The organism is Roseovarius azorensis (assembly GCF_900109455.1).
GTDB classification, from domain to species: Bacteria; Pseudomonadota; Alphaproteobacteria; order Rhodobacterales; family Rhodobacteraceae; genus Roseovarius; species Roseovarius azorensis.
In genome coordinates, this window is record NZ_FOAG01000006.1 from 1 (window position 1) to 109,848 (window position 109,848).

At 63.4% G+C, this 109,848-nt stretch carries 115 protein-coding genes and 2 tRNA genes (1 of these 117 only partly in view); 55 read left to right on the plus strand and 62 right to left on the minus strand.

Going from position 1 to position 109,848, the window contains the following annotated elements; all coding sequences use genetic code 11:
* The first annotated feature begins 89 nt into the window (after positions 1 to 89).
* Entirely contained in the window at positions 90 to 1,088 is a 999-nt protein-coding gene (locus tag BSG08_RS10055) for a glycosyltransferase family 2 protein (RefSeq protein WP_093036740.1), read from the plus strand.
* Here the strand turns inward: BSG08_RS10055 and BSG08_RS10060 are convergent.
* Positions 1,085 to 1,678 carry an HD domain-containing protein gene (locus BSG08_RS10060; RefSeq protein WP_093036044.1) on the minus strand — a complete coding sequence of 198 codons (594 nt, stop codon included), beginning with the start codon at positions 1,676 to 1,678 and terminating at the stop codon, positions 1,085 to 1,087. The genes BSG08_RS10055 and BSG08_RS10060 overlap by 4 nt on opposite strands.
* A gap of 29 nt (positions 1,679 to 1,707) precedes the next feature.
* Positions 1,708 to 2,565 (minus strand): FkbM family methyltransferase, encoded by an 858-nt coding sequence (locus tag BSG08_RS10065; protein ID WP_245770658.1) that lies wholly within the window; start codon positions 2,563 to 2,565, stop codon positions 1,708 to 1,710.
* A gap of 220 nt (positions 2,566 to 2,785) precedes the next feature.
* Here BSG08_RS10065 and BSG08_RS10070 point away from each other — a divergent pair, with 220 nt between their 5' ends.
* The 3 genes from BSG08_RS10070 to BSG08_RS10080 all read left to right on the plus strand — a co-directional run bounded on the left by BSG08_RS10070 (position 2,786) and on the right by BSG08_RS10080 (position 5,100).
* The gene (locus BSG08_RS10070) at positions 2,786 to 3,094 is read left to right on the plus strand and encodes a hypothetical protein (RefSeq protein ID WP_093036050.1); all 309 of its coding nucleotides are present in this window, start codon (positions 2,786 to 2,788) and stop codon (positions 3,092 to 3,094) included.
* A 71-nt stretch (positions 3,095 to 3,165) separates the two neighbouring features.
* The gene (gene ahcY / locus BSG08_RS10075) at positions 3,166 to 4,560 is read left to right on the plus strand and encodes an adenosylhomocysteinase (protein ID WP_093036053.1); all 1,395 of its coding nucleotides are present in this window, start codon (positions 3,166 to 3,168) and stop codon (positions 4,558 to 4,560) included.
* A gap of 198 nt (positions 4,561 to 4,758) precedes the next feature.
* The gene (locus BSG08_RS10080; protein WP_093036056.1) at positions 4,759 to 5,100 is read left to right on the plus strand and encodes a DUF2853 family protein; all 342 of its coding nucleotides are present in this window, start codon (positions 4,759 to 4,761) and stop codon (positions 5,098 to 5,100) included.
* Positions 5,101 to 5,574: 474 nt separating this feature from the next.
* On the opposite strand, the gene BSG08_RS10085 is transcribed toward BSG08_RS10080, so the two are convergent.
* Positions 5,575 to 6,051, minus strand: coding sequence for a MarR family winged helix-turn-helix transcriptional regulator (locus tag BSG08_RS10085; protein ID WP_093036743.1), 477 nt, complete (start codon positions 6,049 to 6,051; stop codon positions 5,575 to 5,577).
* Positions 6,052 to 6,298: 247 nt separating this feature from the next.
* On the opposite strand from BSG08_RS10085, the gene ectA reads away from it, so the two are divergent.
* From ectA to BSG08_RS10105, 4 genes are read left to right on the plus strand one after another with little or no spacing between them, the layout of a single operon-like run.
* Positions 6,299 to 6,817 carry a diaminobutyrate acetyltransferase gene (gene ectA, locus BSG08_RS10090; protein WP_093036059.1) on the plus strand — a complete coding sequence of 173 codons (519 nt, stop codon included), beginning with the start codon at positions 6,299 to 6,301 and terminating at the stop codon, positions 6,815 to 6,817.
* A 50-nt stretch (positions 6,818 to 6,867) separates the two neighbouring features.
* Complete coding sequence (ectB, locus tag BSG08_RS10095; protein WP_093036062.1) at positions 6,868 to 8,160, plus strand: diaminobutyrate--2-oxoglutarate transaminase; 1,293 nt, start codon at positions 6,868 to 6,870, stop codon at positions 8,158 to 8,160.
* A gap of 4 nt (positions 8,161 to 8,164) precedes the next feature.
* Positions 8,165 to 8,557, plus strand: a complete 393-nt coding sequence (locus tag BSG08_RS10100) for an ectoine synthase (RefSeq protein ID WP_093036065.1) — start codon at positions 8,165 to 8,167, stop codon at positions 8,555 to 8,557.
* 35 nt (positions 8,558 to 8,592) lie between these two features.
* A complete protein-coding gene (locus BSG08_RS10105) occupies positions 8,593 to 10,029 on the plus strand; it encodes an aspartate kinase (protein WP_093036068.1) in 1,437 nt (478 codons plus the stop codon).
* Between the two features lie 315 nt (positions 10,030 to 10,344).
* Here the strand turns inward: BSG08_RS10105 and BSG08_RS10110 are convergent, their stop codons facing one another.
* From BSG08_RS10110 to tsaD, 4 genes are read right to left on the minus strand one after another with little or no spacing between them, the layout of a single operon-like run.
* Positions 10,345 to 10,764 (minus strand): EVE domain-containing protein, encoded by a 420-nt coding sequence (locus BSG08_RS10110; RefSeq protein WP_093036070.1) that lies wholly within the window; start codon positions 10,762 to 10,764, stop codon positions 10,345 to 10,347.
* A complete protein-coding gene (locus BSG08_RS10115; RefSeq protein WP_093036073.1) occupies positions 10,764 to 11,033 on the minus strand; it encodes a YciI family protein in 270 nt (89 codons plus the stop codon). The genes BSG08_RS10110 and BSG08_RS10115 overlap by 1 nt, the downstream gene beginning before the upstream one ends.
* A complete protein-coding gene (locus BSG08_RS10120) occupies positions 11,033 to 11,989 on the minus strand; it encodes an NAD(P)H-dependent glycerol-3-phosphate dehydrogenase (RefSeq protein WP_093036075.1) in 957 nt (318 codons plus the stop codon). The genes BSG08_RS10115 and BSG08_RS10120 overlap by 1 nt, the downstream gene beginning before the upstream one ends.
* Positions 11,986 to 13,083: a tRNA (adenosine(37)-N6)-threonylcarbamoyltransferase complex transferase subunit TsaD gene (tsaD, locus tag BSG08_RS10125; protein WP_093036078.1), complete on the minus strand. Its 1,098-nt coding sequence runs from the start codon at positions 13,081 to 13,083 to the stop codon at positions 11,986 to 11,988. Before tsaD ends, BSG08_RS10120 begins: the two co-directional genes overlap by 4 nt.
* Positions 13,084 to 13,157: 74 nt before the next feature.
* Between tsaD and BSG08_RS10130 the strand changes: the two genes are divergently transcribed.
* Genes BSG08_RS10130 through BSG08_RS10140 form a run of 3 tightly spaced genes read left to right on the plus strand, consistent with a single transcriptional unit; the run spans position 13,158 to position 16,703 of the window.
* The gene (locus tag BSG08_RS10130; protein ID WP_093036081.1) at positions 13,158 to 13,892 is read left to right on the plus strand and encodes a uroporphyrinogen-III synthase; all 735 of its coding nucleotides are present in this window, start codon (positions 13,158 to 13,160) and stop codon (positions 13,890 to 13,892) included.
* 47 nt (positions 13,893 to 13,939) lie between these two features.
* The gene (locus tag BSG08_RS10135; RefSeq protein WP_093036084.1) at positions 13,940 to 15,181 is read left to right on the plus strand and encodes a hypothetical protein; all 1,242 of its coding nucleotides are present in this window, start codon (positions 13,940 to 13,942) and stop codon (positions 15,179 to 15,181) included.
* Between the two features lie 19 nt (positions 15,182 to 15,200).
* On the plus strand, positions 15,201 to 16,703 hold the full coding sequence (locus tag BSG08_RS10140) for a heme biosynthesis protein HemY (protein ID WP_093036087.1): 1,503 nt from the start codon (positions 15,201 to 15,203) through the stop codon (positions 16,701 to 16,703).
* Between the two features lie 53 nt (positions 16,704 to 16,756).
* Here the strand turns inward: BSG08_RS10140 and BSG08_RS10145 are convergent, their stop codons facing one another.
* A complete protein-coding gene (locus tag BSG08_RS10145; RefSeq protein ID WP_093036090.1) occupies positions 16,757 to 17,416 on the minus strand; it encodes a YiaD family glycine zipper/OmpA-like lipoprotein in 660 nt (219 codons plus the stop codon).
* A 127-nt stretch (positions 17,417 to 17,543) separates the two neighbouring features.
* Complete coding sequence (locus BSG08_RS10150; protein WP_093036746.1) at positions 17,544 to 18,377, minus strand: methylated-DNA--[protein]-cysteine S-methyltransferase; 834 nt, start codon at positions 18,375 to 18,377, stop codon at positions 17,544 to 17,546.
* 98 nt (positions 18,378 to 18,475) lie between these two features.
* On the opposite strand from BSG08_RS10150, the gene nth reads away from it, so the two are divergent.
* Positions 18,476 to 19,120 carry an endonuclease III gene (nth, locus tag BSG08_RS10155; protein ID WP_093036093.1) on the plus strand — a complete coding sequence of 215 codons (645 nt, stop codon included), beginning with the start codon at positions 18,476 to 18,478 and terminating at the stop codon, positions 19,118 to 19,120.
* Positions 19,117 to 20,103 (plus strand): adenosine kinase, encoded by a 987-nt coding sequence (locus tag BSG08_RS10160; protein WP_093036096.1) that lies wholly within the window; start codon positions 19,117 to 19,119, stop codon positions 20,101 to 20,103. The genes nth and BSG08_RS10160 overlap by 4 nt, the downstream gene beginning before the upstream one ends.
* A gap of 279 nt (positions 20,104 to 20,382) precedes the next feature.
* Here the strand turns inward: BSG08_RS10160 and BSG08_RS10165 are convergent, their stop codons facing one another.
* Positions 20,383 to 21,159: an enoyl-CoA hydratase gene (locus BSG08_RS10165; protein WP_093036099.1), complete on the minus strand. Its 777-nt coding sequence runs from the start codon at positions 21,157 to 21,159 to the stop codon at positions 20,383 to 20,385.
* 64 nt (positions 21,160 to 21,223) lie between these two features.
* A complete protein-coding gene (gene mutM, locus BSG08_RS10170) occupies positions 21,224 to 22,075 on the minus strand; it encodes a bifunctional DNA-formamidopyrimidine glycosylase/DNA-(apurinic or apyrimidinic site) lyase (RefSeq protein WP_093036102.1) in 852 nt (283 codons plus the stop codon).
* 87 nt (positions 22,076 to 22,162) lie between these two features.
* On the opposite strand from mutM, the gene ubiE reads away from it, so the two are divergent.
* Positions 22,163 to 22,906 (plus strand): bifunctional demethylmenaquinone methyltransferase/2-methoxy-6-polyprenyl-1,4-benzoquinol methylase UbiE, encoded by a 744-nt coding sequence (ubiE, locus tag BSG08_RS10175; protein WP_093036105.1) that lies wholly within the window; start codon positions 22,163 to 22,165, stop codon positions 22,904 to 22,906.
* Positions 22,907 to 24,439 carry a 2-polyprenylphenol 6-hydroxylase gene (ubiB, locus tag BSG08_RS10180; RefSeq protein ID WP_093036108.1) on the plus strand — a complete coding sequence of 511 codons (1,533 nt, stop codon included), beginning with the start codon at positions 22,907 to 22,909 and terminating at the stop codon, positions 24,437 to 24,439. It begins immediately after the preceding gene.
* 46 nt (positions 24,440 to 24,485) lie between these two features.
* On the opposite strand, the gene BSG08_RS10185 is transcribed toward ubiB, so the two are convergent.
* Positions 24,486 to 25,169, minus strand: coding sequence for a flagellar hook capping FlgD N-terminal domain-containing protein (locus BSG08_RS10185; RefSeq protein ID WP_093036111.1), 684 nt, complete (start codon positions 25,167 to 25,169; stop codon positions 24,486 to 24,488).
* 12 nt (positions 25,170 to 25,181) lie between these two features.
* Entirely contained in the window at positions 25,182 to 26,714 is a 1,533-nt protein-coding gene (locus BSG08_RS10190; protein ID WP_175544756.1) for a flagellar hook-length control protein FliK, read from the minus strand.
* Between the two features lie 111 nt (positions 26,715 to 26,825).
* Between BSG08_RS10190 and BSG08_RS19680 the strand changes: the two genes are divergently transcribed.
* The 6 genes from BSG08_RS19680 to BSG08_RS10220 all read left to right on the plus strand — a co-directional run bounded on the left by BSG08_RS19680 (position 26,826) and on the right by BSG08_RS10220 (position 30,653).
* A complete protein-coding gene (locus BSG08_RS19680) occupies positions 26,826 to 27,113 on the plus strand; it encodes a rod-binding protein (RefSeq protein ID WP_245770659.1) in 288 nt (95 codons plus the stop codon).
* On the plus strand, positions 27,103 to 27,462 hold the full coding sequence (locus BSG08_RS10200; RefSeq protein WP_093036117.1) for a flagellar protein FlgN: 360 nt from the start codon (positions 27,103 to 27,105) through the stop codon (positions 27,460 to 27,462). Before BSG08_RS19680 ends, BSG08_RS10200 begins: the two co-directional genes overlap by 11 nt.
* A gap of 215 nt (positions 27,463 to 27,677) precedes the next feature.
* A complete protein-coding gene (locus BSG08_RS10205) occupies positions 27,678 to 28,988 on the plus strand; it encodes a flagellin (RefSeq protein WP_093036120.1) in 1,311 nt (436 codons plus the stop codon).
* 86 nt (positions 28,989 to 29,074) lie between these two features.
* The gene (gene flaF, locus BSG08_RS10210) at positions 29,075 to 29,452 is read left to right on the plus strand and encodes a flagellar biosynthesis regulator FlaF (RefSeq protein WP_093036752.1); all 378 of its coding nucleotides are present in this window, start codon (positions 29,075 to 29,077) and stop codon (positions 29,450 to 29,452) included.
* On the plus strand, positions 29,449 to 29,853 hold the full coding sequence (gene flbT / locus BSG08_RS10215) for a flagellar biosynthesis repressor FlbT (protein ID WP_093036123.1): 405 nt from the start codon (positions 29,449 to 29,451) through the stop codon (positions 29,851 to 29,853). The genes flaF and flbT overlap by 4 nt, the downstream gene beginning before the upstream one ends.
* A gap of 44 nt (positions 29,854 to 29,897) precedes the next feature.
* Entirely contained in the window at positions 29,898 to 30,653 is a 756-nt protein-coding gene (locus BSG08_RS10220; protein WP_245770660.1) for a DUF1217 domain-containing protein, read from the plus strand.
* 52 nt (positions 30,654 to 30,705) lie between these two features.
* On the opposite strand, the gene BSG08_RS10225 is transcribed toward BSG08_RS10220, so the two are convergent.
* A complete protein-coding gene (locus tag BSG08_RS10225) occupies positions 30,706 to 32,124 on the minus strand; it encodes a FliI/YscN family ATPase (protein WP_093036128.1) in 1,419 nt (472 codons plus the stop codon).
* Between the two features lie 85 nt (positions 32,125 to 32,209).
* On the opposite strand from BSG08_RS10225, the gene BSG08_RS10230 reads away from it, so the two are divergent.
* From BSG08_RS10230 to BSG08_RS10270, 9 genes are read left to right on the plus strand one after another with little or no spacing between them, the layout of a single operon-like run.
* Entirely contained in the window at positions 32,210 to 32,602 is a 393-nt protein-coding gene (locus BSG08_RS10230; RefSeq protein WP_175544757.1) for a FlgB family protein, read from the plus strand.
* Between the two features lie 11 nt (positions 32,603 to 32,613).
* On the plus strand, positions 32,614 to 33,006 hold the full coding sequence (flgC, locus tag BSG08_RS10235) for a flagellar basal body rod protein FlgC (RefSeq protein WP_093036134.1): 393 nt from the start codon (positions 32,614 to 32,616) through the stop codon (positions 33,004 to 33,006).
* A gap of 31 nt (positions 33,007 to 33,037) precedes the next feature.
* Positions 33,038 to 33,328 (plus strand): flagellar hook-basal body complex protein FliE, encoded by a 291-nt coding sequence (gene fliE / locus BSG08_RS10240; protein WP_093036137.1) that lies wholly within the window; start codon positions 33,038 to 33,040, stop codon positions 33,326 to 33,328.
* A gap of 4 nt (positions 33,329 to 33,332) precedes the next feature.
* On the plus strand, positions 33,333 to 33,602 hold the full coding sequence (locus BSG08_RS10245) for a flagellar biosynthetic protein FliQ (RefSeq protein WP_093036140.1): 270 nt from the start codon (positions 33,333 to 33,335) through the stop codon (positions 33,600 to 33,602).
* Position 33,603: 1 nt separating this feature from the next.
* The gene (locus BSG08_RS10250) at positions 33,604 to 34,317 is read left to right on the plus strand and encodes a flagellar hook-basal body complex protein (RefSeq protein WP_093036143.1); all 714 of its coding nucleotides are present in this window, start codon (positions 33,604 to 33,606) and stop codon (positions 34,315 to 34,317) included.
* A 16-nt stretch (positions 34,318 to 34,333) separates the two neighbouring features.
* Complete coding sequence (flgG, locus tag BSG08_RS10255; protein ID WP_093036146.1) at positions 34,334 to 35,119, plus strand: flagellar basal-body rod protein FlgG; 786 nt, start codon at positions 34,334 to 34,336, stop codon at positions 35,117 to 35,119.
* Positions 35,119 to 35,547, plus strand: a complete 429-nt coding sequence (flgA, locus tag BSG08_RS10260) for a flagellar basal body P-ring formation chaperone FlgA (protein WP_093036150.1) — start codon at positions 35,119 to 35,121, stop codon at positions 35,545 to 35,547. Before flgG ends, flgA begins: the two co-directional genes overlap by 1 nt.
* Position 35,548: 1 nt before the next feature.
* Positions 35,549 to 36,277, plus strand: a complete 729-nt coding sequence (gene flgH / locus BSG08_RS10265) for a flagellar basal body L-ring protein FlgH (protein ID WP_093036153.1) — start codon at positions 35,549 to 35,551, stop codon at positions 36,275 to 36,277.
* 24 nt (positions 36,278 to 36,301) lie between these two features.
* Positions 36,302 to 36,805 (plus strand): flagellar basal body-associated FliL family protein, encoded by a 504-nt coding sequence (locus BSG08_RS10270; RefSeq protein ID WP_093036156.1) that lies wholly within the window; start codon positions 36,302 to 36,304, stop codon positions 36,803 to 36,805.
* A gap of 15 nt (positions 36,806 to 36,820) precedes the next feature.
* Here BSG08_RS10270 and BSG08_RS10275 read toward each other — a convergent pair whose 3' ends face one another.
* The 10 genes from BSG08_RS10275 to BSG08_RS10320 form a co-directional block, all read right to left on the minus strand.
* Positions 36,821 to 37,264, minus strand: coding sequence for a hypothetical protein (locus BSG08_RS10275; protein ID WP_093036159.1), 444 nt, complete (start codon positions 37,262 to 37,264; stop codon positions 36,821 to 36,823).
* The gene (locus tag BSG08_RS10280; RefSeq protein ID WP_093036162.1) at positions 37,261 to 38,349 is read right to left on the minus strand and encodes an EscU/YscU/HrcU family type III secretion system export apparatus switch protein; all 1,089 of its coding nucleotides are present in this window, start codon (positions 38,347 to 38,349) and stop codon (positions 37,261 to 37,263) included. The genes BSG08_RS10275 and BSG08_RS10280 overlap by 4 nt, the downstream gene beginning before the upstream one ends.
* Positions 38,349 to 39,122 (minus strand): flagellar biosynthetic protein FliR, encoded by a 774-nt coding sequence (locus BSG08_RS10285; protein WP_093036165.1) that lies wholly within the window; start codon positions 39,120 to 39,122, stop codon positions 38,349 to 38,351. Before BSG08_RS10285 ends, BSG08_RS10280 begins: the two co-directional genes overlap by 1 nt.
* Positions 39,119 to 41,200 (minus strand): flagellar biosynthesis protein FlhA, encoded by a 2,082-nt coding sequence (gene flhA / locus BSG08_RS10290; RefSeq protein ID WP_093036168.1) that lies wholly within the window; start codon positions 41,198 to 41,200, stop codon positions 39,119 to 39,121. Before flhA ends, BSG08_RS10285 begins: the two co-directional genes overlap by 4 nt.
* Positions 41,201 to 41,203: 3 nt before the next feature.
* Positions 41,204 to 42,013 (minus strand): transglycosylase SLT domain-containing protein, encoded by an 810-nt coding sequence (locus tag BSG08_RS10295; protein ID WP_093036171.1) that lies wholly within the window; start codon positions 42,011 to 42,013, stop codon positions 41,204 to 41,206.
* A 99-nt stretch (positions 42,014 to 42,112) separates the two neighbouring features.
* Positions 42,113 to 44,428 (minus strand): hypothetical protein, encoded by a 2,316-nt coding sequence (locus BSG08_RS10300; RefSeq protein WP_093036174.1) that lies wholly within the window; start codon positions 44,426 to 44,428, stop codon positions 42,113 to 42,115.
* Positions 44,425 to 45,294 (minus strand): flagellar motor stator protein MotA, encoded by an 870-nt coding sequence (motA, locus tag BSG08_RS10305; RefSeq protein ID WP_093036177.1) that lies wholly within the window; start codon positions 45,292 to 45,294, stop codon positions 44,425 to 44,427. Before motA ends, BSG08_RS10300 begins: the two co-directional genes overlap by 4 nt.
* A 71-nt stretch (positions 45,295 to 45,365) precedes the next feature.
* Complete coding sequence (locus BSG08_RS10310; protein WP_093036180.1) at positions 45,366 to 45,971, minus strand: MotE family protein; 606 nt, start codon at positions 45,969 to 45,971, stop codon at positions 45,366 to 45,368.
* Positions 45,968 to 46,345, minus strand: coding sequence for a hypothetical protein (locus BSG08_RS10315; RefSeq protein WP_093036183.1), 378 nt, complete (start codon positions 46,343 to 46,345; stop codon positions 45,968 to 45,970). The genes BSG08_RS10310 and BSG08_RS10315 overlap by 4 nt, the downstream gene beginning before the upstream one ends.
* 12 nt (positions 46,346 to 46,357) lie before the next feature.
* On the minus strand, positions 46,358 to 46,873 hold the full coding sequence (locus tag BSG08_RS10320; RefSeq protein ID WP_093036186.1) for a flagellar basal body-associated FliL family protein: 516 nt from the start codon (positions 46,871 to 46,873) through the stop codon (positions 46,358 to 46,360).
* 123 nt (positions 46,874 to 46,996) lie between these two features.
* Between BSG08_RS10320 and fliF the strand changes: the two genes are divergently transcribed.
* The 4 genes from fliF to fliP are packed head-to-tail and all read left to right on the plus strand — an operon-like array spanning position 46,997 to position 50,245.
* Positions 46,997 to 48,625 carry a flagellar basal-body MS-ring/collar protein FliF gene (gene fliF, locus BSG08_RS10325; protein ID WP_093036189.1) on the plus strand — a complete coding sequence of 543 codons (1,629 nt, stop codon included), beginning with the start codon at positions 46,997 to 46,999 and terminating at the stop codon, positions 48,623 to 48,625.
* Positions 48,625 to 49,212 carry a FliH/SctL family protein gene (locus BSG08_RS10330; protein WP_093036192.1) on the plus strand — a complete coding sequence of 196 codons (588 nt, stop codon included), beginning with the start codon at positions 48,625 to 48,627 and terminating at the stop codon, positions 49,210 to 49,212. The genes fliF and BSG08_RS10330 overlap by 1 nt, the downstream gene beginning before the upstream one ends.
* Entirely contained in the window at positions 49,209 to 49,511 is a 303-nt protein-coding gene (locus BSG08_RS10335) for a FliM/FliN family flagellar motor switch protein (protein ID WP_245770662.1), read from the plus strand. Before BSG08_RS10330 ends, BSG08_RS10335 begins: the two co-directional genes overlap by 4 nt.
* The gene (gene fliP, locus BSG08_RS10340) at positions 49,508 to 50,245 is read left to right on the plus strand and encodes a flagellar type III secretion system pore protein FliP (protein ID WP_093036195.1); all 738 of its coding nucleotides are present in this window, start codon (positions 49,508 to 49,510) and stop codon (positions 50,243 to 50,245) included. Before BSG08_RS10335 ends, fliP begins: the two co-directional genes overlap by 4 nt.
* Positions 50,246 to 50,494: 249 nt before the next feature.
* Here the strand turns inward: fliP and BSG08_RS10345 are convergent, their stop codons facing one another.
* The 20 genes from BSG08_RS10345 to BSG08_RS10440 all read right to left on the minus strand — a co-directional run bounded on the left by BSG08_RS10345 (position 50,495) and on the right by BSG08_RS10440 (position 69,573).
* Positions 50,495 to 51,613, minus strand: coding sequence for a flagellar basal body P-ring protein FlgI (locus BSG08_RS10345; RefSeq protein WP_245770663.1), 1,119 nt, complete (start codon positions 51,611 to 51,613; stop codon positions 50,495 to 50,497).
* On the minus strand, positions 51,610 to 52,620 hold the full coding sequence (locus BSG08_RS10350; protein ID WP_093036198.1) for a flagellin: 1,011 nt from the start codon (positions 52,618 to 52,620) through the stop codon (positions 51,610 to 51,612). The genes BSG08_RS10345 and BSG08_RS10350 overlap by 4 nt, the downstream gene beginning before the upstream one ends.
* A gap of 2 nt (positions 52,621 to 52,622) precedes the next feature.
* Entirely contained in the window at positions 52,623 to 54,071 is a 1,449-nt protein-coding gene (gene flgK, locus BSG08_RS10355; protein WP_093036201.1) for a flagellar hook-associated protein FlgK, read from the minus strand.
* 36 nt (positions 54,072 to 54,107) lie between these two features.
* Positions 54,108 to 55,409: a flagellar hook protein FlgE gene (locus BSG08_RS10360; protein WP_093036204.1), complete on the minus strand. Its 1,302-nt coding sequence runs from the start codon at positions 55,407 to 55,409 to the stop codon at positions 54,108 to 54,110.
* An 87-nt stretch (positions 55,410 to 55,496) separates the two neighbouring features.
* On the minus strand, positions 55,497 to 56,360 hold the full coding sequence (locus BSG08_RS10365) for a flagellar motor protein MotB (protein ID WP_093036207.1): 864 nt from the start codon (positions 56,358 to 56,360) through the stop codon (positions 55,497 to 55,499).
* Between the two features lie 91 nt (positions 56,361 to 56,451).
* Complete coding sequence (locus tag BSG08_RS10370; protein WP_093036210.1) at positions 56,452 to 57,852, minus strand: TRAP transporter large permease; 1,401 nt, start codon at positions 57,850 to 57,852, stop codon at positions 56,452 to 56,454.
* Between the two features lie 12 nt (positions 57,853 to 57,864).
* Positions 57,865 to 58,497: a TRAP transporter small permease subunit gene (locus tag BSG08_RS10375; protein WP_093036213.1), complete on the minus strand. Its 633-nt coding sequence runs from the start codon at positions 58,495 to 58,497 to the stop codon at positions 57,865 to 57,867.
* 68 nt (positions 58,498 to 58,565) lie between these two features.
* Positions 58,566 to 59,585, minus strand: a complete 1,020-nt coding sequence (gene dctP, locus BSG08_RS10380; RefSeq protein WP_093036216.1) for a TRAP transporter substrate-binding protein DctP — start codon at positions 59,583 to 59,585, stop codon at positions 58,566 to 58,568.
* A gap of 185 nt (positions 59,586 to 59,770) precedes the next feature.
* On the minus strand, positions 59,771 to 60,955 hold the full coding sequence (locus BSG08_RS19250) for a Hint domain-containing protein (protein WP_139274557.1): 1,185 nt from the start codon (positions 60,953 to 60,955) through the stop codon (positions 59,771 to 59,773).
* Positions 60,956 to 60,968: 13 nt separating this feature from the next.
* Complete coding sequence (locus BSG08_RS10390; RefSeq protein ID WP_093036222.1) at positions 60,969 to 61,226, minus strand: hypothetical protein; 258 nt, start codon at positions 61,224 to 61,226, stop codon at positions 60,969 to 60,971.
* Entirely contained in the window at positions 61,223 to 61,597 is a 375-nt protein-coding gene (locus BSG08_RS10395) for a toxin-activating lysine-acyltransferase (RefSeq protein ID WP_175544758.1), read from the minus strand. Before BSG08_RS10395 ends, BSG08_RS10390 begins: the two co-directional genes overlap by 4 nt.
* Positions 61,598 to 61,671: 74 nt before the next feature.
* Positions 61,672 to 62,787, minus strand: a complete 1,116-nt coding sequence (locus tag BSG08_RS10400) for an alpha-hydroxy acid oxidase (protein ID WP_245770664.1) — start codon at positions 62,785 to 62,787, stop codon at positions 61,672 to 61,674.
* Positions 62,788 to 62,796: 9 nt separating this feature from the next.
* A complete protein-coding gene (locus tag BSG08_RS10405) occupies positions 62,797 to 63,201 on the minus strand; it encodes a universal stress protein (protein ID WP_093036225.1) in 405 nt (134 codons plus the stop codon).
* A gap of 15 nt (positions 63,202 to 63,216) precedes the next feature.
* Positions 63,217 to 64,200: a zinc-dependent alcohol dehydrogenase gene (locus tag BSG08_RS10410; protein ID WP_093036229.1), complete on the minus strand. Its 984-nt coding sequence runs from the start codon at positions 64,198 to 64,200 to the stop codon at positions 63,217 to 63,219.
* Positions 64,197 to 64,955 carry an SDR family NAD(P)-dependent oxidoreductase gene (locus BSG08_RS10415; protein ID WP_093036232.1) on the minus strand — a complete coding sequence of 253 codons (759 nt, stop codon included), beginning with the start codon at positions 64,953 to 64,955 and terminating at the stop codon, positions 64,197 to 64,199. The genes BSG08_RS10410 and BSG08_RS10415 overlap by 4 nt, the downstream gene beginning before the upstream one ends.
* Positions 64,948 to 66,255: a histidinol dehydrogenase gene (gene hisD / locus BSG08_RS10420; protein ID WP_093036235.1), complete on the minus strand. Its 1,308-nt coding sequence runs from the start codon at positions 66,253 to 66,255 to the stop codon at positions 64,948 to 64,950. The genes BSG08_RS10415 and hisD overlap by 8 nt, the downstream gene beginning before the upstream one ends.
* Before the next feature lie 9 nt (positions 66,256 to 66,264).
* Positions 66,265 to 67,593, minus strand: coding sequence for a TRAP transporter large permease (locus tag BSG08_RS10425; RefSeq protein WP_093036768.1), 1,329 nt, complete (start codon positions 67,591 to 67,593; stop codon positions 66,265 to 66,267).
* A 10-nt stretch (positions 67,594 to 67,603) separates the two neighbouring features.
* Entirely contained in the window at positions 67,604 to 68,110 is a 507-nt protein-coding gene (locus BSG08_RS10430) for a TRAP transporter small permease (protein WP_093036238.1), read from the minus strand.
* A gap of 98 nt (positions 68,111 to 68,208) precedes the next feature.
* Entirely contained in the window at positions 68,209 to 69,357 is a 1,149-nt protein-coding gene (locus tag BSG08_RS10435) for a TRAP transporter substrate-binding protein (RefSeq protein WP_093036241.1), read from the minus strand.
* 21 nt (positions 69,358 to 69,378) lie between these two features.
* Positions 69,379 to 69,573, minus strand: coding sequence for a hypothetical protein (locus tag BSG08_RS10440; protein WP_093036244.1), 195 nt, complete (start codon positions 69,571 to 69,573; stop codon positions 69,379 to 69,381).
* A 146-nt stretch (positions 69,574 to 69,719) separates the two neighbouring features.
* On the opposite strand from BSG08_RS10440, the gene BSG08_RS10445 reads away from it, so the two are divergent.
* Positions 69,720 to 70,763 carry a LacI family DNA-binding transcriptional regulator gene (locus BSG08_RS10445; protein WP_093036247.1) on the plus strand — a complete coding sequence of 348 codons (1,044 nt, stop codon included), beginning with the start codon at positions 69,720 to 69,722 and terminating at the stop codon, positions 70,761 to 70,763.
* A 389-nt stretch (positions 70,764 to 71,152) separates the two neighbouring features.
* Positions 71,153 to 72,358 carry a Zn-dependent hydrolase gene (locus tag BSG08_RS10450; protein ID WP_093036250.1) on the plus strand — a complete coding sequence of 402 codons (1,206 nt, stop codon included), beginning with the start codon at positions 71,153 to 71,155 and terminating at the stop codon, positions 72,356 to 72,358.
* Between the two features lie 17 nt (positions 72,359 to 72,375).
* On the opposite strand, the gene BSG08_RS10455 is transcribed toward BSG08_RS10450, so the two are convergent.
* Positions 72,376 to 72,657 carry a DUF1330 domain-containing protein gene (locus tag BSG08_RS10455; protein WP_093036253.1) on the minus strand — a complete coding sequence of 94 codons (282 nt, stop codon included), beginning with the start codon at positions 72,655 to 72,657 and terminating at the stop codon, positions 72,376 to 72,378.
* 98 nt (positions 72,658 to 72,755) lie between these two features.
* Between BSG08_RS10455 and BSG08_RS10460 the strand changes: the two genes are divergently transcribed.
* Positions 72,756 to 73,628 carry a LysR family transcriptional regulator gene (locus BSG08_RS10460; RefSeq protein ID WP_093036771.1) on the plus strand — a complete coding sequence of 291 codons (873 nt, stop codon included), beginning with the start codon at positions 72,756 to 72,758 and terminating at the stop codon, positions 73,626 to 73,628.
* A gap of 6 nt (positions 73,629 to 73,634) precedes the next feature.
* On the opposite strand, the gene BSG08_RS10465 is transcribed toward BSG08_RS10460, so the two are convergent.
* Both BSG08_RS10465 and BSG08_RS10470 read right to left on the minus strand, forming a co-directional pair.
* Positions 73,635 to 74,336, minus strand: a complete 702-nt coding sequence (locus BSG08_RS10465; RefSeq protein ID WP_093036256.1) for a response regulator transcription factor — start codon at positions 74,334 to 74,336, stop codon at positions 73,635 to 73,637.
* Entirely contained in the window at positions 74,333 to 76,240 is a 1,908-nt protein-coding gene (locus tag BSG08_RS10470) for a hybrid sensor histidine kinase/response regulator (protein ID WP_093036258.1), read from the minus strand. The genes BSG08_RS10465 and BSG08_RS10470 overlap by 4 nt, the downstream gene beginning before the upstream one ends.
* A 228-nt stretch (positions 76,241 to 76,468) precedes the next feature.
* Between BSG08_RS10470 and BSG08_RS10475 the strand changes: the two genes are divergently transcribed.
* The 8 genes from BSG08_RS10475 to BSG08_RS10510 all read left to right on the plus strand — a co-directional run bounded on the left by BSG08_RS10475 (position 76,469) and on the right by BSG08_RS10510 (position 85,507).
* Positions 76,469 to 78,412, plus strand: a complete 1,944-nt coding sequence (locus BSG08_RS10475) for an AMP-binding protein (protein WP_093036261.1) — start codon at positions 76,469 to 76,471, stop codon at positions 78,410 to 78,412.
* Positions 78,409 to 79,230, plus strand: a complete 822-nt coding sequence (locus BSG08_RS10480; RefSeq protein ID WP_093036264.1) for an ABC transporter ATP-binding protein — start codon at positions 78,409 to 78,411, stop codon at positions 79,228 to 79,230. The genes BSG08_RS10475 and BSG08_RS10480 overlap by 4 nt, the downstream gene beginning before the upstream one ends.
* Positions 79,223 to 79,714, plus strand: a complete 492-nt coding sequence (locus tag BSG08_RS10485; protein WP_093036267.1) for a hypothetical protein — start codon at positions 79,223 to 79,225, stop codon at positions 79,712 to 79,714. The genes BSG08_RS10480 and BSG08_RS10485 overlap by 8 nt, the downstream gene beginning before the upstream one ends.
* 38 nt (positions 79,715 to 79,752) lie before the next feature.
* Entirely contained in the window at positions 79,753 to 80,739 is a 987-nt protein-coding gene (locus BSG08_RS10490) for a branched-chain amino acid ABC transporter permease (protein WP_093036270.1), read from the plus strand.
* A gap of 101 nt (positions 80,740 to 80,840) precedes the next feature.
* A complete protein-coding gene (locus tag BSG08_RS10495) occupies positions 80,841 to 81,917 on the plus strand; it encodes a branched-chain amino acid ABC transporter permease (protein ID WP_093036273.1) in 1,077 nt (358 codons plus the stop codon).
* Positions 81,918 to 81,994: 77 nt separating this feature from the next.
* Positions 81,995 to 83,281, plus strand: a complete 1,287-nt coding sequence (locus BSG08_RS10500; protein ID WP_093036275.1) for an ABC transporter substrate-binding protein — start codon at positions 81,995 to 81,997, stop codon at positions 83,279 to 83,281.
* A 131-nt stretch (positions 83,282 to 83,412) separates the two neighbouring features.
* The gene (locus BSG08_RS10505) at positions 83,413 to 84,237 is read left to right on the plus strand and encodes an ABC transporter ATP-binding protein (protein WP_093036774.1); all 825 of its coding nucleotides are present in this window, start codon (positions 83,413 to 83,415) and stop codon (positions 84,235 to 84,237) included.
* A 49-nt stretch (positions 84,238 to 84,286) separates the two neighbouring features.
* Positions 84,287 to 85,507 (plus strand): phenylacetate--CoA ligase family protein, encoded by a 1,221-nt coding sequence (locus tag BSG08_RS10510; RefSeq protein ID WP_093036278.1) that lies wholly within the window; start codon positions 84,287 to 84,289, stop codon positions 85,505 to 85,507.
* A gap of 6 nt (positions 85,508 to 85,513) precedes the next feature.
* On the opposite strand, the gene BSG08_RS10515 is transcribed toward BSG08_RS10510, so the two are convergent.
* From BSG08_RS10515 to BSG08_RS10525, 3 genes are all read right to left on the minus strand, one after another.
* A complete protein-coding gene (locus tag BSG08_RS10515) occupies positions 85,514 to 86,755 on the minus strand; it encodes an NAD(P)/FAD-dependent oxidoreductase (protein ID WP_093036281.1) in 1,242 nt (413 codons plus the stop codon).
* A 152-nt stretch (positions 86,756 to 86,907) separates the two neighbouring features.
* A complete protein-coding gene (gene ykgO / locus BSG08_RS10520; protein WP_068338904.1) occupies positions 86,908 to 87,033 on the minus strand; it encodes a type B 50S ribosomal protein L36 in 126 nt (41 codons plus the stop codon).
* Between the two features lie 80 nt (positions 87,034 to 87,113).
* Positions 87,114 to 87,188, minus strand: a tRNA-Val gene (locus BSG08_RS10525).
* 147 nt (positions 87,189 to 87,335) lie between these two features.
* Here BSG08_RS10525 and BSG08_RS10530 point away from each other — a divergent pair.
* The gene (locus tag BSG08_RS10530; RefSeq protein ID WP_093036284.1) at positions 87,336 to 88,199 is read left to right on the plus strand and encodes an N-formylglutamate amidohydrolase; all 864 of its coding nucleotides are present in this window, start codon (positions 87,336 to 87,338) and stop codon (positions 88,197 to 88,199) included.
* Between the two features lie 6 nt (positions 88,200 to 88,205).
* Here BSG08_RS10530 and BSG08_RS10535 read toward each other — a convergent pair whose 3' ends face one another.
* The 3 genes from BSG08_RS10535 to BSG08_RS10545 form a co-directional block, all read right to left on the minus strand.
* Positions 88,206 to 89,459, minus strand: coding sequence for a DNA polymerase IV (locus tag BSG08_RS10535; protein ID WP_093036287.1), 1,254 nt, complete (start codon positions 89,457 to 89,459; stop codon positions 88,206 to 88,208).
* Positions 89,460 to 89,696: 237 nt separating this feature from the next.
* Positions 89,697 to 89,772: transfer RNA gene (locus BSG08_RS10540), tRNA-Ala, on the minus strand.
* A gap of 86 nt (positions 89,773 to 89,858) precedes the next feature.
* Entirely contained in the window at positions 89,859 to 90,182 is a 324-nt protein-coding gene (locus tag BSG08_RS10545; RefSeq protein WP_093036290.1) for a TIGR02300 family protein, read from the minus strand.
* 113 nt (positions 90,183 to 90,295) lie between these two features.
* On the opposite strand from BSG08_RS10545, the gene BSG08_RS10550 reads away from it, so the two are divergent.
* Both BSG08_RS10550 and BSG08_RS10555 read left to right on the plus strand, forming a co-directional pair.
* Positions 90,296 to 90,988, plus strand: coding sequence for a M48 family metallopeptidase (locus tag BSG08_RS10550; RefSeq protein ID WP_093036293.1), 693 nt, complete (start codon positions 90,296 to 90,298; stop codon positions 90,986 to 90,988).
* A 30-nt stretch (positions 90,989 to 91,018) separates the two neighbouring features.
* Complete coding sequence (locus tag BSG08_RS10555; protein WP_093036296.1) at positions 91,019 to 91,666, plus strand: GntR family transcriptional regulator; 648 nt, start codon at positions 91,019 to 91,021, stop codon at positions 91,664 to 91,666.
* 61 nt (positions 91,667 to 91,727) lie between these two features.
* On the opposite strand, the gene BSG08_RS10560 is transcribed toward BSG08_RS10555, so the two are convergent.
* Both BSG08_RS10560 and BSG08_RS10565 read right to left on the minus strand, forming a co-directional pair.
* Positions 91,728 to 92,690 carry an acetyl-CoA carboxylase carboxyltransferase subunit alpha gene (locus tag BSG08_RS10560; RefSeq protein WP_093036299.1) on the minus strand — a complete coding sequence of 321 codons (963 nt, stop codon included), beginning with the start codon at positions 92,688 to 92,690 and terminating at the stop codon, positions 91,728 to 91,730.
* A 102-nt stretch (positions 92,691 to 92,792) separates the two neighbouring features.
* A complete protein-coding gene (locus tag BSG08_RS10565; protein ID WP_093036302.1) occupies positions 92,793 to 93,389 on the minus strand; it encodes a LysE family translocator in 597 nt (198 codons plus the stop codon).
* An 82-nt stretch (positions 93,390 to 93,471) separates the two neighbouring features.
* On the opposite strand from BSG08_RS10565, the gene BSG08_RS10570 reads away from it, so the two are divergent.
* Positions 93,472 to 93,915: an Lrp/AsnC family transcriptional regulator gene (locus BSG08_RS10570; protein ID WP_093036305.1), complete on the plus strand. Its 444-nt coding sequence runs from the start codon at positions 93,472 to 93,474 to the stop codon at positions 93,913 to 93,915.
* Between the two features lie 194 nt (positions 93,916 to 94,109).
* On the opposite strand, the gene BSG08_RS10575 is transcribed toward BSG08_RS10570, so the two are convergent.
* From BSG08_RS10575 to BSG08_RS10585, 3 genes are read right to left on the minus strand one after another with little or no spacing between them, the layout of a single operon-like run.
* A complete protein-coding gene (locus tag BSG08_RS10575; protein WP_093036308.1) occupies positions 94,110 to 95,384 on the minus strand; it encodes a bifunctional folylpolyglutamate synthase/dihydrofolate synthase in 1,275 nt (424 codons plus the stop codon).
* On the minus strand, positions 95,381 to 96,316 hold the full coding sequence (gene accD, locus BSG08_RS10580; RefSeq protein ID WP_093036777.1) for an acetyl-CoA carboxylase, carboxyltransferase subunit beta: 936 nt from the start codon (positions 96,314 to 96,316) through the stop codon (positions 95,381 to 95,383). The genes BSG08_RS10575 and accD overlap by 4 nt, the downstream gene beginning before the upstream one ends.
* A 60-nt stretch (positions 96,317 to 96,376) precedes the next feature.
* The gene (locus BSG08_RS10585; protein ID WP_093036311.1) at positions 96,377 to 97,264 is read right to left on the minus strand and encodes a CPBP family intramembrane glutamic endopeptidase; all 888 of its coding nucleotides are present in this window, start codon (positions 97,262 to 97,264) and stop codon (positions 96,377 to 96,379) included.
* Positions 97,265 to 97,361: 97 nt separating this feature from the next.
* Between BSG08_RS10585 and ilvD the strand changes: the two genes are divergently transcribed.
* From ilvD to BSG08_RS10610, 5 genes are all read left to right on the plus strand, one after another.
* The gene (gene ilvD, locus BSG08_RS10590; RefSeq protein WP_093036314.1) at positions 97,362 to 99,119 is read left to right on the plus strand and encodes a dihydroxy-acid dehydratase; all 1,758 of its coding nucleotides are present in this window, start codon (positions 97,362 to 97,364) and stop codon (positions 99,117 to 99,119) included.
* A gap of 130 nt (positions 99,120 to 99,249) precedes the next feature.
* Positions 99,250 to 100,008, plus strand: coding sequence for a DUF6478 family protein (locus BSG08_RS10595; protein ID WP_093036780.1), 759 nt, complete (start codon positions 99,250 to 99,252; stop codon positions 100,006 to 100,008).
* Positions 100,009 to 100,021: 13 nt separating this feature from the next.
* Positions 100,022 to 100,399: a hypothetical protein gene (locus BSG08_RS10600; protein ID WP_093036316.1), complete on the plus strand. Its 378-nt coding sequence runs from the start codon at positions 100,022 to 100,024 to the stop codon at positions 100,397 to 100,399.
* A 51-nt stretch (positions 100,400 to 100,450) separates the two neighbouring features.
* A complete protein-coding gene (locus tag BSG08_RS10605; RefSeq protein ID WP_093036319.1) occupies positions 100,451 to 100,936 on the plus strand; it encodes a flavodoxin family protein in 486 nt (161 codons plus the stop codon).
* 110 nt (positions 100,937 to 101,046) lie between these two features.
* Entirely contained in the window at positions 101,047 to 103,560 is a 2,514-nt protein-coding gene (locus BSG08_RS10610) for a cation:proton antiporter (protein ID WP_093036322.1), read from the plus strand.
* Positions 103,561 to 103,568: 8 nt separating this feature from the next.
* On the opposite strand, the gene BSG08_RS10615 is transcribed toward BSG08_RS10610, so the two are convergent.
* The 4 genes from BSG08_RS10615 to BSG08_RS10630 form a co-directional block, all read right to left on the minus strand.
* Positions 103,569 to 104,747: a DNA recombination protein RmuC gene (locus tag BSG08_RS10615; protein WP_093036324.1), complete on the minus strand. Its 1,179-nt coding sequence runs from the start codon at positions 104,745 to 104,747 to the stop codon at positions 103,569 to 103,571.
* Complete coding sequence (gene mutL, locus BSG08_RS10620; RefSeq protein ID WP_093036326.1) at positions 104,744 to 106,579, minus strand: DNA mismatch repair endonuclease MutL; 1,836 nt, start codon at positions 106,577 to 106,579, stop codon at positions 104,744 to 104,746. Before mutL ends, BSG08_RS10615 begins: the two co-directional genes overlap by 4 nt.
* A gap of 123 nt (positions 106,580 to 106,702) precedes the next feature.
* A complete protein-coding gene (locus BSG08_RS10625) occupies positions 106,703 to 108,055 on the minus strand; it encodes an ammonium transporter (RefSeq protein ID WP_425439277.1) in 1,353 nt (450 codons plus the stop codon).
* Between the two features lie 26 nt (positions 108,056 to 108,081).
* On the minus strand, positions 108,082 to 108,420 hold the full coding sequence (locus tag BSG08_RS10630; protein ID WP_093036786.1) for a P-II family nitrogen regulator: 339 nt from the start codon (positions 108,418 to 108,420) through the stop codon (positions 108,082 to 108,084).
* 255 nt (positions 108,421 to 108,675) lie between these two features.
* Between BSG08_RS10630 and BSG08_RS10635 the strand changes: the two genes are divergently transcribed.
* Positions 108,676 to 109,848, plus strand: partial view of a transglycosylase domain-containing protein gene (locus tag BSG08_RS10635; protein WP_175544759.1) — the 5' portion only. Its footprint extends 963 nt past the window's final position; only the first 1,173 of its 2,136 coding nucleotides appear in the window; the start codon lies at positions 108,676 to 108,678; its stop codon lies beyond the right edge, outside the window.

Sequence of the window (109,848 nt, forward strand, 5' to 3'; positions counted from 1 at the left end):
TGGACATTACGAGAAATAGCGACAACCTTGCCTCGGGGCGCAAAACAGGAACGGGCACGGGCAGTTTGGACAGGCTGAACGATCTGGCGATGGCGTATCGCCTGCGGTGGAAACGCCGCCGTCTGCTCTGGCGCAGCCTGCGCAAGCGGCGGCAACTGACGCCGGTCATCGACCGCACGGCGCAGATCGCGCCGGATGACATCCTGGGTCTCAGCACGGTGCGCAACGAGGCGCTGCGCCTGCCCTATTTTCTGAACCATCACCGGCGGTTGGGTGTGAGGCATTTCCTGATCGTCGACAATGCCAGCGATGACGGCACGCGCGAATTTCTGACCGCGCAACCGGATGTCTCGCTCTGGGTCACGGACCACAGTTACAAGCGGTCGCGCTTTGGCGTCGACTGGCTGACGTGGTTGCAGATGCGGCATGCGCACGGGCATTGGTGCCTGACGCTGGATGCCGACGAATGCCTGATCTATCCCCATTGGGAGACCCGCCCGCTGCCCGCGCTCTGCGCCTGGCTGGAATGTCGGGGGCGAGAGTCCTTTGGCGCGCTGATGCTGGACATGTATCCCAAGGGGCGGCTGGGCGAGCATTCCTATCACGCGGGCGATGATCCATTCGGGACACTGTCCTGGTTTGATGCGGGCAACTACATGATCCGGCGCAAGAGCGACCTGGGGAACCTCTGGATCCAAGGCGGCGCGCGCGCGCGGGCGTTCTTTGCTCAGGACCCACGCCGCGCGCCGACGATGGGCAAGGTGCCGCTGGTGAAATGGAACCGCCGCTATGCCTATGTCAGCTCGACACATGCGCTGCTGCCCCGGCGGCTGAATCATGTCTATGACGATCGGGGGGGCGAGATCACGTCGGGCGTTCTGCTGCACAGCAAGTTCCTGAACACGGTGGTCGAACGTGCGGGTGTGGAGAAACAGCGGCAGGAGCATTTCGCCAACAGCCCGCTTTATGACGCCTATTACGACGCGCTGACCGGAGACCCCGATCTGTGGAGTGCGCATTCCACGCGCCTGACCGGCTGGCGACAGCTTGAGGCGATGGGTCTCATGTCGCGCGGCGGCTGGGTCTAACCGATGGCGCGCATCAGCGCATGATGCCGCGCCAGATAGGCGGCGCGGGTTTCGGTCGGCGGGCGCAGTTCGATCGTCAGATCGCCGATCACCTTCGGGTCCGGCTTGCCAAAGAACCGGTCCGCCTCGGCCACGGTAAAGCCCGCGATTTCGGTCGCTTCCATCCAGGCGCTGATCTTGTCAGCCTTCTTGATCAGTTTCCTGGTCTCAGCCGGGATCGTCGCGGGCAGGCCGAAACGGATGTGAATTGCCGCCGAAAGCCGTTTGTCGAGATCGTCATAGCCCGGTCCGACCGCGTTCTTGACCGGGGAAATCATGTCGCCGATCACGTATTCGGGCGCGTCATGCAACAGCGCCGCCAGCGACCATCGCGCGGATGCACGAGGGGCAAGCCGGATAAAGAGCCGTTCGACCAGCAGCGAATGCTCGGCCACCGAATAGGCGAAATCGCCCACTGTTTGCCCGTTCCAGCGGGCGACAAAGCTGAGTCCGTGGGCGATATCCTCGATCTCGATATCGACGGGCGTGGGATCGAGCAGGTCGAGCCTGCGGCCCGAGAGCATCTTTTGCCAGGCGCGGGGTTTGGGCATGGGGCCTCCGGGTCTGTGGATGCTTCTGACTAGCCGGAGTTGACGGGATTTGCAAAGCGCTCCGCAATTGCCGCCAAGAGCGGTGAATCCGCGCGTGCGGCCAGGAAATTGTAGCCTTTGTAAGGATCGGTCTTGAGCGCGCGGATTGTGGCGGTGTCGGGCATCGGGGCAAGCCCGGCTTCGATGGAATAGATCCGCATGCCGGGCAGACCCAGCAGATGCGCGCTGACCGTGCAGGCGGGGTCGTTGCCGTGATCCTCGTAAATCAGCACCGCGCCCTGCGCCAGTGCGCGGGCGGCGCCCGATATGGCCGCCACCTCCGCGCCCTCGACATCGAGCTTGATGAGGGCGGCAATCCCCTCTTGCACCAGGTCGTCGATGGCCAGCGTTGGCACGCTCTCTGTCCGGTCCCTTGCGCCCGGCGGCGCATCGCCCATCAGCCGCGCCGAGGCGTGGCTGAGATGGGTGTTGACGAAGGTGAGTATCTCGCCGGATCTCGCATGAATGGCAGCGTGGTGGAGCGACACGTTGTGCAGTCTCGAGGCGTTTCCATACAGTTCGGCAAAGGTCGTCTCTGACGCCTCGACCGCGATCACCTGATCGAACAGCGGCGCGGCGCGGGTGGTCCAGTAGCCCTTGTTGGCCCCCAGGTCGCAAAAGAGCGGTGTGGCCTCGCGCGCAGCTGTCAGCACCCGGGCCACTTCGGGCTCGTAGGGCGCATGATAGAGGGCAAAGCGCGTCCAGTAGCCGTCGTTGAGGGCAATCCGATAGGGGGCGGCGCCGTCGGCATGAAGGAAAACGGCATTCTCGGGGTGGAACACCCTGCCCAGCCCGCGTGCGAAGCGGCCATAAAGACCGCGCGTCACGGCAAGCCGGAAGAGCCCCATCAGCAGCGCATGTTGCAAGCGGGCGGAAGGGCCGGAAAAGGTGAGGCGGCGAGGCGCTGTCATGGCGGCAGAGGTAGTGACAGCAGGGTCCGGACGCAAACCCAAAACACCGCGACCACACGCGCTTGTGTGTCGATTTTTAGTGCGCGGATGACTTGGCATCCCCAGATTCAGTATGTGGAAACCGGCGCATCAGCGCCCTGCATCAAGGAGAATACCCATGTTCAAACGTCTCTTCTGCACTGCTCTGGTATTCGGCGCGGCGGCGCTTGCCCCGCCAGCCCATGCCCAGGGTATCACCTGCCTGCCGCGCGAGTCGCTGGTCGAGCGGCTGGAGAACCGCTACAAGGAGCATCTGATCGGCGGCGGCCTGCAGAACCCGCAACAATTGCTGGAGGTCTGGGCCTCTGGCGAGACGGGCAGTTTCACTGTCTTTGTCACCCGGCCCGATGGTGTCAGCTGTATCGTGGCCACCGGGCAGCACTGGAATGACGGTCCGCGCGCCACCCCCGAAGGCGTCGCCGGCTAATCGCGCATTGCCGATCCGGGGGGTGAATGCTATCTGCCTTGCGAAATCGTATCAGCAAGGAGCCACCCCAGATGGCAAAGGATTACATCGTCAAGGACATCGGCCTGGCGGCGTTCGGGCGCAAGGAACTGGATATTGCGGAAACCGAAATGCCCGGGCTGATGGCCTTGCGCAAGGAATATGGCGCGACCAGGCCGCTGAAGGGCGCGCGCATCGCGGGCAGTCTGCACATGACCATTCAGACCGCTGTGCTGATCGAGACGCTGGTGGAACTGGGGGCCGATGTGCGTTGGGCGTCCTGCAACATTTTCTCTACTCAGGACCACGCGGCAGCGGCGATTGCCGAGGGTGGAACGCCGGTATTCGCGATCAAGGGCGAGTCGCTGGAGGAATACTGGGACTATGCCGACCGGATTTTCCAGTTTCCCGAGGGCGGCGCCAACATGATCCTCGACGATGGCGGCGATGCCACGCTCTATATCCTGATGGGCGCGCGGGTCGAGGAGGGCGAGACCGATCTGATCGCAACCCCCACCTCCGAGGAAGAGGTTGCCCTTTTCGCGCAGATCAGGAAGCGTATGCAGCAAAGCCCCGGCTGGTTCGTGAAACAGCGCCACATGATCAAGGGCGTGTCCGAGGAGACCACCACCGGCGTGCATCGTCTCTACAAGATGATGGAAAAGGGGCATCTGCCGTTTCCGGCGATCAACGTCAATGACTCTGTCACCAAGTCGAAATTCGACAACAAGTATGGCTGCAAGGAAAGTCTGGTGGACGGCATCCGCCGCGCCACCGATACGATGATGGCGGGCAAGGTCGCCGTGGTCTGCGGCTATGGCGACGTGGGCAAGGGCAGCGCCGCGTCGTTGCGCGGCGCGGGTGCGCGCGTCAAGGTGACCGAGGTCGATCCCATTTGCGCACTTCAGGCGGCGATGGACGGGTTCGAGGTGGTCGTGCTGGAGGATGTGATCAACACCGCCGATATCTTCATCACCACTACCGGCAACAAGGACGTGATCCGCATCGAGCACATGCGCGAGATGAAGGACATGGCGATCGTCGGCAATATCGGCCATTTCGACAACGAAATTCAGGTGGCCAGCCTCAAGAACCACAAATGGACCAATATCAAGGACCAGGTGGACATGATCGAGATGCCCTCGGGCAACCGGATCATCCTGCTGTCGGAGGGGCGTCTGCTGAATCTTGGCAATGCCACGGGCCACCCATCGTTCGTGATGTCTGCGTCTTTCACCAATCAGGTTCTGGCGCAGATCGAACTCTGGACCAAGGGCGATGCCTACAGGAACGAGGTCTATGTCCTGCCCAAGCATCTGGATGAAAAGGTGGCGCGCCTGCATCTGGACCGGATCGGCGTCAAGCTGACCCAACTGCGCCCTGATCAGGCCGACTATATCGGAGTAAGCCCCGACGGCCCGTTCAAGCCTGAGCAATATCGCTACTGAGCGCATCATTGCTATGCCCGATCCGCACCCGCTGGCCATGGCTGGCGGGTGTTTTTGTTCGGGAGGCTGACGAGGCGAAGGCCGTGGCAATTTTCCCTTTGAGCGTGAATGATCTGTCGTTATCGTTCCCTTGGCACCTGTTTCGGGGCTTGATTAATAGATAATCCGGCTGTCAGCCGTGCATTAGGGAGAAAATTTATGGGAAAACGTGACGATCTTATTGCTCAATATGCGGATGACCTGCGCAGGAAATGTGGGATGGAGCCGGATATGGATCTGCTGACCAAGGTCACAATTGGTTGTGGTCCCGCGATTTACGATGCCGATGCCTCGACTGTCGCGGGCACTCAGCCGTCCGAACTGGAAACCGTAAAGAACAATTTTCTGATCAGGAAACTTGGTCTTGCCGACAGCCCCGCCCTGATGGATGCGATCAATCTGGTGATCGAAACCTACGGCAAATCCGAACGTAACAAGTATCGCGCGGTGGTCTACTACATGCTGACCAAGCATTTCGGCAAGGAATCCGTTTTCCGCTGATCCCCGGATCCAGCCGCACCGCCGATGCGGCGGGCGTCAGGGCGCTGACACCCCCGGCTTTTTCTGGCGGTGGTGGGCGTTGGCAGGCTTGCGGGTTGAGTCCTGTCGCGCCTCCTGCACCCGACCCTCGTCACCTTCGTGCCATGACATGTCATATATGACATGTCATCCGGGGCGGGTAATGACCCCTGCGGTTATCCCCGGCAGAGGGCGCTGTGTTGGAAAATCCGCCGTCTGAGTCCCGTCCGCACGCCTCTCGGACTATGGAACGTCCGGTACATCCTGCACCCGACCCTTGTCACCTTCCTGCCATGAAATGTCGCGCTACTCCGGTCATCTCCGGCGGGGGCAGCGCCCGGAGGTTCCCGTCCGTCCTCTGTCGGTTTGCCAACCGTTCAGCCGATCCTGGCCGGCGTTACCCCGGCGCGGACTGTCAGCCCGATGCCGGCCGATCCGGCGGGCGTTTCCATCCCCTCAGGACGCGCTGCGCAGGTCGCCCACATCCAGAACCGGCGAGGCGTCGATGGTTTCGGCGTCGAGCATCGTCGCCACACGTTCGAGCGAGGCGACGAGCTGTGCCTGTTCCCAATCCTCGAGGGCCTCGAACTTGCGCACGTAGCGCTGTTGCAGCGCATCGGGCGCGCGGCGGATCGTGTTACGGCCAGCCTCGGTGATGACGATGTTGGTCTGGCGGCGATCCGTCTCGGATTTCTCGCGCAGGACCACGCCGTGTTTCACCAGCTTGTCCACAAGCGCGGTTACCGTCGCCTGCGATACCCGCATCTGGCTGGCGATCTCGGTCGCCGTGCAACTGCCCCGGTCCGCGACGATCTGCAGAACCCGGAATTGCACGGCCGTCAGCCCGGCGGCATTGGCCAGTTTGCGCCCGTATATCTCGGTCGCGCGCAGAATGCGGCGCAGGGCGATCAGGCTTTGGTCTGTGCGGTCCATGCGGGCCCCTTTCGTGATGGCCGTTATGGTCGCAAAGCTGTCGCTCAATTGCAATTTCATTCCTCCGGTGCAAATTAATTTAGTTAGCTAATTAAATATATAGAGCATTTTTGCTCAAAAAGTAAGAATTTTGCGATAATTTGCGCAAATTACACCAAGTGAATCATCAAGGTTGATTTCCAAGGTGGCTTATTATATTTAGTAAAACGAAGCAAATAGAGAGGTCATACCACCGATGCGACATGCAATGGAGATGTTTCGGAAAGCTCTGCCAACCCTGCGCAAACCGTCTTCCGAGGATGGCGCGGCGATCTGGGAGCTGATCCGGGCCTGCAAGCCGCTCGACGAGAATTCGATGTATTGCAACCTGATCCAATGCGATCATTTTCGCGATACCTGCATCGTGGCCGAGCTGAATGGCGAGATTGTCGGCTGGGTGTCAGGCTATATCCTTCCCGACGATCCCGAGACGCTGTTCGTCTGGCAGGTGGCCGTGTCGGAGAAGGCGCGGGGCACCGGCCTTGGCACGCTGATGCTGCGTGGCCTTCTGTCGCGCGAAAACTGCAGGGATGTGGCGCGGCTGCAGACCACGATCACCCGTGATAATGCCGCGAGCTGGGCACTCTTTCGCAAGTTCAGCGATCTCAACGACGGCGAACTGTCGAGCACGCCCTATTTCTCGAAATCGCTGCATTTCAACGATCTGCACGATACCGAATACATGGTCACCATCGCCATGAAGGAGCGGATGAAAAAGGCGGCCTGATCACAGGCCACCTGCCCGCCCTATTCCCCAATCACACAAAGGAACACATCATGCCGACTGAACAGTCAGCCGATCTTGCTATTTTCGAGCGCCGCGAATCCGAGGCGCGCAGCTATTGCCGCAGCTTTCCCAAATCCTTCGTCAAGGCGAAAGGCGCGGAACTGACCACCGCCGACGGGCGCACCTATATCGACTTTCTGGCGGGGTGTTCCTCGCTTAACTACGGGCACAATGACCCGGACATGCAGGCTGCGCTGATTGAGCATATCACCGCCGACGGAATCACCCATGGCCTGGACATGCACAGCGATGCCAAGGCCGGTTTCCTGACCGCGTTCGAGGAAATCATCCTGAAACCGCGCGGCATGGACTACAAGGTGATGATGACCGGCCCCACCGGCACCAACGCGGTCGAGGCCGCGATGAAGCTGGCGCGCAAGGTCACGGGGCGGCGCAACATCATTGCCTTTACCAACGGGTTTCACGGCATGACCATGGGTGCGCTGGCCGCGACCGGCAACGCGGGCAAGCGCACGGGGGCGGGGCCGGTGTCGCTCAACGACGTGTCGCGCATGCCCTATGAAGGTGCGTTCGGCGAGGGTGTGGACAGCCTGCACATCATCGCGGAAATGCTGTCGAACCCGTCGAGCGGGATCGACGCGCCCGCTGCGTTCATCATCGAGCCGGTGCAGGGCGAGGGCGGGCTGAACGCCGCCTCGACCGCCTTCATGCAGGGGATCGCACGGCTGGCCAAAGAGCATGGCGCGCTGCTGATCGTCGATGACATTCAGGCGGGGTGCGGGCGCACCGGCACCTTCTTCAGCTTCGAGGAGATGGGGATAGAGCCGGATCTGATTCCGATGGCGAAATCGTTTTCCGGGATGGGCCTGCCCTTTGCCGCGCTGCTGATCAGGCCCGAGCATGACATCTGGGGCCCGGCAGAGCATAACGGCACGTTTCGCGGCAATACCCATGCCTTTGTCACCGCGCGGGTGGCGCTGGAGAAGTTCTGGAAGGACGACGTGTTCCAGAAATCCATCGCCGCAAAATCCGCGATGCTGCGCGAGGGGTTGCAACTGATTGCCAACGAGATCCCCGGCGCGCGGCTCAAGGGGCGGGGCATGATGCAGGGGGTTGATGTCGGTTCCGGCACCCTGGCCGGCGAGATTTGCGCACGCGCCTTTGAAAAAGGGCTTATCATCGAAACCTCGGGTGCATCCGACGAGGTGGTCAAGGTTCTGGCGCCGCTGACGACGCCCGAGGCAACCTTTCGCAAGGGGCTGAACATCCTGCTGGATGCCGCCCGCGATGTAACGGCAACAACCAGATTTGCAGCGGAGTAACGCCATGATTGTCAGGGATTTCAACAAGATCATCGAGCAGGAGCGTGAGCGCGTCGTCTCGGACGCGCAATGGTCCAGCGTGCGGATGCTGCTTGCGGATGACGGGATGGGGTTTTCGTTCCACATCACGTTCCTCGAGCCGGGATCGGAGCACACGTTCGAATACAAGAACCACTTCGAGAGCGTCTATTGCATGCAGGGCAAAGGCTCGATCACCGATCTGGCCACGGGCGAGACCCATGAAATCAAGCCCGGCGTGATGTATGCGCTGGACAAGCACGATCGCCACATCCTGCGTGCCGATGAAGAACTGGTGATGGCCTGCGTCTTCAATCCGCCGGTGACCGGCAAGGAAGTGCATCAGGCAGATGGATCCTACGCGCTGGCAAGCGCCTGACAAAAGGGCCCGGGCCGCCCGTCCGGGTAGAGGATATGAAATTTCCGGAACACACCGTCGAAAAGATCGGCGGCACATCCATGAGCCGCGTGGCCGAGTTGCTGAACACGCTCTTTGTCGGCGACCGCGAGCGCGGGAGGCTCTATCACCGCATCTTTGTGGTTTCGGCCTTTGGCGGGATCACGAACCTGTTGCTGGAGCACAAGAAATCCGGGCAGCCGGGTGTTTATGCGCGGTTTGCCAATGGTGACGACGATCATGGCTGGCTGGATGCGCTGACCGAGGTGGGGCGCGCGATGGCTGAGGCGCATGGTGACATCCTGGCGCATCCGGGTGATCGTGGCATGGCCGATGAATTCGTCCGCGAACGGATCGAGGGGGCGCGGTCGTGCCTGTTTGACCTGCAACGACTGTGCTCTTACGGGCATTTCCGCCTGAGCGATCACATGCTGGTCATCCGCGAATTGCTGTCCGGGCTGGGCGAGGCGCATTCGGCCTTTGTCACCACGCTTCTGCTACAGCGGGCGGGGGTGAATGCGCGGTTCATCGACCTGAGCGGCTGGCGCGACGAGGCCGAGCATACGCTGTCCGAACGGATCGCGGCGGGGCTGGACGATGTGGACCTGTCCAGCGAGATGCCGATCGTCACCGGCTATGCGCAATGCACCGAAGGGCTGATGCGCGAGTTTGACCGGGGCTATTCCGAGGTGACATTCGCGCGGATCGCTGCCCATACGGGGGCGAAAGAGGCGATCATTCACAAGGAATTTCACCTGTCCTCGGCCGATCCCAGGCTGGTCGGCGAAGAGGCCGTGCGCAAGCTGGGCCATACGAATTACGACGTCGCGGACCAGTTGTCGAACCTCGGGATGGAGGCGATCCACCCCAAGGCGGCCAAGACGCTGCGCCAGGCGGATGTGGCGCTGCGGGTGACCAATGCCTTTGATCCGGGCGATCCGGGCACGCTGATCGACGATCAGCCGACCGATAGCCCGAGCGTGGAGATCGTGACGGGGTTGAAGGTTGTGGCGCTGGAACTGTTCGAGCAGGATATGGTTGGCGTCAAAGGCTATGACGCGGCCATTCTGGAGGCGCTCAAGCGGCACAATGTCTGGATCGTGTCCAAGACTTCCAACGCCAACACGATCACGCATTATGTCCATGCCTCGCTCAAGCTGGTGCGGCGTGTGGCGCGCGATCTGGAAGAGATCTATCCCTCCGCCAGGGTCTCGGCGCGCACGCTCTCGGTGGTTTCGCCCATCGGGCGGGATCTGACGGGGCTCAAGGTGCTGAGCCGGGGACTCGCCGCGCTGGAGGAAGCGGGAATCGAGGTGATCGCCGCGCATCAGACGCCGCGCAGCGTGGATGTGCAGTTCGTGCTGGCGGCCACGGACATGGAGACGGGTATCACCGCATTGCACCGTGTGCTGATAGAGGGGGACGCGACGCATCTCCCGAGAAAGGCCGCCTGATCGGGGGATCATCCGGTCAGGCCGGATGATGACAGGGATCGGGGCGGAAGCGGTCCGTCACCTGCCCCGTCATCCCCGGGCTTGACCCGCAGATCCCTGCCGCATCGCAACCTGCCGGAACACAGGATTGGTCAAGTTTGTCAGAAATGCACGACATTCGTCAGTTGGTGAAGCCGCACATCTGGAGTATTCTCGGGATGTGCGGGCCAGTATGGCCGATACCTTATCAGTTACACGTGTGGTGCGCCGGGAGCACGTGGGTGGCGGAGGGTGTCGGTTTGCGCCGACATCCTCCGTTCGCGTTTCGGGGGAGGTTCAGGCCGTCAACCCGGCCAGCCCGCAAATCACGCGCCATTCCTCTGCCGTGACCGGCTGAACCGAGAGGCGCGAGTTCTTCACCAGCACCATGTCGGCAAGGCGCGGGTCGGACTTGATCGTTTCAAGCGTGACGGGGGTTCTGGCCGTCTCGAGCGCCCTGATATCCACGCATTCCCAGCGGGGATCGTCCGCCTTGCTGTCGGGATGCGCCTCGGCGATCACCTCGACGGTGCCGACCACGGCCTTTTCAGACTGGCTGTGGTAGAAGAAGCCCCGGTCGCCCACGGCCATCTCGCGCATGAAATTGCGGGCCTGATAGTTACGCACGCCGTCCCATTCCTCGCCCGCGTCACCCCTGGCCAGCTGATCCTGCCAGCCCCAGGTCGAGGGTTCGGATTTGAACAGCCAGTAGCGCATCAGATCACCTTTTTCCATGGGATCAGCTCGACCCCGGAAAACAGCCCGGCCCTGGCGTAGGGATCATTCGCGGCCCAGTCCTGTGCGGCCTGCATATCCGCGACATCGAGGATGATCAGCGAGCCGATCATCTCGCCGCCCTCGTTCAGCAGCGGACCGGCCTGAGACACCACGCCGGTGTCCTTGAGATAGGCGATATGCGCCTCGCGGTTGTCGAGGCGGGTTTGCAGGGCACCGGGTTTGTCGCGGGCAATCAGGGCAATCAGCATCATTCTTCCTTCAGTGGTCGTGAGAGCAACATATCCATCGCCTGATGCACACGCAATTCGCCTTTGACAAGGGATGTGACCGCCTGCGTGACAGGCATGTCGAGTTCAAGCGACCGGGCGCGGTGCAGCACGGCATGGGCGGTGGCTATGCCTTCGACGGTGACGGCGGGATCGAACCCGACGCCGCGCCCGATGCTCTGGCCATAGCGGTAGTTGCGCGACTGATCCGAGGTGCAGGTCAGCGCCAGATCGCCAAGGCCCGAGAGACCCGCCAATGTCTCGGGACGCGCGCCGAGCGCATGGGCCAGGCGGTTCATCTCGGCAAAGCCGCGGGTCATCAGGGCGGCGCGCGCGCTCTCGCCCAGCCCGGCACCCATTACCGCGCCGCAGGCAATGGCGATTACGTTCTTGAGCGCGCCGCCCAGTTCCGCGCCGATGGTGTCGGTGGTCCGGTAGAGACGGAGAGTCCGGGTCGTGAGAACTGTCTGAAGCGTTTTGCCTGTTGCGTCGTCTGCGCAGGCGAGCGTGAGCGCGGTCGGCAGGCCCAGAGCGATGTCGCGGGCAAAGCTGGGGCCGGTGAGGATGGCCGGGATGGTCCCGGGACAGGTGCGGGCGATGAGCGCGGTGGGGCCAAGGCCGGTGGTCAGATCCATGCCCTTGCAGCAGGCGACGAGGGGACGATGCGCGAGAGCCGTGGCGTGATCCCGCAGAAAGCCGCCGAGCGTCTGCATCGGCATTGCCAGCAGGCAGGGCGTATCGCCGCCGTGAACCGGGCCGGTTGCGATGGTGATCGTATCCGGCAGTGATACACCGGGCAGGCGGCGGGCGTTCTGGCGGCTGGCCTGCATCTCTGCCGCGTGATCCGGGTCGCGGGCCCAGAGGGTGACGGACCCGTTCTGCGCCAGGGAGATCGCCAGCGCCGTGCCGAATGCCCCTGCACCACAGATCAGAATCATGCCTTGGCACCCTTCCTGCCGCTGCCCAGCATGGCAGGGCTGGTCTGATCCAGCGGCCAGCGGGGGCGGGCGACGAGGGTCATGTCATCGCGTCGGCCAAGAGCAAGGAGTTCGCCCCCCGCATAGGCGATCATCGCGGCATTGTCGGTGCAGAGCGCCAGAGGCGGCGCAACAAAGCGTGCGCCGATTTCGGAGGCGACGGTTTCCAATCCCAGGCGGATCGTGGCATTTGCCGCCACCCCGCCGGCTACGGCAAGCACCGGCTGTGCCGGGGTGTCGTCGAGATAGGCGGCAAGCGCGCGGCGGGTTTTCTCGGCCAGAACATCGCGCACCGACGCCTGAAACCCGGCGCAGAGATCGGCGCGGTCCTGCCGGGTGAGACCGGAATTTTCAGCCACAATCGTGTCGCGAGCCCGCAGCAGGGCGGTTTTCAGCCCGGAAAAGGACATGTCGCAGCCGGGACGGTCCAGCAGCGGACGGGGAAAGCGAAATCGTGCCTCATCCCCCGACAAGGCCTCGCGTTCGACCATCGGCCCGCCCGGCTGTGGCAGGCCTAGAAGGCGCGCAACCTTGTCGAACGCTTCGCCTGGGGCGTCGTCGATGGTGCCGCCAAGGCGGGTGAAATCGTCTGCCCCGCGCACGATCAGAAACTGGCAATGCCCGCCTGACACCAGCAGCATCAGGTATGGATAGGCCACCTGATCCGTCAGGCGTGGGGTCAGTGCATGACCGGCCAGATGGTTGACGCCGACGAGCGGCAGACCGGTGCCCGCCGCGATTCCCTTGGCGCACATCACGCCTGCGATCACCCCGCCGATCAGACCCGGTCCGGCGGTCACGGCCACCGCCTCCACATCCGCCAGCGTCATGCCCGCCCGCATCAGCGCCTCGCGCACGCATGTGTCGAGTTTCTCGGCATGCGCGCGCGCCGCGATTTCGGGCACGACCCCGCCGAACCCGGCATGCAGCGCGGTTTGGCCAAGGACGACCGACGACAGGATTTGCGCCGGGCCATCCGGTTCCATGCGCAGGAGTGCGGCGGCGGTGTCGTCGCAGCTGCTCTCCAGGCCAAGGATGGTCAGCGGGGGGGGCATCGTGCCTCGCCTGTTGCTTGATGGGTGCTTGGCAGGTAACACCGATTACATCAGGCAACAACTCTGGACAGCGGATGACCGTGACGATCCTGATCACCCGGCCCGAACCCGAGGCCAGCCGGTTTGCCGATCAGGTCCGGGCCAGCCTTGGCGATGCGGTGACGATCCTCTGCGCGCCGGTGATGCGGATCGCCTATCGCGGTGTCTTGCCTGACCTGAGCGGGAATGAGGTGTTGATCTTTACGTCACGCCATGGTGTCGCAGGGTTCTGCCGCCTGACCGACCGGCGTGATCTGGCGTGCTATGCCGTGGGCGATGCGACGGCTGTGGCGGCGCAGGAGGCGGGGCTGCGTGCGGTCTCTGCCGGAGGCGATGCCGGGGCGTTGCTGGCGCGCATCGCCGATGACGGATGCTCGGGGCCGTTCCTGCATCTGCGGGGGGCGCATGTTGCCGCGGATATCGTGGGCGCGTTGCGCAGGGCAGGGCATGTGGCGCAGGATGCGGTGGTCTATGACCAGATCGCGACGGATCTGAACCGCGTGGCACGCGATTGCCTTGTCGGGGCAGGGCCGGTTATTCTGCCGTTGATGTCGCCGCGCAGCGCGCGACTGTTCTTTGAGCAGGCCCGCGCGGCGACGGCACCGCTGCTTGTCGCGGCGATCAGCCGCAAGGTGGCCGAAATGGTGCCCGAAGGCGTGGCCCTGGCCGTTCAGACTGCCAAAACGCCGGATGCTGAGGGTATCCTCGATGTTTTGCATGGTCTGGTGGAGCGGGCCAAGCGGCTTGAGGGTGGAAAACACGCGCAGTAAGGTCAAATGGACATCAGGCGCGGCAAGATTCGAAAAGGTGACAACTCGTGGCGAACACAAGGAAACCTGCAAAGGACAAGGCAGAGGCTGACGCTACGCCTGAAACCGAGGCACCGATTACCGACGATACGCCGAATTCAGGGGATCACACGGCCTCTGCCCGGCCTGCGGATGAAACCAGCGGCGCGGCGCAGAAGGCACCCGGCAAAAAACCGCAAACCCCCGACGTTGCGGGCCGAACCGCCCCTGAGGGGTCTTACCCTGACCCCGTCCCGGACGAGACACCCGATGCCCCCGCCGGACAGGACGACCGCCCGCAATCCGAAACACCCGCGCCGGTGGTGACGACCGAACAGGTCATCGTGCGACAGGGTGGTTTCTGGGCGATGTTGCTGGGCGGGGTCGCTGCTGCCGGGATCGGCGTCTTGGCTGCGTCCTATGTTCTACCGTCTCAATGGTTCGAAACCGACGCTTCGGGGGTTGAGGCGCGTGTCAATCAGGAGCTTGCGGCACTGGACCAACGGCTGAACGATCTGAATGCGCAGATCGGGGGAATGTCGCTGCCGCCCGATCTGAGTGGCGAGGTTGACGGGCTTGGCGAAACCCTGGCCGTCCTGACCAAGCAGATGTCGGCCCTAGAGGCGCGTATCGCCACGCTGGAGAAACGCCCCCAACCGGAAACGAATGACGGTGTGTCAGAGGCCGAGTTGCAAGACCTGCGCGCAATGCTGGAGGCGCAGCGCGCCGAGGTTGACGCGCTCAAGGCCGAAGCAGAGGCGAGCGAGGCGGCGGCGCGCGACAGCGCGCGGGCCACGCTGCGCCGGGCCGCGCTGACCCGCATCCTGACCGCGCTTGACAGTGGCAACGATTTCGCGACCGCCCTGGCCGATCTGCGCGAAACCGGGGTGGAGGTGCCCGCCGCCCTTGCCGACATGGCCGAAACCGGTGTGCCGACACAGGCCATGCTGACCGAACGCTTTCCGGACGCCGCGCGCGCGGCATTGGCCGAGGCCCGTTTGGCAAGCGGCGAGGAAACGGCAGGGCTGGGCGGATTTCTCAAGAGCCAGCTCGGCCTGCGGTCGCTGACCCCGCGTGAGGGCGACGATCCCGACGCGGTGTTGTCGCGGGCCGAGGCGGCTCTGGGCGAGGGTCGGCTTGGCGATGCTCTGGCCGAGATTGAGACCCTGTCCGAGGGCGCGCGCGCGGCACTGGCCGACTGGGCCGATCTGGCCACGCGCCGCAAGGAAGCGCTTATCGCTGCCGAGGAACTGGCCGGGACATTGAATTGAGATAAAAAAGGCGGGCGTCATGCTTTGGTCGATTATCAAGATTGCAGTTTTCATCGCCCTGGTGGCGGCCGTGACACTTGGCGCGAGCTACCTGCTGGAACTTGAAGGCGGCGTGCGCGTCGTCATGGCCGGGGTCGAGATCAACCTCACGCCGCTCAAGGCTGTGATTGCACTGGCGCTGATGGTGCTGGCGATCTGGTTGCTCATGAAAATTGCCGGCATGCTGGTGGCGGTTCTGAAATTCATCAATGGTGATGAAACGGCGCTGTCGCGCTATTTCGACCGCAGCCGACAGGAAAAGGGGTATCGCGCGCTCAGCGAGGGGATGCTGGCGCTGGCCTCCGGCGAGGGAAATCTGGCCATGGCCAAGGCCGCCAAGGCCGAGAAATACCTGCGCAAACCGGCGCTGACCAACCTGATCACGGCGCAGGCGGCAGAGATGTCGGGCGACCGGCGCAAGGCGGAAGAGGTCTACAAACGTCTGCTACAGAACGACAAGACCCGTTTTGTCGGCGTGCATGGTATCCTGCGTCAGAAACTGGCCGCGGGCGACACGGATACGGCGCTGAAGCTGGCGCAGACCGCCTTTGCGCTGAAGCCGCGCCACGCCGAGGTGCAGGATACGCTGTTGCAGTTGCAGGCCGAGAAGCACGACTGGAAAGGCGCGCGCGCGACGCTGGGCGCCAAGCTGAAATACGGCAGCCTGCCGCGCGATGTCCACAAACGCCGCGATGCGGTTCTGGCGCTCTCGGAGGCGCGCGATGTGCTGGACGAGGGCAAGACCATCGAGGCGCGTGAGGCCGCGATCGAGGCCAACCGCCTGTCGCCCGATCTCATTCCGGCGGCGGTGCTGGCGGCGCGCGGCTATGCCGAACAGGGCAACAAGCGCAACGCGCTGCGGGTCATAAACAAGGCCTGGCTGATGCATCCGCATCCCGATCTGGCGGCCGCCTTTGCCGCGATCGAGCCCGACGAGACCCCTGCGCAGCGCCTGAAACGCTTTGCCAAGCTGCTCAAGGTGCATCCCGACAATCGTGAAACCCGGCTGCTGGAGGCCGAGTTGAATCTGGCGGCAGAGGATTTTCCCGCCGCGCGCCGCGCGCTCGGCACATTGGCAGAGATCGAGCCGGACGCCCGCGCGCTGACCATCATGGCGGCCATCGAGCGCGGCGAGGGAGCACCCGACGCGGTGGTCAAGGGCTGGCTGGCGCGCGCGCTCAGCGCGCCGCGCGGACCGCAATGGGTGTGCGACAACTGCCTGCACATCCACTCGGAATGGGCACCGGCCTGCGAGAATTGCCATTCGTTCGATACGCTCAGCTGGCGCTCACCCCCGAGTTCTCCGATCTCTGCGCCGACCGGACTGGAAATGCTGCCGTTGATCGTCGGCTCGGTCGAGGACCGTTCCGGGGACAGCGCGACGGAAGAGGACGATGGGGATGAGCCGCCGGTTGTCGATGCCGAATTCATCACCGAGGATGAAGATACCGACATTCCCCGACAGAACGTTTCCGGTCATTAAAAAGCCCCCGCACCATCGGGCGGGGGCCTTGCCTGTGGTGACCGATGCCCGGCTCAGGCGTTGGGCAGGATCACGATTTCGACGCGGCGGTTCTGAGCCTTGCCCGCAGGGGTCAGGTTGGACGCCACCGGCTGATCCTCGCCCCGGCCAAAGGCCCGGATGCGGTTGAACGGCACACCGCCATCCATCAGCACGGACGCAACGGCATTGGCGCGGCGTTCCGACAGGGACTGGTTATAGCTGGCCGCGCCGTCACTGTCGGTATGGCCGACCACCTGCACCGTGGTGTTGGGATATCTCTGCAGGCTCTGCGCCACCTTGAGCAGGTCGCCGCGCAGACCGGGGGCGACGGTAAAGCTGTCTACCGCGAACAGGATATCCTGCGGCATGGTCAGGATCAGGCGGTCGCCGGTGTTGACGATCTGCACATCGTCGTCAAGCTGTTGGCGCAGTTCCGCCTCTTGCCGGTCCAGAGCGCTGCCGATGGCCGCGCCGCCCGCTGCGCCGATCACGCCGCCGATGATTGCGCCCTTGGCCTTCTTGTCGCTGGCAAGCGCACCGACGCCCGCACCCAGCAGACCGCCCATGACTGCGCCTTGTTTGGCCTTCTGGTTCGGGTCAGTGCCGTTGACATAAGAGGGATCAGTGCAGGCCGCAGCGAGAAAAAGCGCTGTGACGGAAATGCACATCAGGGGTTTGCGTGCTCTGGTCATGAATATTAGCCTCATTGATTAAACCGTCCCGATGGATCGGGTCTGGGGCGATGATATGCAATAACACTGCCTACCCCAAGGCCAAACAAGAGAAAAATCCGGCAGGGCGCACGCAGGTTTCCGCCTATCATTCGGCGCGCGCGCTCTCCCAGGCCAGCATCGCACGTTTCACGGGAAGCCCCCAGTGATAGCCGCCAAGCGCGCCGGATTTGCGCAGCGCCCGGTGGCAGGGGATCAGGAAACTTACGGGATTGCGACCCACCGCCGTGCCCACGGCGCGCACGGCACGGGGATTGCCGATCGCCTGCGCGATTTCGGAATAGGTCGTGACATGTCCCGAAGGCACCTGCAACAGCGCCTCCCAGACCTTGATCTGGAACGGTGCGCCGATCATGTGCAGCGCCGCCTCGCCCCGCCCGGCAAAGGCTGAACTGACCCAGTGGGCGATCTTGTCCGGGGCCTCGCGATAGGCGGCGCGGGGCCAGCGCGCCTGCATGTCGGCAAGGGCGACCGCACGGCCGAACTCTTCGGCAAAGGCCAGACCGCAAAGGCCGCGATCCGTGCCCATGGCCAGCGTCTCGCCAAAGGGGCTGTCGAACCAGCCATAATGAATCACCAGCCCCGCACCCTGCCTGGCGAATTCGCCGGGACTCATCGCCTCCCACCGCAGAAACAGATCGTGTAGCCGCCCGCCGCCGGTCAGGCCCGCCGCATCCGCAGCCGCGAGCGTGGTAAAGCGCTGCGCGAGCAGCGTCTTGGCATGTCCAAGCGTCAGATATTGCTGATAGCGCTTGGGCGATACCCCGACCCAGGCGGAAAAGAGCCGCTGGAAATGCGCGGCGCTCATGCCCATCTCGCGCGCCAGTTGATCCAGCGGCAGCGCCTCGCCTCCAGCGTCGATCAGGTCGATGGCGCGGCGCATGACGTTGTAATGATAGCTGCGTTCAGGGGGCATGTTCATCATCGTGATCCTGTCATTGTGACCCCAAGATAGGGCGTTTGCGCGCACCCCGCGACCCGAATGTTGCTCATCTTGCCGTTTCCCGGCATAGAACGATCATGGTGCAGCAACTCGACTATCACACGATCCGCGCGATCTTTTCCCGCTTTCAGGCGGCAGAGCCCGAACCGAGGGGCGAGTTGGAGCATGTCAATGCCTATACCCTGCTCGTGGCGGTCGCTCTTTCGGCGCAGGCCACCGATGTCGGCGTCAACCGCGCCACGCGGGCGCTGTTTCAGGTCGCCGACACGCCGCAAAAGATGGTTGATCTGGGCGAGGATGGGCTGATCGAACATATCAGGACCATCGGCCTCTATCGCAACAAGGCGAAAAACGTGATGAAACTGAGCCGCATCCTGATCGAGGAGCATGGCGGCGAGGTGCCGAATTCCCGCGCCGCGCTGCAATCGCTGCCCGGTGTGGGGCGCAAGACCGCCAATGTGGTGCTCAACATGTGGTGGCATTACCCGGCGCAGGCGGTGGATACGCATATCTTTCGCGTCGGCAACCGCACCGGCATCTGTCCGGGTCGGGACGTGGCGGCGGTCGAGCGCGCCATCGAGGATCACGTGCCCGTCGACTTTCAGCAGCATGCGCATCACTGGCTGATCCTGCACGGCCGCTATACCTGCAAGGCGCGCAAGCCGATGTGCGGCACCTGCCTGATCCGTGATCTCTGCATATTCGAGGACAAGACCCTATGACCAGATACCAGGCCGTCGGCATCGGCAATGCCATCGTGGACGTGATCAGCCAGTGCGACGACGCCTTTCTGACGCGCATGGGAATCGAAAAGAGCGTTATGCAACTGATCGAGCAGGAGCGCGGCGAATATCTCTATACGCAGATGCAGGCGCGGCGGCAGATGCCCGGTGGTTCGGTCGCCAATACGATCGCGGGCCTGGGCGCGCTCGGCCTCTCGACCGGGTTCATCGGGCGGGTCAGCGATGACGAACTGGGCCGGTTCTACGCGCAGGCCATGACCGATGTTGGCACCGATTTCGTCAACCCGCCGCGCGCCGATGGCGCCCTGCCCACCTCGCGCTCGATGATCTTTGTCACACCCGATGGCGAGCGGTCGATGAACACCTATCTGGGCATCTCCACCGAACTGGACGAGGGCGACGTGCCCGACGCGGTGGCGGGGCAGGCGGGTATCCTGTTTCTCGAAGGCTATCTTTTCGACAAACCCAAGGGCAAGGCGGCCTTTCTGGCTGCGGCAAGGGCCGCGCGGACGGGCGGGGGCAAGGCGGGAATCACACTGTCCGATCCGTTCTGCGTCGACCGCCACCGCGACGATTTCCGGCGGCTGGTGCGTGATCTCGACTACGTGATCGGTAACGAGCACGAATGGAAATCGCTCTACCAGACCGAAGATCTGGGGGCCGCGCTGGAACAGGCGGCGGTCGAGAGCGGCCTGATCGTCTGTACCCGCTCGGGCCATGATGTGGTGCTGGTCGAGGGCGAGGATACCGTGACCGTGCCGGTGCAGGCGGTCACCCCCGTCGATGCCACCGGAGCGGGCGATCAGTTCGCCGCCGGATTTCTCTACGGGGTTGCCACCGGCCAGCCGCTTGCGGTGGCCGGGCGCATGGGCTGTATCGCCGCCGCCGAGGTGATCGGCCATTACGGCGCCCGCCCCGAGACGGATGTGAAGGCACTATTTGCCGCGGCAGGCCTGATCTGACCCCGTCGCGCCTGTGGATGGGTTGGATTCGGGTATTTACACCAAGAAGAAACAGCAGGTGCGCGCCCGGCTCCGACGTCGGTCGGACCCTTGCCGAAGCAGGCCGGGACCGGGCGCGGCTTCTCCTTGGGCGGTCATCGGCTCCCCAGCCTGTACCGCGCTGCAGGCATCGCACAGGAAGGTTAAGAAAACCTTGCTTCTTCTTGGCCGCCAATACCCTGGGGTGAATTGGCCGAAGGCCAAGAGGGGCAACGCCCCTCCTGCACCCGCGGGACCACTTCACTTGTCGCGGAACTGCGCCTCGCGTTTTTCAGCAAAGGCCGCCATGCCTTCTTTCTGGTCCTCGGTGGCGAAGAGCGAGTGAAACACGCGCCGTTCGAACAGAAGCCCCTCGCGCAGCGTCGTCTCGTAGGAGCGGTTCACCGCCTCCTTGGCCGCCATCACCGAAATCATCGACTTCTCGGCAATCTTCTGCGCGGCGCTCATCGCCTCTTCCATCAGCTTCTTGGCGGGGACGACGCGGCTCACCAGCCCCGAGCGTTCGGCCTCTTCGGCATCCATGAAGCGCCCGGTCAGGTTCATGTCCATCGCCTTGGACTTGCCGACGAAGCGGGTCAGGCGCTGCGTGCCGCCCAGACCGGCGATCACACCCAGGTTGATTTCGGGTTGGCCGAATTTGGCGGTATCCGAACAGATGATGAAATCGCACATCATCGCCAGTTCGCAGCCGCCCCCGAGAGCATAGCCCGAGACGGCGGCGATCATCGGCTTGCGCACCCGACCGATCGCATCGCTGTCGGCGGTAAAGAGATCCTCGGTGAACACATCGACAAAGCTCTTCTGGCTCATCATCTTGATATCCGCCCCGGCGGCGAATGCCTTTTCCGAGCCGGTCAGGACGATGCAGCGCACCCTGTCGTTGGTCTGCGCCTCGCCAAGCGCCTCGGCCAGCTCTGACATCAGCTGGTCGTTGAGCGCATTGAGCGCATCGGGGCGGTTGAGTTTGATGAGGGCGATGTGGTCTTCTATTTCGACGATGATCGTCTCATAGGCCATGACATCCGCTTTCAGTTGTTTCCATCAGGGATGATTCATTATCATTCCTGACGGCCGGTTCAACCTATCTTTGGCATAGCGGGCAATAGAAGCTGGAGCGCCCGGATTGCACGATTCGGGCAATCCGGCCGGTGCAGCCCTGGGTGTGACAGGCCATGCCCTCGCGCCCGTAGACGTCAAAGCTGTGCTGAAAATAGCCCAGTTCGCCATCCGCCTGCCGGAAATCCCGGAGCGATGACCCGCCTGCCTCGATCGCCGTGTTCAGCACCGCGCGAATGACCGGCACAAGCGCGGCGACGCGATGCGCCGAGATGTTTCCGGCGCGGCGCCGGGGCGATATGCGCGCGCGATAGAGCGCCTCGCAGACATATATATTGCCCAGACCGGCCAGGATGCGCTGATCCAGCAGGGCGGATTTTATGGACGTGTTCCGGCCCTTGAGCCTGGCCACCAGATAGGGTTCGTTGAAGTCATTTCCCAAGGGTTCCGGTCCCAGTCTTGCCAGCAGCGGGTGCGCTTCTGCGTTCGGGGTCGGCATCAGATCCATCGCGCCAAAGCGTCTGGGATCGCTGAACGTGATGCGCGCGCCGTTCGCCATGTCCAGCACCACATGGTCGTGCTTTTCAGGTGTCGGGTGGTCATGCACGAACCGCCCCAGAGGATCGCCCGAAACCATCATGCGCCCGGACATGCCCAGGTGAATCAGCAGTGTCTCGCCCGAGGCGAGATCGGCGAGGATGTATTTTGACCGCCGACGCAGGCCCAGCACCCGCTGTCCGGTCAGCCGGGCGGCCATGCCGGGCGGGAATGGCCGGCGCAGATCGCGGCGGTTGACCTGCGCCTGAGCGATCACCTGCCCCTCCATCACCGGGGCGAGGCCGCGGCGGACTGTCTCAACCTCGGGCAATTCGGGCATATTGGTCCGGTTCCTGCAATCGGGGCGCATTGTATCCCGCCCCATCGGCCCTATAAGAAGAGCGAGATGCAAGGAACGGCAAGACCCATGAGCGAGAAAACCACACATTTCGGATTTCAGGAAGTGCCCGAGTCGGAAAAGGCGGGGCGCGTGCGCGGGGTCTTTGGCAGCGTGGCTAGCAGATACGACGTGATGAACGACGCGATGAGCATGGGCATTCATCGCATCTGGAAGGATGCGATGATGGACTGGCTCGCGCCGCGCCGCGGTCAGAGGCTTCTGGATGTGGCGGGTGGGACCGGGGATATCAGTTTTCGGTTTCTCAAGCGCGCAGGGTATGGCCACGCCACTGTTCTGGACCTGACAGAGCCGATGCTGGTCGAGGGGCGCAAGCGCGCCGAGGCCGAGGCGCTGGCATCGAGCCTTGACTGGGTGGTGGGCGATGCGATGGCGCTGCCGTTCGAGGACAACACGTTCGACGTTTACACGATCAGTTTCGGGATCAGGAACGTCACCCGCCCGCAGGACGCGCTGAACGAGGCGTTTCGCGTGCTCCGACCCGGCGGGCGGCTGATGGTGCTGGAATTCAGCCAGATCCCGAATGACCTGATGCAGAGGGTCTATGATCTCTATTCCTTCAACATCATTCCGCGTCTGGGCCAGGTGATCGCCAACGATCGGGACAGCTATCAGTATCTGGTCGAATCGATCCGCCGGTTTCCCGATCAGGAGACCTTCTTGCAGATGGTGCGCGAGGCCGGGTTCGGGAATGCCAAATACCGCAATCTGAGCATGGGCATCGCCTGCCTGCATTCGGGTTGGAAAATCTGAATGCGCGGACCGCACAATATCCTTCGGCTGATCCGTACCGGGGCCACGCTGGAGCGTACGGGCGCCATGGGCCTGATCATGGACGCTTTCGAGGCGCCGCCCCTGCTGCGCGGCACGATGCGGTTTCTGGCCTGGCCCTTTCAGTGGCTCGGTTACAAGGGGGATCCGGCCAGCCCGCCCGCGCCGCGGGCGCTGACGGCACTTGGTCCGGCCTATATCAAGTTCGGCCAGATCCTCAGCACCCGCCCCGATCTGGTGGGTGAAGAGCTTGCCACGCAACTGCGGATCCTGCAGGACAAATTGCCACCCTTTCCGGTGGATGTGGCCAAGCGCTCTGTCGCGCAGGAACTGGGTCAGCCGGTCGAGGCGTTGTTTGACGAATTCAGCGCGCCGGTCGCCGCCGCATCGATCGCGCAGGTCCACAAGGCGCGCCTGCGCTCGGACGGCTCTGACGTGGCGGTCAAGATCCTGCGCCCCGGCATCGAGCGCGCCTTTCGACGCGATATCGACGCATTCTATTTTGCCGCCCGGATGATAGAGACGCTGGCCCCCGGTGCGCGGCGTCTGCGCCCGACGGATGTGATCGCGCATTTCGAGGGCGTGGTGACGGGCGAGCTTGACCTGCGGCTCGAGGCGTCCTCGGCCTCTGAATTCGCGGCCAATACCGGCGGTGATACCGGGTTCAAACTGCCATCGGTGCAATGGCATCTGTCGTCGCGGCGGGTGATGACGATGGGCTGGGCGGATGGCGTGCCCCTGGGGGACAATGCGGCGCTCGATGCCGCCGGGCATGACCGCGCCGATCTGGGGGAGCGGGTGCTGCAACTCTTTCTCAGCCATGCGCTGCGTGACGGTTATTTCCACGCCGACATGCATCAGGGGAACCTCAAGGTTGCGGCCAACGGTGATATCATCGCCTATGATTTCGGGATCATGGGGCATATCGACGAATATACCCGGCGCGTCTATGCCGAGATCCTCTACGGATTCATCAAACGCGATTACCGCCGCGTCGCCGAAGTGCATTTCGAGGCGGGCTATGTGCCCGCCGACCGTGATGTCGATGCCTTCGCGCGGGCACTGCGCGCGGTGGGCGAGCCGATCTTTGGCATGGATGCCAGCAAGATTTCCATGGGCAGTCTGCTCAGCTATCTTTTCGAGGTGACAGAGCGGTTCGGGATGGAGACGCGCACCGAACTGATCCTGTTGCAACGCACCATGGTGGTGGTGGAGGGGGTGGCGCGCAGCCTCAATCCGCAGATCAATATCTGGCAGGTCGCCCGGCCCGTCGTCGAGGATTATATCAAGCAAACGATCGGTCCGCGCGCCGCGCTGCGTGATCTGGGGCGTCTGGCGGCGGTGCTGTCACGCTATGGTCCGCGCCTGCCGGGGCTGGTCGAAGCGGCGATCATCCGGCAATCCGCGCCGCCGCAGCCTGCGCAGCGCCCTGTCTGGCCTGCGCGTCTGGCCTGGGCAGGACTGGGGGTGCTTGCGGGGATGGGCGGAATGCTTTTTCTAATGTTCGCCGCGTGAGATTGATGTTTGAGTGTCAGGTGCCGCCCGGCTAACCCTCTGCGGTTCAGTTTTCAGCAGGCCGCAGGCCGAGTATCCGGCTGGCGGGGATAATCTCGCCGTTTTCCATCACGACAACAGTCTCACCGTTGTCCAGGCGTGCCTCGGTGATGCGACCATGCACCTCGACGTCATGCCGGGCGATCGTTTCACCCTGCGACAGGGAATGCGCCGAGATCCTGTAGGTGCCCTCTGGCAGCGGCAGACCGGCCGTGTCGAGCCCGGCCCACTCGATCCGACCGGATTGCAGCGGGATTGTCTGTTTCTGCACGATGATGCCCTTTGCGTCGGTGACCACCAGCTGCGCCGCATCGGCCAGCGGATCAACCGTCGCGGTCAGGGTGACAGGCTGTCCGCGAAAGGATACCGGCGTCAGGGCGCGCGCCTCAAGGCCGATCCAGCCGGACAGTTGCCCCAGACCCAGCGTCGCGAGCCGCGACCCCAGACCGACCAACAGATCATTCGTGCGGACCTGCTGTTCTACGGTGGAAAAGGCCGCGAGCTGCACCGCGAAATCCGCCGATTCGATCGGGTTGAGCGGATCCTGATTGCGCATCTGCACGGTCAGCATCTTGAGAAAGGTTTCAAAGTCGGAACTGAGCACGCCTTTATTCTGTGGCGGGGCCGTGTTGGCTGTCGCGGCACGCGAAACGCCGGTGACAGGCGGCGGCGCGGCAGATGTCGTTTCCATTGGTATTCCTTTCTAGAGGCGTAGGTCGAGCCGGTCCGTGATCGGGGAAGCGGTGGTGTCGAGTGGCGGAACGATCAGGGTGTGGCCGGGCATGGCAGTCCGGTCCCGATCCGGGCCGCGATGATTGGCGGTGTTCTGCCCGGACGGGGCAGAGTGACCGCCGCCGAACGAGAACTGGGCCTGCTCATAGCCGATTTCCCGGAATTCCTGCGCCAGTATACCGATGTGCCGACGCATGAGATCGAGCGTTTCGGGTCGTTCCGCGATCACTGCCACATTGACTGTTCCATCGGTTGCGCTCAGGCTGATGCGCACCCGTCCGAGTTCTGCGGGATGCAGGAGCAACTGGACCGGACGATCAGGCCGCCCGTTCTGGACGGCAGAGGCGATCTGAATTGCCAGCTGCTGTGGCAGGTCCTGACGGAGCAGGACGGACTGGGGTATCGGGCCGCTGACGGACGTGGCTGCTGGGGTTCCCCTGAGATCCAGGCGCAGCGTCGTGTCATCGCCCTCTGAAGTGAGGGCAGGGAAATCCGTGCCTGCTGTCGCGCTGGTGAACGGGCGTGGGAGGGAAGGAGCCAACAGCGCCGGAGTCGCCGGTTGAGGGGGATCAGACATTTGCGTGGCGGCTGGTGCCTGCGTGGCGGCCGGCGCCATGCCCGCTCCCGGTGAAGAGGTGGACAGGAGCGGGTCGTCCTGCCCGCCTGTCATGCCGGTGCCGTCGCGCGCCGCAGCGGCGGGCGCCATGCCCGCTCCCGGTGAAGAGGTGGACAGGAGCGGGTCGTCCTGCCTGCCTGTCATGCGGGTACCGTCGCGCGTCGCAAAGGCAGCAGGCGAAGGGGCGATCGGATCGACGCCGCGAACCCGCGTTTCGGCCCCGTCGGCGGGCATGTTTCCGGTGTCGCCAATGTTCCGGGTCGGTCCTGCACCTGTTCGGACTGCGACAGTCGCTCTGTCGGCGACCGCTTCGCCCGAAGGGAGCGGTAATTCCGGCCGCCCGGTCGTGGCCTCTGCGGGCTGGGATGATGCCAGACCATGCGGCATCCCGTTGTCCTGCGATTGTCCGGGTGCCGGCGACACTGTCCGGTCCGGGAGGAGCGCGGCCTTGTCATGAATGCCGGGCGTTCGGGAAGCCGCGTGCGTCTCAGGTTCCGTCGGGCGGGCGGGCGTGGTCTCTGGCGAGCGCGTCCGTGGCTCATCCGTGTCGACAGTCCCGGCCCCTACAGCGCCCGGATCGAGAGGCGGCGCGCTGCCTTTGAGGGTGTCTGCAAGCGGTATATCCCTCTGGGTCAGGGCCGCTGCGTCCGTCGTCTTGCCGTCGTCCCCAATGAGGATGTCGAGGGGCGGAACCGCCGGGGCATCCGCATCCTCGCGCGGCGGGGCGATGTCCGTCGCGCCATCAGCATCGTCCTGCATGATCCGGACGAAATCCGGTGCCGTGCGGCTGTCAGCGGCCTGCGACCGGTCACGACCTATGCCGTCATGGCCGTTCACAAAGGCCTGGGCGGACAGGGCGACGCCTGCGGGCATGGGGGAAGGCAGCATCATCACGCTCCGAAATTCTTTCGTTCGCACCAGCATGCCGGAATCCGGTTACTGCTTCTTTACCGCTTTGAGGTCTTATGACGATTAGTTCGCTCAATTCGAGGTAATGCGGTGACAGATCATTTACGAATTCCATCCATCCAGCCCCCGGCGGGACGGCCCGACAGGCATGTGGCGTTGCGCGAGGCGGCGCAGGCTCTCGAGGCCGGGTTTCTCTCGGAAATGCTCAAATCCGTCCGCTTTGGCGAACAGGAGAATGCCCTGAGCGGCAGCGTTGGTGAAGATCATTTCGCATCGTTCCACCGCGATGCGCTGGCCCGTGAAATGGTGCGATCCGGCGGCATCGGACTAACCGAAATCATCCTGAAATCCCTGATGGAGAAGAACAATGGCACATGACGCTGAACGCCGGATCATCAACCGTCTCGACACCCTTCTGGAGACAGAGCGCAAGGCGCTGCTGCACGGTGATCTGCATCGCATCTCGACGCTGGTCGAAGAGAAGGAGACGTTGATAGACGAACTCAACCGGATGACGACCGATGCGCCGGGGGATATTGCGGCGTTGCAGGCCAAGCTCATGCGCAATCAGGCGCTCTTGGACGGGGCCTTGCAGGGGATCAGGAATGTTTCGGCGCGTCTGGCGGCATTCCGGCAGGTACGCCGCGCGATGGATACCTATGACCGTGACGGCCACAAACACACCATCCCAGGCGAGGTCGAGCGCAAGGTCGAAAAACGGGCCTGAGCGGATTTAGCTCAAATGCCGGGTTCTTCCCGCAATGCGTTTAGCACTCCATTAGGACTTGGCAGGCCATCTTGTTCCTGCGTCCACAATCGGATGGCGCAGCCGCAAAACACATCGCTCGCTGCACATGTCAGAAAGACAGCTGAGGTTCGCCGCCGTGCAATCGGGGCGGAATATGAAACCGGCGAAAACCGCCAAACAAAAAGGTAAGTACTATGTCCAGCATTTTGACAAACAACAGCGCGATGGTGGCCCTGCAGACCCTCAAGACAGTCAACTCGAACCTGGCCAAGACCCAGGACGTGATTTCAACCGGCAAGGAAGTCGGCAGCGCAAAGGACAACGCCGCCATTTTTGCGATCTCCAAGGTGATGGAATCGGACGTGAGCGGCTTCAAGGCGATCTCGGACAGCCTGTCTCTGGGTGAATCGACCGTCGCGGTCGCACAGAACGCGTCGGAGACGATTGCCGATCTGCTCATCGACATCAAGTCCAAGGTCATCGCAGCCCAGTCCAGCAACGTCGACCGCGGCAAGATCCAGACCGATATCGAGGCGTTGCGCGGGCAGATCGAATCTGTTGTCGGAGCGGCGCAGTTCAACGGTCTCAACCTGCTGTCGAACCGCGAGAATGTCGCGGGGTCCGGCATCCTCCAGGTCCTCAGTTCACTGGATCGCACCGGCGACGGTACGGTTAACGCCAGCAACATCAATGTGATCAAGCAGGACCTGGGTCTGCAGCAGGTCGATTTCAGCACCGGCACGGCTGTAGCCGCCGGATCGGGCACCACGATCAGCGGGGCGCTTGATGCGGGTGCGGCCGTTGCGGTTGCTGGCGCGGCGACCCCGGGAACGACCACGCTGGTCATCGACTCCGTGGTCGCGGGCACGGGAATTCAGATCGACATCTCGGCCTCCGCCGGCACGGTCGGCGCGGCCTTCGACGACGCGACGCGCGACGTGTCCTATGTGGCGCGCGATGGCGATACCCAGGCCGATGTGGCCAACGGTCTGGCCGAGGCGTTCAACCGTCGTGTGGCAGAAGCGGTGGAGGCCGGCACACTGTCCGCAAACACCTCGATCGGCGCTGTGGTCAGCGTGGCGGCGGATGGTGTGGCGACCATCACCTTCACCGGTGAAACCGGTGCTGCCGGCGACGACTTCTCGCTGCAGGCCATCGAGACGACTGGCGTGACGCAGGGTGGCGGTCTGGCGGAGCTTGCCAATATAGATGTCACCACCGACGCGGGGGCAAGTGCTGCGATTGATCAGGTCGAACGGTTCATTCAGACCGCCGTCGATGCCGCCGCGAGCTTTGGCTCGGTGCGGGGGCGGATCGAGACGCAGTCGGAGTTCGTGTCGAAACTTACCGACTCGCTGCGCGCGGGTATCGGTTCCATGGTTGATGCCGATCTCGAAGAAGCCTCGGCGCGGCTGCAGGCCCTTCAAGTGCAGCAGCAGCTGGCCACACAGTCGCTGTCCATCGCGAACCAGGCGCCGCAGTCGATCCTGGCATTGTTCAGGTAACCGGATCGGGGGCGCGATGACAGCGCCCCCGTCTCTCCATTTCCTGTTCCTGACACCCAGCATCGCAACCGATGGAAGGACATGACGTGAACGCCATTCTGCGGGCACAAGATGCCTATCGCCGACAGACACAGGCCACCCGGACCGAGCGCGGCATCGAATACGACGCCTTTGCAAGGATCACCCACAAATTGAAAGCAGCGGCGTCGCGCGAGCCTGGCGGGATCGGCGAACTGGCGGCTGCCTTGCATGCGAACCGTCGCCTCTGGACCGTTCTGGTGACCGATGTCGCAGACAGAAACAATCCGTTGCCGCCGGACCTGCGGGCACGGATCATTTATCTGGCGGAATTCACCCGCTTGCACAGCAGCAAGGTGCTCCGGGATGGTGCATCGGTTGAGCCCCTTGTCGACATCAACACCGCCATGATGCGCGGGCTGGGCGAGCGGAGGACCGTGAAATGACAGGGCTCGTCCTGAAACTCGGCCCTCGGGAAAGGGTCTTGATAAACGGCGCGGTGGTCGAGAACGGGGACCGGCGCTCACGTCTGTCGATCGTGACGCCCGACGCCAAGATCCTCCGGTTGCGGGATGCGATTCACCCGGAAGAGGCGAACACGCCTGTTCGCAGCGTCTGCTACGCGGCGCAACTGGTTCTGTCCGGGGATTGCAGCCCGCAGGAGGCGCGGCAGCAACTCCTGCGCCGGATCGAAGAACTGAGCCAGGTGCTTCGGGATCCCGACAGCCGGGCGCATCTGACGCATGCGACCGAGGCGCTGCTTGCCAACGACCATTACAGATGCCTCAAATCGCTGCGCGCGCTGTTGCCGCGCGAAGACCGGCTTTTGGCGCATCGATCATCATGAACTTCGAGCCGGTTGTACCTCTGAGCGGCTTGGCAGGTTGGGCATTGCTGAACAGAACGCTTGATCGTCAGACGGATCTGTTCAGCAAGTCGCCGGTCATCCAGCGCGACACAGAGTATTTCGAACGTAATATCGGCAGCGTCAGGACGGCCGAGGATCTGGTTTCGGATCGCCGTCTTCTGCGGGTGGCGCTCGGGGCCTTTGGTCTGCAGGAGGACATCAACAGCCGGGCGCTGATCCGCAAGGTTCTGGAAGAGGGGACAGATCGCGACGACGCGCTTGCCAATCGGCTGTCAGATCGCCGATACAGGCAACTGGCAGAGGCATTTGCCTTTGCCGACAATGCCGGGCCGCGGACGCAACTCGCGGGATTTGGGGCTGAAATAGCTGAAAAGTTTCGCCGCATGGAATTCGAAGTGGCCGTGGGAAACCAGGACCAGGCCCTCCGGCTTGCGATGAATGCCCAGCGGGATTTGTCTGAGATCGCAAGCGAGGATTCGGGGTTCAACACGAAATGGCTCCGGATTCTCGGCACCCCACCCCTTCGCCGGGTCTTTGAGGCGGCGCTTGGATTGCCGCAAAGTTTCGCGCAGCTTGATCTGGACCGCCAACTCGATACCATCAAGGCTCGCTCTGCGCGTCAACTCGACCTGTCCGACCCGGCGCGGCTTGGCGATCCTGAGGTGCAGGAACGGCTGATCCGCAGGTTTCTGCTGCGTGACCAGATCAACAGCATCGGCGTTCAGTCCTCGCAATCCATCGCCCTGACCCTTCTGCGGGCGGCTCCGCGTGCGTTCTGACAGCAAGCCCTTGATCTGACCGCGCCGGGCTGTCGGGGACACGGGCCTGCCGTCAGTTTCCGATAAGGCTCCGGCCTGCGGATCCGGTGCCGGGCACGCCCGGATGATCCACAACCCGGCCCGACGCGGGAACGGCCGCCGGCACGGCAATCCCTGCGCGGCGCAGAATGACGCCAAGGCGCGCAAAGCTGTTCTGTGCCGATACGGTTTCCGGCAAGGCGAGAAACCCGTCAAGCTCTGCCCAGACCTTTATCGCCTGATCCAGTTCGGGATCGCTGCCTTCGGTATAGAGCCCGGCCCGGATCATCGTCTCTGACCGGGCATAGCTGGCCAGCAGCCTGCGGGCACTTACGATCAGATGGTTCTCAGTCTGGCTCGCGGCGTTGGGCAGGCTGCGGGATACCGAGCGCAACAGGTCGATCGCCGGATAGCGACCACGCTCGGCAATCTGACGATCAAGCACTACATGCCCGTCCAGCACTCCGCGCAGAATGTCCGCGACCGGCTCTTCCATGTCCGAACCCGCAACCAGAACGGTCAGAATCGCGGTAATGTCCCCGGCATCGCCCTCGCCCGGACCTGCGCGTTCGCAAAGCGACATGATCATATGCGCGGTCGAGGCGGGAAACCCGCGCAACGCAGGCATTTCACCGGCGGCGGTTGCCACCTCACGATGCGCCTCGGCGAAGCGGGTGATCGAATCGGCCAGAAACAGGACATGGAGCCCCTGATCGCGGAAAAATTCGGCCACCGCCATCGCTGTCCAGGCACATCGCCGCCGGACCATGGGCGAGCGGTCCGAGGTTGCCGTGACAATTACCGCGCGCGCCAGACCCTCGGGCCCCAGCACGTTTTCGACGAAATCGCGCAATTCGCGCCCGCGTTCGCCGATCAGCGCGATGACCACGACATCCGCCTGCATGTGCCGGGCGAGGTGACCCAGCAGCATCGACTTGCCCACGCCGGAACCGGCGAACAGCCCCAGGCGTTGTCCGCGCACGACCGGCAGCACGGTGTTGAACGCGGCCATTCCTGTCTCAAGACGCCTGCCCAGAGCGCGCCTGCGGGCCGGCGCCGGGGGATCGGCCCGCAAGGCGCGCGGGACCGCCCCGCGCAGCAGCGGGCGGCCATCGAGCGGCGCGCCGAACGGATCAATGACGCGCCCGATCCAGCTCTGCGACGGCGCGATCTCCGAGGCATCGAGCAACAGAGCGCGGTCCCCCAGGGCAAGGCCCTCGGCCGCCCTGTCAGGAAGAATCACGATCAACGAGGCCTCCATCTGCAGAACCTCGCCGGTCAGTTCCGCCCCGGTGCGGGTCTGGATCCGCACGCGATCCCCCAGACGCGCGATGGCGGACAACCCGCTGATCCGGATCGTGTTTCCCAGCACGGCAGCTACCCGCCCGACAGGGCGAAGCGCCCGCAGCGACGAAATCTCGGCCTGCAGGCCTGTCAGTCCATTTTTTTCCATCGGGCGCTCCAATCATGTCCTGAAAACAATTTCTAAAGGAATCAGAGTTAAGCCTTGATTGAAGCCAATCGAGGGAGAAGCCCCGATGTTTGAGAAACTGGAAATCTTCCGCATGGCGCAGGCCATGGCCATGCATGCCGGTGCACGACAGTCCGTCGTGGCGCAGAACATGGCCAATGCGGATACGCCCGGCTACCGGGCGCGCGACATAGCGCCGTTTGCATCATTCTATCAGAGTCGAGGAGGGGGCGCGTCGGGCGCGTATGTCACACGGCCAGGGCATCTTTTGGGTCAGGGCCAGCAGCCCGGTTTCGCTGTGACCGATGATCCGAGCGCGGTAGCCGACCCGAACGGCAACTCTGTCTCGCTCGAATTCGAGATGCTCAAGGCGGTCGATGTAAAGCGCCAGCACGATCAGGCGCTGGCGATCTACAGATCGTCACTGGATGTTCTGCGCCTTGCAATCGGTCGCCGGTAAGGGAGGGCAGGATGAACGATTTTATTGGTTCCCTTGCCGTTTCTGCCAGTGGGCTGAAGGCGCAGGCGCAGCGGCTGCGCCATCTGTCCGAGAATATCGCCAACGCCGATACACCCGGCTACCGCCGCAAGACCGTGTCTTTCGAGACCGCATTTGGCGGGTCGCAGAATACTGGCGAGGTGACGGTCGGTCGCGTCAATCTGGACCGGCGCGCGCCGGAGCGGGTCTATGATCCCGGCCATCCCCTCGCCGATGAAACCGGCCATCACGACGGTTCGAATGTCGACCTGATGATCGAGATTGCCGACGCGCGCGAGGCGCAGCGCAGCTACGAGGCCAATCTCAAGATGTTCGATCAGGCCAGGCAAATGTCGGCCAGCCTGATGGACCTGTTGCGCCGATAACACCGATAAACACCAATACAGGAGTTCCAGAATGGACATCACTTCTCTTCATGCTGCGCAAAAGTATGCAGCGTTCCGGCCCGCGACCGAACCGGCGTCGATCCAGGGCGGGGCGGGTGAGGCGTTTCAGACCCTTGCCCGTGATTTTGCCGCCACCCTCAAAGAGGGCGAGGAGGTCGCAAAAGCGGCCATGACCGGCAAGGCCGATCCGCATGCGCTGGTGCAGGCGCTGGCCCAGACCGAACTGGCGGTCGAGGCGGCCGTGACGGTCCGCGACCGGGTGGTCGAGGCCTATCAGGAAATCCTGCGCATGCCGGTCTGAGACCATGCTGGACGAGGTCGTTTTCTTTGACACCATGCGCGAGGGGCTTTGGATATCGGTGATCATTTCCTTTCCGATCCTTGCTGTCGCGCTGGTGGCGGGCCTCGTTGTGGGGCTGTTTCAGGCGCTTACCTCGATCCAGGAACTGACCCTGACCTTTGTGCCGAAACTGGGAGCGATCGCCGTCGTGTTCTGGCTGACCATGGGCTTCATGACCCAGACGCTGGTGACATTCTTTCAGGACCGGCTGGTGCCGCTGATTACGGGAGGCTGAGATGGAAAACGCAGGCTACACAACCCTGAGCAGGCAATCGGGACTGCTGCGCGAGATGCAACTGGTGGCCAACAACATAGCCAATGCCGCAACGACGGGGTACCGGCAGGAAGGGCTGATCTTTTCGGAATTCGTCAAGCGTGCGGAGGGCGGCGAGTCGCTCTCCATGGCGCGAGGCAACGTGCGCAACACCTCGATGATGCAGGGGCCGCTGACACGGACCGGCGGGGCGCTCGATATGGCGATAGAGGGCGATGGATTTTTCCTGATCGAGACGCCACAAGGCGAGCGCCTGACCCGCGCCGGCAGCTTTTCTCTCTCGGCCGGGGGCGATCTTGTCACCAATGACGGGTTTCGTGTGCTCGACGCGGGCGGTGTGCCGATCTTTGTGCCTCCTGACGCCAGCGACCTTGGTCTGTCGACGGATGGTACGCTCGGCAGCCAGGGGCGCCCTCTGGCCCAGATCGGGCTGGTCCAGCCCGTCGAGAAAACCGATCTGATCCGCGAGGACGGCGTGATGTTCCGGACCCGGGGCGGGATCGAACCCGTCGAGAACCCGCGTATCCTGCAGGGCTTTCTCGAAGGGGCGAATGTCGATCCGATCAGCCAGATCGCACGGATGGTCGAGGTGCAACGCGCCTATGAGATGGGGCAGAGCTTTCTCGATTCCGAAAACGAGCGCGTGATGACAGCGCTCGACACCCTTACCCGTTGATCCTCAGGAGAACACGATGCGAGCCCTACAGATAGCCGCAACCGGGATGGCCGCCCAGCAGATGCGAGTCGAGACGATCTCGAACAATCTCGCGAACATGTCGACCACGGGCTACAACGCCCGGCGCGCCGAGTTTGCAGATCTGCACTATCAGCAACTGACCCGGGCGGGGACAATCAATGCCGCTGATGGCACGGTATTGCCGACCGGGGTGCAGCTTGGCCTCGGGGTGCGCCCCGCGGCGATCTCGGTGCATCTGGCGCAAGGATCGCTGACGGAGACCAACGGCGATCTCGACATCGCCATCGAGGGAAACGGCTATTTCGAGGTGACCCTGCCCTCTGGCCAGTCCGCATATACCCGCGACGGTGCGCTCAAGCGCTCTGCCGAAGGGCTGATCGTGACGTCGGACGGTTTTCCGGTCGCGCCCGAGATCACCATTCCCGAGGATGCCCGGAGCCTGAGCATCAACGCAGACGGCGAGATCTTTGCGTTCTTCCGGGAAACCGCCGAGGCGCAATCCATCGGCCAGCTGAACCTCGCCGGTTTTGCCAATCCAAAGGGATTGGAGGCCGTCGGCAGCAATCTCTTCATGGAGACAGAGGCGTCAGGTCCGGCCAATGTCACCACGGCGGGTCAGGACGGACTCGGGACGCTGCGGCAGGGTTATCTGGAAAACAGTTCGGTCGATCCGGTGCGCGAGATCACTGAACTGATCGAGGCACAGCGCGGTTATGAACTCAACGCCAAGGTGATCACCGCCGCTGACCAGATGCTCAGCGCCACCACGCAGGTGCGCTGATGAAATGGCTGATCCTCGCCGGGCTGATTGCCGTACCGCCGCCCGTCTGGGCTGATCGCATCGTTGCCGCCCGGACGATTCGCGCGCAAGAGATCATCGCGGCCGAGGATCTGCTGCTCGAGCCGGGAACCGGGCGGGGGAGCGTCACACTACAGGATCTGATTGGCAAGGAGGCGCTGGTCTCGCTGTATCCGGGCCGTCCGGTGCGCGCGGCGGATGTCGGTCCGCCCGCCCTGATAGACCGCAATCAGATCGTGTCGCTGATCTATCTGCGGGGCGGCCTGCGGATCATGACGGAGGGGCGCGCGCTCGCACGCGCCGGGATGGGTGAATATGTCCGGGTGATGAACCTTGCGTCGCGTGCGACCATCGTGGGCCGGGTGACGGCGGATGGTCAGGTTCTGGTTTCACAACAGGGATCGTGGTGACATGCGGTTTTCAGCGATCACGCTTGGCCTGCTGGCGCTGGTGTCAGCCTGCGGGCGTATGGATCACATTGGCAGACCTCCCGGTTTTACGCCGACGATGAATTCGACCGAACAACTGGCGATGCTCAATCCCGGTCTGCCGCTGACCGCGCAGCATGATACGCCCCTGACCCGCGCCTCGCTCTGGAGCGGTGGCAAGAAGTCTCTGCTGGGGGACCGGCGCGCGGCCAAGCGTGGCGATATCCTGACCGTGGTGATCGAAATTGACGAAGAGGCCAAGATTTCCAATTCCACGTCGCGCTCGCGCAGCGGTTCGGAAAATCTCGCGGTCCCCAACCTCCTTGGTTTGCCGCAAAGGATCAACCCCAGGCTGCCGGAAGGGGCCAGCCTGGATCGGGCCGTGGACCTGAGTTCCGACAGCCGGTCGGGGGGCGACGGATCGGTCAAACGCAGCGAAGAGCTGACCCTGCGCGTCGCCGCGACGGTGATGCAGGTGCTGCCCAACGGGGTGCTGGAAATTCAGGGTTCGCAGGAGGTGCGGGTGAATTTCGAGCTGCGCGAATTGCTGGTCAACGGTTTCGTGCGCCCCGAGGATATCTCGCGTCAGAACGAGATCACCTATGACAAGATCGCGGCGGCCCGCATTTCCTATGGTGGCCGTGGTCAGATCACGGATGTCCAGCAACCCCGGATCGGTCAGCAGGTTCTGGATGCCATGCTGCCGTTCTGACGCCATTCAAGGAGCGAGAGGACGATGATGAGAAAGCTGCTGCCGGTTCTTCTGATGCTTGCCGGAACCGCCGGGGGGGTAGGGGTCGGGTTGATGCTGAAGCCCGAGCCGATCAGACAAACCGATCCCGGTTCCGATGGCGTGGCGGAGCCGGTCGCCGTGGCGGGCGGGCAGGGGGCGCGGGGCAATGATGCCTCTGCGGAGGCTCTGGAATATGTCAGGCTCAACAATCAGTTCGTGATCCCGGTGGTCAGCCGCAACCTGGTCAGCGCGATGATCGTCATGTCGCTGACGGTCGAGATATCGCCGGGCACGTCAGAGGCGGTCTATAACCGCGAACCGAAGCTGCGCGATGCCTTTCTGCAGGTGTTGTTTGATCATGCAAACATGGGCGGGTTCGAGGGCGAGTTTACCAGTGCCGACAACATGGATGTGCTGCGCAGAGCCCTGGCGGACGTGGCTCAGAGGGTGGTTGGCAGAACGGCCCGCGGTGTTCTGATCACCGAGATCGCGCGACAGGATGTCTGATGCAGACGGGGGATGTCAGGGACGACCGCGCCCGGACGGCATAGGATGTCGCAATCGGGCGAGGGCCGCAATGTCATTCTCTTCCCGGACCAGGGCCTTTTCCCGGTCGTGCCGGATCTCTTCGGCATGCAGGGTCAACGCAGCCTGATGCCTTCCGAAGGCCCGGCCCAAGTGGCGTATCATCTGCCCCTTGCCGGCCAGCACCCGGGCCAGTTCGATTTGCATATCCGCCCTGTTGCGCCCAACCCAGCCCAGCCAGAGCAGATCGGCGCCAACCTCCCGTAGCCCCTGCATGTCCGAGTCGGTCAGGCGTTGACTGGCACGATAATCACTGTCGAGCCGGGCCAGTTCAGCACGCAGACGCGCCTCCTGCCGGTTCAGATCCCGCAGTTTCGTGCTCTCTTTCTGAAACAGCGCCAGGGTCAGTTTCACGAGATCGCAGGATTGGCGCTGTGTCATCCGAAATGCCTTGCCTTGCGCCGCATGGCATCCGCAAACCGGATTGCGGATGCGACGGCGCGGTACTGGGTGGCGTCAATCTCCTGACCGATGTCGGTGCTGGCATGCAGTACGCGCGCCGTTGGCGGATCCTGATGGACAGGGACGCCGTGTTCAAAGGCCAGATTGCGGATTGCGAGCGCCATCTGGTCCACGCCCTTTGCCACGCAGACCGGGGCTGATCCCGCCTTGCGGCTCCATTTCAGGGCTACCGCATAATGGGTCGGGTTCACGATCACCACATCGGCCTGTGGCACCGCGGCCATCATCTGGGTCGAGGCGATCTGCATACCGCGCTGGCGGCGCTGCTGTTTCATGTGCGGATCGCCCTCGTTCTGCTTGTGTTCGTCGCGCACTTCCTTGTGCGACATGCGCTGGCGCCGCAGGTGGTCATGGTGCTGCCACAGGAAATCAGCCGCGCCGATGATGAGGGAAACCAGCAGGACGACAAACAGGAACTCGACGATCATCTGCGCCATGAGCGCTCCGATGATATGCGGTTCTGCATGCAGCGCACCCGCCATCTCCGAGAGCCGAAAGCCGAGAAAGACACTGAGCAACAGGCAGTAAAGCAACAGCTTGACCAGGCTCTTGGCAAATTCGAACAGGCCCGAGGGCCCGTACTTGTTTCTGGCGTTCTCGATCGGGTTGATGCGCGACGCCTGGGGCTCGAGCTTGCTCGGGGCGACGACAAAACTGCGTTGCGCGATCACCGACAGGAGAGCCCCCACCGCCGGAATCAGAAACCACGCGACCAGCCCCAGCGTCACCGCACCCAGAAGCCCGCCAAGCGCCGGGCCGGCGGCCGCACCGTCAAACACCAGATCGGCCAGGCGCTCCGGTTGATCGATCAGCGCCATCAGGGCCGTGCTGACCCTCTCGATGGATGCGCCGCCAGCAGCAAGCGCAGCGAGCAGCAATCCCGCGTGGGAGCCGGTCGTGTTGAGATCGGCAGAGCGCGCAAGTTCGCCCTTTCTGCGTGCCTCCTCGAGCTTGTGCTGAGTCGGTTCGTGGGATTTCTCGCCGTTTTCATCCGGGTCTGCCATCACCGTGTCCCGAGCGGGTTGACGATGAAGGCCTGAAGCGCCTCGACCCAGATCGCGATCATCGTCGGTGCCAGCAACATCAGCAGGAAAAGGGCCGCGCCGGTAATGACGGGGGCGCCGACAAAGACGACCATGAGTTGCGGCATGGCGCGATTTATGATCCCGAGCGTCAGATTGTAGAGCACCGAAACGATGACAAAGGGCGCGGCCAGCGTAAAGGCGAGGCCAAAGGCATGCGCCACGCGCCCGATACCCCATTGCGCCAGAATCCCGGCGTCTGGCATGCGGGCGACGGGCAGGATCCGATAGCTCAGCACGGTCATTTCGGCAAGGCGAACATGCAGGTCCAGCATCATGGCAAGCGCCAGCGCGCCGGTAACCAGAACAAAACCCATGGCGGGCAGGGGCGTTGCGCCGGTATTTCCGAGAATCTGCGACAGAGAGGTGGACTGCGCGGCGATCGAACCGGCGGTTTGCAGCGCCAGCAAAAAGAGGCGGATGCCGATGCCGAGGAATGTGCCCAGGGTGGTCTCTGCCAGAACGAACCGGGTAAGGTGGGTTGTCTCATGCGAGGCGGCAGGAATCTCGGGCGCAATCGCTGGTGCAACGACCGTCGTCATTGCCAGAGCCAGAGCCAGCTTGATGCGCACCGGCACGGATTGTTCGCCAAAGCCAGGGAACAGCGCGATGATCGGACCAACGCGCAGAAAGACGATGAAATGCAGCCAGATGATATCCTGCGAGAGACGCAGCGCCTCATCCAGCCCGGTCATGTCGCCACGATCCCGACCAGCGATGGTCTGGCGTCGATGCCGATTTCCTCAAACGACAGCACCGGTGCGGTGATGTTCTTGGCCAGAAGGGCCGTGCGCAGGAATCTGCGCCGCAGCGTCGAGGTGATGATTACCGGTGCGATGCCCTGTTCGCTGGCGCGCCGGATCTGTTCGGCCACGGCTCCGGTGAGCGTATTGAACAGGTCGGGTGGCAGGGCCACGTTGATGCGGCCCCGGTCGCCGTCGATCTGATGGGCTGAGAACGTCTCTTCCCAGTCCGGGGCAAGCTGGATGAGCGGCAGCGTGCCATCCTGGCGCTGCAGAGCGGCAACCAGCTGAAACCCGAGGCGCTGACGGACATGTTCACAGATCATTTCCGGATGGCTGTGACTCTGGCGGCCTTCGGCGGTGGCCTCCAGGATCAGGGGAAGATTTCGGATCGAGACCTGCTCGGCGAGCAGGAGGCGCAGGATGGCGTGCAAAAGATCAGGCGGCACGCGATCCGGGATCATTTCGTCGAGCAGCTTGCGGTTCGCCTCGGCCCTGGTCCTGTCGGACAGATTCACCATCTCGTCGAGCAGGCGCCGCATGGCCTTCATCGTCAGAAGGCGGCTGAGATTACGGCGGATCATTTCCAGCAGATGTGTGGCGAGCACCTCTGTCGGTGCAACGAGGGTGGTTCCGGCCAACGCAGCCTGCTCCTGTTCGGCGGCGGGTATCCAGCGTGCCGGCGTGCCGTATACCGGCTCCTTGACGTTCTCGCCGGCGGGCAGGGTCGGATGATGATCCGGATCAAGCGCCAGAACACGATCCGGGCGCAGGATTGCGCGCGCCTGCTCTACCCCCTGAATTCTTATCATATAGGCACCGGGGGCCATGCCGGGATCGTCCGTCAGGCGAATTTCGGGCAGGATGAGGCCGAAATTCGTGGCCACATAGCGGCGCATATTGGCGATCCGCGCGTCCAGACCGATGCCGGGATCAAGGACCATGTTCACAAGATCGGGGGCGAATTCGACATGTATGTCATCCAGTTCGAGTATGTCGCCAAGCGATTTCTCGGGCTTTGCCTGCGGGTGATCCTCGGAGGTTACCGGATCCGTGGCGGATTTTTTCCCGGAACTCAGCCATGCAATTCCGCCAAGGGCCAGACCACCAAGGATAAAGGGCAGGAACGGCAGACCGGGCACCAGCGCGAACAGCGCCATCAACACCGCAACGGTGAGCAGCGCCGCCGGATGCCGCCCCAGCTGTGTCGAGATCGCCAGATCGGTCGCCCCCTGCGCGCCGCCCCGCGCCAGCAGCAAGGCGGAGGCGATCGAGATGATCACGGCCGGAATCTGAGTGACAAGACCGTCTCCGACAGTGAGAATCGCATATGTCTCAAACGCCTTGCCAAGCGGCATGTCATGGGCGACCACGCCCATGATCAGCCCCATCACCAGATTGAGAAGAGTGATCAGCAGCCCGGCAATCGCATCGCCCTTGACGAATTTCGAGGCGCCGTCGAGCGAGCCGAAGAATGTGGTTTCCTGCTGTTCGCGTTCTCGGCGTTCTCTGGCCTCCTGATGGTTGATGGCTCCGGCGGACATGTCGCTGTCGATGGCCAGCTGTTTGCCGGGCATGCCATCGAGGGCAAAGCGCGCGCCGACCTCGGCCATGCGCGCCGCGCCTTTGGTGATCACCATGAAATTGACGATCAGGAGAACCCCGAACACGACCAGCCCCAGAAACACGCTGCCGCCCATGATGAAATTGGCAAAGCCCTCGATCACCTCGCCAGCGGCATCGGTTCCGGTATGGCCCTGTCCGATGATCAGCTTGGTTGATGAGATGTTGAGCGACAGCCTGAGCATGAGGGCGGCCAGCAGGATTGTCGGAAAAGCCGAGAAATCCAGCGGCCGCTCGATGAAGAGGGTGATCGTGAAGATCAGAATGGCCAGCGCGAACGATGCCGCGAGGCCCACATCGAGAACCCAGGGCGGTACTGGCAGGATCATCATGACGATGATCGCCATCAGTGCCAGCGCAAGCAGGACGGTGGGCTGATAGAGGTGGCTGATCGACAGGGATTTCATGTTTCAGGATCCGTCCGCGCCCGACCTCTGCGCAATCAGAGGGCCGCGCGATGCAATGCCGAGCGGTACCAGCGATCCTGTTGTGCGGGGGGGCGCACCCGGCAACAGCAGCGGAAAATTGTTCTCTGCGTGGCGCCGCGGTGTCTCTGTCAGACGCGGTGCAGGCAATGGCCCGGTTTCGGGCAGTTCGTGCAGGGTCTGGCGGATCCGGTCAAAACGGGCGCGGTATTTCCGGGCATAGTGCGGCGTGCGCGAATGATAGGCCCCGGCGGCTGCGGACCAGTCACCGCTTTCCGCATAGAGCCCGGCAAGGAACTTTGCCGCGTAGAGGGCGTTTTCGGTGGGATCAAACATGTGGTCGATCGACCGAAAGGCATCGCCGTGCCATTTGTAATTGACCTGAAAACACCCCACGTCAAAGCTGCGCGCCCCGCGTTGAAATTCGGTGTGAACAAAGGCGCGCGCGGCATCCCTGTTGTCGAACCAGTGGCCCTTGCCCTCCATGTTCACTGTCCATGGCCATGGTTCCAGCCTGCCGCCCTCTGTGCGGCCGGTTTCGACGCGAGTGATCGAAAGCAGGACCGACAGGGGAACATCTGTCAGCGCGGCGGCGTGCCGGGCCGCGATGTCGCAGGCGGGTTCGGGCGCGGCGGCAGCGTGCAACGGCCAGACAGAGGCGGCAGAGATCACGATCAGCGCGCGCGCGCCGATCCCGCCGATTGCGGTGCGTGCCCGCCCGCTGCGCTGCATCGGGGTTCGAAACCGTCTGGCGAGGTAACCGGACAGATCCCGTGCTGAATTGATCAGTGTCATCCGCGGCAAGACTGTCTCCTGTCTTTCACGACCTTCTGTCGTGGCAATCCGATGCTTAGGGAGGCTAGGTTTAGATTCGGTAAGCGTGAGGCCGGAATTCTAGCTTTCCGGCATCTGCGGCACCGGTTTTGCCTCGAGCAGCCGGCCCAGCGTCTTGCGGGTCTGTGCGCTTTGCTCCAGCAGGGTCCGGTTGCGGGCAAGAACACCGCCTTCGGGTGGGTAGGGTGGGTCGTCACGTGGATGTAACAGATCCGCCATTTCCTGCATCACCGGATCCTCCGCGTCGCGCAGGCGGGTCCAGTCTCCGGCCAGCCAGGCGGAGTCGGCAGCCTTGTCCGGCTGATCGCTGGCCATGAAATAGTCAATGGCAGTTCCATGCTCACCCGCAAGATCACGGGCCCTGGCACGCAAGGCGTCGACATCCGCGCCCTCGACATTCAGCAATTCGACCTCCGCCTGCCGCGGACGGTTCTGTGCAAGGGCGATATTCGCCCTCAGCAACCGCTGCGCGTGCCCGTCCGGTCCCGGTTCCGGTGCGCTGACATAGGTTTCGGCGGCGCGTGTGAATCCGGCTTCCAGTAACCTCTGGCTGACGGCAAGCGCCAGATCAGGCGCAAGCGTTTGCGGCGCTCCGCCCCGGTTGGCAAGCGTGTAGCGCAGGAAATCCAGATCGTTCGCTCCGGCGGTCAGATATCCGACCAGAATGTTCTGAAGCCCGGACTGGTCCTGCGCGGTGAGGTCCGGCCGCATCCGGTCGAACTCGGAAAACGCCTGCCCGAATGCCCCCGACGCGGCGAGGGCGGAAACATAGGCGCGAGCCATGCGCTGCCCGAAAGCGGTAGATCGGTATTCATGGGCATAGGCCCCGGCAAGCTGTGCGTGGTCAAAGGAAATCGGCTTGTCTTCTGCAAGCCGCTGTTCAATGAGTTGCAGCAATGCCTCGGCGGACGGGCTGGCATTGCTGTCGATGACCGCTTCAAGGCCGGCCTCCGCAGTCCCGGTCAGCCCCTTGCTCTGCGCCAGCTCCGCCTCTGCAAGGGCGGTTTCCGGTCGGCTCTCGTCGGTGCTCCGGTCTATCATGCGCAATATCCCGTCCGCCGTCTGCATGTGACCCGCCGCATTCAGTTTGCGGGCCAGAACAGGCCCCAGCTGTTGCCGCAGATGGTCCGGCAGGGCGGCAAAGCCGCGTTGCACGGCCTTGTGATCAAAGGTGAGATCCTCGGGCAGCGGGTCATGTGCCAGCAGACTCCACAAGGCGACCGGTGCGTCGCAACCGACCTGACCAAAGAGGATCGATCCGTCCGGAGCCTCGCCAGTATCAAGGATCATGGCCAGATCTGTTAGCAGGCTCATTTCCCGATCATGCCGGTCGATCAGGCTCAGAACCTGCCGGGCCTCGAGGCCGAGGCCGAAATAGATGTAAAGTCTGGCAAGTTGGAATGCGGTGTCCTGCATGACGTGGTCGAATTCACCGAACAGACGGCGATTGAGGGGGCCGGCCTGCTGATAGAACGGCGCCTGGCTTCCCCAGGCCGGAACATTGACCCATGCGACCGGCAGGCAGGCGTGGTGATCGCTCTGACCAAGAAGGGCTGCGGCCCGGGCCTTGAGATCAGAATCGAGACCTGTCTGCACCCGGATGTTCGGTCGCCCTCTCGCAACCGGCGTGTTCGACTGTCCGGTCGATGCGGTCGCATCGTCTTGTGCGGCGGTCATCGGGCCGGGATGCAAAGGGCCGTGCGGCGTGTCCGCCAGCGCGTGCAGCGGCCTGGCCGATGACAGAAGCCCCTGAGTCACCGCGCGGTCAAGCTCCCTGACCAGCGCCGCCCGCATGTCTGCCAGATCGAAAGCAGGCAAGGCGTTCGCCCTGAACGGATCGCTGCGTCGTGGTGTCGCGGCAAAGCGATCCCGGTCCGGCTGCAATGTCTGGTCAAGCCGGTCTGAAAGCAGGACCGCCGCCCGGGAAAGCGGCTCGGACCCGAACCCGGGCCCTGGCATGTCGGGGGCCTGCGGTCGCGGTTGAAGTATCGCGGCGACCTCCGCTATTGACAGATCGGCGCTGGCGGAAATGTCGACCACCAGCATGCTGCGATCATGCCAGAAGGTCAGCAGACCACAGTCGCAGGCAAAGCTGAGATCGAGCCGTGATTGCCCGGTGGGCGCCACGATATCCGCAAGGCGCGCGCGGGTGATGCGGTCAAAGACCCGGCTCGTATCAAACACCAGCCCGGGGCGTGCGAACACTAGGGATGCACCCCCTTCGCGGGTTTCCGTCTGCCATTCGATCCGCGCGGGCAGGGTCATCACAAGCCGGGTAAAGCCCTCGTGATCCCCGGAGCGTATCTGAACGGTCTGCGCGATGCCGGTCTGGCCGAGCAGACAGAACAGAAGGGCAAGAAGCAGTCGTGCGATCATGCGACATCCCGCCTGACATTTCTCAGAGCCTGTTCGAGATCATTGAAACTCGGGCGGTTGTGAAGCGGTGTGTTCTGACGTCCGACCTCGATGCAGATATTGGCGGCATGGTTGTGAAGATTGGCCACCAGCACCTCACGGATCAGCTTGTAGAAATGCGCGTCTTGCTCGACAACATCCTTGACTTTGGCGGCGAAGGGACCGACGAAACCATAGGACAGGAACACGCCCAGAAATGTCCCGACCAGGGCCCCGCCGATCATCTTGCCAAGGATCTCGGGCGGCTGATCAATCGAGGCCATGGTCTTGATCACCCCGAGGACGGCCGCGACGATACCGAGTGCAGGCAGCCCGTCAGCCATGGTTTGCAGGGCGTGACTCGAATGAAGGGCGTGATGCTGGCTGGCCTCCATCCGTTTCTCCAGCACTTCCTCGACCTGATGGGGATCGACATAGTTCATCGAGGCCGAACGCAACGTGTCGCCGATCAGGGCGATCGCCTCCGTGTCGTCCAGAATTCGCGGGTATTTTCGGAATATCGACGACTCGCCAGGGGTCTCTATATGCTCTTCGATGGCGACCGGATTCTGGCGGGCGAGGCGGATCAGTTCGAACAGCAGGCACAGCAGATCGCGATAGTCGTCAGGTTTCCATCGCGGCCCTTTGAAAACCTTTCCGATATCGGTCAGCGTACGCCTGATCGCGGATCCGTCATTGCTGATCAGAAACGCCCCGATCGCCGCACCGCCGATCATCATCAGCTCAAATGGCAATGCCTTGAGAATGATCCCGATCTTGCCCCCGGCCGCCAGATAACCGCCGAAAACCATGACAAAAATGACCGCAATGCCAATGAGTCCGAACATCGTCTTCTCCGCCCGAGGATACCCACCGCACTCTGTCAGCGGCGAGTTAAGGAATACTGACTGCGCGCCGGTTACTCGACAGGAACTTGCGCATTCCGCCCGGCAAGCATCACGCTGAACGTATGCGCCGCCTGCGGGGTGAGATTGGCCATGATTTCCGCTGCGGATTCGGGGCGCATGCGCCCCAGGAACCCGGCGGCAAAGCCCGGATCCATTTCCTCGAAGAGCGCAGCGGCCTGTTTCGGCTTCATGTTCTCATAAACGCTGGTCAGGCGGCGCAGATCCTCCTCGGCGGCGCTGTCGGCCAGGGCGATCGTGTTGCGCAGCTCTTCCTCGGCGCTGGTCAGCGCCTCCAGTTTGCGGGTGATCTCCTGATCGGCGATGCGAAGGGCCTGCATCCTGTCGCGCAATGCGGCCTCCTGCTCCTTCAGCCGGGCGTCACGCTCGTGAAAGGCGGTCAGCATGATCTGCAGATCCTCCGGCATTTCACAGACCATCGAGGCGGCATGATCCGGCGCGGCTGCGTCGCCGTTCTCGGCGGCAAGGGCAAACGCCTGCCCGGCCCCGTCGCCGAACCGGATCAGCGCCGACGCGATCAGAAGCCCGGATATCACGAACAAGGCGCCCCTGCGGGGACCGCGCCCGTGGCCGAGAATAGCGGAGCCGAGGATCTTCATTGCGCCGTCCCTCCGGCCGGATCCGGATGCCGTCTGAAAACCGGCTCTGCCCCCGCCTCACGAGCCGGCATTGCGGGCTGTGCATTGGCGTCTGGCAGGTCGTGCATCGACGCCACCAGCAATTCCAGACGCCGGGCGACATTCTCGGCGCGGTCCGTCAGGTGATCGAGCGAGGTCGTCGATTCGCTTGCCGTTGTCTGGGCCGCACGCAGCGTTCTCGTCAGATCATCGACCTGAGCGGACAATACCGCCACCGCTCCGCCGACGCCGGTTTCCAGATCGTTGAACCGGCTCAGCCGGCGCGCCAGAATGTAACAGTAGAACCCGGCACCGATTGCCCCGGCAACGAGCAGGATATCTGCAATCATCTCCATCGGCATCTCCTTTCAGTTCAGAACGAATTCCATGACCAGCAGATCATTGACGCGGTCTTCGCCCGTCACGATCTGCACCCTGCGCAGCATCTGCGCACGCAGACGCATGAGGGCAGAGCTGTCTTCGAGATCCTCGACCCTGAGGGCGCGAAGATAGTTGTTGAGCACATCGACCACCCGCGGCGTCAGCTTCTCGACCTCTGCCTTGTGTGCGAGCTTCACTTCGAGCTCGGCGCGGAATCGCAGATGATGCGTCTGGCCACCCTGTCCGATCGAGATGACCAGGGGGTCAACCGGCACAAAGGCCAGGTCTGCCAGGTTGGCGATCATGCTTTTCTCGGCGGCGGTCGTCCCATTCGACCTGATTGCATCCTGCAGCCCGCCCAGAGGCATCAGATCTGAGAAGATGGCGTAGAATCCGCCTGCAGCCCCCAGCAGCGCCAGCACAAGCCCCAGAATCAGGGGTCGTCTCGGGGGTTTGTCCACAGGTGTTTCGGTTACTTCGGCGGTGTTTTCGGTCTCTGCCATGTTGTTTTCCCGTATCGGCGACAAAACCATTCATAGCCGTCAGGAACTAACCGATTGTTAAGTCTGATCGGCGAATGATGACCCCACCGGACGGCAGAAGGCCGCAGATCAGGAGGCAAAGAATTGCAGCAGATCATTCACCTCTGGCAGGCCATGGACACCCGCCGCCGGATCATCGTGTCGGGCGCCGTGGCTGTCATGTTCTGGGCTGTGCTCGCACTTGCCCGGATGGCATCAGAGCCGGGCATGACCCTGCTCTACGCCGGTCTCGAAAGCGGCGCAGCCGGAGAAGTTGTCGCCGCGCTGGAGCAGCATGGCGTTGCCTATGATGTACGCGGTGGGGCGATCTTTGTCGACGCGGTGCGACGTGACGAACTGCGCATGACGCTGGCTGGCGAGGGACTGCCAAGCGCTTCGGTCAAGGGCTATGAACTGCTCGACGGGCTATCCGGGTTCGGCACGACCTCACAGATGTTTAGCGCCGCCTACTGGCGCGCGAAGGAGGGTGAACTGACACGCACGATCGTCTCGCACCCCGCCATCAGCGCCGCCCGCGTCCATATCTCGTCAAGCGGATCGAATCCGTTTCAGCGCGACATACGGCCATCCGCCTCGGTTTCGATCACCGCATCGCGGGGTGCCATCTCTGCCAAACACGCGCGCGCCCTGCAGTTTCTGGTGGCCTCCGCCGTCGCGGGACTGACACCCGAGGAAGTGTCGGTCATTGACGCTGAAGGCGGTCTTGTCGGCGCGACCGAAGAGACCCCGGCAAATACCGCCGAGGACCGGGCAGAGGTGCTGCGCCATCGGGCCGAGCGACTGCTGGCGGCGCGGGTCGGCCCCGGCAATGCGGTGGTCGAAGTGGCCGTTGACACGATCACACAGACCGAATCGATTCGCGAACGGCATTTTGACCCCGAGGGCCGCGTGGCCATCAGCACGGATACCGAGGAACGCACCAACACTGCCTCCGACGAGGCGGGCGGCGATGTCACCGTCGCCTCCAACCTGCCTGACGGCGATGCGGCCCAGGGTGGCGCCTCTGCGAGCGAGACCAGCGAGACCCGCGAGCGCATCAATTACGAAGTGTCGGCCACCGAGCGCGAGATTACCCATGTGCCAGGCGCCATCAAGCGTCTGAGCGTGGCGGTGCTGGTCAACGGAACAACGACAACCGACGCCACCGGCGCCAGCGTCTTTGAGCCGCGCCCCGAAGAAGAGCTTGCGGCCCTGCGGGATCTGGTCGCATCGGCGGTCGGCTTCGATGAGGCGCGCGGGGATGTCATCACCATGAGAACCATGCAGTTCGAGAGACTGGAACCCGAGGGCACGCTGGCGGAGAGCGGCCTGCTCGACCGGTTGGCGCTTGACGTGATGTCTCTGATCCAGGCTGGCGTGCTGGCTGCCGTGGCGCTCATCCTCGGCCTGTTTGTCATCCGTCCGCTGTTCGCACGCCCGATCACACCGCCACCGGCACAGATCGTGGCGCCTGCGAGGCCGATTGCCCGGACCGACCCGGTCGCGGCATCGCCCGCGCTGACCGGCGAGATTGATGAGGGTGATTTCGATGAAACTGGCCTTTCGGTGATTGCCGAAGACAGGACAGCGCGCAAACCCGAACGCGAATTCGCAGCGCTCGAACGCAGCACCGAAGACCCGGTTGCACGGCTGCGCAACATGATCGGTCAGCGGCAGGAAGAAACCGTGGAAATCCTGCGCAGCTGGCTTGAAGGCGAAGAGGAAAAGGTGTGATGTCGATTTCCCATCTGCTCGACGATTTCGGAAGCTATGCGCTCGGCACTCCGATGGCCCTCACCGATGTCGCGCTCGAGGAAAAGCGGCTCGAGGCCTTTGAGCAGGGGTATCAGGCCGGGTGGGATGATGCGGTGAAATCCCAGACCGAGCAGGCCCGCCGGATCACGGCGGATCTTGCGCAGAACCTCCAGGATCTGCATTTCACCTATGAAGAGGCCTTTGCCGCGATCATGACAGCGCTGCGGCCGTTGTTTGACCAGATGACGGCCTCGGTTCTGCCCCGGCTGAGCAAGGCGACACTCACACCGCGCCTGGTCGAAATCCTGCATGACCTGGCAGGCACGCATGGTCGCCAGCCGATTCAGCTGGTCGCAGCGCCCGCTGACATTGCGACGCTCGAGACGGTTTTGGCGGATCTGACTGGTCTGACAGTTGATCTGGTCGTGGACGACAGGCTGGCCGATGGACAGATCCACCTGCGTTTTGGCGAAGCCGAGCACGAGATCGACATGCAGGACGTGTTGCGCAGGATCGACGCCGCGATTTCCGGATTTTTTGAACAGAACAGGAGGGTTTCCGCATGACCGACAAGATGCCAGGTCAAACCAACACTGCAGCAGGCGACCTCTCCAATCCGTTCTCTGCGGTGCCGATCGAGATCACGGTTTCGGTGGGAAAGGCACGTCCATTGGTCCGCGATCTGCTGAAACTGGGCAGGGATGCGGTTCTGCCGCTGGACCGGCGGGTCGATGACGCGGTCGAGCTCTATGTCGGCGAGCGGCTGATCGCGCGCGGCCAGCTTGAGGAACTCGAAGGTGACCAGAAAGGCCAGCTTGCCGTCCGCCTGACCGAAGTGGCGAATCTGCAAGACGGTCTGGAATGAACCGCAGAACCGTTCTGGCGGTCCTGGCGTTGGCCTCGGGGTGCCTCGCCGTCTCCCCGGCACTGGCGCAGGAGATATCCGTTTCGTTCGGAGAGGGCGGTTCGGTGTCGGCGCGCGCGCTTCAACTCATCGCGCTTGTCACGGTGCTCAGCCTCGCACCGGGTCTCGCGATCATGGTCACGTGCTTTCCCTTTATCGTGACGGTGTTGTCCATCCTGCGTCAGGGGATCGGGCTGCAACAGTCTCCGCCCAACATGCTGATCGTCAGCCTGGCGCTCTTTCTCACCTATTTCGTGATGGAGCCGGTCTTTGCCCAGGCCTGGACCGAGGGGATCGACCCGCTGCTGCAAGAGCGATTGCCGTTCGATCAGGCGATGGCGCGCGCACTTGCACCCTTTCGGGTATTCATGGCGGGGCGGGTTGATGGCGATACATTCGCCGCGATGGCGGCGCTTCGTCCTGACGCGGCGACGATCGGGCCCGGACCGGATGCACCGCTTTCAGTATTGCTCCCGAGCTTCATGTTGTCCGAGATCGCCCGTGCGTTTCAGATCGGGTTTCTGATCTTTCTGCCGTTTCTCATCATTGATCTCGTTGTTGCGGCGATCCTGATGTCGATGGGCATGATGATGGTGCCCCCCGCCATTGTGTCATTGCCGTTCAAGCTGGCCTTCTTCGTGATTGCCGATGGCTGGACGCTGATCGCCGACAGCCTGGTGCGCAGCTACATGTGATCTCAAGCCACAGGACGGGTCAGCGCACTTGCGCCCGGAGAGCGATCTCCGGGTCGGACGGAAATACCACGCCGAAGGATCCCGGGCGGTATCGCGTCACAGGGCCGTCCGTCCTCTGACGCCCGTGGCGTCGGGGCGCTTCGCGATGCGTCCCGAGATGTGCAACATTGTTTGCCGCCCTCTGAAACGCCATGGATCGGTTCCTGCACAAGATCGGCGACGGCGCGTCGTCGCCCGGTACTTTCCGGCTCAGCGCACCACGAATTCCGCGTGCAGCGCCCCCGCGGCCTTGATGCTCTTGAGGATGTCGATCATATCGCGCGGCGCAACGCCAAGCGCATTGAGGCCGGCAACCACCTCTGACAGTGAGGTGCCCGACGGAACCTCGGCCAGGCCAATCCCCGGCTCTTCCTCGATCTCGGCATTCGTGCGTGGAACGACCACGGTTTCGCCGCGCGCAAATGGGTTGGGTTGTACGGCAAGCGGTGTTTCCTGGATCCGCAGTGTGAGGTTGCCCTGCGATACGGCCACGCGCGATATGCGCACATCCTGTCCCATGACGATCGTGCCCGACCGTTGATCGACCACCACCCGCGCCTTGCGCTCGGGTTCGACCAGCAGGTTCTCGATCTGGCCAAGGGCATGCGCGGGCGAGGCGGCACGCATGCGCGAAATGTTCAGCCGCACGGTCCCGGAATCGAGCATGATGGCCGCGCCGCCGCCGACGGCGCTGTTGATCGCGCGCTCGATCCGCGATGCGGTGGTGAAATCCGGCTCGCGCAGCGCGAGGCGCAGGGTTTCGAGCGTCGCCAGCTCAAAATCGGTTTCACGCTCGATCCGGGCGCCCGAAGGGATGGTGCCGGCCGTGGGAACCCCCTGAACCACGCCGCCCGCATCGCCCACGGCGGCCACCCCGCCGGCAATGATCGTGCCCTGCGCAACAGCGTAAATCTGACCGTCTGCGGCGTTGAGCGGGGTCATGATCAGCGTGCCGCCCAACAGGCTCTTGGCATCGCCTATGGCGGAAACGGTCACGTCGATCTGGCCGCCCGCGCGCGCGAAGGGCGGCAGTTCGGCGGTCACGAACACGGCCGCCACATTCTTTGGCCGAAACTGTTCGCCGGATACATTTATGCCGAGGCGCTCAAGAATGTTCGACATGATTTCTTCGGTGAAGGGCGCATTACGCAGACCGTCGCCGGTGCCGTTCAGCCCCACGACCAGACCATAGCCGACCAGATCATTCCCGCGCACGCCGTCGAATTCGACCAGATCCTTGATCCGGATCGGATTGGCGGAGGCGAATGTCGATATCAGGCCAAGGTTGAGGCCAAGCCAGAAACAGGCAAGAATTCGTTGCACCCTCATGACAGGAAATTCACAAGGCTGAGGCGCGCGGCGCGCGCGGTCAGTGTATAGAGCGTCTCAAGCTGGAACTGCACCTGTTGCAGGTTTCCGGCGGTTTCAAAGGCATCAGCCGACACAAGATCGTTGCGGGCTGTCTGCAGTGATGTGATCTCGGCAGAGATACGGCTGGCGGATTGCTCAATCCGAGCCTCGGCAAAGCCCAGATTGGCGCGCAGCGCTGTCATCCCGGGCTGTTGCGCCAGCAGCGCGGTGCCCGCGCCGAACACCAGGTTCCGCCGATCCGCCTCGGACAAAAGCACCCCCGGATCGTCGGACAGAGCGGCCAGCGCCACCTGCTTCATCTGGCCGCGCAGCACCGGATCGTCGCCGCGGATGGTCAGGGCGACCGACTCTCCGGCGCCCAGTTCGTAGGGCGAGAGATCCGTCGTGCCCCCCCGGTAAATCGTGGTCTCGAAATCGCCACCGGGCGTGTCGAAAAAGACGTCGAGCGCGGCGCGCACGGCGTCGGGACTATCCGCCCCCTGGACCGCGAGGCGAAGATCGTCCAACAGGGTGCCGAGCGGCGCGAGCGGCACGCGATCCGTCTGCGTGCCGGAGAACAATGTCCGCCCGGCCACGCTGCTGTTGAGCGCGCCGATCATCGAGCCCAGGATGCTGCGCGCCTCTGCCGCCAGGGTATCCACCCGCACGCCACCGGCTGCGGATCCGACGGTGATCGCATTCCCTGCGAGGCTCACCGACAGGGTCTGAACCTGCCCGAGTGCGGTCTGCATCGTGCGGGTGTCAACCGCCGCCTCCCGGGCGGCGGTTCGATGGCTGCTCAGGATCACAAAGTCATGCTCGATCTGCGAAAACCGCAACAGGTTGCCTGCAAGGTGGCGGCTGAGGTCGGCGGCCCGGCCGCTCGACAACTCGCGGGTCAGCAGATCCATTTGCTGTTTGAGTGTAGTGCCCTGGCGGCGCAGCGCGAAGGTCTGCGCCATGTCACCGAATGTCTGAAGGTTCATGGTCAGATCCTCAGCAGGTTTTGCATCATGTCGTTGATCGTCTGGATCATGCGGGCATTCGCGCCAAAGGCCTGCTCGATCACCATCAGGCGCTGTAATTCGGCATCGCTGTCCACCCCGCGGGCCAGTTCCATGCTGCGCAGCTCATTGGTCCGGCTGGTTTCGAATCCGAGCGTCTGATCTTCGGCCAGCCGGGCTTGGGCAATGATTGAGACGAATGTCGCCATGTGTCCGGAGAACCCGCGGGCCGCGTCGCCCAGTGTACCGGAGGCCATGCTGTCCGGTGCCGAGAGCGTGCCGGTCAGCGCCATCAGAAAGGCCGCATTGCCCACGGCCCCCGGGATTGTCGCCCCCAGCCCGTCGCGCAACCGGAAGAGAGCGCCGCTCTGGCCGGGATCGACGACAGCGTTCAGGGTAATCCGGCCAGCCAGCCCGATCTCGTTCGCCGGATCGAGGAAGGCCCCGGCATCCGTAAAGAGACCCGGCACGCCTGCGGCAAGGCTCGGATCCAGGTCGGGCTGCTGAAATCGCTCGATCAGATCCCGCGCCAGTGCATCGAGATTCGTCTGCGCCCCTGTCGCCATGACGTCCCGGATGTCAAAGAGCGCGGCCAGCAGCCCCCCGGCGAGCGATCCCTTGCGATTGTTCATGTCGAGGCTTTGGCCGTTCAGGCGGATCGTCGATAGCAGACCGTTATCCGCAGTCATATGGGGGGCGATCACCGGGGATGCGTCAAACTCGAGCCGGATTGCGCGCCCGTCCAGCAAAAGAGCGCCGCCGGTGGTGACGAGCGCCACGGCACCGTCGGCGCGTGGCAATTGCCTTAGCGGCACAAACTGCGACAGCCCGTCGATCACCAACTGACGCTGATCTTCCAGCGAAGCCGTCGCATGGCCGTTGATCAGTGCCGTCGTTATCTGCTTGTTGAGCGTGCTGACATTCTCGAGTCCCCGGTTGATGCTGTCCACGGCGCGCGCGATATCGCCATCGGCCTGCCCGCGCAGTGTCGCGATCTGTGCGGATGCGGCATTCAGTCCGGCAGCCAGACCGGATGCCGCCTGAACGACCGCCTGCAGGCGATTGGCTTCTTCGGGTCGGGTTGTCGCGGTCACAAGGCCGGCCTCGAAGCTGGCGAGCCGCGCCGCCAGGGATCCGGCGATGTCCGGCGTGCCGACCGCGCGTTCAAGCGCGACGGCGAATCCGGCACGGCTTTCTGCTGCGGCGAGACCGCTTTCCGCCAGCCGTCGGTCCGCCAGCAGGCCCGCATCGACCTGCCGGGTTATGCCCTGCACCGACACGCCCCCGCCGTCGCGCCGGGCAATGAGCGTCAGGTCGCGCGGCACATAGCCGCCGGTCAGAACGTTCGCGAGATTGCCGGATACGACATCGGCCATGCGGGATGCGGCGGTCAGCCCGCTCAGCGCGTTTGACAGCGCTCCTGATATGGTCATGGCAGTTCCTTTCTTCTATCGGGCGGGATGCTGGTGTCAGCGCTTGATGTTGGTGGTTTCCTGCAACATCTCGTCGACGGTCTGGATCACCTTGGCGTTCGAGGAAAAGGCCCGCTGGGTCTGGATCATGTCGGTCAGTTCGCCTGCCACATCGGTCGCCGACTCCTCGCGGGCAAAGGCCGCCACGCTGCCTGTGGGTCCATCTCCGGCATTCCACAGGAAGAACGGGCCACTATCGGTCGACGGGCGGTAGGTCTGCCGGTCCATGGCCACCAGCCCGTTGGGATTGGGCAGATCAACAAGCGGAACCTGATAGATGATCCGCGTGACCCCCGTGTCGAACAGGGCCCTGACAAATCCGTTCTCGTCCACCTGCGCCGACACCATGTTGCCAACGGCAGAGCCATCCTTGGTGATCGAGAGCGGTGCGAAGCTGCTGGACAGTTGAGTGAGGCCTTCTGACGTTCCCGGTCGTCCGAGGCCGATTTCGATCGGGCCGCCGGCGACGTTGATGATCACCCGCCCGGTCGTGGCGTCATAGGTGCCACCCGTCATCGTGGTGACCGACAACAGATTTCCCCCGGTTGCCCGCCCATCGTCAAAATCGATCTCGTATTCCCCGATCACCGTCCCGCCCTGTGCCGAGTCCAGAAACTCTATCGTCCAGGTGTTCGACGACCCGGTCGCCGGCACGGTGGGGGTGAAATTCATCTGGATGGTTTCGGATCTGCCGAGGTTGTCGAAATATTCCACGAACAGGGATTGCGGATCGCCGCTCGACCCGGCGTCGGTTTCGGTCGCGGGAAGGTTCACGCCGAGGCTGATCGAGGTTGTCGGTTCGCCCGTCAACTGGCTGACATTGATCTGGACCGGCTTGAGATCAGTGATGGTATCGCGCGGAAATGCCGGGACCGTGCCGTCGGGTCCGGCGGGCCAGCCCAGCAGCACCAGGCCGGATTCGGTGACCAACCGCCCGGCGGCATCGGTGCGGAACGAACCGGTCGTTGTCAGCAGCATCTGCGGAGTGTTTTTTCCGGCGGTCACTTCGCTGGATAGCGCCACCGGAAGAAATCCGCGGCCGCGCACCGCGAGATCGGTGGGGTTCGATGTGCTGACCAGAGAACCGCCCTGGTCGATCAGGCGCTGGGTGGTGGCGCGGACCCCGCCGGCGGAATAGGTGCCGCCATTGGACGCCAGCACCATGGATTGAAAATCGGTCTCGACCCGGCGATAGCCAAAGGTGGAAGAGTTCGCGATGTTGTCGGAAATCGCCGCCATACGGCTGGCATTCGCGCTCAAGCCCGCCACACTGGCATTGAGAGAGGATGAAATCGTCATGGACACGCCTTTCTGCTGCATCGATCAAAATCGAGGACCAGCCATAGGCGCGTAACTTTAACAGGCGGCTAACAGATAAAATCCGTTCTATTTCACCTCGCGATCAGACCTCAGCAGAATCACCTCCAGCCGGTTGTTGCGCAGCGCCATCGGATCTTGCGTTGCGGGGCTGCGGTCAGCGTGGCCGGTGACGCGTCGCATCCGGCTGCGGGTCACGCCAACGGTCTCGAGCAGGAGGCGCATCTGGTTCGCGCGGGATGTCGACAGGTCCCAGACCGGATTGCGGGCCAGTGTGATGGGTCTCGCACGGGTATGTCCGGCCACCGCCATGCGGTTTTCGACAAGCCCCGAGACAGAGGCGATCAGCGCCGCGATCTCTTGCAGCAGGGGGGTCGCCTCTGCCGTGCCGGCAGTGAAAAGCCGGGCACCATCCAGATCGAATATCTCGATCACCAGCCCCTCATCGGTCACGCGGGTCACGATATGGCGCAGGATCTCGTCGGCGACCATGCTCTCGCCACGGAGCGCCCTCAGGGCATTTTCGATAGCCTCAAAACCGTCGGCATCAGCGGGTGCAAGGGGGGCTGGTGTGTCATCGGTCGTCATGCTGACCTTGCCGCGCGCCTGCCGGTGCTCGGTGGTGTCGATATCCGAGGCTCCGATACCATTCTGCGGCAGGACATCTTCGGAAAACATGCTGTCGCCGCCGAATGCGCCATCGCCGCCGCCAGAGATCCGGCTGATCGGCAGGCTTGGGCTGAAATAATCGGCAATGCCCTTGCGTTGCTGTTCGGTCGTCGCACCCATGAGCCACATCAGCAGGAAAAACGCCATCATCGCGGTTACAAAATCGGCATACGCCACCTTCCAGGCACCGCCATGATGCCCGCCGCCGCCCACGACCTTTTTCCGTTTGATGATGACCGGCGCGGCATTGCTGCGCGCATCCATTCTCACCACCTTCACTCTCACCCGCGTCAAGGGTTAGCATGAAAGATGTTACCCGGATGTTAACGCCTAGAGTTTTAAGGATTTATCCGGCTCATATCTGCGACGGGAGCCAGAGTACGATTGCCGGAAACGAGACCAGCAGGGCGATCGTGATCGCATCGGCGATAAAGAATGGCATGACCCCCTTGAACACGTCCTGTACGCTGAGATCCTCGCGCACACCGGCCACGACAAAACAGTTGAGACCAATGGGCGGTGTAATCAGGCAGAACTCAGCCATCTTTACAACAAGTATGCCGAACCACACCGCGCAGAGCGGCCCGCTCATGCCAAAGGTGCTGTCGGCGGCGCTGACATCGATTCCGCCATTGAGAGCCATGACCGCCGGGTAGACCACCGGTAGTGTCAGCAGCAGCATGCCGATTGCATCCATGAACATGCCCAGCACCGCATAGGCCAACAGGATGCAAATCAGGATCAGCATCGGCGACATCGTCAGAGAGGTGATCCAGTCGGCAAAGGCGCCCGGAAGATCGGCAAAGCCGAGAAACCGGACATAGATCAGCACTCCCCAGATGATCGTAAAGATCATAACGCTCAGCTTGGCCGTCTCAAGCAGCGCATCCTTCAGTTCGGCCCAGCGCATGCCGCGCCAGAGCGCCATCAGGAACACCACGAAGGCGCCGATCGCCCCACCCTCTGTGGGGGTGCCCCAGGCATCGCCGCCAAAGGGGTTGTAGACAAAGAATATGATGGTCACGACAACAAAGACGATGGGCAGCGCAGGGGGCAGCGACACGAACCGCTCGCGCCAGCTGAACCCGCCCACCGGCGGGCCAAAGCCCTTGATCGTCATCGCCATGCCGACGATGAGCAACGCGTAGACGATGGCCGAAAATACCCCCGGCACGAATCCCGCAAGCAAGAGCTTGCCGACATCCTGCTCGACGATGATCGCATAGATCACCAAGAGCGCCGAGGGCGGGATCAGGCTTGCCAGGGTGCCCGCCGCCGCCACGACCCCCGCGGCAAAACGCTTGTCATAGCCGATCGCCAGCATCTCGGGGATCGCGATCCGGGCAAAGACCGCAGCCGTGGCCACGCTTGCGCCCGAGACGGCGGCGAATCCCGCCGTGGCAAAGACGGTGGACACGGCCAACCCGCCCGGCACCCAGGCGATCCAGCGTTTTGCCGCCTCGAACAACGCCTGTGTCAGACCGGCATAATAGGCGAGATAGCCAATCAGGATGAAGGTCGGGATCAGGCTCAGCGCCTGCGAACTGACCTTGGAATGTGGCACCTGACCCGCGGTCTTGACCGCCACGGTCAGCGCCCAGAGGAATTCGTCGCCCGCATAGCCTTTTCTGGACCAGAATATCCAGATCAGCCCGATCATCCCGGCCAGCGCGGCGGCAAAGGCCACCCGCATTCCCAGTATGACCACAACCAGCATCAGGCCGGTGACGACCATTCCAATCTGGATAGGTTCCATCAGCCCCGCCCTTCAGTCATCGTGACCACTGAGATGCGCGGCTTCGCGCGCGGCTTGTGTCGCCACATCTTCGATCAGGGGCACGGCCACCGGGTTCTCTGCGCCGCTGACAATCGCGCGGCCATAGGCCCAGAGTTGCAGCATCAGCCGCAGCGACAGCACCGAAAAGGCAATCGGCGCGAGGATCTTGGCGGGCCAGATCGGCAGGCCGATGTCGATCGTGCTGTCGCGGCTCCAGAGCGGTGCTGCCCAGTCAAAGCTGCGGTCGAAATGCGCCCAACTGCCCCAGACCATCAGCAGCATCAGCACCAGAATGGCGATCGTGGTGAGAAATTCGACCAGCCACAGCACGCGCCCCCTGAGCAATCCCACCACGATATCCATGCGGATATGCCCACCATCGCGCTGCGCATAGGCCACCCCCATGAAGGCGATGAGCGGCATGATCTGCTCGATCCAGTCTACATAACCGGGCAGCGGCTGGCTGAAAAAATTGCGACCTCCGACCGAGAATACCGCAAGCACCATCAGCGAAAAAACAGCGAGCCCGCTCAAAAGGGCCAAGAGCCGCTCCAGCCGGTAAAGGCTGCGGTCGAGATGGCTCAGAAGGCTGTCATCAGACAATACCGAAGCTGCACCCGCCATGGGTATCCCCCTGCGATTTCAGGATGAAATGGCCCGCCGCCGCGAATGCGCGACGGGCCAGGACGGGCTCAGGAGCCGCCTTTGATCTCGCCCAGCTTGCCAGTTACGAAATCATAGAGTTCCTGCGCGGGCAGGCCGCGCGCGGTGTTGGATTCGATCCAGCTTGCGGCGGCAGGACCGGCGGCGATGTCCTTGAACGCCTTGAGCGAATCCTCGTCAAAGCTGATCACTTCGATGCCGCGTTCCTCCAGCGCCGGGCCCCAGGCCTTCATGGTCTCGTTCTGGTAGTAGTCGATGTAATGCGTGAGCGCCTCGTCGATCGAGCCCAGCAGCGCCTCGCGCTCGGCATCGGACAGCGCATTGAGAGCGTCGGTATTGGCCACCACCGGACAGTTCACCGTGCCGGGGTTGAGGTTGCCGGTCCACCAGCTTGCGCTCTCGATCGTGCCAAAGGACATATGCGCGTGCGGCGCAAAGCTCACGGCCTTGACCACGCCGCTGTCCATCGCCTGACGCACCTCGGTGGCGGACATGGATGTGGGCACCGCGCCGACGGCTTTCATCGCATCGCCGATCCCGCCAAGGGCGCGCACGCTCATCCCGCTGAACTCCTCGGGGGTGGTGGGCGCATCGCCGGAGCCGACGAAATTGTATTGCGGCATCGGCGAGGGCATCAGAAGCGTTGCGTTCCAGCGCCCGAGATCGGCCTGAACCGCCGGGTGATCATAGAGCGCCAGCGACAGCGCGGTTTCCTGCTCCAGCGTCTCGACACCGAGGAAGGGCAGCTCCAGCACTGTCAGCGACGGGTTCTTGTCGGCGTGATAGCCGGCACAGAACTGCGCCATCTCGAAGGCGCCGATCGAAATGCCGTCCAGGTTTTCCTTTTCGTTCGACAGACCGCCATAGCTGATGTTCAGGGTGAACTCGCCATTGGTCTTTTCGCTCACCAGTTCGGCAAGCTTCTCGACATGCTCGGTAAAGGCCCGGCGCTTGCCCCAGAGCGAGACGTTCCACTCGGTCGCCATCGCCTCGCCGGCAAAGGCAAGGCTCAACGCGGCCACGGCGGTATAGCTGAGGTATTTCTTCATGGTTTATCCTCCCGGTTGTTGCTTCATCTCATTGGGGCCACCTTGCGGGATATCGGACGACATGGCCACGCCAAAATCGCACACCCCCGACAGCGACCCTGCGGAATGCCGCAAGAACACTACAGCCACGCCTCTTTGTCCAGCCCCGGGTTGGTGGAGGTGGTTCAGATTTCGGTGTGTCGGCATCACGTCCCGCGCGCCTCGATGGTCGCGCCGCTGCTGTCCACGACCCGCGCCGCCCCGCCACCAAGGCGCAGCATGTGGCCGATTTTCATGTAATCGCCGGTCTCGGTCAGAAAGCGGTGGCCGGGCGTGGCAATCAGGTCTTCGCGGTCGCCAAAGGTGAGGCGGATGAATTCGGAGGTAGTGTTGCGGAAGAGCTTTGTGACGCGGCCGGGGACGGGGGTGCCGGTGGCGTCATGTGACAGCACAAATTCCTCAGCCGAAATTTCCTCGATCGGCTTTTGCCTGCCACCCCAGAGGGTGACGGGCGTGCCAGCGGAAAAACAATGATACGATTTCGGGATGAAAGCTCCGAGACCGAGATCGATAAACTTTCCGGGCAGCTCATGCAGCGCAAAGCTGGATGTCAGCGTTTCCAGAGCCTGATTCAATAGACCGGTGCGCACGACGTCTTCAGGACTCATGTCAGAATTCGTGCGTGCCAGATAGGCGGCCAACGTTGTCATTGCTGACGCAAAATCCTCGCCCTCCGGGTCAAAGAGCAGCTGATTGGGTGCGATCCCTTCGTCTTGCAGGAAACTTGCAATGCTGCTGACAATATCCTGTGCTGCTTCGGAATCGCTTCTGCCAAAGGCCATCTGACCTACGATGACCTGCGCGGCCTTCACATAGTCGGCAACGAATTCAGGGTCGGGTTCGAAGGGGTTGCCGTCGGTGAAGGGTAGACCGAATGAGTATATATTCTGTCCGTTCACCGACACAGAATATGTAAGACCGATAGCTCCATTAACCGCGAGCGAGCTGTTTGCTCCCAGGAAATGAAGTATTGAACCATCTCTCGATATTGAGAACCCAGTAGTTGCAAAACTACTACCTTGCACCCCGACAGATATTCCCCCAAACCCATCGGGATCACCCTCATAACCGAAGATGCCGGTGCCCAGCGTACCGAGACCTACGGATGCACCAACAGTGCCCCCGATGTAGTACGCTTCAACCAAATCACCATTCTGTGTATCTACACCTCGGAAGTACACGCCTTCCACACCAAATCCCAAAGGTTGACTACCACCAACCTCAACGTAAAATCCTACAATCCGATTTGAAACTAAATCGATTTTGCCATCTAGTGCTTCGAGCAAATCATTGGCAGAAAATTCTTCAAACTCTTCTGGTACTGAAACCATTTACTGCTCTCCTTCAAAAAAGAACACTCATTGAGACCGTAAACCAGACGGAAAGGAACGCAGCTTTAGCTAGGATTATGCCAGCAGTATCGTCAGTTGCCGGCTTCCCCAAGGCAAAACGGTAAACATAACCAAGCCACGTCCCGCCGCCATATTGCTTTTTCCACTTTGAAAAGCCAAAAAACCAAAACAAAGACAGCGGAGAAATCGCCACCAATAGTTTCAGAAAGGCAACGCAGAGTGCTGCAAACTCGCTTATCGAGATGGTCAACTACTTGCCCCCGCCAAGAACCTCTCCTTGACCCCCTCCGCCTCCGCAAAGGGCGACACCACGTCCACCACCACGAGGCTCGCCCCCGACCGCCAGTCCTCCAGCGCCAGCGGATCGCCCGCCTCGACCCTGGCCCTGACCGCGTCCGACACGCTGGCCCAGGTCAGGAAGGCGACGGGCTGATCATCCTTTGAATAGAGCTTGAACTGCCGCAGCAGGATCGGGGTGGCGACCAGCGCCTCGATCTCGCGGATCGGGCGGTCGCGATAGCGCTTGTCCATGGTCATCAGCCACACGGCATTGCCCATGGTCGAGCCAAAGGTCTGCGCATCCGGCAGTTCCGTTTTCGCAGCCGACTCTTTCGCCGCCATATCTCCCCCAGACCTTGCGCGCAGGTTTTTGCTACACGCAGAACGTGTTTCGGTCCACAGGAAATCGTGCACCATCATGCCCCGCGCGCCAGGCACGTTCCCAGCCTGGTCATGCCGGTCCGTCCAAGCTGTGCCAGCGTCAGGCTCACCTCCTCTGTCAGCACCTCCCACAGTTGGTGCAGGCCCCGCTCGCCCGCCGCCGCCATGGCAAAGAGCAGCGGTCGTCCGACAAAGACGAAATCCGCCCCCATCGCGTGTGCCTTGACGATATCCTCACCCGAGCGCAGCCCGGAATCGAAGAACAGCGGGAAGTCGGGGCCAAGGGCTGTGCGGATCTTCTCCAGCATCAGCACCGGCGGCGGCGCGCCGTCCAGCTGCCGCCCGCCATGACCCGAGACCTGGATGGCATCGACCCCCTCGTCGCGCAGCCGCAGCGCGTCGTCGGCATCCAGAACCCCCTTGATCACCAACTTGCCGGGCCAGGCGTCGCGCAGGCGGCGCATGTAGGACCAGTCCGCCACCGCGCGGCTTGCGGTGCGGTCAAATCCGCCATCGCGGAAATTCGCCATTTCGGGTCTGCCGTGCCAGAGCGTGCCAAACGACCAGCGCGGATGAAGGGCGAAATCGACGAACTGCCGCGGACCGATGCGGAACGGCATCCTGAACCCGTGCCGCAATTCACGCGGGCGGCGGCCCACCTCGGGCACGTCCAGCGTCACGACGAGGGTTTCATACCCCGCCACCCGCGCCCGTTCCACCAGCGCCATTGTGCCGCTACCATCGCCGCTGAAATAGAGCTGGAACCAGGCGTGCCCCTCAGCCGTCTCGATCATCTCTTCCAGCGGGGTAGAGGCCACGGTCGATACCCCCAGCGGCACCCGGTCCCGCGCCGCCAGCCGCGCCAGCATGAGATCGGCACCGGGCGTGCTGAGGTTGCACATGCCCATCGGCGTGATCCCGAAGGGCACACGGGCCGGATGCCCGAAAACCTCCAGCGACAGGTCGCGCAGCGCGACATTGCACAGCACGCGGGGTCTTAGCCGCAGGTCGCGCAGCGCGGCGCGGTTCAGCGCCTCGCCATGGCCTTCGCCCGCCGCGCCGTCGATATAGTCGAACACCATCCACGGCAGCCGCCGCCGCGCCAGCCGCCGGGCATCCTCGGCACAATGGATATTGTCCCAGCCGAACACCGCCCGCGCCTAGCGCAGCACATGCACGGCGCAGACGGCATGACGGACGACGCGCGCCGCCGTGGACCCCAGAAAGAAATCGCTCAGCCCCGGCTTGTGCGAGCCGACGACGATGCAGTCCGCTCCGATCCCTTCGGCGTAATCCGTGATCGCCCGACCGGAGTGGCCGCGCAGCATCACCGCCCTGATGTCGGGCTCGCCCGCCACCCGCTCGGCCAGAAGCGCCTGCGCACGTTTGTAGGCTCCTTCGATCACCTCTTCGCCCAGATAGGCCCGGACCGATCCCTGTACCGGCTCATAGGCATGCAGGGCGATGATCTCCCCTCCCTCGGTGCGCAGGGCGCGCGCGACCTGCAGGGCGGTCTGGCTGATACCGTGATCGAGTGCCAGCGCCACGATGATTTTGTGATACATCTCAAAGGCTCCGTTTCAGGGGACAAGAACGATCTTGGGGCTGCTCACGCGGCCGGCGCGTATATCGGCAAAGGCCGCTGCGCCGTCGTTCAGCGGTCGCTCCTCGATCCAGTCGAGCGCACCGAGACGCCCGTCGAACATGGCTTGCGCGCAGTCGCGGAAATCCTGACTCGTGTAGGTGTAGGTGCCGATGAATGTAATCTCCTGCAGCGTCATGCGCCGGATATCCAGCCCTCCGGCGGATTGCCCCAGGCCGATATGCACGATCACCCCGCCGGGCCGGGCATGGGCCGAGGCCTGCGCGCGCGTCGTCTCGAACCCCACCCCGTCCACGATGATGTCGAACCGCTCCGATGGGTCCAGCGCGTCGGGTGCGATGACCACCTGATCGCAGCGCAGGCTCAGATAGGCGCACCGCGTGGCATGCGGCTCGACCATGGTCACGTCACTGATCCCTTGCGCCGCAAGGCTGAGCGCCGCGCCAAGACCGATTGCCCCGCCGCCCAGCACCAGCGCCCGCTGCGGGCCGTTCCCCAGGATCGCGCGGCCTAGCCGCACCGCGTGCCAACCGCAGGCGATGGGTTCCGCCAGTGCCGCCTGATGCGTGGTCACATGGTCCGGCAGCGGCACCAGATTGCGCTCGGGCATCGCCAGCAGCCCGGCAAATGCCCCTTCGCGCGGCGGCATCGAAATGATCTGACGTGTGGCGCAGAGATTGTCGCGGCCCGACCGGCAGGCGGGGCAGGTGCCGCATGTGACCAGCGGATTGACCGTCACCCGCTGCCCCTTCATGGTCCCGCTCAGCACCACGCCTGCCGCCTCATGACCCAGAACCAGGGGGGCAGGGCGGCGTTCGTCATGGCCCAGCCAGGCGTGCATGTCCGATCCGCAGATGCCCACGCTCTCGACCCGGATCAGCGCCTCACCCTCGGCCGGCACCGGGTCCGCCATGTCGCGATACTCCAGCCCCTCGGGACCGATATACACAAGCGCCTTCATTTCGCGGTAAATCCTCCATCCAGCATCAGGATCTGCCCGGTCACGTAATCCGACGCCGCCGAGCAGAGAAACAGCAGCGGCCCGTCCATATCGCCGACCTCGCCATTGCGCCCGATGCAGGTCTGCGCCGCGTTGCGCGCCGCGCGTTCGGGATCATCAAAGACCGGCGCAGTCAGTTCGGTACGGATGAATCCGGGGGCCAGCGCGTTGACGTTGACGCCGTGGCGCGACCACGCCTCTGCCATCGCACGGGTCATCTGTGCCACGCCGCCCTTGCTCGCGCCATAGGCGATGCCGCCGGGAAAGGCGCGGAACGATTGCAGCGAGGCGAAATTGACGATCCGGCCCCAGCCCTTCGCGCGCATTGCAGGCACGAGGTGTTGGCTCAGGAAAAACGGCGCTGTCAGGTTCAGCGCCAGCGTCACGTCCCAGCCCTCGGGCGTTACCTCGTCCGCCGCCTGCCGCGTGTTGATGCCCGCCGCATGGACCACGATATCCGGCGCGCCGAACGGTTCCGCCGCGCGCCGCGCCAGGTCCGCCAGCCCGTCGCGATCCGCCAGATCATGCGCGATCACGGCAGCCTGCGCGCCCGCCTCGTCCTGCCAGCCCGCCAGCGCATCAGCGCGCCGCGCGACACCCACGACATATGCGCCCGCCTGCGCCAGCACAGTCGCCGCACGCCGTCCGAGGCCGGAACTGGCCCCGGTGACCAGCGCCACGCGCCCGGTGACGTCGAACAGTCCCCGTTCAGCCATTGGCGCTCAGATCGAATGTTTCGTCGGGGAAGTACTTGCGCAGCCGGATATCGGCGGTCCGCGCGTGCCCCTCCATCCCCTCAAGCCGGGCAATCCGGGCGGTGGCCTCGGCCACCGGCCTGGCACCCTCGCGGGTCGAGCGCTGCCAAGTGACGATTTTCATGTATTTATGCACGCTCAGGCCGCCGGTATAGCTTGCCGCGCCGCTTGTGGGCAGCACATGATTGGTGCCCGACGCCTTGTCGCCAAAGGCCACGGTCGTCTCTTCGCCCAGAAACAACGAGCCGTAACAACTGAGCCGCCCCAGCCACCAGTCCAGATCTGCGGCCTGCACCGTCAGATGCTCGGGCGCGTATTCGTCCGAGGTCGCCGCCATCTCATCGCGGTCGGCGCACAGGATCACCTCTGCGTAATCGCGCCAGGCGGCGGTGGCGTTCTCGCAGTTGACCTGCGGCAGGTCGGCGATGAGGTCCGGCACCAGGCGCATCACCTCCTCGGCGAGCGGACGGTGATCCGTCACCAGCCAGACGGGCGAGTTGTAGCCATGTTCGGCCTGCCCCACCAGATCGGTTGCCACCACCATCGGATCGGCGGTCCGGTCCGCCAGGATCAGGCTGTCCGTCGGCCCTGCAATCATGTCGATGCCCACCCGGCCAAACAGCATCCGCTTGGCCTCGGCGACGAACTGATTGCCGGGACCGACAAGGATATTGGCCCTCGGCAGGCCGAACAGACCAAAGGTCATCGCCGCGACGCCCTGCACGCCGCCCATCGCAAGAATCGTATCGGCGCCGCAGAGGTCGGCGGCATAGATGATCGCAGGCGCGATGCCCACGCCGGGACGCGGCGGCGAACAGGCAACGATATGTTGGCATCCGGCCACCTTGGCGGTGGTGACCGTCATGATGGCGCTGGCGATATGACTGTAGCGCCCGCCCGGCACGTAACAGCCCGCGCCTGTGACCGGAATGCTCTTTTGCCCGGCGATCAGCCCCGGCACCACCTCGATCTCGATGTCGCGCAGCGTCTGCTTCTGCGCCTCGGCAAAACGGCGCACGTTGTCATGCGAAAACCGGATGTCCTGCTTGAGTTTTTCCGGCACCTGCGCGGCTGCGGCGGCGATGTCATCGCGGGTCAGTATGACATTGCCGTCGTACTTGTCGAACCTGGCGGCATAGTCCAGCGCCGCCTTGTCGCCGCCTGCTTCGATAGCATCGAGTATGCTGCGCACCGTGGCCTTGACATCCGAGGCATCGGATTTCGAGGTGAGCGTTGCCTTCTTTAGATATTCGCGGGTCATATGTCTGTCCTATCTGTAGATGTCGGGCAGCATCGTGGTCGAAATCGCCGGGATATAGGCGATCAGCAGCACCACGATGAGCATGAAGAAAACGAACGGCACGGCGCGTGCCGCGATCCTGAGGATCGATTCCCCGGTAATGCCGGAGACAACAAAGAGGTTGAGCCCGAGCGGCGGGGTGATGAATCCCACGCCAAGCGCGGTGATCATCATCACGCAGAACTGGATTTCGTTCATCCCGATGTTGTCGGCCAGCGGTTTGAGAATCGGCGCGAGGATCACGATATTGGGCGTCGTTTCCATCACGCAGCCTGCGGCGATCAGAACCAGGATCATCAGCAGGATCAGCAACGCCGGCTCTTCGGTGATCCCCGTGACCGCGCCGACAAAGCCCTGCGGCACGCCCATGATCGCCAGCGCTTGCGCCAGAGGCAGCGAAAAGGCGATGATCGGCAGGATCACCCCGTTCACCTTGGCCGAACTGATCAGCATGGCCGGAAAATCCGCCAGACTAAGCGTGCCGAGGATGAACCCGAGAATGATCGTGACCACCACCGCGGTCGCGCCCGCCTCGGTCGGGGTCAGGTGACCCGAGAAGATCCCGTAGAAAATGACCCCCGGCACGATAAAGGCATACCAGCCCGAGCGCAGCGCCCGGCCAAGATTTGCGAAGTATTCCCCAGGGCCGATATTGCCGCCGCCCTCGTAACCATAGACACGATTGACCACGATATTGGTGATCAGGATCGACACCAGGATAAAGAGCCCCGGTATGACCGCCGCCATGAACAGGGTCGAGGCCGAAATCCCCAGCACCAGCCCGATGATGATATAGGCGATCGACGGCGGAATAAGGATGCCGGTGCAGGCCCCCGCCGCTACCAGCGCGCAGGCATAGGGGCGGGGATAGCCGCTTTCGACCAGCCGGTCGATGGTCATCCGCCCCACCGCTGCCGCGCCCGCCGCGTCAGAGCCGGATATGGCAGAGAACATCCCGCAAACCAGCACCGTCGCCGAACCGAATCCGCCGCGGGCGAACTGCGTCAACGCCTCCGCCACATCCAGAAACTTGCGGCTCAGCCCGGTGCGCACCAGCACGTCGCCGGTCAGGATGAACAGCGGCACGGCCGTAAGGGCGAATGCGTCGATCCCGTCGAACAGGCTCTCGCCCACCAGGCTCAGCGGCAGCGCCCCCGACCACAGCAGCATCAGAATGGCGCTTGCCCCGATGGCGGCCCAGATCGGCACCGCCAGCATAACCAGCATCACAAAGAGGATTACCGGACCGTAGAAATCCCAGCCCAGATCGACCGTTTGCGAAAATGTGTTCCACATGATCCCGCGCCCCTCAGTCGAACAGCTGATTGCCTTCGTGAACGGGGGTGCCCTCACGAAGCGCGCGCAGATCGCGCAGGAAAGACTGAGCCAGCCGGAGCAGCATCAGACCAAAGCCCACCGGCACCGCCAGCAGAAACCAGACCATCGACACGCGCAGACCCGCGCTGACCGAGCCGAATTTGGCCGAGACCAGAACCGTCTCCCATGACCAGTAGAGCGCGACCACTGCAACCGCAGCCATCACCAGATCGCCGAGGATATAGAGCGCTGCCTTGGTGCGCGGCCCGACGTAATGCATCACCACGTCGATCCGGATATGGGCGCGTTCACGCACCGCCGCCGCCGCCCCGATCCAGGCCAGATAGATAAAGGCGTAGCGCACGACCTCTTCGCCCCAGACCGAGGAATAGGCAAATATCTCGCGCCGGATCACCTCGATCGCCATTGTGGTGACAAGCATCATGTAAAAGATCAGAAGCGCCCAGCGCTCCAGATTTCGATCCAATGTCTTGAGCATGACAATCCTTCCGGGGCAGGTGGCATCGCGCAACCCGACCGCTCTTGTTCGCGTCAGAGGCGACCGGGCACGCGGGGCGCGCCCGGATCATGCGTGTGTCAGGCGTCGTGAACGTAGAATTTGCCCTTCGTGCCCGCCGCCTCGACAAGTTTGTCGAATGTTTCCATCGACCCCGCCAGTTCGGTCTTGAAGCTGTCCCATTCAGAGCGCTGGTATCCCACCGTTTCCTGCCACTCGGCCAGCTGATCGTCGCTCAGCGAATGGAATTCCACCCCTGACTTGCGCATCTCGGCCATGGCGAATGTGCGCGACGACGGCACCTTGGCGAGATTCTGGTGAAAACTCATCTCGGAGGCCCATTCGATCGCCTCCTTCACATCGCCCGGCAGGCTGTTGAACCATTCGAGGTTGCAGGCATAGGTCTGGCTGTCCGGCACCGCCTGGGTAAAGGTGACATGGCTGAGAATGTCCTTGAAGCCAAAGGCATAGAGTGCGCCAACCGCCGGGTCGAGCGCATCGGCCACACCTTGCTTGATCGCCGAGGCGGTCTCGCCCCATGCGACGGGCGTGGGATTTGCTCCGCCCATGCGGTAGAGTTGCTGCAGCATCTGCGAACCGGGCACCCGGAACTTGATGCCTTTCAGATCGGCGGGCGTCATGATCGGCCCGCCACCGCCCTTGCGCACGGCCATCACGCGCGGGTCGATGCAATAGTAGAACAGTGGCTTGAAGCCGCGCGCCTCGACGGCGGTGTTGACCTCCTGCTTCCAGATATCGGATGTCACGAGATTGACGAACCGCTGATTGGCCCCGCAGAAATAGGGCATGTTGATCAGGTCCACCGCCGACGCGAAGGGTGCGAAATTGGACAGCGAGAACTGTGCCGCATTCACCGTGCCGCCCTGCACCTTCTGCGCCAGAGCCGAGCCGACCCCCAACTGTCCGCCGGGCGCCAGTTTCACATAGATCTTGCCGTTCGAGGCGTTCTGCAGATTCTCTTTCACATCAAGCTGCATCAGCGGATAGCTGCGTGTCGTGCCGATGACGTATTCCGTGGCCACCGTCATCACATGATCCGCCGCTGCCTCGCGCTCGCGCTCCTCGTTGGCGGTCTGCGCGCTGGCATTGGACGACCACAGCGCGCCACCCGCCCCCGCCACAAGCGCAGCGGTGAAACTGCCTGTAGAGGCCAGTTTCATGAAATTGCGCCGCTCCTCCGACGCGAGGTCTTCAATTGCCTTTTCCATTGGGTCTCCTCCCTTGAGATATTATGTTTTTGCTTTATCGGTTGTGTTTCTTCGGGCCGCTTCGCTCTTCAGCGCCGCAACGACAAAGGTGATCACCGCCGCCAGAAGCAGCAGCATCTCGTTCACATCATTCAGAAACGCGGTGCCGGCAAAGGCACCCATCATTACATTCAGCCCGAAAGCCCCGAACAATACGGCTGCCAAAAGCAGGAACATCATTGCCTCCCTCTCGCCAGATTCGCCGACGATTCGAGATGAATGTAAGCGCTTACATAAATTCAGGCAAGCTGTTATATTGCTCTTGCAGACATCGTGACCTAAGCAGACCCACCCGCTGACCACTCTCAGACCGGACCCCGAGGATGAACCGACGCAACAAGGACGATGACCGACATCTGCCCACGTTGGCGGATGTCGCGGCGCGTGCGGGTGTGTCCACCGCAACCGTCTCGCGCTGTCTCAATTCGCCCGCGCAGGTGCAGCAGGCAACCCGCGACCGGGTGATGGCAGCGATAGCCGACCTTGGCTATTCACCCAATTTCGGCGCGCGGGCGCTGGCCGCGCGGCGGACCGGCACCATTGGCGCGATCATCCCGACGATGGAGAACGCGATCTTTGCCCGCGCGCTCCAGGCGTTTCAGGAAGAACTCCACCTCAACGGCATCACCCTGCTGGTCGCCTCTTCCTCCTACCGCCCCGAGATCGAAGAGGAACAGATCCGCACCCTTGTGGCGCGCGGCGCGGATGCGCTGCTGCTGATCGGCCATGACCGCGCCCCGGCGCTCTATGAATTCCTCGAAAGTCGCGGCGTGCCGCTGCTGATCACATGGGTGTTCGATCCGGCGCTGTCCCGCCCGTCGATCGGGTTCGACAACCGCCGGTCGATGGCCGCGCTCGCTGGCGAGGTGCTTGGACAGGGGCACCGCGAAATCGGCATCATCTCGGCCGAAGTCGAGGGCAATGACCGGGCCCGGGCGCGGGTCGAGGGCGTGCATGATGCCCTGCGCGTCCAGGGTCTCGATCCGGCCAGGGCACAGCTGATCGAGACCACCTACAGCTTTGAGAGCGGCGGCGCTGCGCTGGCTCGCATGATGGCGCATCCCACAAGACCCACCGCCGTGATCTGCGGCAACGACGTTCTGGCGGTCGGAGCGCTGCAGATGGCGCGCAAACTCGGGTTGCGCGTGCCGCAGGACATCTCGATCACGGGCTTTGACGATATCGAACTGGCCACGGTGGTCGAACCGCCCCTGACCACCGTCCATGTCCCCCATCGCGAGATGGGCCGCGCGGCGGCGCGGCGGCTGGTCGCGATGCTCGCGGGCGAGGGCCATGGCAACAGCGTCTGTCTTGAAACCCGGCTTTGCCTGCGGGATACGCTTGCCCCGCCCGCGCGCAACTCGTGACCGCCGCCCTCTGCCGGGGGTGATCCGGATTGCTGACAAACTCCTGGCAGTTTCCGGCTGTGGGCGTTGGAATGCTGCCGCCCGAGTTCTGTCCGCGCCCCCCTCGGACCCCGAGCCGTCCAGCGCCTCCCGCCGGGATTACTCGAACCCCGAGGTTTGGAACACGCCTCCGATGACATGTCATATATGACATGTCATCCGGGACAGGTCATACCCTTCGGCTGTTTCCGGCGGAGAGGTGGTGCGCCAGAAACCTGTCGCCTGAGTCCGTCTGCCCCTTCGCCCCTAACCACCCCTCGCCCCAGTCCATGCCTCCGTCCCGATCCGGCGGCGCTTCACTCAGGCCCGACATGTCTGTAGCCTGCCGCGAAAGAGCATGGAGGGACAGGATGTTTACCATAAACCCCGAGAGATTTCTGGCCGACCTGCACCGGTTGCGCCAGTTCGGCGTCGCAGGCGTGGGCAAGGGGGTCATTCGCCCGGCCTTCAGCGCCGCCGATATCGCGGCGCGCGACTGGCTGGCAGAACGCATGACCGAGGCGGGGCTTGCGCCGCATTTCGATCCGGTGGGCAATCTCTTCGGTATGGCCGAGGGGCAATCGCTGCTCGTCGGCTCCCACAGCGACAGCCAGCCCGAAGGCGGCTGGCTCGACGGTGCACTGGGCGTGATCGCCGGGCTGGAGATCGCCCGCGCGGCGCGGGATGCGGGTGCGCCGCGCGTGTCGGTCGTGTCCTTTCAGGACGAGGAGGGACGATTCGGCGTCACCACCGGCAGCGCGATCTGGTCGGGTGGCCTGTCGCTCGACGTGGCAGATCGGCAGACCGACCGCGATGGCGTGACCTTTGCCGACGCGCGCGCGGCGATGGCGCATATTGCGAAAGGTTTTGTCGATCCCGCCCGCTTCACCGGCTTTCTGGAGATGCATATCGAACAGGGTCCCTGGCTCGATCAGGCGGGTGAGGCGGTGGGTGTCGTGACCGATATCGTGGGCATCCGCGACATGCGCATCACGTTCGACGGCGAGCAGAACCACGCAGGCACCACGCCGATGCACCTGCGCCGCGACGCTTTTCAGGGGCTGGCGCGCTTCAACAGTCTGATCAATGAACGGTTCCGTAACGTGGTCACGCCACGGACGGTCTGGACCATCGGCCATGTGCGCCTGCATCCCGACGCCCATTCGATCGTGCCGGGACAGGCGGTGTTTTCGATGCAGTGGCGTGATGGCGATGGCGACCGCCTGCGCCGGATGGAACAGATCATCCGTGCCACGGCAGAGGAGGTGGCTGCGCAGATGGGCCTTGGCGTCGGCTTTGGCGACATGCTGGGGCTGGAGCCGGTGCCGATGGCCGCACGCCTGCGCGACGCGCTCTGCGAGAGCGCCGAAGAGATCGCGCCGGGTCGCTGGCGCAGGATGCAGTCGGGTGCGCTGCATGACGCGACGAACGTGTCGCGCCTGATGCCTGCCGCCATGCTGTTCGTGCCCTCGATCGACGGCATCAGCCACGCCTTTGCCGAAGACACCGGCGAGGACGATCTGGTGACCGGGTTAAGGGTTCTGGCCGGGGCGGCGGCGCGCGTGGTGCGCGTCTGAGCGAGCCCGCCGACCTGTCAGCCGAGCAGGATGATATCCGACTGCCCGGCCCCCCGCCGCAGGGCGTGAATATCGGCAAAGGCAGGGTCGTTGATCCAGGCCTCCGCCGCCGCGCGATCCGGGAACGACAGGATCGCCGCCATGTCGGGCAGGGTCGGTGCACCTTCGAGCGCAACCAGATCCCTGCTGGCTGAAACGACGCTACCGCCATGCGCGGCCAGCGCCTCTGCGGCTCTTGCGCGATAGGCTGCGAGCGATTCGGGATTGGCAATGGTCAGGGCGACATAGGCGTAGGTCATGAGGGCCTCCGTGTGTGGTGGGTGGCTTTGACGCTAGCCCGGTGCCGGTATTGCGAAAACAGGTGTATTTGCATATTGAACATGCAATAATGCATGCCATGACACTCGACTGGCAGGATCTCAAGATCATTCTCCACCTGGTTCGCGCCGGCACGCTGGCGCGGGCCGGAAATCTGCTGGGGATCAATTACACCACCGTCGCGCGACGCATCGCGCGCGCCGAAAAGGCCCTTGGCCAGCCGCTGTTCGAGCGGCGACCGGATGGTTACCGCCCGACCGAACTGGGGCTTCTCGCGGCGCGCCATGCCGAAGAGATGGAGACGCGCGAACATGCGCTGATGCGGCAACTCCAGGGGCGCGACGGCTCGCTCCGCGGCCCGCTGGTGATCACCGCGCCGCAGCTGCTCGTGCAGTTGCATCTGGTCCATGTGATCGACGCCTTTTGCACCGCGCATCCCGCGGTGGCGCTACAGGTCAACACCGCGCATGACCTCCTCGATCTGGGCCGACGCGATGCAGATCTGGCCGTGCGGATCAGCCACAGCCCCGGCGATGCGCTGACCGGCCTGCGTCTGACAGAACAGCACCGCGCCGCCTTCGCCAGCCCGGATCTGGCAGGGCGCATCATGGCCGACAGCGCCGTTCCGGTGCCGTGGATCGTGCATCAGGACGCGGTGGGTCTGCCCGCTTTGGCGCTGAAACAGCGATCGAACGGCTATGTCCGGATGCGGTTCGACGACATGCTGGCGATGATCGGTGCGGCGCAGGTCGGGCTGGGCGTGGTGCGCATGCCGGTCTTTGCCGGACGTGGCACGCCGGGGCTGGTGCAGGTGCCGGTGATGCCGCCGGAACCCTATGCCCCGATCTGGGTCGTTGCCCATGCCGATGTCTGGCCGGGCGCCAGGGTGCGCGCCTTCCGCGAGATGCTGGTCGGGTATTTCCGCCAGCACCGGGCGCTTTTCACCGCCTGAGCCGGATCACCCCCAGACCACATCGCCCACAAAGATATAGCCCGCGCCGTAGATCGTCTTGATCAGGCGGGGGTTCTTGGGGTCTTCGCGCAGCTTGGTGCGCAGGCGCGAGATGCGCACATCCATCGCACGGTCAAAACTTTCGCCCGCAGCACCCCCAAGCGCCTCCTGCATCGCCTGCCGGGAAATCAGCCGCTTGGGCCGCTCCAGAAAGAGCCGCAGAACCTCGCCTTCGGCATGGGAAAACGTCGTCTCGGTTCCGGTGTTATCCTCCAGGCTGTAGCGGTCGAAATGCGCGGTCCAGCCGTTGAACCGGGCAACTTCGCCCGATTGCGGGCTGGCGGCGTTGCGGCGCAGGCGGGCGCGGATGCGGGCCACGACCTCGGCGGGATCGAACGGCTTGATGATATAGTCATCCGCCCCCAGTTCCAGTCCCGTCACCCGGTCCTGCACCTGCGCGCGGCCCGAGATGATGATCACCGTGGCGCCCTGTTCCAGCGCCAGCCGATGCACCAGCGTCAGCCCGTCACGGTCCGGCAGCGACAGATCGACCAGACAGACATCGGGGCTGGCCTGCCGCAGCGCCGCCTCGAATTCGGTCGCGCGACCAAAGGTCATGGTGCGAAAGCCCGCCTCGTTCAGCGCCTCGGCCAGCATCGTGCGGATGGCCGGTTCATCATCCAGAATGGTGACAAGGGGCGCACTCATGGCGTTCCTCCGGTGTTCAGCGCGGCATCCAGTTGCGTGGCGGTGAAGGGTTTGCGCAGCACCGGAGCCAGCCGCGCGGCGGTGCGGTGCAGCGGATCATCAGGCGGCAGCGAGGTCATCAGCACCAGCGGGCACTGCGCGGCCCGGGGCAGGGTGGCCAGATCCAGCCCGGTCCTGTCGCCTTCGAGCACGATATCCGACAGCACGGCGGATATCTCGGGCAGGTCCACCATCAGCGTTGCAGCCTCGTCCACGCTGGCGGCTTCGATGACGCTGTGGCCTGCGCTGCGCAGCATGTCGCGCAGCGTGCTGCGCAGGTCGGGGCTGTCCTCGACCAGCAGCACCAGCCCCGGTGGGCGCGCCGCCCCGGCTGGCCGCAGGGGCAGGCGCAGCGCCACGCGCGCACCGTGTTCGGTGTTGGCCAGCAGGATGCGTCCGCCTGCCAGCTTGGTCATGTTGTAGACCATCGACAGGCCCAGTCCCGACCCCTCGCCACCCTTGGTCGTAAAGAAGGGATCGAGCGCATGCTCAAGCGCCTCGGGGGTGAATCCGGGGCCGGTATCGGTGACCGCGAACTCCAGCCATGTATCCTGCAGGGGCAGTGCGGTCAGCGTGATCACCCCCGCGCTGCCACAGGCATCGCGGGCGTTGAGCACCAGATTGAGCAGGGAATCCTGCAACATTCCGGGATCGAGCAGATAACGCCCTGCCAACCCCGGGTTCTCGATGTGCAGCGACATGCCGGAGGGCAGCGCCGAACGTGCCAGCGTTTCGAGATCTTTCAGAAAGGCATCCAGATCGGTCGGCACCGGCTCGTGTTCGCGCGGCCCTGTCATGTCGGCTATGCGGTTGAGCAGACCACCGCCGCGCCGCGCCGCCGCAAGCGTGGCGTTGACCAGTTCCTGCGCCTCTGCCGTCAGGCCCATCCGGCCCAGCCGCGACTGCATGCCCAGAATGATCGTCAGCAGGTTCGAGAAATCATGCGCCAGCCCGCTGGTCAGTTGTGCCGCCAGTTCGCGGCGGCGGGTCTGTTGCAGGGCGGCTCGGGTCTGGCTTTCCTCGGTGATGTCCATCGACAGGATATAGACCCCGCCGCTGCTGTGATCGGGCGTCAGCGCCACCCGGATCCGGCGCGAGCTGGGTTCATGGGTAAATTCAAAGACCGAAGCCTGCCCGGCATAGGCCTTGTCCAGCTCGGGACCGATCACCGCCCAGGTCCGCGCGCCCAGCACCTCTGCGGCATGCACGCCGATGAGATCGCCACGCGAGCCGGGCATGACCGAGGTCAGCCGCCGGTTGGAATAGGTATAACAGCGGTCTGGGCCGACATGCGCGATATGGGCGGGCATCATCTCGGCGGTCAGCCGGGTGCGAGCCTCGGCCTCGGTGATCTGGCGCTTGGCCTCTTCGAGCGCGGTGATCGTCGCCTCCAGCTGGCGGTTGGTGGCGGACAACTCTTCGGAATAGTTCAGCAACTGCCCCGACAGTTCCTCCGACCGCGCCCGCAGCAGCGCCTCTTGCCGCCGGGTGCGGGTGATGTCGGTATAGACCGTGACCCATCCGCCCTGCGGCAGGGGCGAACCCTCGACGCTGATCGTGCGGCCGTTGGCGCGGGTGCGCTCCATGTAATGCGGCTCGAAAGCGCGGGCGATATCGACGCGGGTGGCGACAAAACCGTTCAGGTCGCTCATCTCGCCGTAATCGCCACGCTCGGCCAGATAGCGGATGGTCGCGGCGAAATCGGCGCCCGGCGTCACCAGCGCCTGCGGCAGGTCGAACATCTCCTGGAAACGCCGGTTGCAGACCGCCAGCCGCAGATCCCGGTCATAGATCGTCAGCGCCTGCTGAATGAGGTTCAGGCCGACCATGGTCATGGCGTCGCGATCGGCACGGCTGGGGCTCATCTGCAACTCCTCCTGTCTCTGGCTAGCACCGGATGGCCAGAGCGCAAAGGTCGATTGTGACGCTGTTACAATTCGTTGTGATTGCGAAATGTTCAGGAAAAAGTTGACGTCGAACGTAAATGTCGCACCCTTTGGGTAGAGGAGAATCGCCCCAAGGCGGTCGTATGTCCGCATCGCGGACAAATGGGAGGATAAAATTTGGCACAGCCGTCACAGGCGACGGACGGGATGGATTCCGTTCCGGCGCTCTTGCAACGTAACGCCACCCGGTTCGGGGACAAACCCGCCTATCGGGAGAAAGAATACGGCATCTGGCAATGCTGGACCTGGGCGGAAACCGAGAAGGAAATCGAATCGCTTGCCCTCGGGCTGATCAATCTCGGGGTCAATGAGGGCGATTTCATTGCCATAATCGGCCGCAACCGACCGCATTTCTACTGGTCGATGGTGGCGGCGCAATCCGTGGGCGCGATCCCCGTGCCGCTCTATCAGGACAGTGCCGCCGAAGAGATGGCCTATGTCATGGATCACTGCGGCGCGCGCTTCGCGATCGTCGAGGATCAGGAGCAGGTCGACAAGCTGATCGAGGTGCAGGAGGGTTTGCATCAACTCGAGCACATGATCTATATCGACCCGCGCGGATTGCGAAAATACGACCATCACAAGCTGCACGCTTTCGACCATATCCAGCAACAGGGCCGCGCGGCGCATGCGGAATTCATCGCCGATCTCAAGGCGCGGCGCGAAAAGCTGACCTATGACAGCATCTGCGTCATGCTCTATACCTCGGGCACGACGGGCAAGCCCAAGGGCGTGGTGCTGTCCAATCGCAACATCATCGAGGCCTCGAAATCCTCGTCCGAATTCGATCACCTGACCCGTGACGAAGAGGTGCTGGCCTACCTGCCGATGGCCTGGGTCGGCGATTTCATCTTTTCCATCGGGCAGGCCTACTGGTGCGGCTTCTGCGTCAACTGCCCCGAGAGCGCCGAGACAATGCAGACCGACCTGCGAGAGATCGGGCCGACCTATTACTTCGCCCCCCCGCGCGTGTTCGAATCGCAGCTCACCAACGTGATGATCCGCATGGAGGATGCCGGGCGCTTCAAGAAATGGCTGTTCGACATCTTCATGGCGCATGCGCGCAAGGTGGGTCCGGCAATTCTGGACGGCAGGCCGGTCGGCGGCTGGGACCGGTTCAAATACGCGCTCGGGAAAATCTTTGTCTATGGTCCGCTCAAGGATACGCTTGGTCTGGGCCGGGTGCGCGTGGGCTATACGGCGGGCGAGGCTATCGGACCTGAGATCTTTGATTTCTATCGCTCTTTGGGGATCAACCTCAAACAGCTCTATGGCCAGACCGAGGCATCGGTATTCATTACCCTGCAACCGGATGGCGAGGTGCGCAGCGACACCGTGGGCGTGCCCGCCCCGGGCGTGGAAATCCGCATCAGCGACACCGGCGAGGTGTTCTATCGCAGCCCCGGCACGTTCGAATATTATTACAAGAATCCCGAGAGCACCGCCGACACCAAGGATGCCGAAGGCTGGGTCGCGACCGGCGATGCCGGGTTCTTCGACAAGGAGAACGGTCACCTGCGGATCATCGACCGGGCCAAGGATGTGGGCAAGATGGCCGATGGCCGCCTGTTCGCCCCGAAGTACGTAGAGAACAAGCTGAAATTCTACCCCAACATCCTCGAGGCGGTGGTGTTCGGCAACGGGCGCGATGCCTGCACGGCCTTTGTCAACATCGACCTCACGGCAGTCGGCAACTGGGCGGAGCGCAACAATATCGGCTATGCCTCCTATCAGGAACTGGCGGGGCATCCGCGCGTGCTCGACACCATTCAGGCGCATGTCGAAGAGGTCAACCGCAGCCTCGTCTCGGACCCGATGCTGTCGCATTGCCAGGTGCATCGCTTTCTTGTGTTGCACAAGGAACTCGATGCCGATGATGGCGAGATGACCCGCACCCGCAAGGTGCGCCGCCGGATTGTCGAGGGCAAATACGATGATCTTCTGACCGCTCTCTATGACGGGTCAAAGGAGATATTCACCAAGACCGAAGTGACCTACGAGGACGGGCGCAAGGGCTATATCAGCGCCACGCTTCAGATCCGCGACGCGGCGGTGGTCCCGGTCAAGGCAGCAAAGGTGGCAGCGGAATGAAGGACATGACACCCGAAGGCTACACCACCGAGGACGGCCGCAAGATCGGCGGCGTCGTGATGGAGATGAAGAACATCAGCCTGCGCTTTGGCGGTGTGGTGGCGATCAAGGACATTTCCTTTGACATCCGGCAGGGTGAGATCCGTGCGATCATCGGTCCCAACGGCGCGGGCAAGTCCTCGATGCTGAATGTCATCAGCGGCTTTTATCATCCGCAGGAGGGTGAGATCTGGTATCAGGGCAAGTTGCGGCCACCGATGAAACCCTATGAGGTGGCGCAGCAGGGCATCGCCCGCACCTTCCAGAACATCGCCCTCTTCGAGGGGATGACGGTGCTCGACAACGTGATGACGGGCCGGATCCGGCAGATGAAGGCGGGGCTGTTCGCCCAGGCGATCTGGAAAGGCAAGGCCGAACGCGAAGAGGTCGAGAACCGCGCGGTCGTTGAAAAGGTCATCGACTTTCTCGAAATCCAGCACATCCGCAAGACGCCCGTGTCGCGCCTGCCCTACGGTCTGAAAAAGCGGGTGGAACTCGCCCGCGCGCTTGCGGCCGAGCCGTCGATCCTGCTGCTCGACGAGCCGATGGCGGGTATGAATGTCGAGGAAAAAGAGGATATGAGCCGCTTTATCCTCGACGTGAATGACGAATTCGGCACCACCATCGCGCTCATCGAGCATGACATGGGAGTCGTGATGGATCTGAGCGACCGGGTCGTCGTGATGGATTACGGCCGCAAGATCGGCGATGGCACGCCCGACGAGGTGCGTAACAATCAGGACGTGATAGACGCCTATCTGGGAGTCGCTCATGACTGATTTCGCACCGCGAGATCATCCCCGGTACGATCCGGGGCTTTACGCCGGCAAGGCCCTGGGGGCGGCCCTCGGGCTTGTTATGGCGCTTTTGCCGATGTCCGCTCATGCCGATGGCTGGTCCGAATTCCACACCCGCTGCCTGACGGCGCTGGAAGCGCTCGCGCCGCCGGTGGTTGCGGGGCTCGGACAAGGCGAGGCTGCGAACGGCTCACTTAGCTATGACCTGCCCAAAGGCGGGCAACTGCTGGTGGAAGAATCTCCTCCGGACGGTCTTTCGGCCTGTTCGGTTACAGATCCGACAGGGGCGTCCGAGGCAGGGTTCGATACATGGATCGCCGAGGCCGTTGCGACAGGGCGCTATATACCGGCAGAGGCGGACACATGGCACAGCAACCAGTGGATCGAGCCGGTCCTCGCGCTGCAAAAGCGTCACGATGACGGCAATCTCACCCTGCGGATCGTGGAGACACATCTTGAAGCCTGACACGCCCCAACGAAACGTCAATGTAACGGAGACATCCCATGCCTGATCAGCTGCTATTCGGAATGGAAGTCGTGCTGAACGGGCTCATGGCGGGGGTGCTTTACGCGCTCGTGGCCCTCGGGTTCGTCCTGATCTACAAGGCGTCCGGCATTTTCAACTATGCGCAGGGAGTCATGGCGCTCTTCGCGGCGCTCACGCTGGTCGGGGTCATGGAGGGACAGGTGCCCTTTGCCCACCTGATCAATGCGATTCTGGGAACCCAGGTTCATCATTTCGGCTGGCATGTGCCGACGCTTCTGGCGATCATCCTGACCATCCTGGTCATGGTGTTGCTGGCCTGGACCGTCAATCAGCTGATCTTTCGCCATCTGGTCAACCAGGAACCGATCATCCTGTTCATGGCCACCATCGGCCTTGCCTATTTCCTCGAAGGTTTTGGCGACATCATGTGGGGCAGCGACATCAAGAAACTGGATGTCGGTCTGCCTCAGGGCATCAACCCGGCAATAGACGATCTGACCTTCGGGATCTTCGGCTACGGCTTTTTCATCGACAATCTGGATATCGTGGCGACGGTCGTGGCTGCCCTGCTGGTGGTCTCTCTGGTGCTTTTCGCGCAGTATTCCAAACAGGGCCGGGCCATGCGCGCGGTGGCCGATGACCATCAAGCGGCGCTCAGCGTCGGCATCTCGCTCAAGTTCATCTGGGTCATGGTCTGGTCTCTGGCCGGGTTTGTGGCGCTGGTCGCGGGCATCATGTGGGGCACGAAATCGGGCGTGCAGTTCTCGCTGTCGCTGATCGCGCTCAAGGCGCTGCCGGTTCTGATGCTGGGCGGGTTCACCTCGATTCCCGGCGCCATCGTGGGCGGGCTGATCATCGGGGTCGGCGAAAAACTCTTTGAATTCAGCGTGGGCCCGATGGTGGGCGGCGCGACAGAAAACTGGTTCGCCTATGTGTTGGCGCTGATCTTTCTCGTCTTCCGGCCACAGGGCCTGTTCGGCGAAAAGATCATCGAGAGGGTGTGACGGTGATGCAAAAGCTGAACGCCACCGTCAACGTGACCGCCCGGCCCGCCAATCGCGCGCCACGTCACGACAATGATGAAATCCTTGGGGAGGTTCTCTAGATGTTTTACCGTGAGGCGGGGGATTTCAAGACCTCCTACACCGACGACAGCCAGACCTTTCCGATCAGGTTCGATCGCTACCGCTATTACGCGGTGCTGATTGTGGCCTTTGCCGTCATTCCGTTCGTGATCAACGACTACTGGGTCAATGCCGTGTTGCTGCCGTTCCTGATCTATTCGATCGCCGCGATCGGCCTCAACATTCTCGTGGGCTATTGCGGGCAGGTCTCGCTGGGGACCGGCGGCTTCATGGCGGTGGGGGCCTATGCGGTCTACAAGCTGATGACCGCGTTCCCGGAGATCAGCATCTTCATTCATGTCATCCTGGCGGGCGGGATAACCGCCGGGGTGGGGGTGCTCTTTGGCCTTCCGTCCTTGCGCATCAAGGGCTTCTACCTCGCGGTGGCGACGCTGGCGGCGCAGTTCTTTCTGGTCTGGCTCTTCAACCGGGTTCCGTGGTTCTACAACTACTCGGCATCGGGTCAGATAAGCGCGCCGGAACGCACCATTCTGGGCGTGCCGATCACCGGCGCGCAAACGGCCCCCTGGGCAGCCTATCTCTTTTGTCTTGTCTTTGTCGTTGCCTGTGCCATCATCGCGCGGAACCTGACGCGCGGCATGGCTGGGCGCAAATGGATGGCCATCCGCGACATGGATATCGCCGCCGAGATCATCGGAGTGAACCCGCTCAAGGCCAAACTCAGCGCCTTTGCAGTAAGTTCGTTTTTCGTCGGCATATCCGGCGCCCTCTTCTTTGCGGTCTATCTGGGCGCGGTCGAGGTGGGCGAGGTGTTCGGGATCAACAAATCCTTCCTCGTGCTGTTCATGGTGATCATCGGCGGACTTGGCTCGATCTTCGGCAGCTTTGCCGGGGCGGCATTCCTGGTGCTCTTGCCGGTGCTGCTCAAGAACACGCTGGTGGGGGGGCTTGGCTGGCCCACCGATCTGGCGGCGCATCTGGAATTCATGATCGTCGGCGCGCTGATCGTCATCTTTCTGATCGCCGAACCGCACGGGCTGGCGCAGCTGTGGCGTGTGGCCAAGGAGAAACTGAGGCTTTGGCCCTTCCCGCATTGAGAAGGGCAGAGAAGGTGCGGCGGGGCAAAGCCTCGCCCTACGCAACATCGGACAAAACCATGGGAGGATACAAACCGATGAGACAGACACTACTGACAGCAGTGACCGCCGCCGTGCTGGCTGCGGGGCCTGCGCTGGCTGACCTGACGATCGTCGATACCAGCTATCGGACCGGACCCTATGCCGCGAACGGCATTCCGTTCTCGGACGGGTATCAGGACTACTTCACCCTGCTGAACGAACGCGATGGCGGCGTCGGCGGCGAAAAGATCAACCTCGTGGAATGCGAAACCGGCTATAACACCGAAAAAGGCGTTGAATGCTACGAGGCGACCAAGGGCGCGGGCAATGGCGCGCTGCTCTATCAGCCGCTCTCGACCGGCATCACCTATCAGTTGATCCCCAAGGCGACGGCCGATGGCATTCCGCTTCACACCATGGGTTATGGTCGCACCTCCGCCAAGAATGGCGGCGTGTTTCCCTACGTGTTCAACTACCCCGCCAACTACTGGGACGGGGCGAGCCACGCGATCACCCACATTCTGAACGAAAACGGCGGCGACATCAGTGGCAAGAAGATCGCGCTGGTCTATCACAACTCGGCCTATGGCAAGGAACCCATCCGCACGCTCGAGGAATTGGCCAAGAAACATGGTTATGAGCTGTCGCTGCTGCCCGTGGATCACCCCGGTCAGGAGCAGAAGTCCCAGTGGCTTCAGATCCGGCAGCAGCGGCCCGATTACGTGCTGATGTGGGGCTGGGGCGTGATGAACCAGGTCGCCATTCAGGAGGCCGTGAACATCCGCTTTCCGATGGAGAATTTCATCGGGATCTGGTGGTCAGGCTCCGAGAACGACGTGAAGGCCGCAGGCGCTGGCGCCAATGGCTACAAGGCGCTGACCTTTCACAACCTCGGCTCCGGCTATCCGATCTATGACGACCTGCGAAAACATGTCGTTGATGCGGGCAAGGCCGCGGGTGCGGGCGACCAGCTTGGCACCGTGCTCTACAACCGGGGCATGTATGCCGCGATCCTCGCCGCAGAGGCGATCAAGACCGCGCAGGAGATGCACGGCACCGCCGCGATCAACGCAAGCCAGATGCGCGACGGCATGGAAAACCTCGAAATGACCGAGGCCAAGATGACGGCGCTCGGCGTCCCCAACTTTGGTCCCGAATTCAAGGTCAGCTGTGAAAACCACGGCGGCAACGGTCTTGGCGCCGTGTCGCAGTGGGATGCCGCTGCCGGCGAGTTCAAGCTGATCACTGACTACTACCAGTCGGATCAGGAAATCATCGCGGCCCTCGTGGCAGAGGACAGCGCCGCCTTTGCTGCCGAAAACGGGATCACCCCGGGCTGCTGAGCCGGACCACGGCGGGCCCCGGGGCTGACCCGGGGCCCGCCTGAACACAGGGCGCGGCGGCAAAGTCGCCGTGCCTGACCAACCCAGGATGCCCCGTATCAAACCGGGACGACATGCAGAAAGACCGACCGATGCTGGATGCAGGACACACCGAAGAGACCCTTCTTGAGGTCAACAATATCGAGGTGATCTACAATCACGTCATCCTCGTGCTCAAGGGGGTCAGCCTCACTGTGCCCAAGGGCGGGATCACCGCGCTGCTGGGCGGCAATGGCGCGGGCAAGACGACCACGCTCAAGGCTATTTCAAATCTGCTGAAATCCGAGCGCGGCGAGGTCACCAAGGGCACGATCACCTATCGCGGCGAGCGGGTGCAGGACCTGATGCCCTCCGATCTGGTCAAAAAGGGTGTCATTCAGGTGATGGAGGGGCGGCATTGCTTCGAGCATCTGACCGTCGAGGAAAACCTGCTGACCGGCGCCTACACGCGCGGTTCCAGCCGGGCCGAGATCGACGCCGACCTGGAACTGGTTTATTCCTATTTTCCGCGCCTCAAGGAACGCCGCAAGAGTCTGGCGGGCTATACTTCGGGCGGCGAACAGCAGATGTGCGCCATCGGCCGCGCGCTGATGTCAAGACCAGAGACAATCCTGTTGGACGAGCCCAGCATGGGTCTCGCACCACAACTGGTCGAACAGATTTTCCACATTGTCAAATCGCTCAATGAGGAAGAGGGTTATACCTTCCTTCTGGCCGAGCAGAACACCAATGTCGCCCTGCGCTTTGCGCATTATGGCTACATTCTGGAATCGGGTCGCGTCGTGATGGACGGCGCCGCTGACAGCCTGCGCGAGAACCCGGATGTCAAGGAATTCTATCTCGGCATGTCCGACGAGGGCCGTAAATCGTTCCGCGATGTACGCAGCTACAGGCGCCGCAAGAGGTGGCTGGCATAAGGACGATGCCAGAACCGTTTTGCGCGGGCTTGCCCCAAAGGATGATTGGATGAACAGGTATTTTGATTCACTCGAAATCCGCAGCGCGGACGAGCGCGCCGCCGCTCTGGCCCGTGTGCTGCCGGAACAGATTGCCCGCGCCCAGGCCCTGCCGGGATATGGCAAGACGCTACGGGGGTTCGACGCGGCCCGCATCACTGGGCCTGCGGATCTGGCGGAACTGCCCGTGCTGCGCAAATCCGATCTTGGGCGTGCGCAGGCAGAGGCGGCGCCGTTTGGTGGGCTGACCACGCATCCCGTGCAGGGCTTTGCCCATGTCTTTCAATCCCCCGGCCCGATCTATGAACCGGGCGGTGTGGATCACGACTGGTGGCGGATGGGCCGCTTCCTGCATGCCTGCGGCATAGGCCCGGGCGATATCGTGCAGAACTGCTTTTCCTATCACCTTGTGCCTGCGGGCATGATCTTCGAGAACGGTACGCGCGCCGTAGGGGCGGCCGTGCTGCCCGCTGGCACTGGCCAGACCGAATTGCAGGCGCGTGCCGCGCATGACTTGGGGGTCACAACCTATGCCGGGACGCCCGATTACCTCAAGGTCATCCTCGACAAGGCCGATGAAATGGGTCTGCCGTTGAAGATCGCCAAGGCGGCGGTGGGCGGCGGCGCGCTTTTCCCGTCGCTGCGCGCCGAATACGCGGATCGCGGCATCACATGCCTGCAATGCTATGCCACCGCCGATCTGGGCAACATCGCCTATGAGAGCGCAGCACAGGAGGGGATGATCGTCGATGAGGGCGTGATCGTCGAGATCGTGACCCCAGGCACCGGCAATCCGGTCGCCCCCGGCGAGGTGGGCGAGGTGGTCGTGACCACGCTCAATCCCGACTATCCGCTGATCCGCTTCGCCACTGGCGATCTGAGCGCCGTGATGGACGGGGACAGTCCCTGTGGTCGAACCAACATGCGCATCAGGGGCTGGATGGGACGTGCCGATCAGACCACCAAGATCAAGGGCATGTTCGTGCGCCCCGAACAGGTGGCCGCATTGGTGGCCCGGCATGACACTATCACCCGCGCCCGCGTCATCGCCAGCCGTGAGGGCGAGGCGGATGTGATGACCGTGCGAATCGAGGCGCTGGGTGGCGATCCCGACTGTTACGCCGGAACAGTGGCCGAGATGCTCAAACTCAAGGGCCGCATCGAGATCGTGCCCCCCGGCAGCCTGCCCAACGATGGCAAGGTGATCGAGGATCTGCGCAGCTACGACTGATCCGTTTCAGAACCGATTGGCGTCATAAGGCGCGAGGTCGATGTTGGGACGCGCTCCGCTGATCAGGTCGGCGACGATCCGTCCGGTCTTGGGCCCTGCCGTCAGGCCGATATGCTGATGCCCGAATGCCGCATGCACGCCGGTGCGCCCGATCTCGCCGATCAGCGGCAGGCTGTCGGGTGTCGAGGGGCGAAATCCCATCCATTCCTCGACACCGTCATAGGTCAGGTCCGGGAAAGCCCGCGCCGCACCCCGGCGGATCAGGTCGAGCGGTGCGCGGGATGGACCCTTGCTGATACCGCCCAGTTCCACCGTTCCGGCACAGCGCAACCCGTGGTCCATCGGATTGACCGCGAATTTGCCGCTGGCGATCATCAGCGGATGGCGCGGTATCTGCGAAGGGTTGGTGAAATGCAGGTGATAGCCGCGTTCGGCCTCAAGCGGGACGTTCAGCCCCAGCTTGCGCATCAGCGGCTTTGACCAGATGCCCGCCGCCAGCACCGCGCCGTCACAGGGCAACGGGCCATGATCCGTCTCGACGCCGGTAATCCGCCCGTCGCTGAGCGTGATGTCACGAACCTCCGCCTGCCGGTAGATCCCGCCTTCCTCCTGCAACACAAGCGCCAGATCGGCCATATAGGCGCCGGGGTTCAGGATATGCCCGTGCCCCCTCAGCGTGGCCAGACACCGGATGGCCGGGCCCAGCATCGGCTCGGCCTCCTGCACTGCCGCGTCCAGGATCAGTTCCGGCACATAACCCGCCTCGCGCTTGATCGCCCAGCTATAGGCGTCCGCCTCGAAATCGGCGCGGCTCTCATAGGCATAGCTGAAATCACTGGCGGCCACCCATTTTTCGGCGCGGGTGCCGCGCGTCAGCGCGATATGTTGATCCAGACTGTCGCTGAGGATCGGCGCGAGCCCCGTCACCATGCGCCGCGTGTCGCGCTCATTGGCATTGCCGGCAAACCGGATCAACCAGGGTATGAGGCGCGGAAAATACGACCACTGCAGAAACAGCGGCGCTTGCGGGTCGAGCAGGTATTTCAACCCCGTGGTGATCAGCCCCGGCGTGTTGACCGGCACCACGGCCCATTGCGCCAGCAGACCCGCATTGCCAAAGGATGCCCCCGCGCCGGGGCCGTCCTTGTCCACCAGCGTTACCTCGTGCCCCGCGCGGCGCAGCCAGATAGCGGAACTCAGCCCGCAGATGCCGGCGCCGATCACGATGATTTTACGGGGGCTGCTCATGGTGCTTCTTTCGGGTTCAGAGGTTCGACGCCGCGCCAGATAATCGCAGCTTCGCGGTCGCCGCAAGCGGCCATTTGCGGTTGGCGCACAAACGAAAACCCCGCCCGAAAGGGCGGGGTCAGTCGCGTTGCACAGTCCGGGCGGATGCCGGTTCAGCCCTGGCGGGCCTTGAACTTGCGCTGTGTCTTGTTGATGACGTATACGCGGCCTTTGCGGCGCACGACACGGCAATCGCGGTGCCGGTTCTTGAGCGAACGCAGCGAATTACGAACCTTCATGGTCGTCTCCTGATCTGTCGCGGCGCGGGCCAGCGCCTGGGGTTGCGGGCGTCCTGCGCCAGGGCAGAACAATGAATTCATGGTGGGCGATACAAGGTTCGAACTTGTGACCCCTTCGATGTCAACGAAGTGCTCTACCACTGAGCTAATCGCCCATGAACACCGGCAGGTCGCCATGCCCCCAACAAATAGGGGCGCGGAAATCCGCGCCGGTCCGCTGGTCTATAAAAGGAGTCGTTGAGGGGATCAAGGGCTTTTAGAAGTGCATTTTCCGTCTATTATGGATTTCAGGAGTAGAGCGAATGCCCAGGGCCGCCTATCATCTGATGTATCCGGAACGGCGCACCACCTCGGTGGTGTTCGCCTCACCGCATAGCGGGCGGGACTATCCCTGGACATTCCTGCGCCGCACAAAGCTAAACGAACATTCGGTGCGCTCGTCCGAAGATGCCTTTGTGGACCAGCTGTTTGACAGCGCCCCCCAGGTCGGCGCCCCGCTGATCAAGGCGGGCGCGCCCCGCGCCTATGTCGATCTCAACCGGAGCGCGGACGAACTCGACCCGGCGCTCATCGAAGGCGTCAGCCGTCAGGGGCATAACCCGCGCGTCGCCTCGGGTCTTGGGGTGATCCCGCGCGTCGTGGCCAACGGGCAGGCGATCTATTCCGGCAAGCTGAGCATGGCCGAGGCAACCTACCGGATCGAAACCTATTGGCGACCCTACCACACGGCGTTGCAGGGTCAGCTGGATCAGGCGCATCTGATGTTCGGGCAGGCGATCCTGATAGATTGCCACTCGATGCCGCACGAGGCTATGGATTCCGTCACCCGGCGCGGCATGCGCCGCCCCGAGGTCGTTCTGGGCGATCGGTTCGGCGCGGCGGCGGATGGCGCGATCGTGGACCGGATCGAGGCGGCCTTTGCCCGCGCCGGGCTGGTTGTGGCGCGCAACACACCTTTTGCCGGGGCCTATATCACCCAGACCTACGGGCGGCCCGCGCGTGGGCGGCACGCGGTGCAGATCGAAATCGACCGCGCGCTATACATGAACGAACGCCTCATTCGCCCCAATGGAAATTTCGAGACCTTCCGCAGTCTGATGCGCGGGGTGATCCGCGAGATTACCGATATCGGTCGCGCCGTGGCCACACCATTGGCCGCGGAATAGTGCGGCTCAGCGCAGCGCGCGTCCCTTGAGGATCGCCTCGGGGCCGAATTTCGCGCGGATGAGATCGCTGGCCCGTTCCGCCCCCGCGCGTTTCGCGGCCTGCGGATCCAGCAGATCGCCGGATCGGTCCGCCCCGGCCTCTGGACCCAGATCGGACAGTCCTACCCCGATCAACCGCCAGGCCATGCCTTGCGGCACATGATCCATCAGACCGCGCGCCGTGCGGTACAGCGTATCGGTCAGCTGTGTGGCCTCGTGCAGCACCTGCCGCCGGGTGACCAGCCCATGGTCGGCGCGCTTGAGCTTGAGCGTGACCACGCGCCCGGCGATGCCCCTGGCCTTGGCGCGGTCCGCCACCTTTTCCGACAGCCGCCACAGATGCCCGTCGAGCAAGTCGGGATCGCTCGTATCCTCGAAAAACGTCGTCTCGTGCGAGATCGACTTGACCGGCGCATTGGGCGAAACACGGCGCATATCCTCGCCACGCGCCAGATGCCAGAGCCGGTGGCCCATCGACCCGAACCGCGCCGTCAGATCCGTGCGATCCCACCGCAGCAGGTCGGCAAAGCTGCGGATCCCGGACCCGTGCAGCGCATTCAGCGTCGATTGCCCCACACCCCAGATCAGGCTGACCGGGCGCTCGCGCAGGAAATCCGCCGTCTCCGCGACGCCGATCACCGAGAACCCGTGCGGCTTGTCGAGATCCGAGGCGATCTTGGCGAGAAACTTGTTGTGGCTGAGACCGATGGAACCGGTCACCCCCAATTCATTCCGCATCCGACGCACCAGCCGCGCCAGCATCACGGCAGGCGGCGCACCATGCAGTCGCCCGGTGCCGGTGAGATCAATAAAGGCCTCGTCCAGCGAGAGCGGCTCGACGGCGGGCGTGAGATCAAGCATCATCGCTCGGATCGCGCGTGATACCTCGGCATAAAGCGCCATCCGGGGTTTGAGCACGACGGCATCCGGGCACAGCCGGAGCGCCTGAAACATCGGCATCGCCGAGCGCACGCCGCGAATGCGCGCAATATAGCAGGCAGTCGAAACCACCCCGCGCCGCCCGCCACCGATGATCAGCGGCTTGTCCGCAAGCGCCGGATTGTCGCGCTTCTCGACACTGGCATAGAAGGCGTCGCAATCCATATGCGCGATCGACAGGCTGAATATCTCGTCATGCGAAACCACGCGCGGGCTGCCGCAGGCGGGACAACGCGCGGTAGTGTCGAACTGGCAAAGACATTCGCGACAGAGGCTGGGCATGACGCGCGCAGTCTAGCGCGTTCCAGATCCGTTTGCAGCCACGACGCTGGTGCTGCGGAATAAATCTGTGGTCCGGAGAAGACGCGGAGTGTCAGTGGCGGGGGATTTTCATCGGCACGGTCGCCCCGTCGCGCACTGCGGTCGTGGGATCGGCCCGCAACGGATGGCCGGTTCCGACAGACAGGTAAGACTTCTGACCGAAAAGGCAGAACTTCGTGGCGCTTTTCAGGAAGAATTTGGTGGAGCCTAGGGGGATCGAACCCCTGACCTCTTGCATGCCATGCAAGCGCTCTCCCAGCTGAGCTAAGGCCCCAAGATCACGGCCCCTGTGGGCCGTGCGCTGCTGTCTAGGCAAAGCCGCCTTCGGGATCAAGCAGAAAATCCCGCGCGCTGTGCGATTCAGAGATCGCTGTCTTCCGAAGCGACATCCGCGATATCGTCCAGCGAGACATTCTCGTCTTCTTCGTCCTCGAGCAGATCGTCGTCGAGATCGACATCGACGTCATCATCGTCCAGCAGGTCGGTATCGTCATCCAGAACGCTGGTCTTCAGTTTCTTGGTTTCCGCATCTTCTGCATCCGGCATCATCGAGCGGGTCTTGCCACTGGCAATCTCCACCACGTTGCCGGTGTAGGGGCTGATGATCGGACTCTTGTTCAGGTCGTAAAACCGTTTTCCCGTGGTCGGGCACAGGCGTTTGACGCCCCATTCTGCCTTGGGCATGGATGATCCCCTTTGAATCTCTGGTCTTGCCGATGATCCGCGCCACCTGCCATAACAATTCACAGCTGTCAAAGGCTTTGAAGCGGCGCGCTGTTTGTCAATCAGGAGGGCATATGGGCCATCACGTTCTTGTCGGCAACCCCCCTGTTGAACTATGCCTGCGCAGGTCACCGCGTGCGCGGCGGATTTCCCTGCGTGTATCCGGGCTTGACGGGCGTGTGACGCTGACTGTGCCACGCGGTGTGGCCGACTCCGAGGCGCTGGAATTCGCCCGTTCCAGGGGCGATTGGCTGCGGGCGCAGCTGGCGGGCAGGGCCGAGTCGGCTCGTATCGGATACGGGGTGCATATCCCTCTGGAGGGACAGGTGATGCGAATCGCTCAGGGGGCTGGCCGCAGGATCATTCCCGAGGGCGATCAACTCCTGGTGCCGGGCCCCGCCGAAATGATGGCGGCGCGCCTGCAAGGCTGGCTGCGGGCCCGTGCCCGCGACCGGCTGGCGACCGTCTCTGACCGCTATGCCGCGTGTCTCGGACGGCGCTACACCCGGCTTGCGCTGCGCGACACGCGGTCGCGGTGGGGGTCGTGTTCGTCAACCGGAGCGCTCAGCTATTCGTGGCGGCTGATCATGGCCCCGCCCGAGGTGCTCGATTATGTGGCGGCGCATGAGGTGGCGCATCTGGCCGAGATGAACCATTCCGCCGCCTTCTGGGCCGTCGTGGCGCGGTTGCTGCCGGATTATGCCGCTCCGCGCGCCTGGCTGCGGCGCGAGGGGGCGCAGTTGCATCGCTATCGTTTCGGCGATTGACCGGTACGGGATTTGTGATCACATAGACGAATGTTGCTGCCTCCGCGCCCCGATCCCTCGCCCTCTGCGCATGACCGCGTTTACCGCGGTCTGCGGTCGCGGATCATGCATGGCGAGATCGCCCCCGGTCAGGCGCTGACCTTGCGCGGCATCGGCGCGGAATTCGGCGTGTCGATGACGCCCGCGCGCGAGGCGGTGCGCCGCCTGTCGGCCGAGGGCGCGCTGACGATCTCAAGCTCGGGCCGGGTCAGCACACCGGAACTCAACAACGAGCGGATCGAGGAACTGGCCGCGTTGCGTTCACTGATCGAGGTGGAACTGGCCAGCCGCGCGCTGCCGCGCGCGCATATTGCCCTGATCGACCGGTTGCAGAGCATCAATGCCCGCGTCGCCGAGGATATCGCCCGGCAGGATGCGGTGGCCTATATCCGGCGCAATCTGGAATTTCACCGCACGCTCTACCTGCGTGCTCAGGCCCCCGCGATGCTGGCCATGGCTGAAACCGTCTGGTTGCAACTTGGCCCCACCATGCGCGCGCTCTACGGGCGGCTTCGGCGCAAGGATCCACCGCATTATCACCGGCTGATCATCGCGGCGCTCAAGGCCGGCGATGAACCCAGCCTTCGGCTCGCTGTGCGCTCGGACGTGACCCAGGGCCTCAAGATGCTGGTGGGTTAAAGAAATTTCAGAAAAAGTTGATAGACTTATTCGGTTCGAAATTGAGCCAGATCATAAAGCTCTAGGCCGCCAGCCCCTTTGCTCCCATCTTCAGGAATTTCTCGCGGCGGTCCCGGATCAGGGCGGCGCGGTCCTTTTTTGCCAGGTCGCCCAGCATCGCCTTGAGGCTCTTGCCGACGGCGGTGATGGCGCGGGCCCGGTCCCGATGGGCGCCGCCCAGCGGCTCGTCGATGATCCGGTCGGCAACGCCCAGCTTGATCAGATCCTGCGCCGTCAGGCGCAGCGCTTCGGCGGCTTCGCGCATCTTCTCGGCATCCTTCCACAGGATGCTGGCACAGCCCTCGGGAGAGATCACCGAATAGACGGAATGTTCCAGCATCGCCACCCGGTTGGCGCTGGCAAAGGCCACGGCGCCGCCCGATCCGCCCTCGCCGATAATCACAGAGACCAGCGGCACGCCGATCTGAAGGCAGGTTTCGGTGGCCCGTGCGATAGCCTCGGATTGCCCGCGCTCCTCGGCGCCCTTGCCGGGATAGGCGCCGGGCGTGTCCACCAGCGTGATCACCGGCAGGCCGAACCGGTCGGCCATCTGCATCAGCCGCACCGCCTTGCGATAGCCCTCGGGGCGGGCCATGCCGAAATTGCGGGTGATGCGGCTCTTGGTGTCATTCCCCTTTTCATGGCCGATCACCATCACGGGCCGGTCGTCGAAACGGGCGAGACCGCCCATCACCGCCTCATCCTCGCCAAAGGTGCGGTCGCCGGCGAGGGGCGTGTATTCGGCAAAGAGCGCCTCGATGTAGTCGCGGCAATGCGGCCGGTCGGGATGCCGGGCAACCTGGCATTTGCGCCATGGCGAGAGGTTCTTGTAGAGATCGCGCAAGAGATCCGCAGCCTTGCGGTCAAGCGCGCCCGCCTCGGCCTCGACATCCATCCCGGCATTCGAGCGCGCCAGGGCGCGCAACTCTTCGGCCTTGCCTTCAATCTCGGCCAGCGGCTTTTCAAAGTCGAGGTAGTTGGTCATCGCCTTGCGGTCTCCACGTTTGCCGTGGGGTTATATGGCCGGATGGGACGGATTTGCAATCACAACCGGGCCAGCGCGGCGCGCAGGGCAGCAGGGCAATCGTCACGCGGGCAGAAGAACCGGGATCAAGGTGGCAACCAGAAGGGCGGCCATGATCCAGTTGAATATGCGCAGGCGGGTCTGATCCTTGAGCAGGCGGCGGAGTTGTTGGCCAAGCACTGTCCAGCTGGTCGTGCTGATCGTCGATACCGCGACATAGACCCCCGCCACCCACAGCACTGCCGCCAGGTCGCGACCGGTGGCATAGAGCGTGATGGCCGACAGCGCCATGCTCCATGCCTTGGGATTTACCCATTGAAAGGCGGCGGATTGCAGGAAGGTCAACGGCCTCGTCTCTGCCATCGCCTCCTTGGGCGGGGCGGCATGGGCAATCTTCCACGCCAGGTAGAGCAGATACCCCACAGAGGCGATTTTCAGAATCGTGTAGCTGAGCGGCCAGAGGTCGAAGATCTGCATCACCCCGAGGCCCACACAGGCCACCATGAGCGGAAAACCAAGCCCGATCCCCAACATATGGGGGATCGTGCGAGTAAACCCGAAATTCGTCCCCGAGGCCAGAAGCATGAGGTTATTGGGACCCGGCGTCATGACCGTGACAAAGGCGAATGTGGCGAGGGCGATAAGGATATCAGGTGTCATACGAGCAACCATATGCGATAAACCGTGCATTTGAATTGCGTTTTATTGTGGAAGAGGAGATATTTTGCAATAAAATATAGCCATGGATAAAATAAGCGACCGTATATTGCAGGAGCTGACTCGCGACGGTCGGATCAGCAATCTGGACCTCGCGGACCGGGTGGGATTGTCGCCCTCGGCCTGTCTGCGGCGGGTGCAGGATCTCGAACGGCGCGGGGTGATCGCGGGCTATCGCGCGGTGCTGGATCGCGCGGCGCTTGGGGTGGGGTTCGTGGCCTATGTCACGGTTGGGCTCAACAGTCACACCAAGGCCAGTCAGGAGGCGTTCGAGCAGGCCATGGCGCGCGCGTCAGAGGTTGTAGAATGCCACAACATAACGGGGGCGGTGGAATATCTGCTGCGCGTCGAGGTGGCCGATCTGGTGGCCTACAAACGCTTTCACACCGATGTTCTGGGCACGCTGCCGCAGGTCAACGCGATCACGTCCTATGTGGTCATGGGCTCGCCCAAGGATGCGCGGGCGTGAGGGGTGAATGAAAGGGGGCCGTTCATCGGCCCCTCGATCACACCTGCCGCCGTTATCCGCTTGCCGTCATGCGCCGCGCGCGGCGCGGAAATCCCTGGTTGCTGTCACTATGGCGCAGCGGTTTGAATCGGTCAACAGGGCGAGTCGGGCGGGGGCATTCCGTACGGTTGAGGGCGCGAACCGTACGGAATGGCTCAGCCGTTCTCGCGCAGGATGCCACCCGCGAGATAAAGCGAGCCGCAGATCAGGATGCGCGCCTCGGGGCACTGTCTGGCGATCCCGGTCACCGCATCGAGCGCCGTTTCGGCGGTGGTCGCGGGCAGACCAGCGGCGCGGGCGGCCTCTGCGGTCACCTCTGCGGGCAGGGTGTTGGTCTCGCCGGGAATCGACAGCGCGGTGAGCGAGGCGGCATGAGCCGCAAGCGGCCCGAGATAACCTGCGATGTCCTTGGTGTTGAGCATGCCGCAGACGAGATGCGTGGGACGCACAGGCAGCGAGGCCAGATGCCGGGCAAGCGCCTGACCGGCGGCAGCGTTGTGGCCGCCATCCAGCCAGATTTCGGCCTGAGGCGCGGCCTGAACCAGCGGGCCGGTTTTCAGCCTTTGCATGCGGGCAGGCCAGAAGGCGCGGGTGACGGCGGCCTCCAGCACATCGTCGCCCATATCGAGATAGCGCAGGGCGGCAAGGGCAGAACCGGCGTTTTCGATCTGATGCTGCCCCGGCAGGTTGGGCAGCGGCAGGTCGCGCAGCCCGGTTTCATCCTGATAGATCAGCCGCCCGTGTTCCTCATGGGCGTGCCAGTGCTGGCCATATGCGAGAAGTGGGGCGCCTAGGCGGGTGGCGGTGGTTTCGATCACCTCCAGCGCCTCATCCGGTTGGGGACCGACAATGCAGGGCACGCGGCGCTTGATGATGCCAGCTTTTTCGCCTGCAATTCTGGTCAGCGTGTTGCCCAGATATTGCTCGTGGTCGATGGAAATGGGGGTGATGATGGTCAGCAGAGGCGCGTCGATCACGTTGGTGGCGTCAAGCCGCCCGCCGAGACCCACCTCCAGCAGCGTGAAATCGGCCGGGGTTCGGGCCATGGCCAGAATCGCGGCGCAGGTGGTGATCTCGAAATAGGTGATCGGGTCAGAGCCGTTGGCGGCATAGCATTCGTCGAGAATGGCGGTCAGGTGGTCCTCTGCAATGAGTTCTCCGGCCAGCCGGATACGTTCGTGGAACCGCGCCAGATGCGGCGAGGTGTAGGCATGCACGGACTTGCCCGCCGCCTCGAGCCCGGCGCGGATCATCGCCTGTGTGCTGCCCTTGCCATTGGTGCCCGCAATATGGATCACCGGCGGCAGATCGTTCTGCGGATTGCCGAGCGCATCCAGCAGACGCCAGACGCGATCGAGCGTGAGGTCGATGATTTTCGGGTGCAGCGCCATCATCCGCGCGAGGATGACATCGGATGTGGACGCGCTCATTTCCTGCGGGCGTCCTTGGGCTGCTCCGCAGTCTTGGCGGGTTGCGTCACCTCGGGCGCGGGCAGGTCGCCCTTGATCGCGGGCGGCAGGTCGAGCAGCATCCGGGTGATGGTGATCAGTTCCTCGCGCAGCTGGGTGCGGGGTGTCACCCGGTCAAGCATGCCGTGGTCGAGCAGGTATTCGGCGCGCTGAAAGCCCTCGGGCAGTTTCTCGCGGATGGTCTGTTCGATCACGCGCGGCCCGGCAAAGCATATGAGCGCGCCTGGTTCGGCGATCTGGATATCGCCCAGCATGGCATAGGACGCGGTGACACCGCCGGTCGTGGGATGGGTCAGCACCACGATATAGGGCAGCCCGGCCTCGCGCAGCATCTGCACGGCGACGGTGGTGCGGGGCATCTGCATGAGGCTGAGAATCCCCTCCTGCATGCGCGCGCCGCCTGCGGCGGAAAACAGGATAAGGGGGCGTTTGAGTTTCACCGCCGTCTCGGCGGCGGCGATGATGGCGTTGCCGACATACATGCCCATCGACCCTGCCATGAACGAGAAGTCCTGTGCCGCAGCGACAATGGGGGTGCGCCCCATCTCGCCGGTGGCGACCAGCATCGCCTCCTTCTCGCCGGTCTGTTTCTGGGCGGCGCGCAGGCGGTCGGGATATTTCTTCTGGTCGCGGAAATGCAGTGGGTCGGGCGTGGGCAGGGGTACCTCTACCTCGGAGAACACGCCGCCGTCGAAGAGGGCGGTCAGTCGGGCGCGCGGCGAGATGGTCATGTGATGGCCGCAACTGGTGCAGACGTTGAGATTGTCGCTGAGTTCGCGGTGAAACAGCATGGTGCCGCAGGCGTCGCATTTGGACCAGAGGTTTTCCGGGATTTCACGGCGCGAGAAGATCGAGTTGATCCGCGGGCGCACGTAATTGGTGATCCAGTTCATCGGGCCGGTCCCTGCATTCGGTTTGCGCCCCCACATAAGCAGGGCGCGCGGGAAATGCAATCAGCCGCGCAAGGCGAGGCGGATTGCAAGCCAGCCACAGAGCAGGAACAGGAGGTCGGTGGGCATCATGGCGAGCACGGCGCCCTCGTCCTCCATCGTGAAGGGATAGGCATAGAGTGCCAGCCCGTCGAATTGCCCTTTGGGGGCGGCAATCAGGATGGCTCCGAAATTGTTGATGAAATGCAGTGCCGTTGCAGGCCCCAGCGTGCCGAAGCGCGCGGTCAGGTCGGCGGCGGCGAGGCCAAAGATGCTGGCCCATGCGACCACGAGCCAGGCGTTAGGGCCGAATGTGACCGCATCGAAATGCAGCACGCCAAAGACCAGCGACGGCAGCACCATCCACATGAGGGGCGAGGTAAAGCGGGCGGCAAGCTGGCTCTGGAGATAGCCGCGGAACACCAGTTCTTCGGCAAAGACCTGAAGAAAGAGGCCACAGAGCGCCAGTGGCAGGAATGTGGCCCAGCGGCCGAAGGCAAGGTTAGGTTCCGGCTCCAGCGGTTCCGGCATGGGGATCAGCAGGACTGCGCCGAACAGCAGGATCATCGCGATCAGGGCGCGGCTGAACTGGCGGGTGGCGGGTCCGATGGGGCCGATGGTGCTGATCAGCCCGCGTTTGTGCACGACGCGCAGGGTGACGGCGAGCGCCACGATCAGGAGGCCGAAGGTCAGCAGATTGATCAGCACGCCCTCGGGGCTGGTGGCGCTGACAATGCCGGGGGAAATGCGCGCCCATGTCTCGGGTCCGGTGACGATGGGCAGCAGGCTGGCATAGCCGAGGCTGAGGCCCACAAAGAGCGGCACGCCAATGGCCATGCCGACCATGAGCCGACGCAGGCTGGCCGTGGCGCGCGCCGGGGCGATGAGGATTTCATGGGCGGCATATCGCATGGGCTGCAAGCTAGTCACAGGCGGGCGGTGTTGCAATCGCCTTGCCCCCGCCGCGCCTCTGGCCTAGACCGATTTCAGCAAATCCGGGAGGCCTCTCATGACCAAGATCGACAAAGCCAGACTGCCCAGTCGCTATGTGACCGAAGGCCCGGCGCGTGCGCCGCACCGGTCCTATTACTATGCCATGGGCATGACCGAGGCCGAGATTCATCAGCCGCTGGTGGGTGTGGCGACCTGTTGGAACGAGGCGGCGCCTTGCAACATTGCGCTCAACCGGCAGGCGCAGGCGGTCAAGATGGGCGTTCGCGAGGCGCATGGCACGCCGCGCGAATTCACCACGATCACGGTGACGGATGGCATCGCCATGGGGCATGAGGGAATGCGGTCGTCGCTGGCATCGCGCGAAGCGATTGCCGACACAGTGGAGCTGACGATGCGCGGGCATTGCTATGACGCGCTGGTGGGGCTGGCGGGCTGTGACAAATCCCTGCCGGGGATGATGATGGCGATGGTGCGGCTCAACGTGCCGTCGGTCTTTATCTACGGCGGCTCGATCCTGCCGGGCAAGGCGCCGCAGGTTGATGAGATCCCCGAGGATTTCCGTAGCCGTGACCTGACCGTGCAGGACATGTTCGAAGCGGTGGGGCGGCATCAGAACGGCACCATGTCCGATGCGGCGCTGGAAATGCTGGAACGGGTGGCCTGCCCGTCTGCCGGGGCGTGCGGCGGGCAATTCACCGCCAACACCATGGCATGTGTAAGCGAGGCGATCGGTCTGGCGCTGCTCAATTCGTCGGGCATGCCAGCCCCTTATGAAAGCCGCGATCAGTATGGCGATGCCTCGGGGCGGGCGGTGATGAACCTGCTGGAAAAGAACATCCGTGCGCGAGATGTGGTCACGCTCAAGGCGCTGGAGAATGCCGCGCGGGTGGTGGCCTGCACCGGGGGCAGCACCAATGCGGGGCTGCATCTGCCCGCGATCGCGCATGAGGCGGGAATTGATTTCTTCTTGCAGGATGTTTGCGAGATTTTCCGCGACACGCCCTATTTCGTCGATTTGAAACCGGGCGGGGCCTATGTGGCCAAGGATCTCTATGACGCGGGCGGTATTCCGGTGGTGATGAAGGAATTACGCAAGGCGGGGCTGATCCACGAGGATTGCATGACCGCGAGCGGGCGCAGCATCGGCGAGGAACTGGACATGATCACGCGCGAGGCGGACGGCCGGGTGATCTATCCGATCGCCACGCCGATCACCAAGACCGGCGGCGTTGTCGGTCTAAAGGGCAATCTTGCCCCGACGGGGGCGATTGTGAAAGTGGCAGGCATCGCGCCCGAGCATCAGGTGTTTACCGGCCCGGCGCGGGTGTTCGAATGTGAGGAGGATGCGTTCGAGGCGGTGAAGGCGCGCGCCTATGAGGAGGGCGAGGTGATCGTCATCCGCAACGAGGGCCCCGCAGGCGGTCCCGGCATGCGCGAGATGCTCGCGACCACGGCGGCGCTGTCTGGTCAGGGAATGGGCAAGAAAGTGGCGCTGATCACCGATGGCCGGTTCTCGGGCGCCACGCGCGGGTTCTGCGTGGGCCATGTCGGCCCCGAGGCGGCGCATGGCGGACCGATTGCGCTGATCGCGACGGGCGACATGATCACGATTGACGCGATCAAGGGCGAGTTGTCGGTGGAACTGAGCGATGAGGAACTGGCCCGGCGCAAGGAGGCGTGGCCCGGCCCGCGCGAGACGATCTATGCCTCGGGCGCGTTGTGGAAATACGCGCAATTGGTGGGCGAGACCTACAAGGGCGCTGTCACCCATCCGGGGGCCGCGGCCGAGCGGCATATCTACATGGATCTCTGAGCGGAGCCGGGCCTGCCGCGTGATGATCCGGGTGGATTGTTTCCAGATTAACGTTAATGCTATGGAAACGATATGAGGGTCAGATCGGCAGAGTGTCGATTGCGGACGGGTCATGCATGGTGCGGTGCAGATGAAATTCATGGATGCGATGACGCACCGGCTGGCTCTGCGGAAATGGCGCAAGGTGGCGCGCAATGCCCCGATGATGCCGCTCTCCGCCTTGCGGCGACACCGCGCGCGCGCGCGCAGGCTGATTTACGTGCTGAACGAGTTGATGTCGGTCGCGGATAGTCGGCTGACCCTGCCGATGATCGGCTCCGAGACCTTTCCCAAGCCGCATGGCACGGACTGGTCCTGGCGACCGGAACCCTGGCGCGCGCCGCTACCCGTGCAGGGACTGGCGGCGGTTACGTCAAAAACGCCACTGGGCAGCGAAGTGACGTTGTTCCATGATTGCACCCGGTCTGAGTTGTCGCTCCGTCAGTTGCGCAACAATCGCGCGGCGGACCTGGCCGCATACGGGTTGCGGATGGATGTGTTTGCCTTTGACGGCTCTTTCCTGTCGCTGGTTCTGGATTTGCCACAAGAAGCGATCGACGGGTTGAAGCGGCGGCATTTGATCCGCATGGATGCAATTCTGGAACTGGAAAAGCCGCTGGAAGTCTTTGCCCGGCTGAACGTCAGACACGGCCCCAACACCGAGCAGATCGTGCGCGAACTGCCGCAGAACGACAAGGCGATTACGGTCGAGTTTGATCTGGCCTATACCAACCTCAATGAAAAGCGGGTGGGGCGGGCCTGGATCGACCTGATCTTCGAGAATCCGCAGATGAGCCAGATGGTGCTGCGCGATCTGACCTTCAGCCGCCGCCCGCGTGCGGAACTGTGAGAAAGGACCGGCGATGAGCGAGTGGACGCTGACCCGAACGCGCCTTGTTGGGGGAGTCTGGGAGGGAGTGCTGGCCCGGCAGGGCACCGCCAACGATCTGCCAGAGATCGAGGTGACCCATCTGCAGGAGCCGCTTGATGGTGTCGAGGTGACCGGAAACGCTACAGAAGGGCTATGGCAGGTGCGCGTGCCGGTCCCGGTCGAACGGATCGCGGATGGCGTGCAGACATTCGTGATCCGCGACCGGCGGACAGGCGATGTGCTGGACAGTTTCGCGCTGATCGCGGGGGATGTGCTGAGCCACGACATCCGCGCCGAAATCTCTCTCTTGCGCGAGGAACTGGATCTTCTGAAACGCGCGTTCCGGCGGCATTGTCAGGAAACGATGTAGGTCGGATCGCCGGATATGGTCAGGCCGTCCCGGCCGCGTTAGGCTGGCGTTATGGCAGAACTGTTGATTGTCTATCACTCGCGGACGGGCGGTGCTCGGCAGATGGCGGAGGCCGCCGCCGAGGGCGCGCACGATGAGGCCGCAACCGTTCTCAGGCGCGCCGATGCGGCGGGGCCTGACGATTTGTTGCGCGCCGATGGCTATATCTTTTGCGCGCCAGAAAATCTTGCCGCGATTTCCGGTATGATGAAGGAATTCTTTGACCGGTGCTATTATCCGGTGCTCGGCCGGATCGAGGGGCGGCCCTATGCCCAGATGGTGTGCGCGGGTTCGGACGGCAGCAATGCGGCGCGGCAGATCGCGCGGATTGCGCAGGGCTGGCGGCTGCGGGTGGTGCAGGAACCGATGATCGTTTGCACCCATGCGCAGACGCCCGAGGCGATCCTGGCGGACAAGACCATTTCCGATGCCGATCTGGCAGAGTGCCGCGCGCTGGGGGCTGCTCTGGCGGCAGGACTGGAAATGGGCGCGTTCTGACCGGCGGTGCATCCGGGCGGGGCAAGGGGTGACGCGGCTGGCAAATTTCCCTTGCCGATGCCGCAGGCGCGCATTTCCACTTAAGCGGTCATGGTCTATCCTATTGTGAAATGGATATTGTTTTCGTCACCACCGTTGTTGCTGTTTTGTTCCTCGTCATCGGGGTGGCCGAGCCGTTGGCTGCGCGGCTGAGACTGCCCTATAGTGTGATCCTTGCCGGTCTGGGCAGTCTGATCGGGGCGGCAGCGATCTTTTTCCTGCAGACCGATCTGACCGACGCGCTGAATCCGGTAGCGGAGGCGATTCTGGGCCTGCCGATCCGGTCCAACGTGTTTCTCTACGTGCTGCTGCCGACGCTGCTGTTTCAGGCGACGCTGGGCATGAACCTGCGCCGGATGCTGGATGACTGGGTGCCGATCCTGGTGCTGGCGGTGGTCGCGGTGGTCGTCTCGACGCTGGTGGTGGGTTATGCGCTCTCGGCAGTGAGCGCGCTGTCGCTGGCAGCCTGTCTGTTGATCGGGGCGATTGTCTCTACCACCGACCCCTCGGCGGTGGTTGCGATCTTCCGGTCGATTTCCGCGCCCCGACGGCTGACGCGAATCATCGAGGGCGAAAGCCTGCTCAACGATGCAGCGGCGATTGCGCTCTTTGGTCTGTTCATGGGGTTTGTCATGTTGGGCGTGCCGGACCCGGCGCTGGGTGAGGCGCTGGCGCAGTTTCCGGTGCTGATTGCGGGTGGTGTGCTGACCGGCTGGATTGCGGCACGGCTGGCGGTGTGGCTCATGGCGCTCTTGGCGCGGCATGAACGGGCAGAACTTACGATCTCGGTCGCCTTGCCGTATCTGGCCTATATCGTGGCCGAGCAGAGCGTGGGTGCGTCGGGTGTGATCGCGGTCGTGGTGGCAGGGGTGACCGTTAACCTTACGGCACCGGGGCGGTTACCGCCGCAGGTCTGGACCAATCTGCGCGAAGTGTGGGAACTGCTCGCGCATTGGGCCGGAGCGCTGATCTTTATTCTGGCTGCGCTGCTCATTCCGCGGCTTCTGGAAGAGGTGCGCTGGTCGGATTTCGCATTGATCGGAGTGGTGATTCTGGCGGCGGTGGCGGCGCGGGCGGTGATCCTCTTCGGCCTTTTCCCGGTACTGAGCCTGATCCGCCTGTCGCCGGTGGTGGAGCGGCCTTATCGCGTGGCGATCCTCTGGGGGGGATTGCGCGGGGCGGTCACCCTGGCGCTGGCGCTGGCTGTCACCGAAAGTCTACGGGTGCCGATCGAGGTCAAGCGGCTGGTGGGGATACTGGCCACCGGGTTCACGCTTTTCACGTTATTTGCACAGGGCACGACGCTGCGTTGGGTGATCGGGCGTCTGGGGCTTGACCGGCTTTCGCCGATTGATCAGGCGCTCAGCAATCAGGTCATCGCCGTGGCGCTGCAGACCGTGCGCGAGGATGTCGCGCGCACCGTCGAGGATTATGACCTGACCCGAGATATCGTGCGCAGCGAGGCCAAGCGCTTTGCCGCCCGGCTGGACGAGGCGGTGAAGGCTGCGGAGGAAGAGGCCGAGATCCTCGACCGCGAGCGGATCACGCTGGGCCTGATCGCATTGGCCGGGGCAGAGCGCGACGCGATCATCGAACAGGTGCAGGAGCGCACCGTGTCGGCGCGATTGGCTGAACAACTCTTGTCCGATGCTGATCGGCTGATCGAGGCGACGCGGAGCGGCGGGCGCAACGGCTATCGGCGCGCGTCGAGCGAGAGTGTCGGTTATGGGCGCATGTTCCGCATCGCCGCCCGGTTGCACAACCGCGTCAGGATTTCCCGGCCACTGGCGCGGATGATGGCGGATCGTTTCGAGATCCTGCTGTCGCAGGGGCTGATCCTGCGCGATCTGGACGGATTCATCGACGGGCGAATCCGGCGGATTCACGGGCGGCGCGTGGCCGATCTGTTGCACGAGCTGCTGGCGCGGCGGGTAGAGGCGCTGGAAACCGCACTGGAAGGGTTGCGTCTGCAATATCCGGGCTATGCCGAAGAGTTGGAGCGCCGGTTCATCCGGCGCACCGCGCTGCGGCTGGAAGAGCGTGAGTACGGTTCCATGCGTGAGGATGGATTGATCGGGCCGGAATTGTATCTGGCACTGACGCAGGATATCGCCCGTCGCCGATCAGAGGCGGAGCAGCGGCCCAAGCTGGATCTGGCCTTGCAGCGGGCCGAACTAGTGCAGCAGTTCCCGCTCTTTGCCGGGTTGGATCCGACGGCGCTGAAGCGGCTGACACGGGCGCTGAGCACCCGTTATGCGGATGCGGGCGAGATTATCATCCGCAAGGACAGTGCGCCCAGAAGCGTGTTTTTTATCGCCTCGGGTGCGGTCGAGGTCGAAAGCGCCGGTCAGATCTGGCGGCTGGGGCGCGGTGAAATGTTTGGGCAGATGGCGATTCTGATGCAGAAGCCCCGCCGCACCGAGGTCAAGGCGATCGCGCCCTCGACGCTGCTGGTGCTGAACGAGATCCGGTTCCGCAAGCTGTTGCAGCGCAGCGAGGCATTGCAGGGCGCGGTGCGGGCGAGTGCGGCGCGGCGCGGGATTTCGGCGGATGCGCTGCTTGCAGAGGTGGCAAAGGCGGGGTGAGGGTGGCGTCAGGTCTGTCCCCGGGGTGACGGTGTTGGGAGGATCGCTGGATCGGTCTCGGGCGCGAGTTCCTCGAAGTCGAAATTGTCGAGGCGGCGCGCTCGGCGACCGGCCTTGTCAGCGGAAATCTTGATGTCGGAAATGTCCTTGGCGGCCTGATGGAAATGCCGGTCGAGATTCTCGACGCGGTTGCCCAGCCGGTCCACATCCGCGAACAGAAGGCCCAGTTCACGGCGGATCGCGCCGGCCTGCTCGCGCATCCGGGCGTCTTTCAGAATGGCGCGCATGGTGTTGAGCGTCGCCATGCAGGTGGTGGGCGAGACGATCCAGACACGGGCGGTGAATCCCTCGCGCACCAGTTCGGGGAAATTGGCGTGCAATTCTGCATAGACCGCTTCGGACGGCAGGAACATCAGCGCGCCATCGGCGGTCTCGCCCTCGATGATGTATTTCTCGGAAATGTCGCGGATATGTTTTCTGACTGCGACGCGCATGGCCTTGGCGGCCTCGTTCAAGTCCCAATCGGTTTTGGCGCGGCGCAGGGCTTCGTAGGCCTCGAGCGGGAATTTGCTGTCGATACAGATCGGACCCGGCGGATTGGGCAGGTGGATGAGGCAATCGGCGCGGCGTCCGCTCGTCAGTGTATGTTGCAGGCTGTAACTGTCCGAGGGCAGCGCCTTGGTCACGATATCGGTGAGCTGGATCTCACCAAAGGCCCCGCGCGTCTGCTTGTTGCTCAGGATATCCTGAAGCGACAGAACATCGCCCGACAGCTTGGTGATATTATCCTGCGCCTTGTCGATGGCCTGCAGGCGTTGTTGCAGATCACCGAGCGATTGCGCGGTGCGGCGGGCGGATCCCTGAAGGTTCTCTGACATCTGGTTCGACACCTCTGCAAGGCGTTTTTCCATCAGTTGAAGGAGGTGGGACTGGGCGGCAGCCTGTGCTTCGGAGACGTGGTTGAGGCCGCCTGCCAACTGGTGCTGGCCATCGCTGAGACCCTGAACGCGCTGGCCAAGCTGGTTGACCTGATAGGCCAGCGGCTCGGCCATGCGGGCGGAGCGGGCAGAGGCGCGCACCGCCATGACCAGCAGGATCAGGATCAGCAGGATCAGGCCCGCACCGAACAGGACGGCGAGAGTCAGCGGATCGTCGAGCGCATGGTTGTTGGGGCCGATCTGGATCATGTGCGGCCAAACAGACGTTCGATGTCCGACAGTTCCAGCGCGACATAGGTGGGGCGGCCGTGGTTGCACTGGCCGGACATCGGCGTGCGCTCCATCTCGCGCAGGAGTGCGTTCATCTCGTCGGCGGACATGCGGCGGCCCGAACGGACTGAACCGTGACAGGCGACGCGGGAAAGGATCGCATCAATTCGGCTGCGCAGCGTGTGGCTGTCGCCCGCGTCCCCCAGTTCGTCAAGGATATCGCGCAGGAGGGCGGCGGCGTTGACCGGGCCGAGAATGGCCGGGGTTTCGCGCACGGCGATGATTCCGGGGCCGAAGGGTTCGATAATGAGTCCGAGGGTGGCGAGGTCATCCGCGTGTTCGGTCAGGAGGGCATGGTCAGTGTCTGACAGATCGACGATTTCAGGGATCAGTAGGGCCTGTGACGCGATACCGGCGTCGGCCATCTGTGCCTTGAGGCGTTCATAGACGAGGCGTTCGTGAGCGGCGTGCTGATCGACGATGACGAGGCCGGTGTCCGTCTGGGCGATGATGTAATTCTCGTGAACCTGCGCGCGGGCGGCCCCAAGAGGCAGGGCGGTGGGTGTGTCGTCAGGATCTTCTGTCGGCTCGATGCGGGCGCTGTAGGTCGCGGCCATATCGGCAAAGCCGGGGGACTGAGCCTGATAGGCGGCGGCGCGGGCCATGGGGGTGGGGCGGTCCATCTGGTAGATGCGCGCTGCTGCGGCCGGTTCTGGCCGGAACGCCCCCAGCGTGGCCCCGGCGACAGTGGTGGAGGCACGGTGTCCTGCCTCGGCGAGGGCGTGGCGCAAACCCGAGACGATGAGACCGCGCGCAACGCCGGGATCGCGGAATCGGACCTCTGATTTGGCGGGGTGGACGTTGACATCGACAAGCGTCGGGTCGCAGTCGATGAAGAGTGCCGCCGCCGGGTGGCGGTCGCGGGCCAGCACATCCTGATAGGCGGCGCGCAGCGCGCCATGCAGCATCCGGTCGCGCACCGGACGGCCATTGACGAAGAGATACTGCGCGATCGCAGCCCCCCGCGAATAGGTGGGAAGGGCGGCGTAGCCGGTCAAGGTCAGACCGTCGCGCGTGGCAGCGAGGCGCAGCGCGTTCCCGGCGAATTCCGTGCCAAGGATATGGGCGAGGCGACCGTAGAGCGCATCGAGAAGATCGCCGGTCTCCGCCTCGGCGCGAAAGGTCACGCGGCCCTCGCCGCCGCCAGAGACATCGCGCAGGGTGAAGCCGACGAAGGGCGCGGCCATGGCGAGGCGTTTGACGATATCGGTGATCGCCTGCGCCTCGGCCCGGTCGGAACGCATGAACTTGAGGCGTGCAGGCGTGGCGTAAAAGAGATCGCGCAGGGTGACGATGGTGCCCGAGGTGAGGGCGGCAGGCCTGACCGCGCCCACCTGTCCGCCCGAGACGGCGATTTCGCCTGCTTCATGCCCTGGCGCGCGCGATGTGATGGTCAGGCGGGCGACTGCGCCGAGCGAAGGCAGCGCCTCGCCACGAAAGCCGAAGGAGTGGATGTTGAGCAGGTCCGAGCCGTCGATCTTGGAGGTGGCGTGGCGCGCGAGTGCGAGCGGCAACTGATCGGGCGGAATGCCGCAGCCGTCATCAGTCACGCGCATCAGCGTCTTGCCGCCGTCGGCATAGGCGATCTCGATCCGGTTGGCCCCGGCATCGAGTGCGTTTTCCACCAGTTCCTTGATCGCCGAGGCGGGGCGTTCGACCACTTCACCGGCGGCGATGCGGTTGATCGCCGCCTCGTCAAGCTGACGGATCATGGGCTGATTTGCGCTTATCTTGGGGGTCGGGCTGTTCATGCCCCAATACTTAGCATGGTCTGGGGCGATTCTGCCAGAGAGGCCGGATGCAGCCCGGGCATGAAAAATCCCGGGCGCGAACGCCCGGGTTTCTCTCGGAGAACGGATCGGGAAGAGGCGCGATCAGCCCTTGGAGAATTCGGGATAGGCCTCCATCCCCATTTCGGCCATGTCGAGACCGTTGATCTCGGTCTCTTCGTCGACGCGCAGGCCCATGCTAGCCTTGATGATCATCCAGACCACAGCCGAGGCGATCAGCACGAAGGCACCGACGATGACGATCGAGATGATCTGGGTACCAAAGCTAGCGTCCGAATTGGTCAGCGGCACCGCAAGCGTGCCCCAGATGCCCGCAAAGAGGTGCACCGGGATTGCACCGACCACATCGTCGATCTTGAGCTTGTCGAGGAAGGGCACGGCAAAGACCACGATCACGCCGCCGACTGCGCCGATCAGGGTGGCAGCCCCGAGGCTGGGGGTCAGCGGTTCCGCGGTGATCGACACCAGACCCGCCAGCGCGCCGTTCAGCACCATGGTGAGGTCCGGCTTCTTGTAGAGAAGTTGCGTCAGGATCAGTGCGGCTACGGCCCCGCCCGCCGCGGCGGTGTTGGTGTTGGCGAAGATGCGGCTGACATCGGCCACGTCACCGACGCTGCCCATGGCCAGCTGCGAGCCGCCGTTGAAGCCAAACCAGCCCAGCCACAGGATGAACATGCCGAGCGTGGCAAGTGCCAGGTTGGAGCCGGGTATCGGGTGGACCTTGCCGTCCTTGCCGTATTTGCCGATGCGCGGCCCGAGGATGATGGCCCCCGCCAGAGCGGCCCAGCCGCCCACCGAATGCACAACCGTAGAACCCGCGAAATCGAGAAAGCCCATTTCGTCAAGGAAACCGCCGCCCCATTTCCAGCTGGCCTGAAGCGGATAGATCACGGCGGTCAGGATGATGGTAAAGACGAGGAATGGCCACAGCTTGATCCGTTCGGCCAGCGCGCCCGAAACGATCGAGGCGGTGGCGGCGCAGAACATCAGCTGAAAGATGAAGTCCGAGCCGGTCGCGGCGTAAGAATAGTCATCGGCGTCCTCTGCGGTGACCCCCACGGCTTCAAGCACACCAGGGCCCCAGACGCCGGACAGGATACCTTCGACCGACCAGGTGCCCAGCGGATACATGAGGTTATAGCCGATGAGGTAGTAGAAGATCGCCGCCAGCGAGAAGAGCGCGACGTTCTTGGTCAGCTGCATGGTCACGTTCTTGGAACGCACCAGCCCTGCCTCGAGCATGGCAAAGCCGGCGGCCATGAAGAAAACCAGAACCCCGCCGATGAGAAAGAGCAGCGAGTTGAGGATGAACACCACATCAGTGGGCACGGCGGCGGGCGTAGCCGCTTCGGCGGTAGCCGTTGCCTCTTGGGCGAGGCCAAGCTGCGGCAGTGCGACGAGCATTGCGGCGAGGCCGAGTTTGAGCATGAAATTCATTGGTCTGTCCTTTCCCCTGCGCGCGATCACAGCGCGTCGTCATTGGTTTCGCCGGTGCGCACACGTACGGCCTGAGTGATGTCGAGCACGAAGATCTTGCCGTCACCGATCTTGCCGGTGCGGGCGGTTTTGGTGATGGTGTCGACCACCTGATCGGCCATGCTGGACGATACGGCGATCTCGAGTTTGATCTTGGGCACAAAATTTACCGCATATTCGGCGCCACGGTAAATTTCGGTATGGCCGGATTGCGAACCAAAGCCCTTGATTTCGGTAACCATCATGCCGCGCACGCCAATATCGGTCAGCGCCTCGCGGACCTCCTCGAGCTTGAACGGCTTTATCGTTGCAATGATGAGTTTCACGTCTGCCCCCTTCGGTTTGCGGTGTCTCAGCACGTTGTTTGCATCCGCAGAAAAATCGTTCTGCGCGGAGTCTGGAAGGCGCGCGAGCATGTTTTGTGGGCGATGCGGGAAGATTATGATTAATTCGTGTGCATTAATTTACGAATGTCTAAATTATGGGCGAAATGGAAATTGCGATGACCTGCGTCTGGGTCTCTACATTTCCGGACGGGCGCTATAGACTGGGGCAAAGAAACAGGTCCGGGCAGGACGAGCATGAGCATTTCAGGACGCAGAAAACCGCCGCTGGTGGCCCCCAAACGCACACGCGGTGCGCTGGCCAAGCCCGCGCGCAAGGCCAAGGTCAAACCGGCGCGGCGCACAAGGGCAAGGTCGCGCAACCCGGTTGTGCGGTTGTTCGGTGGCATCCTGCGCTGGATCTTGCGGCTGCTCTGGGGGATCGGCTGGCGGGTGACGGCAATCATCGCGCTCGTCGTGGGGGGTATCGTCGCCTATACCTACACGACACTGCCGGAGTTTCAGGCGCTGATGGACGGACGCGCGCGGGGGTCGGTCACTCTGCTGGACCGCGAGGGCGAGGTCTTTGCCTGGCGCGGCGATCAGTTTGGCGGCGTGGTTACAGCCGATTCGGTCAGCAAGCATCTCAAGAATGCTGTAATTGCCACCGAGGATCGCCGGTTCTATCTTCATCCGGGCGTCGATCCCATCGGCATCGCCAGCGCCATCCGCATCAATCTGAGCGAAGGGCGCGGGCCGCTGTCGGGCAATGGCGGCTCGACGATCACGCAGCAGACGGCAAAGCTCTTGTGTTTCGGCGTCGAGTATGACGAGAGCCAGTGGGCGAGTGAGGCCGAATATGTGGCCGATTGCCGCCGCACCTCGCTCTGGCGCAAGGCCAGGGAAGCAACCTATGCGCTGGCAATGGAGGCGAAATACACCAAAAACGAGATTTTGTCGGTCTATCTCAACCGGGCCTATCTGGGCGGTGGGGCCTATGGGGCAGAGGCTGCGGCGCAACGCTATTTTGGCAAATCGGCGGCCAGTCTGAATGTCGCCGAGGGGGCGATGATCGCGGGACTGCTGACCGCCCCCTCGACGCTTGCGCCGACCGCAAACCTCGCGCGGTCGCAGAACCGCGCCAGCGTGGTGATCGGGCTGATGCGGCGGCAGGGTTATCTGAGCGACGAGGAAGCGGCGGTTGCGCTGGCCAATCCGGCGGAACTGTCCGAGGCGGCGGAACGGCAGGCAGGCGGGTATTTCGCAGATTGGGTGATGTCCTCGGGACCCGAGTTTTTCACCCGCGACACGACCGAGGATGTGATCATCCGAACGACGCTGGATCAGCGGATCCAGACCGCCACTGAAGAGGCGATGCGATATATTTTCGAAAACAAGGTGCGCGACGGATCCAAAGCCCAGGCCGCCATC

What these genes read in the sequence shown, in the direction of transcription:
- BSG08_RS10600 (WP_093036316.1), top strand. Translation starts at nt 100,022, where the DNA reads ATGAGCGAGTGGACGCTGACCCGAACGCGCCTTGTTGGGGGAGTCTGG.
- BSG08_RS10280 (WP_093036162.1), bottom strand. Translation starts at nt 38,349, where the DNA reads ATGGCAGACCCGGATGAAAACGGCGAGAAATCCCACGAACCGACTCAG.
- BSG08_RS10285 (WP_093036165.1), bottom strand. Translation starts at nt 39,122, where the DNA reads ATGACCGGGCTGGATGAGGCGCTGCGTCTCTCGCAGGATATCATCTGG.
- BSG08_RS10345 (WP_245770663.1), bottom strand. Translation starts at nt 51,613, where the DNA reads ATGAGGGTGCAACGAATTCTTGCCTGTTTCTGGCTTGGCCTCAACCTT.
- flgC (WP_093036134.1), top strand. Translation starts at nt 32,614, where the DNA reads ATGAACGATTTTATTGGTTCCCTTGCCGTTTCTGCCAGTGGGCTGAAG.
- BSG08_RS10275 (WP_093036159.1), bottom strand. Translation starts at nt 37,264, where the DNA reads ATGACACAGCGCCAATCCTGCGATCTCGTGAAACTGACCCTGGCGCTG.
- tsaD (WP_093036078.1), bottom strand. Translation starts at nt 13,083, where the DNA reads ATGCCCCCCCCGCTGACCATCCTTGGCCTGGAGAGCAGCTGCGACGAC.
- BSG08_RS10245 (WP_093036140.1), top strand. Translation starts at nt 33,333, where the DNA reads ATGCTGGACGAGGTCGTTTTCTTTGACACCATGCGCGAGGGGCTTTGG.
- BSG08_RS10460 (WP_093036771.1), top strand. Translation starts at nt 72,756, where the DNA reads ATGACACTCGACTGGCAGGATCTCAAGATCATTCTCCACCTGGTTCGC.
- BSG08_RS10065 (WP_245770658.1), bottom strand. Translation starts at nt 2,565, where the DNA reads ATGGGGCTCTTCCGGCTTGCCGTGACGCGCGGTCTTTATGGCCGCTTC.
- BSG08_RS10450 (WP_093036250.1), top strand. Translation starts at nt 71,153, where the DNA reads ATGTTTACCATAAACCCCGAGAGATTTCTGGCCGACCTGCACCGGTTG.
- BSG08_RS10395 (WP_175544758.1), bottom strand. Translation starts at nt 61,597, where the DNA reads ATGGCGGCGAAAGAGTCGGCTGCGAAAACGGAACTGCCGGATGCGCAG.
- BSG08_RS10500 (WP_093036275.1), top strand. Translation starts at nt 81,995, where the DNA reads ATGAGACAGACACTACTGACAGCAGTGACCGCCGCCGTGCTGGCTGCG.
- BSG08_RS10350 (WP_093036198.1), bottom strand. Translation starts at nt 52,620, where the DNA reads ATGAACCTTCAGACATTCGGTGACATGGCGCAGACCTTCGCGCTGCGC.
- BSG08_RS10375 (WP_093036213.1), bottom strand. Translation starts at nt 58,497, where the DNA reads ATGGCGGGTGCAGCTTCGGTATTGTCTGATGACAGCCTTCTGAGCCAT.
- BSG08_RS10130 (WP_093036081.1), top strand. Translation starts at nt 13,158, where the DNA reads ATGACCGTGACGATCCTGATCACCCGGCCCGAACCCGAGGCCAGCCGG.
- BSG08_RS10100 (WP_093036065.1), top strand. Translation starts at nt 8,165, where the DNA reads ATGATTGTCAGGGATTTCAACAAGATCATCGAGCAGGAGCGTGAGCGC.
- ubiB (WP_093036108.1), top strand. Translation starts at nt 22,907, where the DNA reads ATGCGCGGACCGCACAATATCCTTCGGCTGATCCGTACCGGGGCCACG.
- BSG08_RS10200 (WP_093036117.1), top strand. Translation starts at nt 27,103, where the DNA reads ATGGCACATGACGCTGAACGCCGGATCATCAACCGTCTCGACACCCTT.
- BSG08_RS10150 (WP_093036746.1), bottom strand. Translation starts at nt 18,377, where the DNA reads ATGAACATGCCCCCTGAACGCAGCTATCATTACAACGTCATGCGCCGC.
- BSG08_RS10165 (WP_093036099.1), bottom strand. Translation starts at nt 21,159, where the DNA reads ATGGCCTATGAGACGATCATCGTCGAAATAGAAGACCACATCGCCCTC.
- BSG08_RS10435 (WP_093036241.1), bottom strand. Translation starts at nt 69,357, where the DNA reads ATGGAAAAGGCAATTGAAGACCTCGCGTCGGAGGAGCGGCGCAATTTC.
- BSG08_RS10230 (WP_175544757.1), top strand. Translation starts at nt 32,210, where the DNA reads ATGTTTGAGAAACTGGAAATCTTCCGCATGGCGCAGGCCATGGCCATG.
- BSG08_RS10475 (WP_093036261.1), top strand. Translation starts at nt 76,469, where the DNA reads ATGGATTCCGTTCCGGCGCTCTTGCAACGTAACGCCACCCGGTTCGGG.
- BSG08_RS10430 (WP_093036238.1), bottom strand. Translation starts at nt 68,110, where the DNA reads ATGCTCAAGACATTGGATCGAAATCTGGAGCGCTGGGCGCTTCTGATC.
- BSG08_RS10615 (WP_093036324.1), bottom strand. Translation starts at nt 104,747, where the DNA reads ATGATCCAGATCGGCCCCAACAACCATGCGCTCGACGATCCGCTGACT.
- ectA (WP_093036059.1), top strand. Translation starts at nt 6,299, where the DNA reads ATGGAGATGTTTCGGAAAGCTCTGCCAACCCTGCGCAAACCGTCTTCC.
- BSG08_RS10320 (WP_093036186.1), bottom strand. Translation starts at nt 46,873, where the DNA reads ATGGCAGAGACCGAAAACACCGCCGAAGTAACCGAAACACCTGTGGAC.
- BSG08_RS10145 (WP_093036090.1), bottom strand. Translation starts at nt 17,416, where the DNA reads ATGACCAGAGCACGCAAACCCCTGATGTGCATTTCCGTCACAGCGCTT.
- BSG08_RS10205 (WP_093036120.1), top strand. Translation starts at nt 27,678, where the DNA reads ATGTCCAGCATTTTGACAAACAACAGCGCGATGGTGGCCCTGCAGACC.
- BSG08_RS10565 (WP_093036302.1), bottom strand. Translation starts at nt 93,389, where the DNA reads ATGACACCTGATATCCTTATCGCCCTCGCCACATTCGCCTTTGTCACG.
- BSG08_RS10560 (WP_093036299.1), bottom strand. Translation starts at nt 92,690, where the DNA reads ATGACCAACTACCTCGACTTTGAAAAGCCGCTGGCCGAGATTGAAGGC.
- BSG08_RS10440 (WP_093036244.1), bottom strand. Translation starts at nt 69,573, where the DNA reads ATGTTCCTGCTTTTGGCAGCCGTATTGTTCGGGGCTTTCGGGCTGAAT.
- BSG08_RS10300 (WP_093036174.1), bottom strand. Translation starts at nt 44,428, where the DNA reads ATGATCGCACGACTGCTTCTTGCCCTTCTGTTCTGTCTGCTCGGCCAG.
- ahcY (WP_093036053.1), top strand. Translation starts at nt 3,166, where the DNA reads ATGGCAAAGGATTACATCGTCAAGGACATCGGCCTGGCGGCGTTCGGG.
- BSG08_RS10535 (WP_093036287.1), bottom strand. Translation starts at nt 89,459, where the DNA reads ATGCCCAGCCTCTGTCGCGAATGTCTTTGCCAGTTCGACACTACCGCG.
- BSG08_RS10505 (WP_093036774.1), top strand. Translation starts at nt 83,413, where the DNA reads ATGCTGGATGCAGGACACACCGAAGAGACCCTTCTTGAGGTCAACAAT.
- BSG08_RS10070 (WP_093036050.1), top strand. Translation starts at nt 2,786, where the DNA reads ATGTTCAAACGTCTCTTCTGCACTGCTCTGGTATTCGGCGCGGCGGCG.
- BSG08_RS10360 (WP_093036204.1), bottom strand. Translation starts at nt 55,409, where the DNA reads ATGACGATTTCATCCTCTCTCAATGCCAGTGTGGCGGGCTTGAGCGCG.
- BSG08_RS10405 (WP_093036225.1), bottom strand. Translation starts at nt 63,201, where the DNA reads ATGTATCACAAAATCATCGTGGCGCTGGCACTCGATCACGGTATCAGC.
- BSG08_RS10080 (WP_093036056.1), top strand. Translation starts at nt 4,759, where the DNA reads ATGGGAAAACGTGACGATCTTATTGCTCAATATGCGGATGACCTGCGC.
- BSG08_RS10310 (WP_093036180.1), bottom strand. Translation starts at nt 45,971, where the DNA reads ATGAAGATCCTCGGCTCCGCTATTCTCGGCCACGGGCGCGGTCCCCGC.
- ectB (WP_093036062.1), top strand. Translation starts at nt 6,868, where the DNA reads ATGCCGACTGAACAGTCAGCCGATCTTGCTATTTTCGAGCGCCGCGAA.
- BSG08_RS10555 (WP_093036296.1), top strand. Translation starts at nt 91,019, where the DNA reads ATGTTGCTGCCTCCGCGCCCCGATCCCTCGCCCTCTGCGCATGACCGC.
- BSG08_RS10270 (WP_093036156.1), top strand. Translation starts at nt 36,302, where the DNA reads ATGATGAGAAAGCTGCTGCCGGTTCTTCTGATGCTTGCCGGAACCGCC.
- BSG08_RS10335 (WP_245770662.1), top strand. Translation starts at nt 49,209, where the DNA reads ATGACCGACAAGATGCCAGGTCAAACCAACACTGCAGCAGGCGACCTC.
- flgG (WP_093036146.1), top strand. Translation starts at nt 34,334, where the DNA reads ATGCGAGCCCTACAGATAGCCGCAACCGGGATGGCCGCCCAGCAGATG.
- BSG08_RS10625 (WP_425439277.1), bottom strand. Translation starts at nt 108,055, where the DNA reads ATGAATTTCATGCTCAAACTCGGCCTCGCCGCAATGCTCGTCGCACTG.
- BSG08_RS10480 (WP_093036264.1), top strand. Translation starts at nt 78,409, where the DNA reads ATGAAGGACATGACACCCGAAGGCTACACCACCGAGGACGGCCGCAAG.
- BSG08_RS10105 (WP_093036068.1), top strand. Translation starts at nt 8,593, where the DNA reads ATGAAATTTCCGGAACACACCGTCGAAAAGATCGGCGGCACATCCATG.
- BSG08_RS10595 (WP_093036780.1), top strand. Translation starts at nt 99,250, where the DNA reads ATGAAATTCATGGATGCGATGACGCACCGGCTGGCTCTGCGGAAATGG.
- BSG08_RS10140 (WP_093036087.1), top strand. Translation starts at nt 15,201, where the DNA reads ATGCTTTGGTCGATTATCAAGATTGCAGTTTTCATCGCCCTGGTGGCG.
- BSG08_RS10330 (WP_093036192.1), top strand. Translation starts at nt 48,625, where the DNA reads ATGTCGATTTCCCATCTGCTCGACGATTTCGGAAGCTATGCGCTCGGC.
- hisD (WP_093036235.1), bottom strand. Translation starts at nt 66,255, where the DNA reads ATGACCCGCGAATATCTAAAGAAGGCAACGCTCACCTCGAAATCCGAT.
- motA (WP_093036177.1), bottom strand. Translation starts at nt 45,294, where the DNA reads ATGTTCGGACTCATTGGCATTGCGGTCATTTTTGTCATGGTTTTCGGC.
- BSG08_RS10060 (WP_093036044.1), bottom strand. Translation starts at nt 1,678, where the DNA reads ATGCCCAAACCCCGCGCCTGGCAAAAGATGCTCTCGGGCCGCAGGCTC.
- dctP (WP_093036216.1), bottom strand. Translation starts at nt 59,585, where the DNA reads ATGAAGAAATACCTCAGCTATACCGCCGTGGCCGCGTTGAGCCTTGCC.
- BSG08_RS10055 (WP_093036740.1), top strand. Translation starts at nt 90, where the DNA reads ATGGCGTATCGCCTGCGGTGGAAACGCCGCCGTCTGCTCTGGCGCAGC.
- fliP (WP_093036195.1), top strand. Translation starts at nt 49,508, where the DNA reads ATGAACCGCAGAACCGTTCTGGCGGTCCTGGCGTTGGCCTCGGGGTGC.
- BSG08_RS10465 (WP_093036256.1), bottom strand. Translation starts at nt 74,336, where the DNA reads ATGAGTGCGCCCCTTGTCACCATTCTGGATGATGAACCGGCCATCCGC.
- BSG08_RS10115 (WP_093036073.1), bottom strand. Translation starts at nt 11,033, where the DNA reads ATGCTGATTGCCCTGATTGCCCGCGACAAACCCGGTGCCCTGCAAACC.
- BSG08_RS10585 (WP_093036311.1), bottom strand. Translation starts at nt 97,264, where the DNA reads ATGCGATATGCCGCCCATGAAATCCTCATCGCCCCGGCGCGCGCCACG.
- BSG08_RS10110 (WP_093036070.1), bottom strand. Translation starts at nt 10,764, where the DNA reads ATGCGCTACTGGCTGTTCAAATCCGAACCCTCGACCTGGGGCTGGCAG.
- flgK (WP_093036201.1), bottom strand. Translation starts at nt 54,071, where the DNA reads ATGACCATATCAGGAGCGCTGTCAAACGCGCTGAGCGGGCTGACCGCC.
- flhA (WP_093036168.1), bottom strand. Translation starts at nt 41,200, where the DNA reads ATGAAATCCCTGTCGATCAGCCACCTCTATCAGCCCACCGTCCTGCTT.
- ubiE (WP_093036105.1), top strand. Translation starts at nt 22,163, where the DNA reads ATGAGCGAGAAAACCACACATTTCGGATTTCAGGAAGTGCCCGAGTCG.
- BSG08_RS10545 (WP_093036290.1), bottom strand. Translation starts at nt 90,182, where the DNA reads ATGCCCAAGGCAGAATGGGGCGTCAAACGCCTGTGCCCGACCACGGGA.
- BSG08_RS10185 (WP_093036111.1), bottom strand. Translation starts at nt 25,169, where the DNA reads ATGGAAACGACATCTGCCGCGCCGCCGCCTGTCACCGGCGTTTCGCGT.
- BSG08_RS10415 (WP_093036232.1), bottom strand. Translation starts at nt 64,955, where the DNA reads ATGGCTGAACGGGGACTGTTCGACGTCACCGGGCGCGTGGCGCTGGTC.
- BSG08_RS10470 (WP_093036258.1), bottom strand. Translation starts at nt 76,240, where the DNA reads ATGAGCCCCAGCCGTGCCGATCGCGACGCCATGACCATGGTCGGCCTG.
- BSG08_RS10515 (WP_093036281.1), bottom strand. Translation starts at nt 86,755, where the DNA reads ATGAGCAGCCCCCGTAAAATCATCGTGATCGGCGCCGGCATCTGCGGG.
- BSG08_RS10370 (WP_093036210.1), bottom strand. Translation starts at nt 57,852, where the DNA reads ATGGAACCTATCCAGATTGGAATGGTCGTCACCGGCCTGATGCTGGTT.
- BSG08_RS10365 (WP_093036207.1), bottom strand. Translation starts at nt 56,360, where the DNA reads ATGGATGCGCGCAGCAATGCCGCGCCGGTCATCATCAAACGGAAAAAG.
- BSG08_RS10530 (WP_093036284.1), top strand. Translation starts at nt 87,336, where the DNA reads ATGCCCAGGGCCGCCTATCATCTGATGTATCCGGAACGGCGCACCACC.
- flgH (WP_093036153.1), top strand. Translation starts at nt 35,549, where the DNA reads ATGCGGTTTTCAGCGATCACGCTTGGCCTGCTGGCGCTGGTGTCAGCC.
- BSG08_RS10250 (WP_093036143.1), top strand. Translation starts at nt 33,604, where the DNA reads ATGGAAAACGCAGGCTACACAACCCTGAGCAGGCAATCGGGACTGCTG.
- BSG08_RS10570 (WP_093036305.1), top strand. Translation starts at nt 93,472, where the DNA reads ATGGATAAAATAAGCGACCGTATATTGCAGGAGCTGACTCGCGACGGT.
- BSG08_RS10160 (WP_093036096.1), top strand. Translation starts at nt 19,117, where the DNA reads ATGACCAGATACCAGGCCGTCGGCATCGGCAATGCCATCGTGGACGTG.
- BSG08_RS10445 (WP_093036247.1), top strand. Translation starts at nt 69,720, where the DNA reads ATGAACCGACGCAACAAGGACGATGACCGACATCTGCCCACGTTGGCG.
- flbT (WP_093036123.1), top strand. Translation starts at nt 29,449, where the DNA reads ATGACAGGGCTCGTCCTGAAACTCGGCCCTCGGGAAAGGGTCTTGATA.
- ilvD (WP_093036314.1), top strand. Translation starts at nt 97,362, where the DNA reads ATGACCAAGATCGACAAAGCCAGACTGCCCAGTCGCTATGTGACCGAA.
- BSG08_RS10495 (WP_093036273.1), top strand. Translation starts at nt 80,841, where the DNA reads ATGTTTTACCGTGAGGCGGGGGATTTCAAGACCTCCTACACCGACGAC.
- BSG08_RS10315 (WP_093036183.1), bottom strand. Translation starts at nt 46,345, where the DNA reads ATGGAGATGATTGCAGATATCCTGCTCGTTGCCGGGGCAATCGGTGCC.
- flgA (WP_093036150.1), top strand. Translation starts at nt 35,119, where the DNA reads ATGAAATGGCTGATCCTCGCCGGGCTGATTGCCGTACCGCCGCCCGTC.
- BSG08_RS19250 (WP_139274557.1), bottom strand. Translation starts at nt 60,955, where the DNA reads ATGGTTTCAGTACCAGAAGAGTTTGAAGAATTTTCTGCCAATGATTTG.
- ykgO (WP_068338904.1), bottom strand. Translation starts at nt 87,033, where the DNA reads ATGAAGGTTCGTAATTCGCTGCGTTCGCTCAAGAACCGGCACCGCGAT.
- BSG08_RS10190 (WP_175544756.1), bottom strand. Translation starts at nt 26,714, where the DNA reads ATGCTGCCTTCCCCCATGCCCGCAGGCGTCGCCCTGTCCGCCCAGGCC.
- BSG08_RS10490 (WP_093036270.1), top strand. Translation starts at nt 79,753, where the DNA reads ATGCCTGATCAGCTGCTATTCGGAATGGAAGTCGTGCTGAACGGGCTC.
- BSG08_RS10085 (WP_093036743.1), bottom strand. Translation starts at nt 6,051, where the DNA reads ATGGACCGCACAGACCAAAGCCTGATCGCCCTGCGCCGCATTCTGCGC.
- BSG08_RS10295 (WP_093036171.1), bottom strand. Translation starts at nt 42,013, where the DNA reads ATGACACTGATCAATTCAGCACGGGATCTGTCCGGTTACCTCGCCAGA.
- accD (WP_093036777.1), bottom strand. Translation starts at nt 96,316, where the DNA reads ATGAACTGGATCACCAATTACGTGCGCCCGCGGATCAACTCGATCTTC.
- fliE (WP_093036137.1), top strand. Translation starts at nt 33,038, where the DNA reads ATGGACATCACTTCTCTTCATGCTGCGCAAAAGTATGCAGCGTTCCGG.
- BSG08_RS10550 (WP_093036293.1), top strand. Translation starts at nt 90,296, where the DNA reads ATGGGCCATCACGTTCTTGTCGGCAACCCCCCTGTTGAACTATGCCTG.
- BSG08_RS10455 (WP_093036253.1), bottom strand. Translation starts at nt 72,657, where the DNA reads ATGACCTACGCCTATGTCGCCCTGACCATTGCCAATCCCGAATCGCTC.
- BSG08_RS10605 (WP_093036319.1), top strand. Translation starts at nt 100,451, where the DNA reads ATGGCAGAACTGTTGATTGTCTATCACTCGCGGACGGGCGGTGCTCGG.
- BSG08_RS10225 (WP_093036128.1), bottom strand. Translation starts at nt 32,124, where the DNA reads ATGGAAAAAAATGGACTGACAGGCCTGCAGGCCGAGATTTCGTCGCTG.
- nth (WP_093036093.1), top strand. Translation starts at nt 18,476, where the DNA reads ATGGTGCAGCAACTCGACTATCACACGATCCGCGCGATCTTTTCCCGC.
- mutM (WP_093036102.1), bottom strand. Translation starts at nt 22,075, where the DNA reads ATGCCCGAATTGCCCGAGGTTGAGACAGTCCGCCGCGGCCTCGCCCCG.
- BSG08_RS10410 (WP_093036229.1), bottom strand. Translation starts at nt 64,200, where the DNA reads ATGAAGGCGCTTGTGTATATCGGTCCCGAGGGGCTGGAGTATCGCGAC.
- BSG08_RS10485 (WP_093036267.1), top strand. Translation starts at nt 79,223, where the DNA reads ATGACTGATTTCGCACCGCGAGATCATCCCCGGTACGATCCGGGGCTT.
- BSG08_RS10610 (WP_093036322.1), top strand. Translation starts at nt 101,047, where the DNA reads ATGGATATTGTTTTCGTCACCACCGTTGTTGCTGTTTTGTTCCTCGTC.
- BSG08_RS10120 (WP_093036075.1), bottom strand. Translation starts at nt 11,989, where the DNA reads ATGATTCTGATCTGTGGTGCAGGGGCATTCGGCACGGCGCTGGCGATC.
- BSG08_RS10510 (WP_093036278.1), top strand. Translation starts at nt 84,287, where the DNA reads ATGAACAGGTATTTTGATTCACTCGAAATCCGCAGCGCGGACGAGCGC.
- mutL (WP_093036326.1), bottom strand. Translation starts at nt 106,579, where the DNA reads ATGAACAGCCCGACCCCCAAGATAAGCGCAAATCAGCCCATGATCCGT.
- BSG08_RS10575 (WP_093036308.1), bottom strand. Translation starts at nt 95,384, where the DNA reads ATGAGCGCGTCCACATCCGATGTCATCCTCGCGCGGATGATGGCGCTG.